Raw genomic sequence first — 113,323 nt, forward strand, 5'->3', positions numbered from 1 at the left:
CCCCCTGCCCCGCCCCGCTCCCCGGCGGACGTGACCCATGTCACCCCGGCCCTCCGTCCCGGAGCGCGGGGGCGCGTCCCTTCCGGGATGACCCCGACCCGCGCGCCCCCGTCTCCACCCAGGGGAGTACGCCGGGAGGAGCGGCGTCATCCTCCCGTAGGCCCGCAAGCCGGTACGCGGGCATGACGCCCGGGCCCCTTCCGCTCCCTAGTGTTGAGGTCATGCGGTGGGCGCGACTCTCGTCCCCCGAGGAAACGCGCCCACCGCACCGGAACCCGCACGGGAACTGGCGATACAGAGACCGACAGGAGAGGACCATGGCCTTCACGGCACACCGGTCGACCCCCCGCCCCGCGGGACGCCGTCACCCCCTGGTCGCCACCGCCATGGTCCTCCCTCTCGCGGCCCTGCTCGTGGTCGTCTTCGGCGGCTGGGAAGCGGTGGTCACACAGGCGTCGTCCGTGGGCGTGATGCTGGGGCGCTGAGCGGCGCCCCGGACCCGGGAGAGCGGCCCGGGTCGGGGACATCGGCCGACAGCCCCGTGGGGACGGGGGTGCGGCGGACGACAGCGCAGGGGCCGGTCGGCCGGGGAGCCGACCGGCCCCTCCGCGTACCCACCCCCGGTGCCGACCCCTCCTCGTGACGGCACTCCCTGTACGCACCCTCGCATCGGCCCGAGGCCCCTGCCGCCCCGTCCCGCGTGCCGCGTACGCTCACCGGATGGACCTCGCACAGACCGCGCCCCAGGCCCACGAGCCGCCGCCCGGCGACGTGCCGGCGGCGCTCGCCCGGCTCGCCCGCGAGGCCGTGCACGGTGGGGGAGCCTGCCGGTGCGACCCGGAGGCGGTCCGGGTCCTGGCGGACCGGGAGGACGGTACCGTCGTCCGGCACGGCGGGCTCGTCGCCAAGGCGCACGCCCCCGGGACCGACCACGGGGCGCACTCGGCCCGGCTCGCCCTCGCCGCCCACCCGGACCTCGGCGGGATCCTCCTTCCGCCGGTCCCGGGCCCCCGCCCGGAGCCGGTCGCCGGACGGCCGGTGACGGTCTGGCCGTACGGACCCCCGGTCGACCCGGCGGACCCCGACGCCGCCCCCTGGGAGGAGGCGGCCCGCCTCCTCGCCCTGCTGCACCGCACGCCGCCGCCGTCCGGGCCGGCCGGCCCGCCGCCCGTCATGCGCGCCCCCGAGAAGGCGGCCCTGGCCGTCGGCCGGATGCTCCGCGCCGCCCCGGACCATCCGGCCGCGGCCACCGTCCTCGCGGCCTGGCGGACCGTCACCGCGGGCGAGACCGGCGGCACGCGCGCGTACCTGTGCCACGGCGACTTCCATCTCGGCCAGCTCGTCCGGGACTTCCGCGGCGAGTGGCGCCTCATCGACGTCGACGACGCCGGACTCGGCGACCCCGCCTGGGATCTGGCCCGCCCCGCCGCCTGGTTCGCCGCCGGGCTGCTCCCGGCGGAGGTGTGGACGCGGTTCCTCGGCGCCTACGAGGCGGCGGGCGGCCCGGCCGTCGGCGCGGATCCGTGGGCGCGGCTGGACCGGCCGGCCAGGGCCCTGACCGTGCAGACCGCGGCCCTGGCGGTGGCCAAGTCCACGGCGGAGCGGCGGGAACTCGACGAGGTCGAGGGCGTGATGATCGACACCTGCGCCAGGATCTCGGACGCCCGAACCGCTTCCGCCTCCCCGGCGTCCCCATAAAGTGAGGTCATCATTCGAACGGCAACGGCAGGGAGTTGAGCCGAGCATGCAGTGTCCCAAGTGTCACGCGGCGATGCACACGTACAACCGCAACGGCGTCCAGATCGAGCAGTGCAGCGGCTGCCGCGGCATCTTCCTGGACTACGGCGAGCTGGAGGCCCTGACCCGCCTGGAGTCCCAGTGGCAGGCCCCGCCGGCGCCGCCCGCCCCGCCGGCCGCGTACCCGGCCCCGGCCCCGGCGGCACCCGCCTGGGGCGCCCAGCACGGCGGTCACCACGGCGGTCACTACCGCCAGCGCGGCTTCGGCCGCATGCTCTTCTCCTCCTGAGCCCCGCCCCGGCCCCGGAACCGCGACCCGCGGATCCGGGGCCGGCGTGCGTCCCTGCCGCACGAAGGCCCGCACGACGACGAGGCCCCCGGCTGCTCGTGGCAGCCGGGGGCCTCGTCGTTCTGTGCGCGATACTGGGATTGAACCAGTGACCTCTTCCGTGTCAGGGAAGCGCTCTCCCGCTGAGCTAATCGCGCGGGACGCACCCCGAGGGGTCGATACTGGGATTGAACCAGTGACCTCTTCCGTGTCAGGGAAGCGCTCTCCCGCTGAGCTAATCGCGCGGGGGATCCGGGGATCCAGGACCCGAGGGTCCAGTGGACGATACTGGGATTGAACCAGTGACCTCTTCCGTGTCAGGGAAGCGCTCTCCCGCTGAGCTAATCGTCCTTGGAGGTGGAGACGGGATTTGAACCCGTGTAGACGGCTTTGCAGGCCGTTGCCTCGCCTCTCGGCCACTCCACCAGGAGTGATAACGGGGGTTCGGGAAGATCCCCCACATCGAGCGGACGACGAGATTCGAACTCGCGACCCTCACCTTGGCAAGGTGATGCTCTACCAACTGAGCCACGTCCGCTTGTCGGTTCCGGTCCGCTTGCGCGTCCCGGCGACGTGTTGAACTCTAGCGGATTCCCGGGCCAGTACAAAAACGCGTTTCCGCAGCGTGCTGACCTGCGGGCCCTTCGCGGTGCCCGGCCGGGCCTCCCGGAGGGTTCGAACGGTGTTCACCCGCCGTGTCCCCGGGGTCGCGCGCAGCCCCCGCCGACCGCACGCCCCGTGCTCCCGTCCCGGCCGACCTAGACTCGATCCGTGTACGACCTTGCTCCCCTGGCCCGCTTCGGCGGCCTCGTCGCGACCGATCTCCGGGATGTCACCCATGACCCGGAGGCGCTGGACTCCGCCGGCTTCTGGGCCGTCTGCGCCGACTTCGAGGGCCGGCTCACCTGTGCCCGCTTCGGAGACGTCCGCAGGGCGCCGGTGCCCCCCGCCGTCCCCGGCGCCTGGTCCGGGCCCCGGCCCGGTGACTGGACGTCCTCGCTCGACCGCGCCGCGTACACCGCGGGCGTGCGGACGGTGCGCGAGCACATCGCGCGCGGCGAGGTCTACCAGGCGAACCTCTGCCGGGTGATGAGCGCGCCGCTGCCCGACCCGGCCGCCGCCGACGTGGACGCCCTCACCGCGCTGCTCGCGGCCGGCAACCCCGCCCCGTACGCCGGGACGATCCGGCTGCCCGCGCACGGCGTGGAGATCGCCACCGCCTCGCCCGAGCTGTACCTCCGGCGCGAGGGCGGCCGGGTCTCCTCCGGCCCCATCAAGGGCACCGGCCGCACCGCCGCCGACCTCCTGCCCAAGGACCACGCCGAGAACGTGATGATCGTGGACCTGGTCCGCAACGACCTCGGCCGCGTCTGCGAGACCGGCTCCGTCGCCGTTCCCGCCCTCTGCGACGTCGAGGAGCACCCCGGCCTCGTCCATCTCGTCTCCACCGTCAGCGGGGTGCTGCGCGAGGACGCGGGCTGGCCCGAGCTGCTGGCCGCCACCTTCCCGCCCGGCTCCGTCACCGGCGCCCCCAAGTCCAGCGCCCTGCGGATCATCGAGGCGCTGGAGACCGCGCCCCGCGGCCCCTACTGCGGCGGCGTCGGCTGGGTGGACGCGGACAGCGGCCACGGCGAGCTGGCCGTCGGCATCCGCACCTTCTGGATCGACCGCCCGGAGGGCGTCCTCCGCTTCGGCACCGGCGCCGGGATCACCTGGGGCTCCGACCCGGAGCGGGAGTGGGAGGAGACCGAGCTGAAGGCGGCCCGGCTGGTCGCGATAGCGTCGGGCGCCTATCAGTCGGGCGCCCCGGACACGGACGTTCCCGAGGCGAGCGGAAAGGCCATCTCTCGATGAAGATCTGGGTCAACGGCGGGCTGTACGACGAGGAGGCCGCCCGGGTCTCCGTCCTGGACCACGGGCTGACCGTCGGCGACGGCGTCTTCGAGACCGTCAAGGCCGAGCGCGGCGAAACGTTCGCCCTCACCCTCCACCTGGAGCGGCTGACCCGCTCCGCCCGCGGCCTCGGCCTGCCCGACCCGGACCTCGACGAGGTCCGCCGGGCCTGCGCCGCCGTCCTGGAGGCCAATCCGATGGAGCTCGGCCGGCTCCGCATCACCTACACCGGCGGCCTCTCCCCGCTCGGCTCGGAGCGCGGCGGCGCCGGGCCCGGCCTCGTCGTCGCCGTCGGCGAGACCTCCCGCCGCGCCGACACCACCGCCGTGATCACCGTCCCCTGGACCCGCAACGAGCGCGGCGCCCTCACGGGCCTGAAGACCACCTCGTACGCGGAGAACGTCGTCGCCCTCGCCCGGGCGAAGGAGGCCGGCGCCACCGAGGCCCTCTTCGGCAACACCGTCGGGCAGCTCTGCGAGGGCACCGGCTCCAACGTCTTCGTGGTCCTCGACGGCCGGATCCACACCCCGCCGGTCTCCTCCGGCTGCCTCGCCGGCATCACCCGCGCCCTCGCCGCCGAGTGGACCGGGGCCGTCGAGACCGACCTGCCGCTCGACGTGCTGCGGACCGCCGAGGAGGTCTTCCTCACCTCCACCCTGCGGGACGTCCAGGCCGTCCACCGCGTGGACGGGCGCGAGCTCACCGCCGCCCCCGGCCCGGTCACCGCCAAGGCCATGCGGATCTTCGAGGAGCGGGCCGCCGCGGACCGGGACCCGCGCCTCGGCTGAATCCGGATGACGGCGGGCCCGCCGGGTGGGTAGAACTCCGGTGATGACCACCACCCTGCGGCCGTCCGAGCCGCTCCAGCACTCCGCCGACGGCGGCCGCTCGCGCACCTACGACATCTGCGTGAACAGCCGCCGGGTCGGTTCGGTCCACGTTGCCACCGACCCCCACTTCGGGGCCGCGTCGGGGCTGATCGAACGGCTCCGGGTCGACGAGCCGGACCGGGGCCGGGGCAGGGGCGCGGTGGCGGCGCTCGCCGCCGAGGAGGTGCTGCGCGGCTGGGGCTGCAAGGACGTGCAGATATCGGTCCCCGCGGACGCGGGCGCCGCGCTGGCGCTGGCCCGCGCCCTCGGCTACACCGAGATCAGCCGGAACATGGTGAAGGAGCTGGCCGCCGAGCCTCCCGCGCCGCCGGCCGGGACCGAGTCCCGCCCGATGACGGACGAGGAGTTCACGGAGTGGGAGGCGGCCGCCAGGGACGCCTTCGCCCGCAGCTGGATCGACCGCGGCGTCCCGGAGGACCGGGCCCGCGCCAAGGCCGAGGCCAGCCACCGCGAGCTGCTGCCCCGGGGGCTCGCCACCCCCGGCACCGCGATCCAGGTGGTCCTCGCCGGCGGACGGCCGGTGGGACACGTGTGGACCGGGGTGCGGCAGCTGGAACCGGGGGTGAGCGCCGCGTACGTCTACGACGTCGCGGTCGCCGAGGAGCACCGCGGCCACGGGTACGGCCGGACGCTGATGCTCCTCGCCGAGCGCGCGGCGCGGGAGGCCGGGGAGACCCTGCTGGGACTGCACGTCTTCGCGGGCAACACCCCGGCGATCCGCCTGTACGAGTCGCTCGGCTACCGCACGACGTACCTCAACAGCGCCAAGCCGCTGCTCTGAGGCACCGCGCGGGACGGGCGGTCAGCCGGCCAGCAGCCGGTCGGCGATCTCCTCGATCCGGGCCCGCAGGCCCTCCTGGCTCTTGCCGCCGTCGAGGCGCTCCCCGCCGATGACGTAGGTCGGGGTGCCGGTGACCTTGAGGGCCTGGCCCTCGGCCTGGTCGGCGTCGACGGTGAGCAGGTGCCGGCCGTCGATCAGGGCGGTGTCGAACTCCTCGGCGTCCAGGCCGAGTCCGGCCGCCACCTCCAGGAGCACCGGCTCGCCCCGGTCGGCGAGGTCGGCGGTCCTGGCCAGCAGCGCCTCCGCGTACGGCCAGCCCTGCCCCTGGTCGGCCGCCTCCTCGGCGGCCTGGGCGGCGGCGTAGGCGTGCTTGTTCTTGGCGAGCGGGAAGTGGCGCAGCTGTACGTCGAGCCGGTCGCCGTACTTCTCGCGCAGGGCGTGGACGTCGTCGAGGGCCTGGAAGCAGTCCGGGCACTGGAGGTCGAACCACGCCTCCAGGACGACCGGGGAGGGGGATGCGGTGGTGGAGTCAGTCATGTGCCGCAGTCTTCCAGCCGGGCCGCCCGGACCCGCAATCGGCACCGGCGGATGCCGGACCGGGACCTGAGGAGGAGATCCCCGACGGGACGACCCGGAGATCTCCCTGAGACCGGGCCGCGGGCGTGGCCCCGGGCGGCCGGTGCGGTGCAGGATGGAAGGGACGTATCACCCGGGACCTGGAGGATCGCATGCTCGCCGAGACCATCTGCTCCGCGGTGTCCGCGGCGGGCCTGGGAATCGCCGCGATCACGGCCTACCGGAAGAGGTACCTGTCCGCGGCGCGGATCGCCGCCTGGTCGCTGGTGCCGCTCGGCCTGGTGATGACCGGTGCCGTCGAGTGGGCCTTCGACACCGTCTTCAGTCCGGTCGCCTGGGCCGGCTTCGGCGTGCTCGGGGTGGCCTGGCTGCTCCTGCTGACCGTCCGGGGCGTCGAGCGTCGCCGCGGTGGCCGGAAGGCGGCGGGCGGGGGAGCGGAGCCGGCGGCGGTCGCGCCCGGGGCCTCCGCGCGGGCCGGGGGCCGGGACGCGCTGGCCCGGCCCGCGTCGGGTCCGACGGCCGGCGCCACGGGTGCGGAGGACTTCAGCGACATCGAGGCGATTCTGAAGAAGCACGGAATCTGACCGGTTCTGGCCGTTGCCTGCCGGGCTGCGACCGGGCGGTGCGCCGGAGATCCACGGGAAGGGATGAACCGCCCCACCGTGGGGCGGTTTCCGGCCTTTCGGGGGCTCGCGGTGCGCGATCATCCCCCCGAGATGCTGGATACCTCGCGGGAACCCGCCCCCGCCTCCACCGAGTCCGTCCCCGCCGCCGACCCTCCGGCCGACGAACCGAGGGGCTGTCTCTTCGCGCTGTCGCAGCCGCCGCTGATGATCTTCCTGGCGGTGATCGGGGCACTGCTCCTGATGGCGGCCCTGCACGACCTGTACGTGCTGTGACGCGTCCCGCCGGCGTCCGCGCGCGGCGCGGGGTCAGCCGGCGGCCTCCTTGCGGCGGGCCCGGTAGGCGGCCACGTGGAGCCGGTTGCCGCAGGTGCGGCTGTCGCAGTAGCGGCGGGACCGGTTCCGGGAGAGGTCGACGAAGGCCCGGCCGCAGTCCGGCGCCTCGCACCGGCGCAGCCGCTCGCGCTCGCCCGAGACCACGATGAAGGCCAGCGCCATCCCGCAGTCGGCGGCCAGGTGGTCGGCGACCGAGGCGCCCGGCGCGAAGTAGTGCACGTGCCAGTCGTAGCCGTCGTGGTCGGTGAGCTGCGGCGTCGTGCCCGCGGCGGCCACCAGCTGGTTGATCAGCGGCGCCGCGATCCTGGCGTCCGGGGCGGAGAAGACGGCGGCGAAGCGGTCCCGCACGTCACGGACGGCCCGCAGGTCCTCCGGCGTCAGGTCGCCCACGTCGCTGATCCGGTGCTCGCGCACGAAGACGCCCAGCGCGGCGAGGTCCGTGAGCGTGTCCTCACGGTCGCCCTGCGCGGCGGTGTTCATGAGATCGACGACGGTGTCGAGGGCGATCCGGGTGTCGTGGGGGATGAGCACGCTACGCTCCCTGGCCGGCCGCGGGCGGGCGCCCGTGGTTTGGCGTCGACTCTAGCGCGCCCCGGAAAACCGCGGGAAAACCGCGACGGCGCCCCTCACCGCGCCGGCTGCGCGGTGAAGGACGCCGAGGTCGTGCGGGGAAGCCGCCCGCGCGGCGCCGTCTCCCCGAGTTAAGACGGCGCCGTACGGCACAGGGCCTGGCTCAGCTGTCGGCCAGGATGTGGGACAGCTCGGTATCGAGGTCGAAGTGCCGGTGCTCGGTGCCCGGTGGCACCGCGGCGTCCGTCCGCTTGAGGAACGATTCCAGGGCCCGCGCGGGGGCCTCGAGCAGGGCCTCGCCCTCGGGCGAGCTCAACGCGATGCAGACGACGCCCTGGCCGTGGCTACGGGACGGCCAGACCCGGACGTCGCCGGTGCCGGTGGGCCGGTGCAGCCCCTCGGCGAGAAGGTCGCGGGCGAAGACCCACTCGACCGTCTCCTCGGCTCCGGTGTGGAAGGTGGCGTGCACGGCGTACGGATCCGCCGTGTCATACCGCAGGCCCGCGGGTACAGGCAGTGAGGACTCGCTCGACACAACGAGGCGCAGGTGCAGCTCGCAGCTCACCACGGTGTTCATAAGCGCCAGGGCCTTTCGCTCAGTGTGCGCTCGGGGATTCGCACGTCGGCGAAATCGACATGCCACCTCCGGTGCCGTTGTAAACCCCTCTGTCGGTTTTGTGATCGTTCAGGTAGCTCGGACGGCGGTATGTAACTTTGGGTAATACCGCCATACCGGTGGGGCTCGTGTGTCGGGTAAATTGGCCCCATGAATGCGGAGAGTGACGAGCGCGCCCCCGGGTCCCCCCACGACGGCGAGGCCGAACTGGGATCCCGAGCACCGGAGTTCATCAAGGCCCGCCGGGGCCTGCATCTGAGCTGGCAGGTCGGCGTCTTCATCGTCGGACTCGCCGTGATCGGGGCGGGCATCCTCATGCTGGTCTTCCCCGGGCCGGGCTGGCTCGTCATCTTCGCCGGCATGGCGATCTGGGCGACCGAGTTCGTCTGGGCGCAGATCGTGCTCCGCTGGACCAAGCGCAAGGTCACCGAGGCCGCCCAGCGCGCCCTCGACCCCAAGGTCCGGCGCCGCAACATCACCCTCACCGTCATCGGCGTGGTGATCATCGCCGCGCTGCTCGGCTGGTACCTCTGGAAGTTCGGCATCGTCATGCCCTGGAAGATCGACGAATGACCCGGGGGTGGTTCGAAGGCCCCGCTGACATGCGGTAATGTTGGCGATGCGCCGGGGCGATTAGCTCAGCGGGAGAGCACTTCGTTCACACCGAAGGGGTCACTGGTTCGATCCCAGTATCGCCCACCACCCGGCACGAGGGCCCGGAGACGATCACCGTCTCCGGGCCCTCGGCACATCCGGGCCCGGCTACCGCATCCGGGCCAGCCGCTCCCGCAGCAGCCGCGCCTCCCGCAGCCGCCGCTCGTACGTGGCGCCCACCGCGAGCAGCAGCAGCCCCGCGGCCGCCGGCGGCAGCCAGCGCGGCAGCGCCCCGACCAGCTGCACCACGTACGGCGCCAGCTCGTGCACCCCCACCAGGGCGAGCACCGCCCCGCCGAGCAGCAGCGGCGCCCGCAGCCGGAACTGCGCTCCCAGCAGCGTCACCGCCAGCGCCCCCGTGCCCAGCAGCAGCGGGCGCACCCAGGACGGGTCCGACCAGACCGCGACCAGGCTCGGCAGCAGCGTCGCCGCGAGACCCGGGCCGTACGCGACCCAGGACGAGGCCGCCGGGTCCCGGCGCCGCCGCAGGAAGCCGACCACCAGAGCCGGCACCGTCACCGGCAGCGTGTACGCCTCCGGCACCGTCACCCCCCACACCGTCAGCCGCACCCAGGCCGCCGCCAGGAACAGCGCCCCCGCCGCCCACGAGGCCGCCCGCCGCCGCTCCGGCCGCAGCGCCGTCGCCGCCGCGATCAGCCCGCCCAGCGCCAGCGCCAGGGCCAGCACCGCCGGACGCGGCACCGTGAGCGCCAGCGCCACCGCGCCCACCACCACCCCGGTCACCTCCACCGCCGCCGACCGGAACCGCACCGCCACGGCCGCCGTGCCCGCCGGGACCAGCAGCAGCACCAGACCGGCCACGGCCGGGGCGAACCCCGCCGCCGCGGCCGCCGCGCCCACCAGCCCCGCCGCCACGAGCACCGCCGCCGACGCCGCCGCCTCACGGACCGCACCGGCCCCGAGCGCGGCCACCGCCCCGAACAGCCCGAGCAGCACCCCCAGCACCACGAAGGTCGCCGCCCGCGTGTCCAGCGCCAGAAGCAGCGCCGAGGCCGCCGAGGCGGCCCCGGCCGCCAGACCCGTCCAGGCGAGCACCGCCGCCGGCGCCACGGGAGCCGCCTGCGCCCCCGCCGTCCACGCGGCGCCCCAGGCACCGCCGTCCACGCGGCGCCCCAGGCACCCGCCGGGCGCTCCGGCGCCGGCACGGGCTCCGGCAGGCCGCGCGTGAGCGCCCCCGGCCGTACCGCCAGGGCCAGCGCCCCGCCCGTCGCCACCAGCCGGACCGCGAGCCCCGCCGCGTACGGCAGCCCCAGGACCACCGGCAGCGCCGTCAGCAGCGCCCAGCCGAGCACCACCGCGCCCCACCGGCCCCACAGCCGTCCGGCCGCCGCCGCCCCGCCCGCGGCGAGCAGCAGCACCAGGGCCGCCGTCGCCGGATACCCGCCGGGCACCGGCTCCGCGTGCACCCCGGACCAGACGCCCGCGCCCCGGGCGGCCGGGCCCAGCAGCCCGCCCAGCACCGGCGGCAGCGCCCACACCACCCCGAGCGCCGCCACCCCGCCCCCGGCGAGCCCGAACCCTGCCCGGACCGCCTCCGGGATCCGAACGGCCCGGACCGGCCGCCACAGCGCCGCCAGGGCCAGCCCGGCGACCACGTACACCGGCACCGCCCAGTCCGCCGGCAGCGCCGCCCGCACCGGACCGGCCACCGCCGCCACCAGGGCCAGACCGGCCACCGCCGCCAGCGCCCCGGCCGCCGGACGCGCCGCCCGGACCCCGTACAGGCACAGCGCCGCACAGCCGGCCAGCAGCGGAGCGCCGGTCCACGGGCTCGTCACCGAGAGCCAGCCGCCCGTCAGCAGCGCCCCCGCCGCCGGCACGCCCGCCGACGCCCCCGCCGTGATCCGCGCCGCGAGCCCCACCGGACGCGCGAGCAGCAGCAGATCCGCCGCCGCCGTCAGCACCCCGGCCCACGCCACGACCGCCGGACCGCCCCCGGCCGCCACCGCGCCCAGCAGCAGCGGAAGCTGCGCCGCCGCCACCGCCGCCGGGAACGGCAGCCGCAGCCCCCGCAGCAGACCGCCGTACCCCGCCCACAGACCCGCCAGGACCGCCGCGGCCACCGCCGCGTACCCCGTCCCGTCCGTCCCCGGCAGCGCCACCCGGTGCAGCGCGTACGCGTCCAGGACCGTCAGGACCAGACCCAGCGCGCCCACCGCCTCCGCCGTCGACGCCAGCCCCCGGCGCAGCAGCACCGCCGGCGCCGCCAGCGTCGCCGACGTCACCGCCAGCAGCACCGCCGAACGCCCCGCGATCCCCATCGAGCCCCAGCTCACCAGCGTGAACGCGAGCGCCGCCACCGCCAGCAGGACCCCGCCCAGCGTCAGCAGCGCGTTCTGCGCCCCGCGCGGCGAGGTCTCCGCCGGTGCCGCCCCGCCCCCGAACGGCGCGGCCGGCCGCCCGGCGGGGGAGTACAGCACGCCCAGCAGCCACGCCCGCCGCGCCAGCAACTCGGCCCGGCGCGCGTCGAGTCGGCCCAGCTCCTCGTCGACGAGCCGCAGCTCCTCGGCCGGAGGCAATTTCATGTTCATGACCGGAGTGTCGCGCCACGCCCGCGCCCCGGGAATGCGCGCTGCTACTCAGATCCGACCCGAGTACCCACACTGGACCCATGGACTGGTGCCGGTACCGCTTCCGCAGCGTCTGGCGGCTCGCCGCCCCTCCCGATCGCGTCTACGCCGTCCTCGCCCACGCCGAGGAGTACCCCCGCTGGTGGCCCCAGGTCCGCGCCGTCGTCCCCCGCGACGACACCACCGGCACCGCCCGCTTCCGCTCGCTGCTCCCGTACGACCTCCACGTCACCGCCCGCGCCCTGCGCCAGGACCCCGAGGCCCGCGTCCTGGAGGTCCGGCTCGACGGCGACCTGGAGGGCTGGGCCCGCTGGACCCTCACCCCCGACGGCGCCGGCACCCACGCCCTGTACGAGCAGGAGGTCGAGGTCCGCGCCCGGCTGCTCCGCCTCCTCGCCGTCCCCGGCCGCCCCTTCTTCCGCGCCAACCACGCCCTGATGATGCGCGGAGGCCGGCGCGGGCTCACCGCCCGCCTGCGCTCCGGATGAATTTGGAACCCGGCCCGGGATCCCTGTATGGTTCAACCCGTTCCCGGGCGATTAGCTCAGCGGGAGAGCACTTCGTTCACACCGAAGGGGTCACTGGTTCGATCCCAGTATCGCCCACCGGGAGAGGCCGGTCCGTCAGTACGACGGACCGGCCTCAGCCGTCTCCGGCCCCCTCACGCGGCCTTCCGCAGCTCCGGTCGCAGCGGCCACGCCGGATCCACCAGCTCCGGCGTCCCCTGCCGCGTGAACCACGCCTGCAGACCCCGCGCCTGCGCCGCGTGCCACACCGCCTGGAGGGTGTGCAGCTCCGCCGGCGACAACCGCTCCAGCCGGGACGCGAACCGCCGTCCGACCGCCCGCACCACCTCCAGCGCCGCCGTGGCGTCCGCCGCCGCGTCATGCGCCCCCGCCAGCTCCACCTCGTAGTGCGCGCACAGGTCCGTCAGCGTCCGGCGGCCCTTGCGGTACCGGTCCAGATGCTTGTCCAGCACCCGCGGATCCAGCACGCACAGCGAGGTGTGCTCCAGGTAGCGGCCCAGCGACGACGCCCGATGGCGCCTCAACTCCCGGTCCAGGATGGTGAGGTCGAACGGCGCGTTCATCACCACCAGCGGCCGGCCCGCCGCGTTCTGCTCCGCCAGGGCGCGCCCCAGCTCCTCCATCACCGGCGACGGCCACCGGCCGTTCCGCTGGAGGTGATCGTCCGTCAGCCCGTGCACCGCCGTGGCCCCTTCCGGCACCGGAACGCCCGGATTGACCAGCCAGCGGGTCACCCGGGGCCGCGCCCCGGCCGCGTCCTGGACGACGAGCGCGGCGGACACGATCCGGTCCTGCTCGACGTCCACTCCGGTGGTCTCCGTGTCGAAAGCGGCCAGGGGCCCTTCGTACCAGTTCGTCGTCATCCCCGAACTCCTCGCACCCGCGCGGCAGATGGCCAACCCCCTGCCCCGATCCGGTGATACCCGCCCTGTTTGCGGCGTACGCGGACCGGTCACAACAGGGGTGACGGGGAAGGACGTTCACATGGCGCTCGCCCAGCCCGAGTCGGGAGGGCTGCCGCCCCAGCGGGCGGACCCGGCACGCGGCTCACTCGCCACCACCGCCTGCATGGAGACCCTCCAGGTGGGATACCTGCACGCCGTCGCCGCCGCGGCGGGCTGCTCGCTCGCGCAGCCCTTCCCGGACAACGGCGTCGACTGGCACGTGAGCCACGGCTCGCCCGGACACACCGTCGACGACGAGGTCACCATCAAGGTGCAGCTCAAGTGCACCTACCAGCTTCCGGCCCGCCCCACGGGGAGCACCTTCCCCTTCACCCTCGACAACGACCACCTGGTGAAACTCGCCCGGACCCCCGTGGCCGTGCACAAGATCCTGGTCGTGATGATCGTCCCGAGAGACCCGGAGGACTGGCTGAGAGCGAGCCACGACCGGCTCGACCTGCGGCACTGCTGCTACTGGATGAACCTGGCCGGGCACCCGGTCACCGGACGCCACCGGACCACCGTGCGCGTCCCCACGGCGCGGATCTTCGACGACCGGGCGCTCTGCGAGATCATGACCCGGGTCGGCCGGGGAGGGAGACCCTGATGCACCGACCGATCGACGAACCCGGACGCGGGGACGGGGCCGCGCGCGGCCCCGTCCCCGTACCGCCGCCCCACCGGCCCCACCCGGTGCCCGCCGCCGAACCCGCCGGCCCCTGGACCGCCGCCGCCGGCGACGGCGTGCCCGACCCCGGCCGGGTGGACCCGCGCGTACTCGGCGCCCTCCTCGCCCGGCACGGCTGGCAGCGCCGCGGCGGCGCCGCCGGCCGCTACGGCCGCTGGACACCGCCCGGCGGCGGGCCGGGAAGCGGCGGCACCAGCCTCCTCGTCCCCGACAGCCTCGCCTTCCCCGACAGCGAGGACCTGATCGGCGAGGCCCTCACCGCCCTCGCCCGCAGCGCCACCCCCTCCGCCCGCGAGGTCCTCACCGGGCTCGCCGTCCCCAGCGACGAGATCCGCTGGTGGCGCGAGGTGCCCCAGGGCCCGGCCGGCACCGTGCCCTGGCCGGAGCAGGAACGGCTCCGCTCCGCCGCCCGCAAGATCCTCCTCGCCGGCGCCCTCGCCGTCCGCGGCCGGGCCGGCTACCACGGCTCCCGGCACCGCGCCGCGGCCCAGGCCGCCCTCGAACCCGTCGTCGTCGGCACCGACCCCGGCGGCCGCGCCCTCACCGCCTTCCTGCCGGTCCCGCCCGGCCGCCCCGTCGCCGTCCGGCTCCACCACGCCCTGCACGCCGCCCGGGAGGCCGTCGACTACCAGCGCGCCACCGGCGGCATGGAGGCGTTCGACTCCGCCGTCGAGGCCGGCGTCAGCCGCGAACTCACCGACGCGCTCGTCGCCCTCGTCCGCGGTACGGAAGGCGCCCGCATCGCCCTCGCCTGGGCACCGGCCGCCGGCGTCCCGGAGGGCTGCGCCGCCCGGCCCGAGCCCGTCGAGTTCTCGCCCGGCGACCTGCCCGCGCTGCGCGAGGCGGGCGCCCGCTACCTCACCGACGAGCCCTCCGTCCCGGTCCGGATCACCGGCGCCGTCGTCCGGCTCCGCCGCTCCGGGCCGCGCGGCGAGGGCACGGTCAGGCTCCGGGTCCTCGGCGGCGCCGACGTCGGCCACGTCCGCGTCACCCTCGACGAGGAGGCGTACCGCACCGCGGGCCACGCCCACCTCGTCGGCCTCCCGATCCGGGTCGTCGGCCGGCTGGAGAGCCGTGGCGGCTTCCGGCGCCTGGCGGACGCCACCGGGGTGGTCCCGGTGCAGGTGGACGAGGCCGAGCGGGACCGGCTGATGAAGTCCCTCCACGAGAACCTCGACTTCTTCGAGGAGGCGTGCGGGCCGGAGGAGGAGAGGTGAGAGCGGCGCGGCCGGGCCCGTAAGATCGAGGGGACGCGGCACCTCGTCTCTGCCGCGCGCCGCCGGCGCCGGCACCTCGTGTCTGCCAGCGCCCCGATGCATGGAGTACCCGTGTCCGAAGTCCGTGTGACCGTCCAGACCGCCTCAGGACCCGAGGAGAGGACGGTGAGCGCGGGCACCACGGCCGGCGCCCTGTTCGCCGACGACCGCACCGTCATCGCCGCCCGTGTCGCGGGCGACCTCAAGGACCTCTCGTACGAGCTCGCCGACGGCGACGCCGTCGAGGGCGTCGAGATCTCCTCCGAGGACGGCCTGAACATCCTGCGCCACTCCACCGCGCACGTCATGGCGCAGGCCGTGCAGGAGCTCTTCCCCGAGGCCAAGCTGGGCATCGGCCCGCCGGTCCGGGACGGCTTCTACTACGACTTCGACGTCGAGAAGCCGTTCACGCCCGAGGATCTCAAGGCCATCGAGAAGAAGATGCAGGAGATCCAGAAGCGCGGCCAGCGCTTCGCCCGCCGCGTCGTCACCGACGAGGCCGCCCGCGAGGAGCTCGCCGACGAGCCGTACAAGCTGGAGCTCATCGGCATCAAGGGCGCCGCGTCGACCGACGACGGCGCGAACGTCGAGGTGGGCGGCGGCGAGCTGACCATCTACGACAACCTGGACGCGAAGACGGGCGAGCTGTGCTGGAAGGACCTCTGCCGCGGTCCCCACCTGCCCACCACCCGGAACATCCCGGCGTTCAAGCTGATGCGCAACGCGGCCGCCTACTGGCGCGGCAGCGAGAAGAACCCCATGCTCCAGCGCATCTACGGCACCGCCTGGCCGTCGAAGGACGAGCTCAAGGCGCACCTCGACTTCCTCGCCGAGGCCGAGAAGCGCGACCACCGCAAGCTGGGCAACGAGCTCGACCTCTTCTCCATCCCGGACGAGATCGGCTCCGGCCTCGCCGTCTTCCACCCCAAGGGCGGCATCATCCGCCGGGTCATGGAGGACTACTCGCGCAAGCGCCACGAGGAGGAGGGCTACGAGTTCGTCTACTCGCCGCACGCCACCAAGGGCAAGCTGTTCGAGAAGTCGGGCCACCTCGACTGGTACGCCGAGGGCATGTACCCCCCCATGCAGCTCGACGAGGGCGTGGACTACTACCTCAAGCCCATGAACTGCCCGATGCACAACCTGATCTTCGACGCGCGCGGGCGCTCCTACCGTGAGCTGCCGCTGCGCCTGTTCGAGTTCGGCACCGTGTACCGGTACGAGAAGTCCGGCGTCGTGCACGGTCTGACCCGGGCCCGCGGCTTCACCCAGGACGACGCGCACATCTACTGCACCCGTGAGCAGATGGCGGAGGAGCTCGACAAGACCCTCACCTTCGTCCTGAACCTCCTCCGGGACTACGGTCTGACCGACTTCTACCTGGAGCTGTCCACCAAGGACCCGGAGAAGTTCGTCGGCTCCGACGAGGTGTGGGAGGAGGCCACCGCGGTCCTCCAGCAGGTCGCCGAGAAGCAGGGCCTGCCGCTCACCCCCGACCCGGGCGGCGCCGCCTTCTACGGCCCGAAGATCTCGGTGCAGGCGCGGGACGCCATCGGCCGTACCTGGCAGATGTCGACCGTCCAGCTCGACTTCAACCTGCCGGAGCGCTTCGACCTGGAGTACACCGCCCCGGACGGCACCAAGCAGCGCCCGGTCATGATCCACCGCGCGCTCTTCGGCTCCATCGAGCGCTTCTTCGCGGTGCTCCTGGAGCACTACGCGGGCGCCATGCCGCCGTGGCTCGCCCCCGTCCAGGCGACCGGCATCCCGATCGGCGACGCCCACGTCGACTACCTCCAGGAGTTCGCCGCCAAGGCGAAGAAGAAGGGCCTGCGTGTGGAGGTCGACTCCTCCTCCGACCGGATGCAGAAGAAGATCCGCAACGCGCAGAAGCAGAAGGTCCCCTTCATGATCATCGCCGGTGACGAGGACATGGCCGCCGGCGCCGTCTCCTTCCGCTACCGCGACGGTTCGCAGGAGAACGGCATCCCCGCCGACGAGGCCATCGCCAAGATCGCCAAGATCGTCGAGGAGCGCGTCCAGGTCTGACGGCCCGCGCGTCCTTCAGGAGGCCCCCGGGGAATCCCCCCGGGGGCCTTCCCCGTTCCCCGGCTTCTCGTCCTCCCGCGTGAACGCCTGGATCAGCCAGGACGAGAACGAACCCGTCACCGCGCCGAGCAGCCCCAGCCCGCAGGCCATCAGGCCCACCGCGACCACCCGCCCGATCGGGGTCACCGGGCTCACGTCGCCGTAGCCGACCGTCGACAGGGTGGAGCAGGCCCACCACACCGAGTCGCCGAAGGTGCGGATCGAGGCGCCGGGGGCGTCGGCCTCGTAGTGGTAGACGGTGAGCGCGGCGGCGAAGCCGAGCAGGGAGACCGAGAGGCCGGCGTAGACCATGACCCGGGCGTAGAGGCCGAGCCGCGGCTTGTCCCGGCGGCGCTGCACGCGGTCGTAGAGGGTCACCATCCGGACCGGGCGCAGCAGCGGCAGCAGCACGACGACCGTGTCCAGGAGGTGGGTGCGGACGAAGCGGAGGGGGTGGAGGCCGCTGAGCCGGAGCCGTACCCCGTAGTCGGCGGCGAAGAACGCCCAGGCCCCCAGGACGGCCGCGAGGCACAGGTCCGCGCCCAGGCGCGGCAGGTGGTCCTCGGCGAGGACCCGGACCGCGTACCCCGCGAGGTAGACGAGGGAGGCGACCGCGAGCGGCACCTCCATGCGGCGGTCCCACCGTTCCTGGCGGGGCGGTTTCGGGGGCCTGTCGCTCATCCGGTCAGCATCTCCCGGGGCGGCTTCCGTCGCCCCGCCGACACGTTCCGAACGGGCGACGCCATATGCTGCACAGCATGACGACTGAGCCGGAGCAGCAGATCGGAGTCGGGGCGCCGGACGCGTTCCAGCGCCTGTGGACGCCTCACCGGATGGCGTACATCCAGGGTGAGAACAAGCCGACCGGGCCGGGGGCCGACGACGGCTGTCCGTTCTGCTCGATCCCCTCGAAGTCGGACGAGGACGCGCTGGTGATCGCCCGCGGCTCCAGCGTGTACGCGGTCCTCAACCTGTACCCGTACAACGGCGGGCACCTGATGGTCGTCCCGTACCGGCACGTGGCCGACTACACCGACCTGGACGCGGCGGAGACGGCCGAGCTGGCCGACTTCACCAAGCGGGCGATGATCGCCCTGCGGGCGGCGTCGGGGGCGCACGGCTTCAACATCGGCATGAACCAGGGCGCCGTGGCCGGCGCCGGGATCGCGGCGCACCTGCACCAGCACGTGGTGCCGCGCTGGGGCGGGGACACCAACTTCATGCCGGTCGTCGGGCACACCAAGATCCTGCCGCAGCTGCTCGCCGACACCCGGAAGATGCTGGCCGACGCCTGGCCGGCCACCGTCTGACCCGTCGTGTCCGTACGGCCCCGGGGCGCTCGCCCCGGGGCCGTCGGCGTGCTCCGCCGGGGAGGTCAGGCATCGTAGACGTCGGCCTTCTTCGGGCCCGGGTCCTGCACGCTCCCGCCGAGGACGAGCGACCGACTGGTGAAGCGCTCGGTGTCCACGTTGTGCGCGTCGAGGAAGCGGATCGTCGCGGTGTGGACGGCGCGGAGCACGGGCGTGGCCATGCGGATGGCGTCGTCGGCCATGAAGCGGTTCTTCCAGAGCGGGCCGGCCCAGACGTGCCGGAGGCCGAAGGGCTCCGGGAGGGTCATCTTGCCGCCGAGGAACTCCAGGACCGGCGGGTACCAGGTGAGCGGGGCGCGGACGGCGAGCCGGACGATGTCGTCGGTGCCGAGGAGCGGCTGCGGGATCTCCTTGGTCTCCCAGAAGCGGACGGTCTTGGAGACCTCCTTGGTCTTCGCCTTGGGCTTGGTGGTGAAGAGGCCGTGGACGGGGCCGAGCGCGTGGCCGGTGACCTCGATGCGCAGGGTGTGGTGGAGGGAGGTGACGGTGACCATCATCGTCAGCACCACGTTCCCGTCCCAGAGGATGAACTGGACGCCCAGGTAGTGGCGGTTGCCGGCGCCGAACTGCTGCTCGTTGCAGATGCGCTGTATCTCGTGCGGCTTGACCTGGAAGTGGACGACGTTGTCGCCCTCGGGGCGGGTGACCTCGTCGGCGCCCTCGCCGACGGGGGAGACGATCCAGTGCTTCACGGTCGGCTTGGGGAAGCCGGACTTGAGGGAGCCGCGCTCGAGCAGGGTGAGCTGGTCGTGGATCTTGCGGACCAGGTCCCAGGCGCGGAAGTCGTGCATCTCCAGGCCGTCGACGGGGACCAGCTCCTCGGCGAGGGTCCAGCTGCCCCAGCGGGTGCCGAGGCCGAGGATGCCCTTGGTGCCGGCGTAGAAGACCACGTTGGACTGCTGTTCGGCGGAGAGCTTCTCCAGGTTGAGCCGCAGCTCCTCCGCGGACTTCTCGCCGGGGTCGGTCGGGACGGACTTCGGGACGTGGGCGCCGACGCCGCCGCCGCTGAGCAGTCCGGTCCAGCGCTCGCGGAGGTCCACGGCGGCGTTGAGGCAGACCCGGCTCGCGAGGTACCAGCCGACGACCGGGGCGACGAGCATCGCCCGCAGGTAGTTGGGGAGCAGGCCGTCGAAGGGGAGGCGGAGGAGGACCAGGGCGGCGACGAGGACGGCGGCCCAGAGCAGGACCGTGCCGATGAGGCTGGTCTTCCTGTTCTCCGAGCCGGCGGCGGTGCGGCGCAGGTGGATCACGCCGAGCCAGAGCAGCAGGCCGGGCAGGAAGAGGACGCCGCAGAAGAAGGTGATCAGGGTCAGCTTGACGTCCCGGCGGCGCCGGATGTGGGTGGCGGCCAGGCAGTGCTCGACGACCGGCTGGGGCTCGGCGCCGAAGGACTGGACGAGCGCCTTGCGGCCGCCGCCGAGCATGCGGACCTGCACGGCGCGGGAGAACGCCTCGCCCAGGTCGGGGCGGAAGAGCTTCTCCCACTTCCCCTTCTTGAGCGTGGTCTTGTAGTGCTCGTTGTCGGCTTCCTGGATGGTCTCCAGGGGGCTGTCCCGGTACGCCGCCGACGCCAGCGCGTTCGTCGCCCCGGTCAGGCCGCTGCCGCCCTGGAGCGGGATCTGTGCCCCCGGTCCGAAACCGTCGATCGCCACTTCCGCCCCCATCACCGCGAGTACCTGTGCGGGCTGTTCCCGACTGCCGTGCCCGGCACACCTTCCGAGCTGGGCACCACAGCGTAACCGGGCGGCGTGGTATGCGTCACCGCCTGTGGACAACCGCGACCGGAACCCGTCCGCCCGGTCGGGGCCGGGCGGACGGGAACCGCTGTCGTCGCGTCAACTAGGGGTGCTTTCCAGCTTGTTCGCGGAGGCGTTCGGCGACCTGAGGGGGCATCGGTTCGTGCCGGGCGTAACTGCGGTCGAAGCGGCCGGTGCCGTGCGAGACGGACCGCAGGTCGATGGCGTACCGGCCGATCTCGATCTCCGGGACCTCGGCCCGGACGACCGTGCGGCCCGGTCCGGCCTGGTCGGTGCCGACGACGCGGCCGCGCCGGCCGGACAGGTCGCTCATCACCGCGCCGACGTACTCGTCGGGGACGAGCACCCGTACCTCGGCGACCGGTTCCAGGAGGTGGACGGGGACCTCGGCGGCCGCCTCGCGCAGGGCGAGCGCCCCGGCGGTCTGGAAGGCGGCGTCCGAGGAGTCCACCGAGTGCGCCTTGCCGTCCTTGAGGGTGACCCGGACGTCGACCAGCGGGTGCCCGGCGGCGACCCCGCGCGCGGCCTGCGCGCGTACGCCCTTCTCGACGGAGCCGATGAACGGGCGGGGGACCGCGCCGCCGACCACCTTGTCGACGAACTCGATGCCGCTGCCCGGCGGGAGCGGTTCGACGTCGATCTCGCAGATGGCGAACTGGCCGTGCCCGCCGGACTGCTTGACGTGCCGTCCGCGGCCGGAGGCGGGGGCGCCGAAGGTCTCGCGGAGCGGCACCCGGTACGGCACGGCGTCGACGCGCACCCCGTAGCGGCCGCGCAGCCGCTCCAGGACGACGTCCTGGTGGGCCTCGCCCAGGCACCACAGCACGACCTGCCCGGTGTCCTGGTTCTGTTCCAGGCGGAGGGTCGGGTCCTCGGCGACCAGCTTGGCCAGGCCCTGCGAGAGCCGGTCCTCGTCGGCCTTGCTGTGCGCCTCGACGGCGAGCGGCAGCAGCGGTTCGGGCATCGGCCACGGCTCGATGAGGAGCGGGTCGTCCTTGGCGGAGAGGGTGTCGCCGGTCTCGGCGCGGCCGAGCCGGGCCACGCAGGCCAGGTCGCCGGCGACGCAGTGCGCCATCGGCCGCTGCTGCTTGCCGAAGGGGGAGGTGAGGGCGCCGACCCGTTCGTCGACGTCGTGGTCCTCGTGGCCGCGGTCGGCGAGGCCGTGCCCGGAGACGTGCACCGTCTCGTCGGGGCGGAGGGTGCCGGAGAAGACCCGGACGAGGGAGATGCGGCCCTGGTAGGGGTCGGCGGCGGTCTTCACCACCTCGGCGACCAGCGGCCCGTCGGGGTCGCAGGAGAGCGGCGGCCGGGGGGTGCCGTCGGGGGTGGTGACGGCCGGCGGCTCGTGCTCCAGCGGCGAGGGGAAGCCGCCCGTGATCAGCTCCAGGAGTTCGACGGTGCCGAGGCCCTGCCCGCCGCCGTCGGCGGCGGGGGCGGCGGCCAGCACCGGGTGGAAGCCGCCCCGGGCGACCGCCTTCTCCAGGTCGCCGACGAGTGTCCCGACGTCGATCTCCTCGCCGCCGAGGTAGCGGTCCATCAGGGTCTCGTCCTCGCTCTCGGCGATGATCCCCTCGATGAGCCGGGCCCGGGCCGCGGCGATCGGCTCCCGGTCGGCGTCCCCGGGCGGCAGCTCGCGCCGCCCGCCGGTGGCGTAGTCGAGGACCCGCTCCGAGAGCAGGTCGATCAGACCGGTGGCGGGGGCGTGCCCGTCCGGGCCCTCGGGGCCGTACACCGGCAGGTAGAGGGGGAGGACGGCGTCGGGGTCGTCCCGGCCGAAGAGCCCGGCGCAGACCCCGGTCAGCTCGTCGAAGCCGGTGCGGGCGGTGTCGAGGTGCGTGACGACGATCGCGCGGGGCATGCCGACGGCCGCGCACTCCTCCCAGACCATCCGGGTGGAGGCGGCGACCGCGTCGGCCTCCTGGGCCGCCGAGACGACGAAGAGGGCCGCGTCCGCCGCGCGCAGACCGGCCCTCAGCTCCCCGACGAAGTCGGCGTATCCGGGGGTGTCCAGCAGATTGATCTTGAAGCCCTGCCAGCCGACCGGCACGAGGGAGAGCTGGACGGAGCGGTGCTGCCGGTGCTCGATCTCGTCGTAGTCGGAGACGGTCGCCCCGTCCTCGACCCGGCCGGGCCGGGTCAGCGCCCCGGCGGTCTGGGCGAGCGCCTCGACCAGTGTGGTCTTGCCCGATCCGGTGTGGCCGACCAGCACCACGTTCCGTACCTCCGAGGGCCGGTCGGCCGTCGGTGCCCTGCCGGCGGCCCCGGCGGGGGTGTGCGCCTTGTCGCCCATGGTGGTCCTCCCGGCTGCGAGGCGGTGAGGGATCGAGCGGGCGCGGGGGAGTGGCGTCGCGGCGCTGCTCCGGCGCTGCCCGCGGGTGCTTCCCTTCGAGCTTTGCACCGACGCCGGGACGCGTCCATACGTCGTACACCGGTGGGCCCCCGCGGGGTACGCCGACGCGACGGGGCGGGTGCGCTCCCGTGCGGCGCCACGGGCGTGGCTACGATGGGCGAGCCGGTGGTCATGGGACCGCGCGGCCCGCCGAAACCTCGGGAAGGCCATGCTGAACAAGTACGCGCGTGCGTTTTTTACGCGTGTCCTCACACCGTTCGCCGCGTTTCTCCTCCGCCGGGGCGTCAGTCCCGACGCCGTGACGCTGATCGGCACGGCGGGAGTGGTCGCCGGAGCGCTGGTCTTCTTCCCCAGGGGCGAGTTCTTCTGGGGCACGATCGTGATCACGCTCTTCGTCTTCTCCGACCTGGTCGACGGCAACATGGCCCGCCAGGCCGGGATCTCCAGCCGCTGGGGCGCGTTCCTCGACTCGACCCTCGACCGGGTCGCCGACGGGGCCATCTTCGGCGGCTTCGCCCTGTGGTACGCGGGCCAGGGCGACGACAACGTGCTCTGCGCGGTGTCGATCTTCTGCCTGGCGAGCGGCCAGGTCGTCTCGTACACCAAGGCGCGTGGCGAATCGATTGGCCTGCCGGTCGCGGTGAACGGCCTGGTCGAGCGGGCCGAGCGGCTGGTGATCTCGCTGGTCGCCGCCGGCCTCGCCGGACTGCACGCCTTCGGCGTGCCGGGGGTCGACGTGCTGCTCCCGATCGCGCTGTGGATCGTCGCCGCCGGCTCGGCCGTGACCCTCGGACAGCGGGTGGTGACGGTACGCAGGGAGGCCGCGGAGGCCGACGCCGCCGCGGCGGCCGGGGGAGGCGGGGCGACCACGTGAGCGCGCTGAAGGACAAGGTGACCGACGGGCTGTACGGGCTCGGCTGGGCGACCGTCAAGAAGCTCCCGGAACCGGTGGCCAGGGCCCTCGGCCGGAAGATCGCCGACACCGTGTGGAAGCGGCGTGGCAAGGGCGTGCTGCGGCTGGAGGCCAACCTCGCGCGCGTGGTGCCGGACGCCACGCCCGAGCGGCTCGCCGAGCTGTCGCAGGCCGGCATGCGCTCGTACATGCGCTACTGGATGGAGTCCTTCCGGCTGCCGACCTGGAGCAGCGAGCGGGCCGCGAACGGCTTCGCGCCCAAGGACGTCCACCACCTGAAGGAGGCGCTCGCCTCCGGCCGGGGCGTCATCATCGCCCTGCCCCACATGGGCAACTGGGACCTGGCCGGCGTGTGGGTGACCCGCGCCCTCGGCGTGCCCTTCACCACCGTCGCCGAGCGGCTCAAGCCCGAGACGCTGTACGACCGCTTCGTCGCCTACCGCGAGTCCCTCGGCATGGAGGTGCTGCCGCACACCGGCGGCGCCGCCTTCGGCACCCTGGCCCGGCGGCTGCGCGCCGGCGGCCTGGTCTGCCTCGTGGCCGACCGGGACCTGTCCGCCTCCGGCGTCGAGGTCTCCTTCTTCGGCGAGCCCACCCGGATGCCTGCGGGGCCGGCCATGCTCGCGCTCCAGACCGGCGCGCTGCTGCTGCCGGTGACCCTCTGGTACGACGACTCCGACACCATGCGGGGTCAGGTGCACGCGCCGCTGGACGTGCCCGAGTCAGGCAGCCGGGCCGAGAAGGCGTCCCTGATGACACAGACCCTCGCGGACGTCTTCGCCGGGGCCATCGCGGACCACCCGGAGGACTGGCACATGCTCCAGCGCCTCTGGCTGGCCGACCTGGAGGAGCGCACACCGTGAAGATCGGGATCGTCTGCCCGTACTCCTGGGACGTACCGGGCGGCGTCCAGTTCCACATCCGCGACCTCGCCGAGCACCTGATCCGGCTCGGCCACGAGGTCTCCGTCCTCGCCCCCGCGGACGACGACACCCCGCTGCCGCCGTACGTCGTCTCCGCCGGCCGCGCGGTGCCGGTGTCGTACAACGGCTCGGTGGCCCGGCTCAGCTTCGGCTTCCTCTCCGCGGCCCGGGTCCGCCGCTGGCTGCACGACGGCACCTTCGACGTCGTCCACATCCACGAGCCGACCTCCCCCTCGCTGGGGCTGCTCACCTGCTGGGCGGCGCAGGGCCCGATCGTGGCCACCTTCCACACCTCGAACCCGCGCTCGCGGGCGATGATCGCCGCCTATCCGATCCTCCAGCCGGCGCTGGAGAAGATCAGCGCCCGGATCGCGGTCAGCGAGTACGCGCGCCGGACGCTGGTGGAGCACCTCGGCGGCGACGCCGTCGTCATCCCCAACGGCGTCGACGTCGACTTCTTCGCCGGCGCGGAGCCGAAGGCGGAGTGGCAGGGCGAGACGCTGGGCTTCATCGGGCGGATCGACGAGCCCCGCAAGGGCCTGCCGGTCCTGATGAGGGCGCTGCCCCGGATCCTCACCGAGCGGCCGGACGCCCGGCTGCTCGTCGCCGGGCGCGGCGACGAGGAGGAGGCGGTGGCCTCGCTGCCGGCCGAGATGCGCTCCCGGGTGGAGTTCCTCGGCATGGTCAGCGACGAGGACAAGGCGCGGCTGCTGCGCAGCGTCGACGTGTACGTGGCGCCCAACACGGGCGGCGAGTCCTTCGGCATCATCCTCGTCGAGGCGCTGTCGGCCGGCGCGCCGGTCCTCGCGGCCGACCTGGACGCGTTCGCGCAGGTCCTCGACCAGGGCGCGGCGGGCGAGCTCTTCGCCAACGAGGACGCGGACGCGCTGGCGGAGGCGGCGATCCGGCTGCTCGGCGACCCCCGCCGGCGCGCCGAGCTGAGCGCGCGCGGCTCGGCCCACGTACGGCGCTTCGACTGGTCCACGGTCGGCGCGGACATCCTGGCGGTCTACGAGACGGTCACGGACGGCGCGGCGGCGGTGGACACGGACGAGAAGGCAGGCGGCCTCCGCGCCCGCCTGGGCCTGTAACCCACGCCCGAGCGAGCCCCCGGTCCCTGCCGGGGCGCCCCGGCGTCCCTGTGGGCCTGCGCCCCCGTCCCTGCCGGGCCCGCAACCCGGCGTCCCTGTGGGCGCTCGTCCCGCTGGGGCGGGACGGGTGGGCGCAGGGGCGGCGCCCCTTGCCGGGCCCGGGCTTCCGCGCCTGGACCCGCACCCCGGGTGCGGTGCCGTGCCGGTGCGGGCCCAGGCGTGGGACGTTCCGCGTGGTCCGGGTTCCGCTGTGCCCGCCCTCCCCCGGGCTCTCGGCTTCGCGCGAGCAGGGGGACCCCGATCGCCCCTGGCGAAACGCGCGCCCACAGCGGGGGCGGCAAGCGCAGCCTGGTCCCCATGATTCACGTCACGCGGCTCGACCTAGGTCGCTTCACCCGCCCCGCCGAGGAGTACGGCGGCGCCCACGCGCGCGTGGAGCCCGCCCTCGCGTACCTCGTCCGGCATCCCTCCGGCACCCTCCTCTTCGACACCGGCATGGGCGAGGGCTCGCCCGAGACCGACGCCCGCTACCGGATCGTCCGCCGGCCCCTCACCGTCCGCCCCCACGAGGTGGACCTCCTGGTCAACTGCCACCTCCACTTCGACCACATCGGCGGCAACCAGCGCTTCCCCGGCACCCCCGCCCTCGTGCAGCGCCGTGAGCTCGCCACCGCGCGGGCGGGTGCGTACACCATCGACGGCCTGCTGCCCGGTGTCGCCTGGACGGAGATCGACGGCGAGCACGAGATCGCCCCGGGGATCCGGATCGTGCCGACGCCCGGTCACGTCGACGGGCACCAGTCGCTCGTCCTCGACCACGGCGACCGGCTGACGGTCCTCGCGGGACAGGCGTACGACAGGGCGGGCGAGTTCGGGACGCCGCACCGGCCCTGGCTCGGACGGCTCGCCGCACTCGCGGACGGGCGGCCGGTCCGTGTCCTGTTCGCCCACGACCACGACCTTTGGGAAGGTGTGCTGCCCCCGCCCGGGTAGCCTGTGCGCCCGTGACCGAAACCCTGATCTGGACCGTCGTCGCGCTGATCCTCATCGGCGTCTACCTCAGCTGGACCGCCGGCCGGCTCGACCGGCTGCACACCCGCATCGACGCGGCCCGCGCCGCGCTCGACGCCCAGCTGCTGCGGCGGGCCTCGGTCGCCCAGGAACTGGCCACCTCCGGCGTCCTCGACCCCGCCGCCTCGATCGTCCTGTACGAGGCGGCGCACGCGGCCCGGCAGGCGGAGGAGGACCAGCGGGAGGTCGCCGAGAGCGCGCTGAGCCAGGCGCTGCGGGCCGTCTTCGGTGAGCCCGAGCAGGTGGAGCTCGTCCAGGAGGCGCCCGGCGGCGAGGAGGCCGCCGGCGAGCTGGCCGCCGCGGTCCGCCGGGTCCCCATGGCCCGCCGCTTCCACAACGACGCCGTCCGGGCCGCCCGCGCCCTGCGCCGCCACCGCAAGGTCCGCTGGTTCCGGCTCGCGGGCCACGCCCCCTTCCCCATGGCCTTCGAAATGGACGACGAACCGCCGGTGGCCCTGGCCGATCGCCCCTCCTGAGCCGCCGCGGCCTCCGATTCCCGCGAAAAGGATCCACAGCCTGCACATTGGCCCTTGCTGTGGACCGCTCGTGGACTGTTTCCTCGCTCTAGTCGTCAACGTCCCGTTGAACCCGTTGTCACGAGTGAGGTTTCCGTGTCCAGCTCCACCACTCCCCAGACCCCCGAGACCGGCACCGCCCGCGTGAAGCGCGGCATGGCCGAGCAGCTCAAGGGCGGCGTGATCATGGACGTGGTCAACGCCGAGCAGGCGAAGATCGCCGAGGACGCCGGCGCCGTCGCCGTCATGGCCCTGGAGCGGGTCCCCGCGGACATCCGCAAGGACGGCGGCGTGGCCCGGATGTCCGACCCGAACATGATCGAGGAGATCATCGGCGCGGTCTCCATCCCGGTGATGGCCAAGTCCCGCATCGGCCACTTCGTCGAGGCCCAGGTCCTCCAGTCCCTCGGCGTCGACTACATCGACGAGTCCGAGGTCCTCACCCCGGCCGACGAGATCAACCACTCCGACAAGTGGGCCTTCACCACCCCCTTCGTCTGTGGCGCCACCAACCTGGGCGAGGCCCTCCGCCGCATCGCCGAGGGCGCGGCCATGATCCGCTCCAAGGGCGAGGCCGGCACCGGCAACGTCGTCGAGGCCGTCCGCCACCTGCGCCAGATCAAGAACGAGATCGCCAAGCTGCGCGGCTTCGACAACAACGAGCTGTACGCCGCCGCCAAGGAGCTGCGCGCCCCGTACGAGCTCGTCAAGGAGGTCGCCGAGCTCGGCAAGCTCCCCGTCGTGCTGTTCTCCGCCGGTGGCGTCGCCACCCCCGCCGACGCCGCGCTGATGCGCCAGCTCGGCGCCGAGGGCGTCTTCGTCGGCTCCGGCATCTTCAAGTCGGGCGACCCGGCCAAGCGCGCCGCCGCCATCGTGAAGGCCACCACCTTCTACGACGACCCGAAGATCATCGCGGACGCCTCCCGCAACCTCGGCGAGGCCATGGTCGGCATCAACTGCGACACCCTCCCCGAGTCCGAGCGCTACGCCAACCGGGGCTGGTAACCACCATGAGCACCACCCCCGTGATCGGAGTCCTGGCCCTCCAGGGCGACGTCCGGGAGCACCTGATCGCCCTGGCCGCGGCGGACGCCGTGGCCAGGCCGGTCCGGCGCCCCGAAGAGCTCGCCGAGGTCGACGGCCTGGTCCTCCCCGGCGGCGAGTCCACCACCATCTCCAAGCTGGCCGTCCTCTTCGGCCTGATGGAGCCGGTGCGCGAGCGGATCGCCGCGGGCATGCCGGTCTACGGCACCTGCGCCGGCCTGATCATGCTCGCCGACAAGATCCTCGACCCGCGCTCGGGCCAGGAGACCTTCGGCGGCATCGACATGATCGTCCGCCGCAACGCCTTCGGGCGGCAGAACGAGTCCTTCGAGGCGGGCGTCACCGTCGCCGGAGTGGACACGCCCGTCGAGGGCGTCTTCATCCGCGCCCCCTGGGTCGAGTCCGTCGGCGCCGAGGTCGAGGTGCTCGCCGAGCACGAGGGCCACATCGTGGCCGTCCGGCAGGGCAACGCGCTCGCCACCTCGTTCCACCCCGAGCTCACCGGTGACCACCGCGTCCACGGGCTCTTCGTCGACATGGTGCGCGCCGCGCGGTGAACGAGTCCCGGTAGGATCACTGGGGTTCGTTCAAGAAAATGGTTACGCGAAGGAGACAGGCAGATGTCCGGCCACTCTAAATGGGCTACGACGAAGCACAAGAAGGCCGTGATCGACGCCAAGCGCGGCAAGCTCTTCGCGAAGCTGATCAAGAACATCGAGGTCGCGGCCCGCACCGGCGGCGCCGACCCCGAGGGCAACCCCACCCTCTTCGACGCCATCCAGAAGGCGAAGAAGCAGTCGGTGCCCAACAAGAACATCGACTCCGCGGTCAAGCGCGGCGGCGGCCTGGAAGCCGGCGGCGTCGACTACGCGACGATCATGTACGAGGGCTACGGCCCGAACGGCGTCGCGGTGCTCATCGAGTGCCTCACCGACAACCGCAACCGCGCCGCCTCCGACGTGCGCGTCGCCATGACCCGCAACGGCGGCTCGATGGCCGACCCGGGCTCCGTCTCGTACCTGTTCAACCGCAAGGGCGTCGTCGTGCTCCCCAAGGGCGAGCGGACCGAGGACGACGTCCTGGAGGTCGTGCTCGACGCGGGCGCCGAGGAGGTCAACGACCTCGGCGAGTCCTTCGAGGTCATCAGCGAGGCCACCGACCTGGTCGCGGTCCGCACCGCCCTCCAGGAGGCCGGCATCGACTACGACTCGGCCGAGTCCAGCTTCGTCCCGACCATGCAGGTCGAGCTCGACGAGGAGGGCGCGCGCAAGATGTTCAAGCTGATCGACGCGCTGGAGGACAGCGACGACGTGCAGAACGTCTTCGCCAACTTCGACGTCAGCGACGAGGTCATGGAGAAGGTCGACGCCTGAGTCCGGCCTTCCGCGCAGCGGGCCGACGGGGACACACCCCCGTCGGCCCGCTGCGTTGTCAGTGGCACCCGATAGCCTGCACGAATAGCCGAGCGAAGGATCAGAGGGAGGGGCGGCGTGCGCGTACTGGGGGTGGACCCGGGACTCACCCGGTGCGGTGTCGGCGTCGTCGAAGGCGTCGCGGGGCGGCCGCTCACCATGCTCGGCGTCGGCGTGGTCCGCACCCCCTCCGACGCCGACATCGGCCCCCGCCTGGTCGGCATCGAGCGCGGCATAGAGGAGTGGCTCGACCGCTTCCAGCCCGAACTGGTCGCCGTCGAGCGGGTGTTCAGCCAGCACAACGTGCGCACGGTGATGGGCACCGCCCAGGCCAGCGCCGTCGCCATGCTCTGCGCCTCCCGGCGCGGCATCCCCGTCGCCCTGCACACCCCCAGCGAGGTCAAGGCGGCCGTCACCGGCTCCGGCCGCGCCGACAAGGCCCAGGTCGGCGCCATGGTCACCCGGCTGCTCCGGCTCGCCGCCCCGCCCAAGCCGGCCGACGCGGCCGACGCCCTCGCCCTCGCCATCTGCCACATCTGGCGCGCCCCCGCGCAGAACCGCCTCCAGCAGGCCGTCGCCCTGCACGCCTCGAAAGGCCGCACGTCATGATCGCCTTCGTCAGCGGCCCGGTCGCCGCCGTCGCCCCCACCACCGCCGTCGTCGAGGTCGGCGGCGTCGGCATGGCCGTCCAGTGCACCCCGAACACCCTTGCGGGCCTCCGCGTCGGCGAGCACGCCCGGCTCGCCACCTCCCTCGTCGTCCGGGAGGACTCCCTCACGCTGTACGGCTTCGCCGACGACGACGAGCGCCAGGTCTTCGAGCTGCTCCAGACCGCCAGCGGCGTCGGACCCCGGCTCGCCCAGGCCATGCTCGGCGTGCACAGCCCCGACGCGCTGCGCCTCGCCGTCTCCACCGGCGACGAGAAGGCCCTCACCGCCGTCCCCGGCATCGGCAAGAAGGGCGCCCAGAAGCTGCTCCTGGAGCTGAAGGACAAGCTCGGCCAGCCCCTCGGCAGCAGCGGACTCGTCGGCCAGCAGCGCGCCGTCGCCGCCGGCCCGGCCCCCTGGACCGAGCAGCTCGCCGCCGCCCTCGTCGGCCTCGGCTACGCCTCCCGCGAGGCGGAGGAGGCCGTCGCCGCGGTCACCCCGCAGGCCGAGGCCGCGCTCGCCGAGACCGGCTCCGCGCCCGTGCCCCAGCTGCTGCGCGCCGCCCTGCAGACGCTCAACCGCGCCCGCTGACCGCCGGCGACCCCGCCCGTACGAAGGAAGACACCACCGTGAACTGGGACGACGAGACGGCATCCGCCCACGAGGAGCGGATCGTCGGCGCCGCCGCCGAGGGCGACGACCAGGCCGTCGAGGCCGCCCTGCGCCCCAAGGACCTCGGCGAGTTCATCGGCCAGGAGAAGGTCCGCCAGCAGCTCGACCTCGTCCTCAAGGCCGCCCGCCAGCGCGGCGCCACCGCCGACCACGTGCTGCTCTCCGGCGCCCCGGGCCTCGGCAAGACCACCCTGTCGATGATCATCGCCGCGGAGATGAACGCGCCGATCAGGATCACCTCCGGCCCCGCCATCCAGCACGCCGGCGACCTCGCCGCGATCCTCTCCTCCCTCCAGGAGGGCGAGATCCTCTTCCTCGACGAGATCCACCGGATGTCCCGGCCCGCCGAGGAGATGCTCTACATGGCGATGGAGGACTTCCGCGTCGACGTCATCGTCGGCAAGGGCCCCGGCGCCACCGCCATCCCGCTCGACCTGCCGCCCTTCACCCTGGTCGGCGCCACCACCCGGGCCGGCCTGCTGCCGCCCCCGCTCCGTGACCGCTTCGGCTTCACCGCCCACATGGAGTTCTACGAGCCGCACGAGCTGGAGCGCGTCGTCACCCGCTCCGCCGGGCTCCTCGACGTGGAGATCGACCCCGCCGGCGCCGCCGAGATCGCCGGCCGCTCCCGCGGCACCCCCCGCATCGCCAACCGGCTGCTGCGCCGCGTCCGCGACTACGCCCAGGTGAGGGCCGACGGAGTGATCACCCGCGAGGTCGCCGGCGCCGCCCTCGGTGTGTACGAGGTGGACAGCCGCGGCCTCGACCGCCTCGACCGGGCGGTCCTGGAGGCCCTGCTGAAGCTCTTCGGCGGCGGCCCCGTCGGCCTGTCCACCCTCGCCGTCGCCGTGGGGGAGGAGCGCGAGACCGTCGAGGAGGTCGCCGAACCCTTCCTCGTACGCGAGGGACTGCTGGCCCGTACGCCCCGTGGCCGGGTCGCCACGCCGGCGGCATGGACCCACCTCGGACTGGTCCCGCCGCAGGCAGCGGGCCCGGCGGGCGCCGGACCGGGACAACAGGGGCTGTTCGGCTCCTGAGGCGGCTGTGACGGGTGGGTGACGGCGCGGAGTCTCGCCCGACCAGGAACCACGGTGCCATGCTGGGCGTTGTTCCATCGATGCGGACTCGCCTAGACTCCGCCGATGCCGCCCTTTCTGGTCGGCGTACCCACCCCCGAAGATCAGGCCGCGGGTTCTCCGTGACCGTGCGAAGGATTTCCGTCCCGTGAATAACATCGGCATGCTCCTCCCGTTCATCGTGCTCATCGGGGCGATGTTCCTGATGACCCGCTCTGCCAAGAAGAAGCAGCAGCAGGCGGCGGAGATGCGCAACCAGATGCAGCCCGGCACCGGCGTACGCACGATCGGGGGAATGTACGCCACCGTCAAGGAGATCCAGGACGAGACCGTCCTGCTCGAGGTCGCTCCCGGCGTGCACGCCGTCTACGCGAAGAACGCCATCGGCGCGGTCCTCGACGACGCCGAGTACAACCGGATCGTCCACGGTGACACCGACGAGGACGTCGCCGACGACGCGGGCGCCGTCGTCCCGGACGACGCCTCCTCGCTGACCGACGCCGACGAGGCCCCCAAGGCCGATCTGACCAAGAAGTCGGACGCGGCCGAGGCCGAGGTCGAGAAGGACGGCAAGGCCGACGGCGAGACCGAGGCGAAGTAACGCCCACCCGGCCCGGCGGCCCACGCCCACCGGCGTGGCCGCGGCCGGGAACGGTCCGACGTCTGCGGGGGAAGGTCCCCACACACACTTCGTGGCCTCCGTGCGCCCACCCGGCGCCCGGACGGTTTGGACAGGGAGAAACGACAGGTGGCAGCACCGAAGAAGGGCCGAAGGCCGGCGGGGGGACAGAGCCGGCCGGGCCGCGCCCTGGCACTCATTCTGATCGCCATGGTCGCGCTCACCGGCGGCATGTTCTGGTCGGGGCACACCACCCCGCGCCTCGGCATCGACCTCGCCGGCGGCACGTCGATCACGCTCAAGGCCAAGGCGGAGCCCGGCCAGGAGTCCGCGGTCAACGAGACCAACATGAACACGGCGGTCGGCATCATCGAGCGCCGTGTCAACGGTCTCGGCGTCTCCGAGGCCGAGGTCCAGACGCAGGGCCGCGAGAACATCATCGTCAACATCCCCAAGGGGACGAACGAGAAGCAGGCCCGCGAGCAGGTCGGCACCACCGCCCAGCTCTACTTCCGGCCCGTGCTCACCGTCGCGGCCGCCGCCCCCGAGGCCGCGCCCACCGCGACCCCCTCGGGCTCGGCCACGCCGAAGCCCTCCGCGTCCGCCTCCGTCGGCGAGAAGAAGTCGGCCACGCCGACCGCCACCGCCTCCACCCAGGGCCGCGCGCTCTCCGAGGCCCTCAAGGCCCCGAACGCGACCGGGACGCCCACCCCCACCGGCAGCGCCTCCGCCACGCCGAAGGCGAGCGCCACCCCGCAGCCGACGCCCAGCGCCGACGCCGCGACCGCCGCGCTCCAGCAGAAGTTCACCACCCTGAACTGCCTGGACCCCAAGCAGCGCACCGCCGCCGCCGCGGGCACCAAGCCCGGCGACTCCATCGTCGCCTGCGGCAAGAACGCGATCGGCCAGTGGGAGAAGTACCTCCTCGGCCCCGCCGAGGTCGAGGGCCGTGACGTCGACGACGCCAAGGCCGCCATCGACCAGCAGAGCGGCCAGTGGATCGTCGACATGACGTTCACGGACGCCGGCTCGAAGAAGTTCCAGTCGATCACGAGCAAGCTGTCGCAGCAGGCCGAGCCGCAGAACCAGTTCGCCATCGTCCTCGACGGCGAGGTCGTCTCGGCGCCCCGCGTCCAGACCACGCTCAGCGCCAACGCGCAGATCTCCGGCAGCTTCAACCAGCAGTCGGCCCAGGACCTCGGCAACATCCTCGCCTACGGCGCCCTGCCGCTCTCCTTCGACACCCAGAGCGTCGACACCGTCACCGCCGCCCTCGGCGGCGAGCAGCTGGAGGCCGGCCTCATCGCCGGCGCCATCGGCCTCGCGCTGGTCATCCTCTACCTGGTGGTCTACTACCGCGGCCTGTCGTTCATCGCGATCCTCAGCCTCGGCGTCTCCGCCCTGCTCACCTACGTGATCATGTCGCTGCTCGGCCCGGCCATCGGCTTCGCGCTGAACCTGCCGGCCGTCTGCGGTGCCATCGTCGCCATCGGCATCACCGCCGACTCGTTCATCGTCTACTTCGAGCGCATCCGTGACGAGCTCCGCGAGGGCCGCACCCTCCGCCCGGCCGTCGAGCGCGCCTGGCCGCGCGCCCGCCGCACCATCCTGGTCTCCGACTTCGTGTCGTTCCTGGCCGCGGCCGTGCTCTTCATCGTGACCGTCGGCAAGGTCCAGGGCTTCGCGTTCACGCTCGGCCTCACCACCCTGCTCGACATCGTCGTGGTGTTCCTCTTCACCAAGCCGCTGATGACGCTGCTCGCCCGCACCAAGTTCTTCGGCGACGGACACCCGTGGTCCGGCCTGGACCCGAAGCGCCTGGGCGCCAAGCCGCCGCTGCGCCGCACCCGCCGTAACGCCCCCGCCGCCGGCGCCGCCGGCACCGTCGAACCGAAGGAGGCGTGAGATGTCGAAGCTCGGAGATCTCGGCGCCCGGCTCCACCGCGGTGAGGTCGGCTACGACTTCATCGGGAACCGCAAGATCTGGTACGGCCTCTCCGTCCTGATCACCATCACGGCCATCGTCGCCCTGGCCGTCCGCGGCCTCAACATGGGCATCGAGTTCCAGGGCGGCGCCGTCTTCACCACCCCGAAGTCGGACGTCAGCGTCAGCCAGGCGCAGGAGTACGCGGAGGAGGCGTCCGGTCACGACGCCATCGTCCAGCAGCTCGGCAACGGCTCCCTGCGCATCCAGGTCGGCGGCCTCGACACCGAGCAGTCCGACCAGGTCCGCACCGAGCTGGCCAAGGACCTGAACGTCCCCGAGGACAAGATCGCCGCCGAGCTGGTCGGCCCCAGCTGGGGCGAGCAGATCGCCAACAAGGCATGGACCGGCCTCGGCGTCTTCATGATCCTCGTGGTGATCTACCTGGCCATCGCCTTCGAGTGGAGAATGGCCGTCGCGGCGCTCATCGCGCTGATCCACGACCTCACGATCACGGTCGGCATCTACTCGCTGGTCGGCTTCGAGGTCACGGTCGGCACGGTGATCGGTCTGCTGACCATCCTCGGCTACTCGCTGTACGACACCGTCGTCGTCTTCGACTCCCTCAAGGAGCAGACGAAGGACATCACGAAGCAGACCCGCTTCACCTTCAGCGAGATGGCCAACCGCTCCATCAACGGCACCCTGGTCCGCTCCATCAACACCACCGTCGTGGCGCTGCTGCCCGTCGCGGGCCTGCTCTTCATCGGCGGCGGCGTCCTCGGCGCCGGCATGCTGAACGACATCTCGCTGTCGCTCTTCGTGGGTCTGGCCGCCGGTGCCTACTCCTCGATCTTCATCGCCACCCCGCTCGTCGCCGACCTCAAGGAGCGCGAGCCGGCCATGAAGGCGCTGAGGAAGCGGGTGCTGGCCAAGCGCGCCTCCGCCGCCGCCCGCGGCGAGGACGGCCTGGACGAGGGCACCGGCGTCGCCGAGACCGCCGTCGTCGGGCCGCGTGCCGCCCGCCGCGGCCGAGCCCAGGAGCCGCGCCGGTGACGGCCGAGGCCCAGGACGCGACCGGCCTGCTGCTCAGCCGGATCCGTGACGTCCCCGACTACCCGAAGCCGGGCGTGCTGTTCAAGGACATCACCCCGCTGCTCGCGGACCCGGAGGCGTTCACGGTCCTCACCGACACCCTCGCCGCGCTGTGCACCGCGCACGGCGCGACGAAGATCGTCGGTCTGGAGGCCCGCGGCTTCATCCTCGCCGCGCCGGTCGCCGTCCGCGCGGGCCTGGGCTTCATCCCGGTCCGCAAGGCCGGCAAGCTGCCCGGGGCCACGCTCCGCCAAGCGTACGAGCTGGAGTACGGCACCGCCGAGATCGAGGTGCACGCCGAGGACCTGGCCGCGGGCGACCGCGTCATGGTCATCGACGACGTCCTCGCCACCGGCGGCACCGCCGAGGCGTCCCTCGAGCTCATCCGCCGCGCGGGCGCCGAGGTGGCGGGCGTCGCGGTCCTCATGGAGCTCGGCTTCCTCCCGGGCCGCGCCCGGCTGGAGCCCGCCCTCCGGGGCGCTCCGCTCACCGCGCTGATCACCGTCTGAGACGCGTCCGGAACGGATCCATCGGATTCCGGCCAGGGGCGCCCCGGGAATTCCCGGGGCGCCCCTCGCGTTTGTCCCGGTACGTCCCCGCGAGGGGCCGGAGAAGCGGCCCCGGGCCCCGGCCCGTCCCCCGGCCGCGTGAGCACGGGCCGTCATGGCTCGATACGATGGCCTTTCCGGGCCTGACCGGGGGACCCGGAACCTCCCCCAGACCCCGTCCGGGGGGACCCCAGAGGAGCGCTCTTTGCCAGACGAGGCCCAGTCACTCTCCGCCGCGCAGCCCGACCCCAAGGCCGACCAGGCCGCGCAGGGAACCGGCACGCCCCAGAACAAGCCCGCGGAGAACAGGCCGAAGCCTGCTGCGCCCGCTCCCGCGCCGGCCCCCGCGCCGACCCGCTCCGGCGGCTCCTCGAACCGGGTGCGCGCCCGCCTGGCCCGGCTCGGAGTGCAGCGCTCGTCGCCGTACAACCCGGTCCTCGAACCGCTCCTGCGGATCGTCCGCTCCAACGACCCCAAGATCGAAACGGCCACTCTGCGCCAGATCGAGCGGGCCTACCAGGTCGCGGAGCGCTGGCACCGCGGCCAGAAGCGCAAGAGCGGCGACCCGTACATCACCCACCCCCTCGCCGTCACCACCATCCTCGCCGAGCTCGGCATGGACCCGGCGACCCTGATGGCCGGCCTCCTCCACGACACCGTCGAGGACACCGAGTACGGCCTGGAGGACCTGCGCCGCGACTTCGGCGACCAGGTCACGCTCCTCGTCGACGGCGTCACCAAGCTCGACAAGGTCAGGTTCGGCGAGGCCGCGCAGGCCGAGACCGTCCGCAAGATGGTCGTCGCCATGGCCAAGGACCCCCGGGTCCTCGTCATCAAGCTCGCCGACCGCCTGCACAACATGCGCACCATGCGCTACCTCAAGCGGGAGAAGCAGGAGAAGAAGGCCCGCGAGACCCTCGAGATCTACGCGCCCCTGGCCCACCGCCTGGGCATGAACACCATCAAGTGGGAGCTGGAGGACCTCGCCTTCGCGATCCTCTACCCCAAGATGTACGACGAGATCGTCCGGCTCGTCGCCGAGCGCGCCCCCAAGCGGGACGAGTACCTCGCCATAGTGACCGACGAGGTCCAGGCCGACCTGCGCGCCGCCCGCATCAAGGCGACCGTCACCGGCCGCCCCAAGCACTACTACAGCGTCTACCAGAAGATGATCGTCCGCGGCCGTGACTTCGCGGAGATCTACGACCTGGTCGGCATCCGCGTCCTCGTGGACACCGTCCGCGACTGCTACGCGGCCCTCGGCACCGTCCACGCGCGATGGAACCCGGTCCCCGGCCGGTTCAAGGACTACATCGCGATGCCGAAGTTCAACATGTACCAGTCGCTGCACACGACGGTCATCGGACCCAACGGCAAGCCCGTCGAGCTGCAGATCCGCACCTTCGACATGCACCGCCGCGCCGAGTACGGCATCGCCGCGCACTGGAAGTACAAGCAGGAGGCCGTCGCCGGCGCCTCCAAGGTCCGCACCGACGTGCCCAAGGGCGGCGGCAAGGACGACCACCTCAACGACATGGCGTGGCTGCGCCAGCTGCTCGACTGGCAGAAGGAGACCGAGGACCCGGGCGAGTTCCTGGAGTCCCTCCGTTTCGACCTCTCGCGCAACGAGGTCTTCGTCTTCACGCCCAAGGGCGACGTCATCGCGCTGCCCGCCGGCGCCACCCCGGTCGACTTCTCCTACGCCGTCCACACCGAGGTCGGGCACCGCACCATAGGGGCGCGGGTGAACGGCCGGCTGGTGCCGCTCGAATCCACCCTCGACAACGGCGACCTCGTGGAGGTCTTCACCTCCAAGGCCGCCGGCGCCGGGCCCTCCCGCGACTGGCTCGGCTTCGTCAAGTCGCCGCGCGCCCGCAACAAGATCCGCGCCTGGTTCTCCAAGGAGCGCCGGGACGAGGCGATCGAACAGGGCAAGGACGCCATCGCGCGGGCCATGCGCAAGCAGAACCTGCCGATCCAGCGGATCCTCACCGGCGACTCCCTCGTCACCCTCGCCCACGAGATGCGGTACAACGACATCTCCTCGCTGTACGCGGCGATCGGCGAGGGCCATGTCACCGCCCAGTCCATCGTGCAGAAGCTGGTGCAGGCGCTCGGCGGCGAGGAGGCGGCCACCGAGGACATCGAGGAGGCCGCGCCGCCCACCCGGGGCCGCTCCAAGCGCCGCTCCAACGCCGACCCGGGCGTGGTCGTCAAGGGCGTCGAGGACGTCTGGGTCAAGCTGGCCCGCTGCTGCACCCCGGTGCCCGGCGACCCGATCATCGGCTTCGTCACCCGCGGCAGCGGCGTCTCCGTCCACCGCAGCGACTGCGTCAACGTCGACTCCCTCTCCCGGGAGCCGGAGCGGATCCTGGAGGTCGAGTGGGCCCCGACCCAGTCCTCGGTCTTCCTGGTCGCGATCCAGGTCGAGGCACTGGACCGCTCCCGGCTCCTCTCGGACGTCACCCGGGTCCTCTCGGACCAGCACGTCAACATCCTCTCGGCGGCCGTCCAGACCTCCCGCGACCGCGTCGCCACCTCCCGCTTCACCTTCGAGATGGGCGACCCCAAGCACCTGGGCCACGTTCTCAAGGCGGTCCGGGGCGTGGAGGGCGTGTACGACGTCTACCGGGTGACGAGCGCGCGCAGGCCGTAGCGGGAGACCGGGGGGGAAGGGATGACGGACGGGAACCTGACGGGGCAGACCCTCAGGGACCGCTACGAGCCGATCGAGCAGATCGGCGGCGGCATGGGCGAGGTGTAACCGAGACCGGGCACGAACGGGAGGCCGTCGAGATCCTGGAGCTCGCCTTCCAGCAGACCCACAAGCGCTTCGGCCCCGAGGCGGTCATGATCTGCCGGCGCCTCGCCGAGCTCCTGGAGGCCGCCGGGAACCACGCCCAGGCGTGCGAGGTCCTCCGCCACGCCCTCGACACCCTGGAGGGCGGGGAACGGCCCCCGGCCGTCTCCTAGCCGCCGCGCACGGAGCCACGAGGAAGGGCCCCCGGCACACGCCGGGGGCCCTTCTCGCAGCCGTACGTCGGACGGGTCAGCCGCCGAACTCCTGGAGACCCTTCAGGGCCTGGTCCAGCAGGGCCTGGCGGCCCTCCAGCTCCTTGGCGAGCTTGTCCGCCTTGGCGTCGTTGCCGGCCGCGCGGGCCGCGTCGATCTGCTTGCGCAGCTTCTCGACGGCGTCCTGGAGCTGGCCGGTCAGACCCGCGGCACGCGCGCGTGCCTCCGGGTTGGTGCGGCGCCACTCGGCCTCCTCGGCCTCCTGGATCGCCCGCTCCACCGCCTGCATCCGGCCCTCCACCTTCGGGCGGGCGTCGCGCGGCACGTGGCCGATGGCCTCCCAGCGCTCGTTGACGGCGCGGAAGGCGGCGCGGGCGGCCTTCAGGTCCGTCACCGGGAGCAGCTTCTCGGCCTCGCCGGCCAGCTCCTCCTTCAGCTTCAGGTTCTCGGTCTGCTCCGCGTCACGCTCGGCGAAGACCCCGGAACGGGCGGCGAAGAAGACGTCCTGGGCGCCGCGGAAGCGGTTCCACAGGTCGTCCTCGTGCTCGCGCTGGGCCCGGCCCGCCGCCTTCCAGTCGGCCATCAGCTCGCGGTAGCGGGCCGCGGTCGCACCCCAGTCGGTCGAGTTCTGCAGCGCCTCGGCCTCGGCGACCAGACGCTCCTTCGCCTTCCGGGCGTCCTCGCGCTGCGCGTCGAGCTGGGCGAAGTGCGCCTTCCGGCGCTTGGAGAAGGCCGAGCGGGCGTGCGAGAAGCGGTGCCACAGCTCGTCGTCGGACTTCCGGTCGAGCCGGGGGAGGCCCTTCCAGGTGTCCACCAGCGACCGCAGCCGCTCGCCGGCCGCCCGCCACTGCTCGCTCTGGGCCAGCTCCTCCGCCTCGGTGACCAGCGCCTCCTTGGCGGCACGCGCCTCGTCGGCCTGCTTGGCCTTCTGCGCCTTGCGCTCCTCGCGGCGCGACTCCACCGACTCCGCGAGCTTGTCCAGGCGGGCCGAGAGCGCGGCCAGGTCGCCGACGGCGTGGTGCTCGTCGACCTGGTGCCGGATGTGCTCGATCGCCGTCTGGGCGTCCTTCGCCGAGAGGTCGGTGGTCTTCACCCGCTTCTCGAGGAGGCCGATCTCGACAACCAGGCCCTCGTACTTGCGCTCGAAGTAGGCCAGCGCCTCCTCGGGAGTGCCCGCCTGCCAGGATCCGACGACCTTCTCACCCTCGGCCGTCCGCACGTACACGGTGCCCGTCTCGTCGACACGGCCCCACGGGTCGCTGCTCACAGCGCCTCCTCACCATGATGCCCTCCACGGGTGGTGACCCCCGGGCATCGTCCACAGTTCCTGGGCGGGCCTCGCCCGCCTTCGCGGCGCGCCCGACGGATCGGACCGCACCGCACAACGCCAATCTAGGCGAACGGCGGCCCGGCTGTCCGCACTCAGCGCGACCGAAATTCCACGGTCACGTGCGTGCGGACCTCCGGGCCGCCGTCCTGCGGAGCGCCCCGCCTCACTTCGCGGAGACGGTCGCCTTCTCGATGGTGACCGGCTTCTTCGGGGCGCCGTCGCCCTGACCGCCCTCGACGCCGGCCGCGCCGACCTTCTGCACCGCCGCCAGACCGGCCGCGTCGATCGTGCCGAAGGGGGTGTACTGCGGCGGCAGCTTCGAGTCCTTGTAGACGAGGAAGAACTGCGAGCCGCCGGTGCCCGGCTGCCCGGTGTTGGCCATGGCGACCGTGCCCGCCTTGTACGTGACCTTGCCGTCGGCGCCCGGCTTGCCCAGGGCGTCGAGGTTCTCGTCCGGGATGGTGTAGCCGGGGCCGCCCATGCCGGTGCCCTCCGGGTCGCCGCACTGGAGGACGAAGATCCCGGCGGTGGTGAGCCGGTGGCACTTCGTACCGTCGAAGTACTTCTTGTCGGCGAGGTGCTTGAAGGAGTTCACCGTCCGCGGGGTCTTCGCCGCGTCCATGCTGACGGTGATGGCGCCCTCGTTGGTCTTCAGGGCGAAGTCGTACGTGCCCTTCGCCTCGATGCCCATCTTCGGCTCGCCGCTCGCCGCCTCCGTCTCGGTGCTCTTGGCGTCGTCCCCGAGGAACTGCACCGAGGCGTACACCGCGCCGCCGGCCGCGAGCACCACCGCGAGGGAGGCCGCGATCACCGTGTTGCGCCGCTTGGTCTTGCGCTGCGCCTCCGCCCGTCGCTGCTGCTGGCGCGCGTACTTGTCCCTGGCGAGCTGCCGCCGCCGCTGATCGCTGGTGACCACCGGGTCCGCTCCCTCTCGTTCGTGTGTTCCTGTCCTGGCCGGATGTGCCCGTACCGTATACGGGTTGGCTGTGGAATACGCACCGCCGGTAGGCTCTGATCTGCTGCATTCCGCGAGACCGCAGCCAACTGCCGGACGACACAGAAGGACGATCGTGCTGATTGCCGGGTTCCCCGCCGGGGCCTGGGGCACCAACTGCTACGTGGTCGCCCCCGCCGCAGGCGAGGAGTGCGTCATCATCGACCCGGGCCACCAGGCCGCCCAGGGAGTCGAGGAGACGCTGAAGAAGCATCGGCTCAAGCCCGTCGCGGTGGTCCTCACCCATGGCCACATCGACCACGTCGCCTCCGTCGTCCCGGTCTGCGGCGCCCATGACGTACCCGCGTGGATCCACCCCGCCGACCGGTACATGATGAGCGACCCGGAGAAGGCCCTCGGCCGCTCCATCGGGATGCCGCTCATGGGCGAGCTGACCGTCGGCGAGCCGGACGACGTGCACGAGCTCACCGACGGGGCCGCGCTGAAGCTCGCGGGCATGGACTTCTCGGTCGCCCACGCGCCCGGCCATACCAAGGGGTCGGTGACCTTCCGGACGCCGGAGACCTCGGAGATCCCCTCCGTGTTCTTCTCCGGCGACCTGCTGTTCGCCGGCTCCATCGGACGCACCGACCTGCCCGGCGGTGACATGGACGAGATGCTCGCGTCGCTGACCCGTGTGGTCCTGCCGCTCGACAACTCGACCGTCGTCCTGTCCGGCCACGGTCCCCAGACGACCATCGGCCAGGAGCGCGCCACCAACCCGTATCTGCGGCAGGTGGCCTCCGGCTTCGGGAGCACGGACGCTCCCCGACGAGGAATGTGACGAGACTTCCGTGAGCACCTTCAAGGCCCCCAAGGGCACGTACGACCTGATCCCGCCGTTCTCCGCGACCTACCTGGCGGTCCGGGACGCGATCGCCGCCCCGGTGCGACGGGCCGGCTACGGCTATGTCGAGACCCCCGGCTTCGAGGACGTGAACCTCTTCGCCCGCGGTGTCGGCGAGTCCACCGACATCGTGACCAAGGAGATGTACGCCTTCGAGACCAAGGGCGGCAGCAAGCTGGCCCTCCGTCCCGAGGGCACCGCCTCCGTGCTGCGCGCGGCCCTGGAGGCCAGCCTGCACAAGCAGGGCAACCTGCCGGTCAAGCTCTGGTACTCGGGCTCCTACTACCGGTACGAGCGTCCGCAGAAGGGCCGCTACCGCCACTTCTCGCAGGTCGGCGCCGAGGCGATCGGCGCCGAGGACCCGGCCCTGGACGCCGAGCTGATCATCCTGGCCGACGAGGCGTACCGCTCGCTCGGCCTGCGGAACTTCCGCATCCTGCTGAACTCGCTCGGCGACAAGGAGTGCCGCCCCGTCTACCGCGAGGCCCTGCAGACCTTCCTGCGCGGCCTCGACCTCGACGAGGAGACCCTGCGCCGCGCCGAGATCAACCCGCTGCGGGTCCTCGACGACAAGCGGGCCGACGTGCAGAAGCAGCTCGTCGACGCGCCGCTGCTCCGCGACTACCTGTGCGACGCCTGCAAGGAGTACCACGAGCAGGTCCGCGAGCTGATCACCGCCGCCGGCGTCGTCTTCGAGGACGACCCGAAGCTGGTCCGCGGCCTCGACTACTACACCCGGACCACCTTCGAGTTCGTCCACGACGGCCTCGGCTCCCAGTCCGCCGTCGGCGGCGGCGGCCGGTACGACGGCCTCTCCGAGATGATCGGCGGCCCCTCGCTGCCGTCCGTCGGCTGGGCACTCGGCGTGGACCGCACGGTCCTGGCCCTGGAGGCGGAGGGCGTCGAGCTGGACCTGCCCGCCACCACCAGCGTCTTCGCGGTGGCCCTCGGCGAGGAGGCGCGCCGCGTCCTCTTCGGCAAGGTCACCGAGCTGCGCCGGGCGGGGATCGCCGCCGACTTCGCCTTCGGCGGCAAGGGCCTGAAGGCGGCGATGAAGGCGGCGAACCGCAGCGGCGCCCGCTTCGCCCTCGTCGCGGGCGAGCGGGACCTCGCCGAGGGCGTCGTCCAGCTCAAGGACATGGAGTCCGGCGAGCAGCGCGCGGTCGCCCTGGACGGTGTCCTGGACGCGGTCCGCGAGCAGCTCGGCTGAGCTTCGCACCCGCGGGAGGGGCCCGGTCCGCCGTGCGCGGCCGGGTCCCTCCCGTGTCCGGTCCTCCCGCCGGGCGACCCGCCGGGACCTCCGGCCGCCGACCGGGGCCGTCCGGCCCTTATCCCGTACGAACGCTCGCCCGTATACCCCTTGTTGCAGAATGTCCGTGGCCACAAGGCCGGCGAGCGAGTGAGAAGGCGACAGGCATGACGAAAGCCGACGCGGAGGCGACGGGCACGGCGGGCACGATCGGCGCGAGCAAGGGCCTCGCCTGGCTGCTGGTGATCACCGGGGCGGCCGGACTGCTCGCCGCCTGGGTCATCACCCTCGACAAGTTCAAGCTCCTGGAGGACCCGAACTTCGTCCCCGGGTGCAGCCTGAACCCCATCGTGTCCTGCGGGAACATCATGAAGAGCGAGCAGGCGTCGGTCTTCGGCTTCCCGAACCCCATGCTCGGCCTGGTCACCTACGGCATGGTGATCGCGATCGGCGTCGGCCTCCTCGCCGGCGCCCGCTACCGCCGCTGGTACTGGCTCGGCCTCAACGCCGGCACCCTCTTCGGCGTCGGGTTCTGCGCCTGGCTGACGCAGCAGTCCCTGTACGAGATCAACTCGCTCTGCCTGTGGTGCTGCCTCGCCTGGGCCGCCACCATCGTCATGTTCTGGTACGTGACCTCGCACAACGTCCGCGCCGGAGTCATCCCCGCCCCGGCCGGGGTGCGGACCTTCTTCGCCGAGTTCACCTGGATCCTGCCCGTCCTGCACCTCGGGATCATCGGCATGCTGATCCTCACCCGCTGGTGGGACTTCTGGACCGGGTGACCGCGCCCGCCCGGCTTGTCGGTGGCGTGACCTAGGCTTCATGGACGTGGAGCCCGACCTCTTTACCGCAGCCGCCGAAGAACGCCAGGAGAAGGACCCGTCCAGCAGCCCGCTGGCGGTCCGGATGCGCCCCCGCACCCTCGACGAGGTGGTGGGCCAGCGGCACCTGCTCAAGCCCGGCTCGCCGCTGCGGCGGCTCGTCGGGGAGGGCACCGGCCCCGCCGGCGCCTCCTCGGTGATCCTCTGGGGCCCGCCCGGCATCGGCAAGACCACCCTCGCGTACGTGGTCTCCAAGGCCACCGACAAGCGCTTCGTCGAGCTCTCCGCGATCACCGCCGGCGTCAAGGAGGTCCGGGCCGTCATCGACGGCGCCCGCCGCGCCTCCGGCGGCTACGGCAAGGAGACCGTCCTCTTCCTCGACGAGATCCACCGCTTCTCCAAGGCCCAGCAGGACTCGCTGCTGCCCGCCGTCGAGAACCGCTGGGTCACCCTGATCGCCGCCACCACCGAGAACCCGTACTTCTCGGTGATCTCCCCGCTCCTCTCCCGCTCCCTGCTCCTCACCCTGGAGCCGCTCACCGACGAGGACCTCAGCGGCCTCATGGACCGGGCCGTCACCGAGGAGCGCGGCCTCGGCGGCGCCGTCGAGCTCCTCGACGACGCCCGCGCCCATCTGCTGCGGATCGCCGGCGGCGACGCCCGGCGTGCCCTCACCGCCCTGGAGGCCGCCGCCGGCGGCGCCCTCGCCAAGGGCGAGCGCGAGATCACCCTCCAGACCGTCGAGGAGGCGGTCGACCGCGCCGCGGTGAAGTACGACCGGGACGGCGACCAGCACTACGACGTCGCCAGCGCCCTCATCAAGTCCATCCGCGGCTCCGACGTCGACGCGGCACTGCACTACCTGGCCCGGATGATCGAGGCGGGGGAGGACCCGCGCTTCATCGCCCGCCGTCTGATGATCTCCGCGAGCGAGGACATCGGACTCGCCGACCCGCAGGCCCTGCCGCTCGCCGTCGCCGCCGCCCAGGCCGTCGCCATGATCGGCTTCCCGGAGGCGGCGCTCACCCTCAGCCACGCCACCATCGCCCTCGCCCTGGCCCCGAAGTCCAACGCGGCGACCAACGCGATCTTCGCCGCCCGCGAGGACGTGCGGAACGGCCTCGCCGGACCCGTCCCGCCCCACCTGCGCGACGGCCACTACAAGGGCGCCGCCAAACTCGGCCACGCTCAGGGGTACGTCTACCCGCACGACGTGCCCGGCGCGATCGCCGCCCAGCAGTACGCCCCCGACGCCCTGCACGGCAAGCGGTACTACGAGCCCACCCGCTACGGCGCCGAGGCCCGCTACGCGGACGTGGTGGAGAAGGTCCGCGAGCGCCTGAAGGGCGACGGCTGACCGACCCCCCCTGGCCGACCCGGCCCCGGGGCGGCGGCGCTCCGGGGAGCCGGTACACTGGTCGGGATCGCTGCGTCCCGTGTCCGGCCCAGGCCGGCACCACCAGAGCGGGACAGTCAGCAGGAGACCCGGCCCCCGGGCAGGGTTTCCAGGAGCGTCGCGCACCTCGAAGGTGTCGCGTGCCACCCACCACCCCCCGGGTTCCCGGGACCGGCGGTGGGTCGTTCGCGTGCTGCACGTACGTGCCCAGACCGGGAAGCGGCTGCCCGACAGGTCCCTCACGGACCCGGAGGGTTTTCCCGGCTGCGGATTGCGACCTCCCTAACCACTGGTGAAGCCGTATTCGTTCAGATAGAGAGGTTGGTTCATGGCGAACCAGGCCCGCCCCAAGGTCAAGAAGTCGCGTGCCCTCGGCATCGCGCTGACGCCGAAGGCCGTCAAGTACTTCGAGGCCCGCCCCTACCCGCCGGGCGAGCACGGCCGCGGCCGCAAGCAGAACTCGGACTACAAGGTCCGTCTGCTCGAGAAGCAGCGTCTGCGTGCCCAGTACGACATCAGCGAGCGCCAGATGGCGCGCGCCTACGACCGCGCCAAGAAGGCCGAGGGCAAGACGGGCGAGGCGCTGGTCGTCGAGCTCGAGCGCCGTCTCGACGCCCTGGTCCTGCGTTCGGGCATCGCCCGCACCATCTACCAGGCCCGTCAGATGGTCGTCCACGGCCACATCCAGGTCAACGGTGGCAAGGTCGACAAGCCGTCCTTCCGCGTCCGTCCCGACGACGTCGTGATGGTCCGCGAGAAGTCCCGCGCGAAGACCCTGTTCCAGGTCGCCCGCGAGGGTGGCTTCGCCCCCGACGGCGAGACCCCGCGCTACCTCCAGGTCAACCTGAAGGCCCTGGCCTTCCGCCTGGACCGCGAGCCGAACCGCAAGGAGATCCCGGTCATCTGCGACGAGCAGCTGGTCGTCGAGTACTACGCCCGCTGATCGCAGCACGTAGGACTCACCCCCGCGGTGTTCAGCCCGCCGCTTCCCCGCCCTTTCCGGTGGGGGAGCCGGCGGGCTTCCGCGTTCCCGGCACCACCGGCGGACGCGCGGTACGGAACGGCCGCGGCGCCGCCACGCCGGACCGCCCGCCCGGGACCGCGCCCGGCCGCTCGGCCACCGCCCGCTCCACCGTCTCGTCCAGCGACAGCCCCTGCCCCAGCCGGAACGCCTCCTCGTACCGCTCGGCGCCCAGCTCCTCCACCGCCCGCCCCGCGCACAGCGCCCGCGGCCCGTCGAAGGAGCCCGACCCGAAGAGCTGGATCCCCACCGCGTCCCACACCGGCAGCGCCGCGCCCTGGAGCACCGCCGCCTCCACCGGATCCCCCTCGCTCACCGTCACCAGCGCCAGCAGCTCCACCGCCAGCACCACCCCCACCAGGTCGCGGAAGAGGTGGTTGATCGTCACGCACTCCACCAGCAGCTCCCGCGCCTCCGGCAGGGCGTCCCGCGTCCACGCCGAGTACGCCAGCACATAGAGCGCGTACGCCCGCGTCCAGCGCTCCCCGCGCTCCTCGCAGACCTCCCGCACCTCCCGGCAGATCGCCGTCGCCCCCTCCAGGTCGCCCCGGAAGGCCCGCGCCATCGCCAGCTCCACCTGGCCCATCAGCACGTTGCTGTTCAGCTCGCCCAGCTCGCCGTACGCGTCCAGCGCCCGGCCCAGCAGCTCCTCGGCGCGCGGGAAGTCGTCGGAGAGCAGCGCCAGACAGCCCAGCCGGTGCGTCGCGTACGCCTCCGCCAGCCGGTTCCGGGAGGCCCGGGCCCGCTCCCGGCAGGAGTGCAGCGCGGCCACCGCCGCCGTCGGGTCGCCCTGGAGGACCGCCACGTAGCCGAGCACCCACAGCGCCTTCAGCCGGGCCTCCTCGTGCCCGGAGTCGAGCGCCAGCGCCCGGTCCAGCCAGTGCCGCCCCTCCGACAGCCGCCCGCACCCCACCCACGCGAACCAGAGCGTCCCCGCCAGGTGCTGCGCCAGGTGCGCGTCGTCCGGCACCTCCAGGCACACGTCGAGCGCCGCCCGCAGGTTCGGCAGCGCCGCCGCCGTCCGGGCCGCCACCTCCGCCTGCCGGGGGCTGAACCACTCCAGCTCGCACCAGGTCGCCAGGCCCATGTACCAGTCGCGGTGCCGCCGCCGCATCCGCTCGGTGTCCCCGAGCGCCGCCAGCCACTCCGCCCCGTACGCCGCCACCGTGTCCAGCATCCGGTAGCCCGGGCCCGCCGCCGTGTCCTCCCGGGTCACCAGCGACTGCGCGAGCAGCCCGCCCAGCAGGTCGAGGATCCCGTCCTGCGGCAGACCGGTGCCCCCGCACACGTACTCCACGGCCTCCAGGTCGAACGGACCGGCGAAGACCGAGAGCCGCGCCCAGAGCAGCCGCTCCTCCGGCGTGCACAGCTCGTGGCTCCAGCCGATGGCGGTGCGCAGCGTCTGATGGCGGGGGAGGGTCCCGCGCCCGCCGTCGCCGAGCAGCCGGAAGCGGTCGTCGAGCCGGGCCAGCAGCTGCTCCACGGAGAGCAGCGGCAGCCGTCCCGCGGCCAGTTCGAGCGCGAGCGGGATCCCGTCGAGTCGCCGGCACAGCTCCCGTACCGCCGCGTCGTCCGCGAGAGCGGGCGCGCCGGCCCGGGCGGCCCGCTCGGCGAGCAGCGACAGGGCGTCCGGCTCGTCCATCGGCGCCAGCGTCAGCACCGTCTCGCCCGGGATCCTCAGCGGGCGGCGGCCGGTGGCCAGCACGGTCAGCCCCGGGGCCGCCGTGAGCAGCTCGTGGACGAGCGGGGCGCAGACGTCCACCAGGTGCTCGAAGCCGTCGAGGACGAGCAGCAGCCGGCGCTCGGCGAGATGGTCGAGCAGGACCTCGCGCGGTCCACGGCGGGTGTGGTCGGTCAGGCCGAGCGCCTCCACGACGGCGTGCTCGGCCAGCTCGGGGTCGCGCAGCGGGGCCAGCTCCGCCAGCCGTACCTCCTCGCCGGAGCGTTTCTGCACCGCCGCGGCGGCCCTCAGGGCCAGCCGGGTCTTCCCCACCCCGCCCACGCCGAGGACCGTGACGAGACGTGATTCGGCCAGGAGCGCTGCCAGTTCGGCCTGCTCGGCGGCCCGGCCCACGAACCGGTTGAGCTCCGCCGGGAGATTGCTGCGTCGCATGGGACACGGAGCGTACTCATCCGCACGCGCTCCGTACAATCTGATCGCGTAACTCCCGCCCCACGGGCGGTAATGCGGTACGGCGTGACAGCCCGGGCGCGATAGGGTCGGGGGACGACTTTTCGCATGACCCGAACGACCGATGACGACAGCAGAGAGCGGTGCGCAGTGACCGGTGGAGAGGTTGCCGGGATCCTGGTGGCCGTGTTCTGGGCGATCCTCGTCTCCTTCCTCGCCGTGGTGCTGGCGAGGCTGGCGCAGACGCTCCGGGCGACCACCAGACTCGTGGCGGACGTGACCGAACAGGCCGTTCCCCTGCTCGCCGACGCGTCGGCGACCGTCCGCTCGGCCCAGACCCAGCTCGACCGGGTCGACGCCATCGCCTCGGACGTCCAGGAGGTCACCGCCAACGCCTCCGCGCTCTCGACGACCGTCGCCTCCACCTTCGGCGGCCCGCTCGTCAAGGTCGCCGCGTTCGGGTACGGGGTCCGCAGGGCGCTCGGCCGCGGCCGGGACCGCGAGGAGGTGCCGCCCGCCACCGGGCGCCGTACTGTGATCGTCGGCCGTACCGTGCCCCGCGCACGGCGCCGGAAGCAGAAGGGCTGAGCCGCGATGTTCCGCCGCACGTTCTGGTTCACGGCCGGCGCAGCCGCCGGCGTCTGGGCCACCACCAAGGTCAACCGCAAGATCCAGCAGCTGACCCCCGAGTCCCTCGCGGCCCAGGCCGCGAACAAGGCGATCGAGGCGGGCCACCGGCTCAAGGACTTCGCCCTCGACGTGAGGGCGGGCATGGTCCAGCGCGAGGCGGAGCTGGGCGAGGCACTCGGCCTCGACGCAGCGCCTCCCGCGGACCGGGAGCTCCCGGAGCCCCGCCGCCGGGCCGCCCTCGGCCCCACCCCGCACAAGACCACGACCACGTTCTCGTCGCGTCCCTCGCGCACGATCTCGTACAACCGGAATGAGGACCACTGATGGAGTCGGCTGAAATCCGCCGCCGCTGGCTGAGCTTCTTCGAGGAGCGCGGGCACACCGTCGTCCCTTCGGCGTCGCTCATCGCGGACGACCCGACTCTGCTGCTCGTCCCCGCCGGCATGGTGCCCTTCAAGCCCTACTTCCTGGGTGAGGTCAAGCCGCCCTTCACGCGCGCCTCCAGCGTGCAGAAGTGCGTCCGCACCCCGGACATCGAAGAGGTCGGCAAGACCACCCGCCACGGCACGTTCTTCCAGATGTGCGGCAACTTCTCCTTCGGCGACTACTTCAAGGAAGGCGCCATCAAGCTCGCCTGGGAGCTGCTGACCACCCCGGTCGAGCACGGTGGCTACGGGCTCGAGCCGGAGAAGCTCTGGATCACCGTCTACCTGGAGGACGACGAGGCCGAGCGCATCTGGCGCGACGTCGTCGGCGTCCCGGCCGAGCGCATCCAGCGCCTCGGCAAGAAGGACAACTACTGGTCGATGGGCGTCCCCGGCCCGTGCGGCCCGTGCTCCGAGATCAACTACGACCGCGGCCCCGAGTTCGGCGTCGAGGGCGGCCCGGCCGTCAACGACGAGCGGTACGTGGAGATCTGGAACCTGGTCTTCATGCAGTACGAGCGCGGCGAGGGCTCCGGCAAGGAGGACTTCCCGATCCTCGGCGAGCTGCCGTCGAAGAACATCGACACGGGCCTCGGCCTGGAGCGCCTGGCGATGATCCTCCAGGGCGTCCAGAACATGTACGAGACGGACACCCTCAAGGTCGTCATCGACAAGGCCACCGAGCTCACCGGCGTCGCCTACGGCAAGGCCCACGACAGCGACGTCTCGCTGCGCGTGGTCGCCGACCACATGCGCACCTCCGTCATGCTCATCGGCGACGGCGTCACCCCGGGCAACGAGGGCCGCGGCTACGTGCTGCGCCGCATCATGCGCCGCGCCGTCCGCAACATGCGCCTGCTCGGCGCCACCGGCCCGGTCGTCGGCGCGCTCGTCGACACGGTCATCAGGACCATGGGCGAGCAGTACCCGGAGCTGGAGACCGACCGCAAGCGGATCGAGACGGTCGCCCTCGCCGAGGAGGCCGCGTTCCTGAAGGCCCTCAAGGGCGGCACCAACATCCTCGACACCGCCGTCACCGAGACCAAGGCCGCCGGCGGCACGGTCCTCGCCGGCGAGAAGGCGTTCCTGCTCCACGACACCTGGGGCTTCCCGATCGACCTCACCCTGGAGATGGCCGCCGAGCAGGGCCTCTCCGTGGACGAGGCCGGCTTCCGCCGCCTGATGCAGGAGCAGCGGGACCGCGCCAAGGCCGACGCCAAGGCCAAGAAGACCGGCCACGCCGACGTCTCCGCCTACCGCGAGATCGCCGACACCTCCGGGGCCACCCAGTTCACCGGCTACACCAACACCGAGGGCGAGTCCACGGTCGTCGGCCTGCTGGTGAACGGCGTCCCGTCGCCGGCCGCCTCCGAGGGCGACGAGATCGAGGTCGTCCTCGACCGCACCCCCTTCTACGCCGAGGGCGGCGGCCAGATCGCCGACCAGGGCCGGATCCGGCTGCACTCCGGTGCCGTCATCGAGGTCCGCGACGTGCAGCAGCCCGTCCCGGGTGTCTCGGTGCACAAGGGCTCGGTGCAGGTCGGCGAGGTGACCGTGGGCTCCACCGCCTACGCCACCATCGACGTCCGCCGCCGCCGGGCCATCGCCCGTGCCCACTCGGCCACCCACCTGACCCACCAGGCGCTGCGCGACGCCCTCGGCCCGACGGCCGCCCAGGCCGGTTCCGAGAACCAGCCCGGCCGCTTCCGCTTCGACTTCGGTTCGCCGAACGCCGTCCCCGGCACGGTCCTGACGGACGTCGAGCAGAAGATCAACGAGGTCCTCGCGCGCGAGCTGGAGGTGCACGCCGAGGTCATGCCGATCGACGAGGCCAAGCGCCAGGGCGCCATCGCCGAGTTCGGCGAGAAGTACGGCGAGCAGGTCCGCGTCGTCACCATCGGCGACTTCTCCAAGGAGCTGTGCGGCGGCACCCACGTCCACAACACCGCCCAGCTGGGTCTGGTGAAGCTGCTCGGCGAGTCCTCCATCGGCTCCGGCGTGCGCCGCATCGAGGCCCTGGTCGGCGTCGACGCGTACAACTTCCTCGCCAAGGAGCACACGGTCGTCGCCCAGCTCCAGGAGCTGGTCAAGGGCCGTCCGGAGGAGCTGCCGGAGAAGATCTCCTCCATGCTCGGCAAGCTGAAGGACGCCGAGAAGGAGATCGAGAAGTTCCGCGCGGAGAAGGTCCTCCAGGCCGCCGCCGGGCTGGTCGACTCCGCCAAGGACATCCGCGGTCTGGCCCTGGTCACCGGCCAGGTCCCGGACGGCACCGGCGCCGACGACCTGCGCAGGCTGGTCCTCGACGTGCGCGGCCGGATCCCCTCCGACCGCCCGGCCGTCGTCGCCCTGTTCACCACGGCCAACGGCAAGCCGCTGACGGTCATCGCCACCAACGAGGCCGCCCGCGAGCGCGGCCTCAAGGCCGGCGAGCTGGTCCGCACCGCCGCCAAGACCCTCGGCGGCGGTGGCGGCGGCAAGCCGGACGTCGCCCAGGGCGGCGGCCAGAACCCGGAGGCCGTCGGCGAGGCCATCGCCGCCGTCGAGCGCCTCGTGGTGGAGACGGCGTGACGATGCGCCGCGGCCGCCGTATCGCGGTCGACGTCGGGGACGCCCGGATCGGGGTCGCCTCGTGCGACCCCGACGGGGTCCTCGCCACGCCGGTGGAGACCGTGCCGGGACGTGACGTCCCGGCGGCCCACCGGCGGCTCCGCCAGATCGTCGAGGAGTACGAGCCGATCGAGGTCGTCGTGGGCCTGCCCCGCTCGCTCAGCGGGCGGGAGGGCCCGGCCGCGGCCAAGGTCCGCGCCTTCGCCCGGGAGATGGCGAAGGGCGTCGCCCCGGTGCCGGTCCGGCTGGTCGACGAGCGGATGACCACGGTGACCGCGACCCAGGGGCTGCGGGCCTCCGGGGTGAAGTCCAAGAAGGGGCGGTCCGTCATCGATCAGGCCGCCGCTGTGATCATCCTTCAGAACGCTCTTGAGTCCGAACGGGTATCAGGTAATCCGCCCGGTGAGGGCGTCGAAGTGGTCATCTGATCGCGATACGGTAACGTTCCGCGCGATGCGGCGGTGTTCGAACAGCTTGCCGCACTACGTAGAGGCGGATCGTCCGGAAGCCTCGCGGCTGTTTGGGGATCGATGACTGAGTATGGCCGGGGCCAGGGCTCCGAACCGTGGCACCCCACGGACCCGCTCTACGGGGACCAGGGGTGGGAAGGTCAGCAGCAGTACCAGCAGCCGCAGCAGGCCACGCCGTACGCGCAGGGTGGCCAGGGGTACCAGGACCCGTACGCCCAGCAGGGCTACGGGACCGACCCGTACCAGCAGCAGGCCGCCTACCAGCAGCAGTACCCGCAGCAGGGGTACGCCGACCCGCACGCACAGGTGTACGGGGACCAGGGTCAGGCGGCGGCGCAGTCGTACGGTCAGACCGGCTGGAACCAGGGGTACGACACGCCCGGGCAGCACGGACAGACGTACGACGGCAACTGGGAGACCGGCCAGGCCGCCATGGCCTACAACGCGCCGCCCGCCGACCCCTACGGCGGCCAGCAGCCCGACCTCTACGGCACGCCCGAGGCGTATCCGCCGCCCCAGCCGCCCGGCCGCCGGCAGCACCCGCCGCAGCCGGTCGTCGACTGGGAGCCCGAGCCGGAGCCCGAGCCCGCCCCCGTCCCGCACGAGCCGGAGGAGTCGCACCCCTTCTTCACCGGTGACGACGACGAGGACGGCTACGAGGACGACGCACCGTCCTCGCGCCGGGGCCGGGGCGGCCGCGGCGACGACCGCGACCGCGAGCGGCGCGGCAAGGAGAAGAAGCGCAAGGGCAAGAACGGCGTCGCCTGCCTCGTGGTGGCCGCGGTCCTCGTCGGCGGCGTCGGCGGCATCGGCTACTTCGGCTACCAGTTCTGGCAGGGCCAGTTCGGCGAGGCCCCCGACTACGCGGGCACCGGCACCGGCGAGGTCCAGGTCGAGATCCCCAAGGGCGCCTTCGGCAACGAGATCGGCAACATCCTCAAGCAGGCCGGCGTCGTGAAGAGCGTCGACGCCTTCGTGGCGGCGCAGCAGAAGAACGCCAAGGGCAACTCGATCCAGGCCGGCGCCTACACGCTCAAGAAGGAGATGTCGGCGGAGAGCGCCGTCGCGCTGATGCTGGACCCGGCGAGCCAGGCCAACCTGATCATCCCCGAGGGCAAGCGCAACGCCTGGGTCTACGAACAGCTCGACACCCGTCTGAACCTCAAGCCCGGCACGACGAAGGAGATCGCCTTCGAGAAGGCGGACTCCCTGGGCCTGCCGGACTGGGCGAAGAACCACGACAAGCTCAAGGACCCGCTGGAGGGCTTCCTCTTCCCGGCGAGCTACCCGGTCGCCAAGGGCGGCAAGCCCGAGGACGCCCTCAAGAAGATGGTCAGCCGGGCGAACGCCGAGTACACGAAGCTGGACCTGGAGGGGCAGGCGAAGAAGCACGGCGTCGAGAACGCCTGGCAGCTCCTCACCGTCGCGAGCCTCGTGCAGGCGGAGGGCAAGACGCACGACGACTTCCGCAAGATGGCGGAGGTCATCTACAACCGCCTCCAGCCGGACAACACGGAGACGAACCGGAAGCTCCAGTTCGACTCGGCCCTGAACTACCTGAAGGGCCAGTCCGAGATCAAGATCTCGGAGCAGGAGGCGAACACCAACCAGGACCCGTACAACACGTACACCCAGGTCGGCCTCCCGCCCGGTCCGATCAGCAACCCCGGCGTCGAAGCCCTGGCCGCCATGCTCGATCCGACGAAGGACGGCTGGATGTACTTCGTGGCGACCGACGGCATGAACAAGACCGAGTTCGCCAAGACCTACGCCGAGTTCAAGACGCTGAAGGACAAGTTCAATGCCAACACGGACTAGCGGGGCGGGCCGCCGCGCCGCCGTCCTCGGTTCGCCGATCGCCCACTCGCTCTCCCCGGTCCTGCACCGGGCCGCGTACGCGGAGCTCGGTCTGGACGACTGGTCCTACGAGCGCTTCGAGGTCGACGAGGCGGCGCTGCCGGGCTTCGTCGCGGAGATGGACGACGCGTGGGCCGGCCTCTCGCTGACCATGCCGCTCAAGCGGGCGATCATCCCGCTGCTCGACGAGATCAGCGGGACGGCGGCCGCCGTGGAGGCGGTGAACACGGTGGTCTTCCGCGAGGACGGCCGCCGGGTCGGCGACAACACCGACATCCCCGGCATGATCGCCGCCCTGCGCGAGCGGGGCGTCGAGAAGGTCGAGTCCGCGGCGATCCTCGGCGCGGGCGCCACCGCCTCCTCCGCGCTCGCCGCGCTGTCCCGCGTCTGCGCGGGCCCGGTCACGGCGTACGTCCGCAGCGAGGCCCGGGCGGAGGAGATGCTCGGCTGGGGCGACCGGCTCGGCGTGGACGTCCGCACCGCGGCCTGGGACGACGCGGCGGACGCCTTCGCGGCCCCGCTGGTGATCGCGACGACCCCGGCCGGCACCACCGACCCCCTCGCCGCGGCGGTCCCGGACCACCCCGGCACCCTCTTCGACGTCCTCTACGACCCCTGGCCCACCCGGCTCGCCGCCGCCTGGTCCGCACGCGCCGGTAAGATCGTCGGCGGCCTGGACCTCCTGGTCCACCAGGCGGTCCTCCAGGTCGAACAGATGACGGGCGTCCCGAAAGCCCCGCTGGCCGCCATGCGCGCCGCCGGCGAGGCCGCGCTCGCCGCGCGCTGACCCCGCGCGGCCGCCCCGGGACGCCATGACCCAGGGGGAACGGGGATGGACGGGGACATCACGCTCGCGTCGAAGGCGGATCTCGCCTTCGACGCGTTGCGCTTTCTGTACGTGGGATTCCTCAGCTCGCTGCCGGCGTGGGCGCGGTACACGGTGCTCGGGCTCTTCGGACTGACCGTGGTGTACGGCTTCGTCAGCTGGCTGCGGAAACGGTCCGCCGACCAGCCCGAGGCCCCCGCCGACGTCCACGAGGACGAGGCGCGCGTCCGATAGCTGGACCGGAGGCCGAGGCCAGGGCCCGGACGTGGGAGGATCGGGGGGTGGCGGGTCCGGGCCGCGCGTCCGGGCCTGTCGTCGCAGTGCCCAGGCGAGCATGAGGAGCATCGTTGAGCAGGTTGCGTTGGCTGACCGCTGGGGAATCCCACGGACCCGCGCTGGTCGCGACGCTGGAGGGTCTTCCCGCCGGCGTCCCGGTCACCACTGAGCTGGTGGCGGACCACCTCGCGCGGCGGCGCCTCGGCTATGGGCGCGGCGCCCGGATGAAGTTCGAGCAGGACGAGGTCACCTTCCTCGGCGGCGTCCGGCACGGACTCTCCCTCGGGTCGCCGATCGCGGTGATGGTCGGCAACACCGAGTGGCCCAAGTGGGAGAAGGTCATGTCGGCCGACCCGGTCGACCCCTCGGAGCTGAAGGAGACCGGCCGCAACGCGCCGCTCACCCGGCCCCGTCCCGGCCACGCCGACCTCGCCGGCATGCAGAAGTACGGCTTCGACGAGGCCCGGCCGATCCTGGAGCGCGCCAGCGCCCGCGAGACCGCCGCCCGCGTCGCCCTCGGCGCCGTCGCCCGGTCCTTCCTCAAGGAGGCCGCCGGCATCGAGATCGTCTCGCACGTGGTCGAGCTGGCCGCCGCGAAGGCCCCGTACGGCGTCTACCCGACCCCCGCCGACGTCGAGAAGCTCGACGCCGACCCGGTCCGCTGCCTCGACGCCGACGCGTCGAAGGCGATGGTCGCCGAGATCGACCAGGCCCACAAGGACGGCGACACCCTCGGTGGCGTCGTCGAGGTCCTCGCCTACGGCGTGCCCGTCGGCCTCGGCTCGCACGTGCACTGGGACCGCCGCCTCGACGCGCGGCTCGCCGCCGCCCTCATGGGCATCCAGGCCATCAAGGGCGTCGAGGTCGGCGACGGCTTCGACCTCGCCCGGGTGCCCGGCTCCCAGGCCCACGACGAGATCGTGAGGACCGAGGACGGCATCAAGCGCACCTCCGGCCGCTCCGGCGGCACCGAGGGCGGCCTCACCACCGGCGAACTGCTGCGCGTCCGCGCCGCCATGAAGCCGATCGCGACCGTGCCGCGCGCCCTCGCCACCGTCGACGTCGCCACCGGCGAGGCCGCCGCGGCCCACCACCAGCGCTCCGACGTCTGCGCCGTCCCGGCCGCCGGCATCGTCGCCGAGGCCATGGTCGCCCTCGTCCTCGCCGACGCCGTCGTCGAGAAGTTCGGCGGCGACTCCGTGCCCGAGACCCGGCGCAACGTGCGGTCGTACCTCGACAACCTGCACATCCGGTGACCGGCGGCCCCCTGGTCGTCCTCGTCGGCCCGATGGGCTCCGGCAAGTCGACGGTGGGCGCGCTCCTGGCCGAACGGCTCGGCGCGCCCTACCGGGACACCGACGCCGACATCGTCGCCGCCGAGGGCCGTGAGATCTCCGACATCTTCGTCGAGGACGGCGAGGAGCGCTTCCGCGCCCTGGAGAAGGCCGCCGTCGCCAGGGCCCTCGCCGAGCACGAGGGCGTCCTCGCGCTCGGCGGCGGCGCGATCCTCGACGCCGGCACCCGCGCCCTGCTGGCCGGGCGGCCCGTCGCGTACCTCTCGATGGACGTCGAGGAGGCCGTGCGCCGGGTCGGCCTCGGCGCGGCCCGCCCGCTGCTCGCCGTCAACCCGCGGCGCCAGTGGCGCGAGCTGATGGACGCCCGCCGCCCCCTGTACGAAGAAGTCGCCCGTGTCGTGGTCGCCACCGACACCCGCACCCCCGAAGAGGTCGCCGCGGCGGTCCTCGACGCACTGGAGTTGAAGGACGCATGACCACGGACCAGGAAGTCACCCGCATCCACGTCGGCGGCAGCGCCGGCACGGATCCGTACGAGGTGCTGGTCGGCCGGCAGCTGCTCGGCGAACTCCCCGCCCTCATCGGCGACAAGGCGAAGCGGGTCGCGGTCATCCACCCCGAGGCGCTCGCCGAGACCGGCGAGGCGCTCCGCGAGGACCTCGCCGAGCAGGGGTACGAGGCCGTCGCCATCCAGGTGCCGAACGCCGAGGAGGCGAAGACCGCCGAGGTCGCCGCGTACTGCTGGAAGGCGCTCGGCCAGACCGGCTTCACCCGCACCGACGTCATCGTCGGCGTCGGCGGCGGCGCCACCACGGACCTGGCCGGCTTCGTCGCCGCGACCTGGCTCCGGGGCGTCCGCTGGGTCGCCGTGCCGACCACCGTCCTCGGCATGGTCGACGCGGCCGTCGGCGGCAAGACCGGCATCAACACCGCCGAGGGCAAGAACCTCGTCGGCGCCTTCCACCCGCCGGCCGGCGTCCTCTGCGACCTCGCCGCCCTCGACTCGCTGCCCGTGCACGACTTCGTCAGCGGCCTCGCCGAGATCATCAAGGCCGGCTTCATCGCCGACCCGGTGATCCTCGACCTCATCGAGGAGGACCCGCAGGCGGCCCGTACGCCGGCCGGACCGCACACCGCCGAGCTGATCGTCCGCTCCATCCAGGTCAAGGCCGACGTCGTCTCCGGCGACCTCAAGGAGTCCGGCCGCCGCGAGATCCTCAACTACGGGCACACCCTCGCGCACGCCATCGAGAAGAACGAGCGGTACAAGTGGCGGCACGGCGCCGCCGTCTCCGTCGGCATGGTCTTCGCCGCCGAGCTGGGCCGGCTCGCCGGCCGCCTCGACGACGCCACCGCCGACCGGCACCGCTCCGTCCTGGAGTCCGTCGGCCTGCCGCTCACCTACCGCGGCGACCAGTGGCCCAAGCTCCTGGAGACGATGAAGGTGGACAAGAAGTCCCGCGGCGACCTGCTGCGCTTCATCGTCCTCGACGGGCTCGCCAAGCCGTCCGTCCTGGAGGGCCCCGACCCGGCCGTCCTCATCGCCGCCTACGGGGAGCTCTCCGCATGAGCGCACCGCGCCGCGTCCTGGTGCTGAACGGCCCGAACCTCGGCCGGCTGGGCTCGCGCGAGCCCGACATCTACGGCGCCACCTCCTACCAGGGGCTCGTCGAGTCCTGCCGGACCCTCGGCGCCGAACTCGGCTTCGCCGTCGAGGTCCGGGAGACCAACGACGAGGGCGAGATGATCCGCTGGCTGCACGAGGCCGCCGACGGACGGGTGCCGGTCGTGCTCAACCCGGGTGCCTTCACCCACTACTCGTACGGGATGCGGGACGCGGCCGCGCAGCGCACCGCCCCGCTGATCGAGGTGCACATCTCGAACCCGTACACCCGCGAGGAGTTCCGGCACACCTCGGTGGTGGCCGCCGTCGCCACCGGCACGATCGCCGGCTTCGGCATCGGCTCGTACCGGCTCGCGCTGCGCGCCCTCGCCGAGGAACTCGACCCGCAGGTCTGAGGGCCGGGCACTTTCGGCGGGGTCCCGCCCGTTCCCCTAGCGGGGGGACGGGGCGGTAACGTTTTGGCATCCCCGGCGACCGGAGGAACGGGCCGACGGAGGCTCCGCTCCGGCCGCCCTCACCGCACCAGGCCGACGAGACGGAGTGGCACCGGATGCAGCACGCAGTGGGGGGACCGCTGCCATCGCCCGAGCAGCCGGGCCGGGCGCCCGGCCCGGCCCCGGCCGGCGCACACGGACCCGTACCCCCGCCCCCGCAGGCCGCGCCCTACCCGGGGCCGCCGTCCGGCGCGCCCGGCGGCCGGCTCGGCGTGCACCCCGCCGTGCAGCCGGGCCCGCCCTCGCCGCCGCCCGCCCAGGGACCCGGCGGCGCGGGCTGGGGCGCCGCCCCCGGAGCCGTACCGCCGCCCGGAGCCGTACCGCCGCCCGCGCCCGGGGGGATGTCCGCGCACGTCACCGGGGCCGTGCCGCTGGCGCCTCCGATGCCGCTGTACGAGCAGGGGCCCGGCACCGGGACGGCGACCCTCGCCGTCCTGCTCATCGGGCCGGCCGGCGCGGGCAAGACGACGGTCGCCCGGCACTGGGCGACCCGCCGGCCCGTCCCCACCGCCCACATCAGCCTCGACGACGTCCGGGAATGGGTGTGCTCCGGCTTCGCCGACCCGCAGTCGGGCTGGAACGAGCACTCCGAGGCGCAGTACCGGCTGGCCCGCCGCACCTGCGGCTTCGCCGCCCGCAACTTCCTCGCCAACGGCATCTCCTGCATCCTCGACGACGCCGTCTTCCCCGACCGGCCCGTCGTCGGCCTCGGCGGCTGGAAGCGGCACGTCGGCCCCGGCCTGCTCCCGGTGGTCCTCCTCCCCGGCCTGGAGGTCGTCCTGGAGCGCAACGCCCAGCGCTCCGGCAACCGGCGCCTCTCCGACGAGGAGGTCGCCGCGATCCACGGCCGGATGGCCGGCTGGTACGGCTCCGGGCTGCCGATCATCGACAACTCCGCGCTCGACGTGGAGGCCACGGCCCGGCTCCTCGACGAGGCCCTGGCCCGGGCGATAGCCGCGCCGCCCGGCGGCTGACCCCCGGCGTTCCACGGTCGGACGCCGCCGACAGGCCGGGGCGGGGCCGCGCTCGTAGGCTCGGAGACATGTCACAGGTGTATGCGGACCGCCGGGTCCGGCTGCGCGACCGGGTCGCCGCAGCGGGCAGCGCGGCGGCCCTGGTGTCCCGTCCCGCCAACGTCCGCTATCTCGCCGGCGGCGCCCCGCCGGGAGCCGTCCTGCTGGTCGGCCCCGAGCCGGGCGCCGACGTGCTGATCCGGCCCACCGCCGTCGAGGGCGAGCCCCTCGACGGGCGGCTGGACGAACAGCTCCGGCAGCAGCAGCTCCCGCTCGGCGGCGGGGACCCGGCCGTCGCCGCCGCGGAACTCGCCCGCCGGTCCGGAGCCGACGGCCTCGCCGTCGAGGAGCACGACCTGACGATGGCCCGCCACCGCACCCTCGGCGCCGCCGCGCCCGGACTCCGCCTCGCCGACCTCTCCTGCGCCGTCGAACAGCTCCGGGTGGTCAAGGACGAGGACGAGATCGGCTGTCTGCGCATCGCCGCCGAGATCGCCGACCAGGCCCTCGGCGAGCTCCTGGAGTCCATCCTCGTCGGCCGCACCGAGCGCCACCTCGCCCTCGAACTGGAGCGGCGGCTGGTCGACCACGGCGCCGACGGCGCCGCCTTCCCCACCTCCGTCGCCACCGGACCCCACTCCGGCCGGCGCGGCCACCGCCCCACCGACCGCCGGGTCGAGGAGGGCGACTTCCTGTCGGTCTGCCTCGGCGCCGACTACCGCGGCTACCGCTGCGAGATCGGCCGGACCTTCGTCATCGGCACCGCCCCGGCCGACTGGCAGATCGAGCTGTACGAGCTGGTCTTCGCCGCCCAGCGGGCCGGCCGGGAGTCCCTCGTGCCCGGCGCCGAGTACCGTGACGTGGACCGCGCGGCACGCCAGATCCTCGACGCCGGGGGCCACGCCGCGACCGCCGTACCCCTCACCGGACACGGCGTGGGGCTCGAAATCGACGAGGACCCGCAGCTCTCCCCCTCGGCCATGGGTAAACTGGACGCTTGTGTGCCGGTCACCGTCGAACCGGGGGTCCACCTCCCGGGCCGGGGCGGGGTCCGGATCGATGACACGCTCGTCGTGCGCCAGGAGGCGGACGGCGGACCCGAGCTACTCACCATCACGACCAAGGAGCTGCTCGCGCTGTAGGGCGCGTACGCCTCCTCGGTCCCACGTCAGTCCAGGAGATTCCGCAACCGTGGCTTCCACGAACGACCTCAAGAACGGCATGGTGCTCAAGCTCGAAGGCGGCCAGCTCTGGTCCGTCGTCGAGTTCCAGCACGTCAAGCCCGGCAAGGGCCCGGCCTTCGTGCGCACCAAGCTCAAGAACGTGCTGTCCGGCAAGGTCGTCGACAAGACCTTCAACGCCGGCGTGAAGGTGGAGACCGCGAACGTCGACAAGCGCGACATGCAGTTCTCCTACATGGACGGCGACTACTTCGTCTTCATGGACATGGACACGTACGACCAGCTGCACATCGACCGCAAGGTCGTCGGTGACGCCGCCAACTTCCTCATCGAGGGCTTCACCGCCCTGGTCGCGCAGAACGAGGGCCAGGTCCTCTACGTCGAGCTGCCGGCCGCCGTCGAGCTCACCATCGCCGAGACCGAGCCGGGCGTCCAGGGCGACCGCTCCACCGGTGGCACCAAGCCCGCCACCCTGGAGACCGGCCACCAGATCCAGGTCCCGCTCTTCATCACCACCGGTGAGAAGATCAAGGTCGACACCCGTGACAGCAGCTACCTCGGCCGGGTGAACAGCTAACCGTGGCCGCCCGGAGCAAGGCCCGCAGGCGGGCCTTCCAGATCCTGTTCGAGGCCGACCAGCGCGGCGCTTCGGTGCAGGAGGTCCTCGCGGACCAGATCCGGCTCCACCGTGCCGACGCGCAGCAGCCGCCGGTCGGTGACTTCACGATGCAGCTGGTCGAGGGGTACGCCCGGTACGTGGCCCGGATCGACGAGCTCATCGCCACCTACGCGGTGGACTGGGACCTCGACCGGATGCCCGCCGCCGACCGGAACATCGTGCGCCTCGGCGCCTACGAGGTGATCTGGGAGGACGGCACCCCGGACGCGGTGGCGATCGACGAGGCCGTGCAGCTGGCCAAGGAGTTCTCCACGGACGACTCCCCGGCCTTCGTCAACGGCCTCCTGGGGCGCTTCAAGGAGCTGAAGCCCCGACTGCGCCGGGACGTGGACGCCTAGTCCCCGAACGGCTCGTCGAAGGGGCCCGCGGCACTTCCGTGCCGCGGGCCCCTTCGCGTTTCGCGGGCGTTCCGCCGAACGGGTGAAAGGGAACGCGAAAGCGCCGGGCCCGTGGCGTCGAATGACGTCCACGGGCCCGGCGGCACGTTTCTGCAATGCGGAACTCGGGAGGCGCTCAGTTCTCCTCGTGGGCGACCGCGCGGCGCGCGTCCGCGTCGAGCACGCCCCAGCTGATCAGCTGCTCGGTCAGGACCGAGGGGGACTGGTCGTAGATGACGGCCAGGGTGCGCAGGTCGTCCTGGCGGATCGACAGCACCTTGCCGTTGTAGTCGCCGCGCTGCGACTGGATCGTCGCCGCGTAGCGCTGGAGCGGGCCGGCCTTCTCCTGCGGGACGTGGGCCAGGCGCTCCAGGTCCAGGACCAGCTTCGGCGGCGGCTCGGCGGCACCGCCGGGGGTCGTACCGGGCAGCAGCTCCTGCACCGGCACGCCGTAGAAGTCCGCCAGCTCGGCCAGGCGCTGCACGGTCACGGCGCGGTCGCCGCGCTCGTACGAGCCGACCACGACGGCCTTCCAGCGGCCCTGGGACTTCTCCTCCACCCCGTGGAGGGACAGGCCCTGCTGGGTGCGGATCGCGCGGAGTTTGGCCCCGAGCTGCTTTGCGTATTCGCTGGACATAACGCTCCCGGACGCTGTGACGACATGCGGCTGCGCCGCGCGGCTGGTAACTCACTGTGAGGTTACGCAGCGTTACTCTTTCCCGTCAAGCCGAAAGGGGCCCGCCACCCCCTCCCGGGGGACGGTCCGCCGCAGGTCGGAACGGGGGAGGGGGGAGCCCCGGAAAGCCCGTACGCGCGCCCCTGCTAAAGTGGACGCCGTACATCCGACGTCCTTTAAAGACCGTCCCGTGAGGCGGAGAAGGAGGTCCTTTCTTCATGGACACGCAAGCGCACACCGATGAGGCGCGGCCCGTTCTCGAGGCCCCCGACATCGCCCGGGTCCTGACCCGGATCGCCCACGAGATCGTCGAACGCGCCAAGGGCGCCGGCGACGTGGTCCTGCTCGGCATCCCCACCCGCGGCGTCTACCTCGCCCGCCGGCTGGCCGAGAAGCTCGAATCGATCACCGGCACCGAGGTCCCGGTCGGTTCCCTCGACATCACCATGTACCGCGACGACCTGCGGATGAAGCCGGCGCGCGCCATCGGCCGCACCGACATCCCCGCGGACGGCGTCGACGGCCGCCTCGTCGTCCTCGTCGACGACGTCCTCTTCTCCGGCCGCACCATCCGCGCCGCCCTCGACGCCCTCGGCGACATCGGCCGCCCCCGCGCGGTCCAGCTCGCCGTCCTCGTCGACCGCGGCCACCGCGAGCTGCCGATCCGCGCCGACTACGTCGGCAAGAACCTCCCCACGTCGCTGCGGGAGACCGTCAAGGTCCAGCTCGCCGAGGAGGACGGTCGCGACACCGTGCTGCTCGGCGGCAAGTCCGCCTCCTAGCCGGACCGGCCGTCCCGCGGGGCCACGGCACCTCCGTGTGCCCCCGCATGCCCTCACGCCTCCCCACCCCGGAGAGAAACCCCGATGATGCGTCACCTCATCTCGGCCGCCGACCTCACCCGCGACGACGCCGTCCTCATCCTCGACACCGCCGAGGAGATGGCCCGGGTGGCCGACCGGCCCATCAGGAAGCTGCCGACCCTCCGCGGCCGGACCATCTGCAACCTCTTCTTCGAGGACTCCACCCGGACCCGGATCTCCTTCGAGGCCGCCGAGAAGCGCCTCTCCGCCGACGTCATCAACTTCGCGGCCAAGGGCTCCAGCGTCTCCAAGGGCGAGTCCCTGAAGGACACCGCCCAGACCCTGGAGGCGATGGGCGTCGACGCCGTCGTCATCCGGCACAGCGCCTCCGGCGCCCCCTTCCGCCTCGCCACCTCCGGCTGGATCGACGCCCCCGTCATCAACGCGGGCGACGGCACCCACCAGCACCCCACCCAGGCCCTCCTGGACGCCTTCACCATGCGCCGCCGCCTCGTCGGCCGCGACGCCGGACTCGGCAGGGACCTGGCCGGCAAGCGGATCACCCTGGTCGGCGACGTCCTGCACAGCCGGGTCGCCCGCTCCAACGTCGACCTGCTGCACACCCTCGGCGCCGAGGTCACCCTGGTGGCCCCGCCCACCCTCGTCCCCGTCGGCGTCGAGAGCTGGCCCTGCGACGTCTCGTACGACCTCGACAGCGTGCTGCCGAAGTCCGACGCGGTGATGATGCTGCGTGTGCAGCGCGAGCGGATGAACGCCGCCTTCTTCCCGACCGAGCGCGAGTACTCGCGCCGCTACGGGCTCGACGGCGACCGGATGGCGAAGATGCCCGAGCACGCCATCGTCATGCACCCCGGCCCGATGGTCCGCGGCATGGAGATCACCGCCGAGGTCGCCGACTCCGACCGCTGCACGGTCGTCGAGCAGGTCGCCAACGGCGTCTCCGTCCGGATGGCCGTCCTCTACCTGCTGCTCGGCGGCTCCGAGCCCGCCGTCGCCCCCGCCACCACCCGCACCGAGGAGAGCAAGTAACGATGAGCAAGATCCTGATCCGCGGTGCGAAGGTGCTGGGCGGCGAGCCGCAGGACGTCCTGATCGACGGCGAGACCATCGCCGAGGTCGGCACCGGGCTGTCCGCCGAGGGCGCGACCGTGATCGAGGCCGACGGGCAGATCCTCCTCCCGGGCCTCGTCGACCTCCACACCCATCTGCGCGAGCCCGGCCGCGAGGACTCCGAGACCGTCCTCACCGGCACCCGCGCCGCCGCCTCCGGCGGCTACACGGCCGTCTTCGCCATGGCCAACACCCACCCGGTGGCCGACACCGCCGGCGTCGTCGAGCAGGTCTACCGGCTCGGCAAGGAGGCCGGCTACTGCGACGTGCAGCCCATCGGCGCCGTCACCGTCGGCCTGGAGGGCAAGAAGCTCGCCGAACTCGGCGCCATGCACGACTCCGCGGCCGGCGTCACCGTCTTCTCCGACGACGGCAAGTGCGTCGACGACGCCGTGATCATGCGCCGCGCCCTGGAGTACGTGAAGGCGTTCGACGGCGTCGTCGCCCAGCACGCCCAGGAGCCCCGCCTCACCGAGGGCGCCCAGATGAACGAGGGCGTCGTCTCCGCCGAGCTCGGCCTGGGCGGCTGGCCGGCCGTCGCCGAGGAGTCGATCATCGCCCGCGACGTCCTCCTCGCCGAGCACGTCGGCTCCCGCGTCCACATCTGCCACCTCTCCACCGCCGGCTCCGTCGAGATCGTCCGCTGGGCCAAGTCCCGCGGCATCGACGTCACCGCCGAGGTCACCCCGCACCACCTCCTCCTCACGGACGAGCTGGTCCGCACGTACAACCCGGTCTACAAGGTCAACCCGCCGCTGCGCACCGAGAAGGACGTCCTCGCGCTGCGCGAGGCGCTGGCCGACGGCACGATCGACATCGTCGCCACCGACCACGCACCGCACCCGCACGAGGACAAGGACTGCGAGTGGGCCGCCGCCGCCATGGGCATGGTCGGCCTGGAGACCGCGCTCTCCGTCGTCCAGCAGACGATGGTGGAGACCGGCCTCCTCGACTGGGCCGGCGTCGCCGACCGGATGTCCTCCGCCCCGGCCCGCATCGGCCGCGCCACCGGCCACGGACGGCCCGTCTCGGCTGGTGAGCCCGCGAACCTGGTCCTGGTCGATCCGGCTTACCGTGGGACGGTGGACCCCGCGGACTTCGCCTCCCGCAGCCGCAACACCCCCTACGAGGGCCGTGAGCTGCCGGGTCGCGTCACCCACACCTTCCTGCGGGGCCGGGCAACGGTCATGGACGGGAAGTTGGCGTGACACACCACATCGCAAGCGCGGCCCTCGCCGCGGAGCAGAAGTCGGCAGAGGTGACCGACTGGGCCGGCCGGATCGGCTGGGTCGTCGGACTCCTGCTCTTCGTCGCCTTCGTCTACTGGCTCATGCGCCAGGGCTGGAAGTGGCGCGGCAGCCTCCAGTCGGACCTGCCCGCGCTCCCCGAGGTGCCGGAGGCGCCCGGCGAGGCCAAGCTGACCCTGGACGGGCGCTACCACGGCTCCACCACCGCCGGGCAGTGGCTCGACCGGATCGTCGCGCACGGCCTCGGCACCCGCAGCCGCGCCGAGCTCACGCTCACCGACGCCGGGATCTCGGTCGTCCGCCCCGGGGCGAACGACTTCCTGATCCCCGCCGCCGCCCTGCGCGAGGCCCGTCTCGACAAGGGCATCGCCGGCAAGGTCCTCGCCGAGGGCGGGCTCCTGATCGTCACCTGGGAGCACGGCTCCACCCTCCTCGACTCCGGCTTCCGCTCCGACCGGGCCGCCGAGCACACCGCCTGGGTCGAGACCATCAACTCCATGATCGACACGACGGAAGGCATCGCACGATGACGACCTCCACAAGGGGAGCCCACGCTCCCGCCGTACTCGTCCTGGAGGACGGCCGCATCTTCCGCGGCCGCGCCTACGGGGCCGTGGGGGAGACCTTCGGCGAGGCCGTGTTCTCCACCGGCATGACCGGCTACCAGGAGACCCTCACCGACCCGTCGTACGACCGCCAGATCGTCGTCGCCACCGCCCCCCAGATCGGCAACACCGGCTGGAACGACGAGGACGACGAGTCGAGCCGCATCTGGGTCTCCGGCTACGTGGTCCGCGACCCCGCCCGCATCCCGTCGAACTGGCGCGCCAAGCGCAGCCTCGACGACGAGCTGGTCGCCCAGGGCGTCGTCGGCATCTCCGGCATCGACACCCGCGCCCTCACCCGCCACCTGCGCGAGCGCGGCTCCATGCGCGCCGGCGTCTTCTCCGGCGAGGCCCTGGCCCCCGAGGCCGAGCTGCTCGCCCGGGTGCAGGCCCAGCCGCACATGAAGGGCGCCAGCCTCTACGAGGAGGTCGCCACCAAGGAGCCGTACGTCGTCCCCGCGATCGGTGAGAAGAAGTTCACCGTCGCCGCCATCGACCTGGGCATCAAGGGCATGACCCCGCACCGGATGGCCGAGCGCGGCATCGAGGTCCACGTGCTGCCCGCCACCGCGAGCGTCGAGGACGTCTACGCGGTCGACCCGGACGGCGTCTTCTTCTCCAACGGCCCGGGCGACCCGGCCACCGCCGACGGCCCGGTCGCGCTCATGACCGCCGTCCTGGAGCGGAAGACCCCGCTCTTCGGCATCTGCTTCGGCAACCAGATCCTCGGCCGCGCGCTCGGCTTCGGCACATACAAGCTGAAGTACGGCCACCGCGGCATCAACCAGCCCGTCCAGGACCGGACGACCGGCAAGGTCGAGGTCACCGCGCACAACCACGGCTTCGCCGTCGACGCGCCCCTCGACAAGGTCTCCGAGACCCCCTTCGGCCGCGCCGAGGTCTCCCACGTCTGCCTGAACGACAACGTCGTGGAGGGCCTCCAGCTGCTCGACCAGCCGGCCTTCTCCGTCCAGTACCACCCCGAGGCGGCCGCGGGCCCGCACGACGCCGCGTACCTCTTCGACCGCTTCGTTTCTCTCCTGGAGGCCGAGCGTGCCTAAGCGCACCGATATCCAGTCCGTCCTGGTCATCGGCTCCGGCCCGATCGTCATCGGCCAGGCCGCCGAGTTCGACTACTCCGGCACCCAGGCGTGCCGCGTCCTCAAGGCCGAGGGCCTGCGGGTCATCCTGGTCAACTCCAACCCGGCCACGATCATGACCGACCCGGAGATCGCCGACGCCACCTACGTCGAGCCGATCACCCCCGAGTTCGTCGAGAAGATCATCGCCAAGGAGCGCCCCGACGCCCTCCTGCCCACCCTCGGCGGCCAGACCGCGCTCAACACCGCGATCTCCATGCACGAGCAGGGCGTCCTGGAGAAGTACGGCGTCGAGCTGATCGGCGCCAACGTCGAGGCCATCCACAAGGGCGAGGACCGCGACCTCTTCAAGGGCGTCGTCGAGGCCGTCAACGCCAAGATCGGCCACGGCGAGTCCGCCCGCTCGGTCATCTGCCACTCGATGGAGGACGTCCTCCAGGGCGTCGAGACGCTCGGCGGCTACCCCGTCGTCGTCCGCCCCTCCTTCACCATGGGCGGCGCCGGCTCCGGCTTCGCCCACGACGAGGAGGAGCTGCGCCGCATCGCCGGCCAGGGCCTCACGCTCTCCCCGACCACCGAGGTGCTCCTGGAGGAGTCCATCCTCGGCTGGAAGGAGTACGAGCTGGAGCTCATGCGCGACAAGCACGACAACGTCGTGGTCGTCTGCTCCATCGAGAACTTCGACCCGATGGGCGTCCACACCGGCGACTCCATCACCGTCGCCCCGGCGATGACGCTCACCGACCGCGAGTACCAGATCCTCCGCGACGTCGGCATCGCGATCATCCGCGAGGTCGGCGTCGACACCGGCGGCTGCAACATCCAGTTCGCGGTCAACCCCGACGACGGCCGCGTGATCGTCATCGAGATGAACCCGCGCGTCTCCCGCTCCTCGGCCCTCGCCTCCAAGGCCACCGGCTTCCCGATCGCCAAGATCGCGGCCCGGCTCGCCGTCGGCTACACCCTGGACGAGATCCCGAACGACATCACGGAGCAGACCCCGGCCTCCTTCGAGCCCACGCTCGACTACGTCGTGGTCAAGGCTCCGCGCTTCGCCTTCGAGAAGTTCCCCTCGGCCGACTCCACGCTGACCACCACCATGAAGTCGGTCGGCGAGGCCATGGCCATCGGCCGGAACTTCCCCGAGGCCCTCCAGAAGGCCCTGCGCTCCCTGGAGAAGAAGGGCTCGCAGTTCGCCTTCACCGGCGAGCCCGGCGACAAGGCCGAACTCCTCCGCGAGGCGGTCCGCCCGACCGACGGCCGCATCAACACCGTCATGCAGGCGATCCGCGCCGGCGCCACCCCGGAGGAGGTCTTCGAGTACACGAAGATCGACCCGTGGTTCGTCGACCAGCTCTTCCTGATCAAGGAGCTCGCCGACGAGCTCGCCGGCGCCGAGAAGCTCGGCCCCGAGCTGCTCGCCGAGGCCAAGCGCCACGGCTTCTCCGACGCCCAGATCGCGGAGATCCGCGGCCTGCGCGAGGACGTCGTCCGCGAGGTCCGGCACGCGCTCGGCGTCCGCCCCGTCTACAAGACGGTCGACACCTGCGCCGCCGAGTTCGCCGCGAAGACGCCGTACTTCTACTCCTCCTACGACGAGGAGTCCGAGGTCGCGCCGCGCGAGAAGCCCGCCGTGATCATCCTCGGCTCCGGCCCGAACCGCATCGGCCAGGGCATCGAGTTCGACTACTCCTGCGTCCACGCCTCCTTCGCCCTGAGCGACGCCGGCTACGAGACCGTGATGGTCAACTGCAACCCGGAGACCGTCTCCACCGACTACGACACCTCCGACCGGCTCTACTTCGAGCCGCTCACCCTGGAGGACGTCCTGGAGATCGTCCACGCCGAGTCCCTCGCGGGCCCGATCGCCGGCGTGGTCGTCCAGCTCGGCGGCCAGACCCCGCTCGGCCTCTCCCAGGCCCTCAAGGACAACGGCGTGCCGGTCGTCGGCACCTCCCCGGAGGCCATCCACGCCGCCGAGGACCGCGGCGCCTTCGGCCGCGTCCTGGAGGAGGCCGGTCTGCCGGCCCCCAAGCACGGCACCGCCACCACCTTCGCCGGCGCCAAGAAGATCGCCGACGAGATCGGCTACCCGGTCCTGGTCCGCCCCTCGTACGTGCTCGGCGGCCGCGGCATGGAGATCGTCTACGACGAGGCCCGCCTGGAGGCGTACATCGCCGAGTCCACCGAGATCAGCCCCACCCGGCCGGTCCTGGTCGACCGCTTCCTCGACGACGCCATCGAGATCGACGTCGACGCCCTCTACGACGGCGAGGAGCTCTACCTCGGCGGCGTCATGGAGCACATCGAGGAGGCCGGCATCCACTCCGGCGACTCGGCCTGCGCCCTGCCCCCGATCACCCTCGGCGGCTTCGACATCAAGCGGCTGCGCGCCTCCACCGAGGCCATCGCCAAGGGCGTCGGCGTCCGCGGACTGATCAACATCCAGTTCGCCATGGCCGGTGACATCCTCTACGTCCTGGAGGCCAACCCGCGCGCCTCCCGGACCGTGCCCTTCACCTCCAAGGCCACCGCCGTGCCGCTCGCCAAGGCCGCCGCCCGCATCTCGCTGGGCGCGACCATCGCCGAGCTGCGCGCCGAGGGCCTGCTGCCGAAGACCGGCGACGGCGGCACCCTGCCGCTCGACGCGCCGATCTCCGTCAAGGAGGCCGTGATGCCGTGGTCGCGCTTCCGCGACGTGCACGGCCGCGGCGTGGACACCGTCCTCGGCCCGGAGATGCGCTCCACCGGCGAGGTCATGGGCATCGACGCCGTCTTCGGCACCGCCTACGCCAAGTCGCAGGCCGGCGCCTACGGCCCGCTGCCCACCAAGGGCCGCGCCTTCATCTCCGTCGCCAACCGCGACAAGCGCTCGATGATCTTCCCGGCGCGCGAGCTGGTCGCCCACGGCTTCGAGCTGCTCGCCACCTCCGGCACCGCCGAGGTCCTCAAGCGCAACGGCATCAACGCCACCGTCGTGCGCAAGCTCAGCGAGGGCGAGGGCCCGAACGGCGAGAAGACCATCGTCCAGCTCATCCACGACGGCCAGGTCGACCTGATCGTCAACACCCCGTACGGCACCGGCGGCCGCCTCGACGGCTACGAGATCCGTACGGCGGCGGTGGCCCGCGGCGTCCCGTGCCTCACCACGGTCCAGGCGCTCGCCGCGGCCGTGCAGGGCATCGACGCCCTCAACCACGGCGACGTCGGCGTCCGTTCCCTCCAGGAACACGCCGAACACCTGACCGCGGCCCGCGACTAGCAGCCACCGAGGGGGACACCGGAAACGGTGTCCCCCTCTTCATGAGGACACCACCATGTACAAGCTCTTCTTCCAGCTCGTCTTCCAGCGCATGGACCCCGAGAAGGCCCACTACCTGGCCTTCCGCTGGATCCGGCTCGCGGCCCGCACCCCCGTCCTGCGCACCTTCGTCGCGGCCGTCCTCGCGCCCCGGTACAAGGAGCTGCGCACCGAGGCCCTGGGCCTCCGCATGCACGGCCCCTTCGGCCTCGCCGCCGGCTTCGACAAGAACGCCGTCGCCATCGACGGCATGGCGATGCTCGGCTTCGACCACGTCGAGATCGGCACCGTCACCGGCGAGGCCCAGCCCGGCAACCCGAAGAAGCGGCTCTTCCGCCTCGTCCCCGACCGGGCCCTGATCAACCGCATGGGCTTCAACAACGAGGGCTCCGCCGCCGTCGCCGCCCGCCTCCACGCGCGCGTGCCGGTCTTCAGGACCGTCGTCGGCGTCAACATCGGCAAGACCAAGGTCGTCGAGGAGGCCGACGCCGCCGCCGACTACGTGAAGTCCACCGAGCGGCTCGCCGCCCACGCCGACTACCTCGTCGTCAACGTCTCCTCGCCGAACACCCCCGGCCTGCGCAACCTCCAGGCCACCGAGTCGCTGCGCCCGCTGCTCACCGCCGTCCGCGAGGCCGCCGACCGCACGGTCACCGACCGTCGCGTCCCGCTCCTGGTGAAGATCGCCCCCGACCTCGCCGACGAGGACGTGGACGCCGTCGCCGACCTCGCCGTCGAGCTCGGCCTGGACGGCATCATCGCCACCAACACCACCATCGCCCGCGAGGGCCTCGGCCTGCGCTCCGCCCCGGCCCTCGTCCAGGAGACCGGCGGCCTCTCCGGCGCCCCGCTCAAGGAGCGCTCCCTGGAGGTCCTGCGCCGCCTGTACGCGCGCGTGGGCGACCGGATCGTCCTGGTGGGCGTCGGCGGCATCGAGAACGCCGAGGACGCCTGGCAGCGCATCCTCGCCGGCGCCACCCTGATCCAGGGCTACAGCGCCTTCATCTACGAGGGCCCCGGCTACGCCCGCGCCATCCACAAGGGCCTCGCCGCGCGCCTCGCGGCCTCCCCGTACGCCACGATCGCCGAAGCCGTCGGCGCCGACCACCGAAAGGCCGTGAAGTGACCCTCTCCTTCGGCACCCGCCTGCGCTCCGCCATGGACGAGCGCGGCCCGCTCTGCGTCGGCGTCGACCCGCACGCCTCCCTGCTCGGCTCCTGGGGCCTCGGCGACGACGTCGCGGGCCTGGAGCGCTTCACGTACACCGTGGTCGAGGCGCTGGCGGACACCGTCGCGGTCTTCAAGCCGCAGGCCGCCTTCTTCGAGCGCTTCGGCTCGCGTGGCATCGCCGTCCTGGAGCGCGCCACCGCCGACCTGCGCGCGGCCGGCGGGCTGGTCGTCATGGACGCCAAGCGCGGCGACATCGGCTCCACCATGGCCGCCTACGCGGAGACCTTCCTCCGGAAGGACTCCCCGCTCTTCTCCGACGCCCTCACGGTCTCCCCGTACCTCGGCTACGGCTCCCTGAAGCCGGCCGTCGACCTGGCCCGCGAGTCCGGCGCCGGCCTCTTCGTCCTCGCGCTGACCTCCAACCCGGAGGGCGCCGAGGTCCAGCGGGCGGTCCGGGAGGACGGCCGCACCATCGGCGCGACCATGCTCGCCCACCTCGCCGAGGAGAACGCGGGGGAGACCCCCATGGGGTCCTTCGGCGCGGTCGTCGGCGCCACCCTCGGCGACCTCTCCTCCTTCGACCTGGACATCAACGGCCCGCTGCTCGCCCCGGGCATCGGCGCCCAGGGCGCCACCCCGGCCGACCTCCCGGTCGTCTTCGGGGCCGCGGTCCGCAACGTCGTCCCGAACGTGAGCCGGGGCGTGCTGCGCGCCGGACCGGACGCGTCCGCCCTGCGGGACGCGGCGGCGCGCTACGCGGACGAGATCCGGGCGGCCGTCGCCGGCTGACCGGTCCCCGCCGCCGTCCGGGCATCCCCGCAGGTGGGAGCGGACGGCGGCCCCGGACGGTCGCCCGCGGCTCTACTTGACGAAAACTTGGCAGAAATCCGGGTCGATATGCCGGAAAAGTCCTGGTCGAGCGAGGCTGACCAGGACTTTTCCGCTGTTCTCGCTGACTGGAGCGGCCATGCCCGCTAGTCTCCGGGGCAGGGCAGACGTCCAACGGTCACGTCGTTGGACGTTGCTCCACTGGTGTGGGTCGACCAGGTCCCTCACCGGTCCGTATCCGACAGATCGACATCCGAGGTGACGTAGGCGTGGCTCTTCCGCCCCTTACCCCTGAACAGCGCGCAGCCGCGCTCGAAAAGGCCGCCGCGGCTCGCCGGGAGCGGGCCGAGGTCAAGAATCGACTCAAGCACTCCGGCGCCTCCCTCCACGAGGTCATCAAGCAGGGCCAGGAGAACGACGTCATCGGCAAGATGAAGGTCTCCGCCCTCCTTGAGTCCCTTCCCGGCGTCGGCAAGGTCCGCGCCAAGCAGATCATGGAGCGGCTCGGCATCTCCGAGAGCCGCCGTGTCCGGGGTCTCGGCTCCAACCAGATCGCCTCCCTGGAGCGCGAGTTCGGCGGCGCCGGCGCCTGATCCGGCGCCGGGGCCGGGGGCCGTACCGGGACATGCGTCCCGGGCACCCCGTCGATACTGGAATAATCGCTGCATGGCAGCAGAAGTACGTCCGCGGCTGACCGTGCTCTCCGGCCCCTCAGGGGTCGGCAAGAGCACGGTCGTCGCTCATATGCGCAAGGTCCACCCCGAGGTCTGGCTCTCGGTGTCGGCCACGACACGAAAGCCCCGCCCCGGCGAGAAGCACGGCGTCCAGTACTTCTTCGTCACGGACGACGAGTTCGACAAGCTGATCGCCAACGGTGAGCTCCTCGAGTGGGCCGAATTCGCGGGCAACCGCTACGGCACGCCCCGCAGCGCGGTCGTCGAGCGCCTGGAGAAGGGCGAGCCCGTCCTCCTGGAGATCGAACTCCAGGGCGCACGCCAGGTGAAGGAGTCCATGGCCGACTCCCGGCTGGTCTTCCTGGCCCCGCCCAGCTGGGAGGAGCTGGTCCGCCGGCTCACCGGCCGCGGCACCGAGTCGCCCGAGGTCATCGAGCGGCGGCTGGCGGCCGCCAAGGTCGAGCTCGCCGCCGAGTCGGAGTTCGACACCACGCTCGTCAACACCTCCGTCGAGGACGTCGCGCGTGAGCTGCTAACGTTGATGCACGTAGTCTGATCTTTTATCCATCTTCGGAAGGTAGAGCGTGTCCTCTTCCATCACCGCGCCCGAGGGCATCATCAACCCGCCGATCGACGAGCTGCTCGAGGCCACGGACTCGAAGTACAGCCTCGTGATCTACGCGGCCAAGCGCGCGCGTCAGATCAACGCGTACTACTCGCAGCTCGGTGAGGGCCTGCTGGAGTACGTCGGTCCCCTCGTCGACACCCACGTCCACGAGAAGCCGCTCTCGATCGCCCTGCGCGAGATCAACGCGGGTCTGCTGACCTCCGAGGCCGTCGAGGGCCCCGTTCAGTAAGCGTTGCGTTCGTCACCACAGGCCCGGCGGTCCTTCCGCCGGGCCTGTGGTGTCTCATGGAGCCGTCCGCCAGCCGAGAACACGCCGCCGTGTGGGGAGAGACAACCGTGACCAAGCCGAAGGTCGTCCTGGGGGTGAGCGGCGGCATCGCCGCCTACAAGGCGTGCGAGCTGCTGCGCCGGCTCACCGAGTCGGGCCACGACGTCCGCGTCGTCCCCACCGACTCCGCGCTCCACTTCGTCGGCGCCGCCACCTGGTCCGCGCTCTCGGGCAACCCGGTCTCCACCGAGGTCTGGGACTCCGTCCACGAGGTCCCGCACGTCCGCATCGGCCAGGCGGCCGACCTCGTCGTGGTCGCCCCCGCCACCGCCGACATGCTCGCCAAGGCCGCCCACGGCCTCGCCGACGACCTCCTCACCAACACGCTGCTCACCGCGCGCTGTCCGGTCGTCTTCGCCCCCGCCATGCACACCGAGATGTGGGAGCACCCGGCCACCCAGGAGAACGTGGCCACCCTCCGCCGCCGCGGCGCCGTCGTCATCGAGCCCGCCGTCGGCCGCCTCACCGGCGTCGACACCGGCAAGGGCCGGCTCCCCGACCCCGGCGAGATCTTCGACGTCTGCCGCAGCGTCCTCGCCCGCGGCGTCACCGTCCCGGACCTCGCCGGGCGCCACGTCGTGGTCTCCGCCGGCGGCACCCGCGAGCCCCTCGACCCGGTCCGCTACCTGGGCAACCGCTCCTCCGGCAAGCAGGGGTACGCCCTCGCCAAGGCCGCCGCCGCGCGCGGCGCCCGGGTCACCCTCGTCGAGGCCAACACCGCTCTGCCCGACCCGGCCGGCGTCGACGTCGTCCACGTCGGTACCGCCGTCCAGCTCCGCGAGGCCGTCCTCAAGGCCGCCGCCGACGCCGACGCGGTCGTCATGGCCGCCGCCGTCGCCGACTTCCGCCCGGCCACGTACGCCACCGGCAAGATCAAGAAGACGGACGACGGGGGAGCGCCGACCATCGAGCTGGTCCGCAACCCCGACATCCTCGCCGAGCTCTCCGCCGACCGCGCCCTGCCCGGCCAGGTCGTCGTCGGCTTCGCCGCCGAGACCGACGACGTGCTCGCCAACGGCCGCGCCAAGCTCGCCCGCAAGGGCTGCGACCTCCTCGTCGTCAACGAGGTCGGCGAGCACAGGACCTTCGGCTCGGAGGAGAACGAGGCCGTGGTCCTCGCCGCCGACGGCACCGAGACCCCGGTCCCGTACGGCCCGAAGGAAGCCCTCGCCGAGACCGTCTGGGACCTCGTCCTGCCGCGCCTGCGGGAGCGGACGACCTGACAGAGGATCCGGACGGGATCCGGACCCGATCCGGGCCGGGGGGCGCGCGAAACGCCGGGGCGCGAGTGATATGCGCCCCACCCCGCGGCCCCCTCCGGCCCCGTGCGTGGCCGGTTCGGCCCGCCACCGGCCATTCGCCAGTCGAGACACCTGGTCCAAGGTCCGACCTGGCCCGATAGACTGTCCGTGGAACGTCGCGGGGCGCAGCCCCCTGCCGGTCCGCGAAGAGAGTAGCCAGCAGCCGCTGCAACCCCAGGGAGCGTTGTGTCCCGTCGTCTGTTCACCTCGGAGTCCGTCACCGAGGGACACCCCGACAAGATCGCTGACCAGATCAGCGACACCATCCTCGACGCGCTGCTCCGGGAGGACCCCACCTCCCGCGTCGCCGTCGAGACGCTGATCACCACCGGCCTCGTGCACGTCGCCGGCGAGGTGACCACCAAGGCGTGGGCGGACATCCCCACCCTCGTCCGCAACAAGATCCTCGAGATCGGGTACGACTCCTCGAAGAAGGGCTTCGACGGCGCCTCCTGCGGCGTGTCGGTGTCCATCGGGTCGCAGTCCGCGGACATCGCGCAGGGTGTCGACACGGCCTACGAGCAGCGGGTCGAGGGCGACGAGGACGAGCTCGACAAGCAGGGCGCCGGCGACCAGGGCCTGATGTTCGGCTACGCCTCGGACGAGACCCCCGAGCTGATGCCGCTGCCGATCCACCTCGCGCACCGGCTCTCCCGCCGCCTCACCGAGGTCCGCAAGAACGGGACCATCCCGTACCTGCGCCCCGACGGCAAGACCCAGGTCACCATCGAGTACGACGGCGACAAGGCCGTCCGCCTCGACACGGTCGTCGTCTCCTCGCAGCACGCCTCGGACATCGACCTCGACTCGCTGCTCGCGCCCGACATCCGCGAGTTCGTCGTCGAGCACGTCCTGAAGCAGCTCGTCGAGGACGGCATCAAGCTCGACACCGACGGCTACCGCCTGCTGGTCAACCCGACCGGCCGCTTCGAGATCGGCGGCCCGATGGGCGACGCCGGCCTCACCGGCCGCAAGATCATCATCGACACGTACGGCGGCATGGCCCGCCACGGCGGCGGTGCCTTCTCCGGCAAGGACCCGTCCAAGGTGGACCGCTCGGCCGCCTACGCCATGCGCTGGGTCGCCAAGAACGTGGTCGCCGCGGGCCTCGCCTCCCGCTGCGAGGTCCAGGTCGCGTACGCGATCGGCAAGGCCGAGCCCGTCGGCCTCTTCGTCGAGACCTTCGGCACCAACACGGTGGAGACCGAGAAGATCGAGAACGCCATCGGCGAGGTCTTCGACCTCCGCCCGGCCGCGATCATCCGCGACCTCGACCTGCTCCGCCCGATCTACTCCCAGACCGCCGCCTACGGCCACTTCGGCCGCGAGCTGCCGGACTTCACCTGGGAGCGCACCGACCGCGTCGACGCCCTGAAGAAGGCCGCCGGTCTGTAAGGCGCACCGGAACACCGCCGAGGCCCGGCACCCCGTCACGGGGTGCCGGGCCTCGGCCTTCCCCCGTTGTCCGAGCGGTCTGGTAGGTATGGGGCTGTGAGCAGCGAGAAGGAGAATCCCGAGGGGCCCGAGCAGCTCGCGCTCATCCGGGAGACCGTGCGGAGGGCGAAGGTGCCGCGGGCCAAGCCGCGGACCTGGCGGGATGCCGCGCTCGCCAAGGAGCTGCCGGTCGCGCGGGTGGTGGTGAACAAGGGGGCGCTCCATCTCGACCAGTTCTTCGACTATGCGGTGCCCGAGGAGCTCGACGAGGTCGCCCGGCCCGGGGTGCGGGTGCGGGTGCGGTTCGGGGCCGGGGCCGGGCAGGTGCGGGGCGGGCGGCGGGAGGGCGGGCGGCTGATCGACGGGTTCCTCGTCGAGCGGCGGGCCGTCTCCGACTACTCCGGACCGCTGGCCGCGCTCGCCGACGTGGTGTCGCCCGAGCCCGTGCTCGGGCCCGAGCTGCTCGGTCTCGCGCGGGCCGTCGCCGACCGGTACGCGGGGAGCCTCGCCGACGTGCTCCAGCTCGCCGTGCCGCCGCGCAGCGCCGCCGCCGAGCGCCGCTCCTCGCCCGCGCCGCTGCCGCCGCCCCCGCCGCCCGCCGCGGGCAGCTGGGGGCGGTACGAGCAGGGGGCGGCGTTCCTGGAGTCGCTGGCCCGCGGCGGGACGCCGCGGGCGGTCTGGACGGCGCTGCCGGGGCCGTACTGGGCCGAGGAGATCGCCCGCGCGGTGGCCGCCACCCTCGCCTCCGGACGCGGCGCGCTCGTCGTCGTGCCCGACGGGCGGGCCGTCGGCCGGGTCGACGCGGCGCTCACCGCCGTCCTGGGGGAGGGGCGGCACGCGGTGCTCACCGCCGAGGCCGGGCCGGAGAAGCGGTACGGGCAGTGGCTCGCCGTGCGGCGCGGCTCCGTGCGGGCCGTCGTCGGCACCCGGGCCGCGATGTTCGCGCCGGTCGAGGACCTGGGCCTCGTCGTCATCTGGGACGACGGCGACGGCAGCCACAGCGACCCGCATGCCCCCCAGCCGCACGCCCGCGAGGTGCTGCTGCTGCGCGCCGCCCACGACCGGTGCGCCTTCCTCCTCGGCTCCACCGGCTGCACCGTGGAGGCCGCGCAGCTCGTCGAGTCCGGCTGGGCCCGGCCGCTCGCCGCAAGCCGCGACCAGGTCCGCAGGGCCGCGCCCCTCGTCCGTACCGTCGGCGACGACCTCCTCGCCCGGGACGGGGCCGCCCGGGCCGCCCGGCTGCCGTCGCTCGCCTGGGAGACCCTCCGGGACGGGCTGCGCACCGGCCCGGTGCTGATCCAGGTGCCCCGCCGGGGGTACGTGCCCCGGCTCGCCTGCCAGCAGTGCCGGACGCCCGCCCGCTGCCGCCACTGCGCCGGACCGCTGGAGGCGCCCGACCAGCGCGAGCTGCACTGCGGCTGGTGCGGGCGCGAGGCCCCCGCCTGGCACTGCGAGGCGTGCGGCTCGACCCGGCTGCGCGCGCAGGTGGTCGGCGCCCGGCGGACCGCGGAGGAGCTCGGCCGGGCCTTCCCCGCCGTGCCCGTACGGACCTCCGGACGCGACCACGTCCTGGACCGGGTCCCGGACCGCCCCGCCCTGGTCGTCTCCACCCCCGGCGCCGAACCGGTCGCCGACGGCGGCTACGCGGCGGCCCTGCTGCTCGACGGCTGGGCGCTGCTCGGCCGCCCCGACCTGCGGGCCGGCGAGGAGGCGCTGCGCCGCTGGATGGACGCGGCCTCGCTGGTCCGGGGGCAGGAGGAGGGCGGCACCGTGGTGGTGGTCGCCGAGCCCACGCTGCGGCCCGTGCAGGCCCTCGTCCGCTGGGACCCGGTCGGGCACGCCCAGCGGGAGCTGGCCGAGCGCGCCGAGCTGGGCTTCCCGCCGGTCTCCCGGATGGCCGCGGTGAGCGGCCCGCCCGAGTCGGTGGAGACCTTCCTGGCGGCCGCCGCGCTGCCGATGGACGCGGAGATCCTGGGGCCGGTGCCGCTGCCGGTCGTCCGCCCCGGGTCCGCCCGCCGGCCCGGCGACCCGCCGCCCGGCGAGCAGTGGGACCGCGCCCTGGTCCGGGTGCCGCCGGGCAGCGGCGCGGCCCTCGCGCAGGCCCTCAAGCACGCCCGGGCGAGCCGCCAGGCCCGCGGCACCGGCGACACCGTCCGGATCAGGGTCGACCCGCCGGACATCGGCTGACGTCCCGGAGGAGCGCCGGACACCCGGCACCCGGCAGCGGACACGACGACGGCCGCCGCCCCCTTCGGCCAGGGGGAGGCGGCCGGTCGTCGGCTCCGCGAGGTCAGCCGTTGCGCGGGCTGGGGAAGGCGGGCGAGCGGGGCTCGTCGCGGAGGGTGGCGCTCCCCGAGGTGGGCTGCGGCGGCATCGAGCGGGCGGCCGGCACCGAGGGAAGCGTGCGGGTCACGCCCGGCTCGGCGCCGCGCTCCGGCTCCACCACCGGCTGCTGGGGCGCCCGGCGGGCACCGTAACGGCGGTGGACGGCCTGCTTGGTGACGCCGAGCGCGGAGCCCACGGCGTCCCAGGAGAAGCCGAGGGAGCGGTCGAACTCGACGGCGGCGGTCACCAGGGTCTCGACGCTGTCGCGGAGCTCCTGGGCGAGCCGTACGGTGGGGGCGGGCGCGCGGCCGTAGACGACGAAGCCCGTGGACGGGCCGGAGCGGCGAGGGCGGTAGACATTGCCCAGCTGGGCCGTGAGCGTGCGCAGTGCGTCCACCTGCCGCCGGACCCGCTCGATGTCCCGCACCAACAGATGCAGGCTCGCCCGGGCTTGGGCGTCGTGGGTTGCGTGGTCGGCCATGTGAAAGCCTCTCGAACCGGCGATGGAGGGCCCGCCGCGGGGAGACGGCGGCCCTGTACGGTCAATCTCTCTTGACCAACGCGCCACCGGGAGTTGGGTCACGCTGCGGGGGCGTACACGCATATGCGCGGGGCGCTCGCCGCCGCGTACGCCCCCTCCCGGCCGGACGCCTAGACTGGTGCGTCGCCCGCAACGCCCCCGGACAGACAGGCAGTCGCCACCCATGAAGCTGGTCTTCGCAGGCACCCCCGAGGTCGCCGTCCCCGCCCTGGACGCCCTGCTCGCCTCCGGCCGCCACGAGGTCGCCGCCGTGGTCACCCGGCCGGACGCGCCCGCGGGCCGCGGCCGCCGTCTCGTCGCCAGCCCGGTCGCGCAGCGGGCCGAGGAGGAGGGCATCGAGATCCTGCGGCCCGCCCACCCGCGCGACGAGGACTTCCTCGCCCGGCTGCGCGAGATCGCCCCGGACTGCTGCCCGGTCGTCGCCTACGGCGCGCTGCTGCCGCAGAAGGCCCTCGAGATCCCGGCGCACGGCTGGGTCAACCTGCACTTCTCGCTGCTCCCGGCCTGGCGCGGCGCGGCGCCCGTGCAGCACGCGCTGATGGCGGGCGACGAGGTGACCGGGGCGAGCACCTTCCAGATCGAGAAGGGCCTCGACTCCGGCCCCGTCTACGGCGTGATCACCGAGGAGATCCGGGCCACCGACACCAGCGGCGACCTCCTCACCCGGCTCGCCTTCGCGGGCGCGGGGCTGCTCTCGGCCACCATGGACGGCATCGAGGACGGCACGCTCAAGGCCGTCCCGCAGCCCGCCGACGGCATCACCCTCGCCCCGAAGATCGAGGTCGAGGACGCCCACGTCGACTTCGCCGCCCCCGCGCTCCGCGTCGACCGGGTGATCCGCGGCTGCACCCCGGCCCCCGGCGCCTGGACCCTCTTCCGCGGCGAGCGCCTGAAGCTGATCCAGGCCGCCCCCGTCCCCGGCCGCGACGACCTCGCCCCCGGCGAGCTGGCGGCCGGCAAGAACAACGTGTTCGCGGGCACCGGCTCGTACGCCGTCGAGCTGCTCTGGGTCCAGCCGCAGGGCAAGAAGCCCATGAAGGCCGCCGACTGGGCCCGCGGCGTCCGCATCACCCCGGGCGAGCGCCTGGGCGCGTGACCTCGTCGCCGGCCGGGCGCGTGCCCCCGCCGCTGCTCCCCGACGGCCCTTGGGACGCCTGGGAGATCCGCCGGTACGACGGCAGCCGGCTCACCCTGGCCGCCGGGGCCGACCTCACGTACCACCACGAGCTGGAGGTGGAGCTGACGGACGTGCTCTATGTCCGGTGCCCGACGGCCTTCATGGACCCCGTCTTCCGCGAGCCCACGGCGGAGGAGTGGGCCGAGGCCGTCCGGACGGTCGGCGAGGAGCCGCCCGTGCTCCTGGCCTTCGACGCGGACGGCGGCGGCACCGCGCCCGTCGCCTGCCTGATCGCCGCCGAGGCGTGGGCGGTGCGGCGGGGGCGTTTTCCCCGGTAGGGGCGGGCGGACGTAGGCTGGACGGGTTCGACCCCTCATTTCGTCACGCGGAGCACCTTTGAGCGAGCAGGCACGTCGCCGTCCCCCCAAGCCCCACCGCCGGCCCAAGAAGGACCCCGTGCGGATGCTCGCCTTCGAGGTGCTGCGGGCGGTCGACGAGCGGGACGCCTACGCCAACCTCGTGCTGCCCCCGCTGCTGCGCAAGGCGCGTGAGAAGGAGGGCTTCGAGGCCCGGGACGCGGCGCTCGCGACCGAGCTGGTCTACGGGACGCTGCGGCGCCAGGGCACGTACGACGCGATCATCGCGGCCTGCGTCGACCGGCCGCTGCGCGAGGTCGACCCGCCGGTGCTCGACGTGCTGTCGCTCGGCGCGCACCAGCTGCTCGGCACCCGGATCCCGCCGCACGCCGCCGTCTCCGCCACCGTAGAGCTGGCCCGCGTGGTCCTCGGCGACGGGCGGGCCAAGTTCGTCAACGCCGTGCTGCGGAAGATCGCGCGGCAGGACCTCGACGGCTGGCTGGCCGAGGTCGCCCCGCCGTACGAGAAGGACGCCGAGGACCACCTCGCCGTCATGCACTCCCACCCCCGCTGGGTGGTCTCCGCGCTCTGGGACGCGCTCGGCGGCGGCCGCGCCGGCATCGAGGCGCTCCTGGAGGCCGACAACGAGCGGCCCGAGGTCACCCTCGTCGCCCGGCCCGGCCGGTCCACCGTCGAGGAGCTGGCCGGGGCCGCCGAGACCGAGCCGGGGCGCTGGTCGCCGTACGCCCTGCGGCTCACCGACGGCGGCGAGCCCGGCGCCATCGAGGCGGTCCGGGACGGCCGGGCCGGCGTCCAGGACGAGGGCAGCCAGCTCGTCGCCATCGCGCTGGCGAACGCGCCGCTCGACGGCCCCGACACCCGCTGGCTCGACGGCTGCGCGGGCCCCGGCGGCAAGGCCGCCCTGCTCGGCGCGCTGGCCGCCGAGCGCGGCGCCGCCCTGCTCGCCTCCGAGAAGCAGCCGCACCGCGCCCGGCTCGTGGAGCGCGCGCTGGCCGGCAACCCCGGCCCGTACCAGGTCATCGCCGCCGACGGCACCCGCCCGCCGTGGCGCGAGGGCTCCTTCGACCGCGTCCTGGTCGACGTGCCCTGCTCCGGACTCGGCGCCCTGCGCCGCCGCCCCGAGGCCCGCTGGCGCCGCCGCCCCGAGGACCTGGACGGCTTCGGCCCGCTCCAGCGCGGGCTGCTCACCGAGGCGCTGAAGGCGGTCCGGGTCGGCGGGGTCGTCGGGTACGCGACCTGCTCGCCGCACCTCGCCGAGACCCGGGTCGTCGTCGACGACGTCCTCAAGAGGCTCGGCGGCGGCGAGCTGATCGACGCCCGCCCGTACTTCCCCGGCGTGGACGACCTCGGAGACGGTCCCGACGTCCAGCTGTGGCCGCATCTGCACGGTACGGACGCCATGTACCTGGCGCTGATCCGCCGGACCGCCTGACGGTTTCCACTGGTCCGTACCAGTACGTCCGGTGCCGGAACGACCGCGTACCGGTCCGCGGCGTAGAAGTCCCCGAGAACGTGGCAGGCTTGGCACATGGCGCAGATCAATCCCAGCATCCTCTCCGCAGACTTCGCCCGCCTCGCGGACGAGGCCAAGGCCGTCGACGGCGCCGACTGGCTGCACGTCGACGTCATGGACAACCACTTCGTGCCCAACCTGACGCTGGGCGTGCCGATCGTCGAGTCGCTGAGCCGGGCGACCGACATCCCCCTCGACTGCCATCTGATGATCGAGGACCCGGACCGCTGGGCGCCGCAGTACGTGGAGGCCGGTGCGGGCTCGGTCACCTTCCACGTGGAGGCCGCCGCCGCGCCGGTCCGGCTCGCCCGGGAGATCCGCGCCAAGGGCGCCCGGGCGTCCATGGCGCTCAAGCCGGCCACCCCCGTCGAGCCCTTCGAGGACCTGCTCCCCGAGCTCGACATGCTGCTCATCATGACCGTGGAGCCCGGCTTCGGCGGCCAGGCGTTCCTCGACATCATGCTGCCCAAGATCCGCCGCACCCGTGAGCTGATCGCCAAGCACGGCCTGGAGCTGTGGCTCCAGGTCGACGGCGGCGTCTCCGAGGCGACCATCGAGCGCTGCGCCGAGGCGGGCGCCGACGTCTTCGTGGCCGGCTCGGCGGTCTACGGGGCGGCCGACCCGGCCGCCGCGGTGGCCGCGCTGCGGGCCAAGGCGGACGCGGCGACGGCCGGTGCCGCCTGGGCGTGTGGCCACTGAGCCTCCGGCCGGTGAACGCGGTCCGACGGGCCGCCGACAGGACTGATCAAGGCCCGCGGTTTCTGACAGGATGAACAGCGGGTCCAGAGTGTGAACGAACACGGATCGTGGACAGCGGTGCGTGAACAGCAGTGAGGAGATCGCGGTGGCGGGAATGTCGGCGGGACGGTCAGCCCTGCGGATGGGCCCCGCGGAGCTGGTGCAGGCGGCGGCCATGGCCCGTCGCTTCTACCTGGAGGGGAAGTCCAAGATCCAGATCGCCGAGGAGTTCGGCGTGAGCCGCTTCAAGGTGGCCCGGGTCCTGGAGACCGCTCTGGAGCGGGATCTCGTGCGCATCGAGATCCGGGTACCGGCCGAGCTGGACGCCGAACGCTCCGACGCGCTGCGCGCCCGTTACGGGCTCCGCCACGCCGTCGTGGTGGAGTCCCCGGCGGAGGACGACGAGTCGCCCGACCCCGAGAACCTGGGCGAGGTCGCCGCCGACCTGCTCGGCGAGCTGGTCACCGAGGGCGACGTCCTCGGCCTGGCCTGGGGCCGCTCGACCATCCACATGGCGGCCGCCCTCGACCGGCTGCCCCCGTGCACGGTGGTCCAGCTCACCGGCGTGTACGACGCCGGGACCGCCGAGCGCGGCTCGGTCGAGGCGGTCCGGCGCGCCGCCCAGGTCTCCGGCGGCGAGGCCCACCCCATCTACGCGCCCATGCTGCTGCCGGACCCGGCGACCGCCGCCGCGCTGCGCAGCCAGACCGGCATCGCCCGGGCCTTCGAGTACTTCGACAAGGTCACCGTCGCCTGCGTCTCCATCGGCTCCTGGGAGCCCGGCATCTCCACCGTCCACGACATGCTCTCCGAGGAGGAGCGCGCCCACTACGCCTCCCTGGGCGTGGCCGCCGAGATGTCCGCGCACCTCTTCGACGCCGAGGGCCGCCGGGTCGGCCGCGACCTGGGCGAGCGGTGCATCACCGTCGAGGCGGACCGGCTGCGCCGGATCCCCGAGGTCGTCGCCATCGCGGGCGGCCAGCGCAAGGCGGCGGCGATCGGCGCGGTGCTCCGCTCCGGCCTCGTCACCAGCCTGGTCACCGACCGCTCGGCGGCCGACTACCTGCTCACCGCGTCCAGCCCGGGCCCGCGCCCGGCCCTGGAGCGCGCCGACCCGGACACCACTGCCGGCGGCCGCTGACCGCACGACCGCCCGGAGGGCACCGGCCGCACCCGCGGCCGGTGCCCTCCGGCCGTCCGGGCGCGTCCCCGGGCGGCGCCGCGCGGCCGGTGACAGCATCGGGGCATGATCGCTCGCTGCGTCCGGCCGGCGCTCGCCCTCCTGGCCGGGCTGTCGCTGCTGCTCACCGGCTGTTCCGCCGGGACGGGCACGTCCACCGCCACCGCCGCCGCCCCCTCCGTCACCGCCACCGCCTCGCGCGCCTCGGGGCTGCCCACCGTCCGCGAGGCGGAGCTGCCGCCGGAGGCCCGGCACACGCTCGCCCTGATCCGCGCCGGCGGCCCCTACCCGTACGCCCGGGACGGCGCCGTCTTCTCCAACTTCGAGCGGATCCTGCCGCGGCGGAAGCGCGGCTACTACCACGAGTACACCGTCCGCACCCCCGGCGAACGCGACCGCGGCGCCCGCCGCATCGTCACCGGTCAGGAGGGGGAGACGTACTACACGGACGACCACTACGCGAGCTTCCGGGAGGTGGTCGCGGATGGGACTCGATGACGCCGTCGTCCTCGACCTGCACGGGGTCACCGACAAGACGGCCTTCATGAACCGCTGTGTACGCACCCTCCCGCTGCCGGTCTGGTTCGGCCGCAACTGGGACGCCCTCGCCGACCGCCTCGCCGATATGCGCGAACCCATGGCGATCGTGGTGACCGGCTGGCAGGCTTATGCCGAGGCCGAACCGGACGACTGGGCCATCGCGCAGGAGGTCTTCTCCGCGGCGGCCCGCACCAGCCGTCAGGGCCTCGCGGTCCTCCTCGCACTCGGGGGTTGGGAGGATCGCACAAGTACCCCCACGCAAGGCTCGGACGATCCGCCCGCGGCATCCCACGCCCCTGACGTGGGAGAATGAACTACGTGCTTTTTCCCCTGGCTGAAATGCCTAGGGGCCGATCCGAACGACTGGGATGTCAGCACGTGCGTTTCCTCAATGACGTCAAGCCGCCGTACGACCTCACGTACGACGATGTGTTCATGGTGCCGAGCCGGTCGGCCGTCGGCTCCCGTCAGGCCGTCGACCTCTCCGCCCCCGACGGCACCGGTACGACGATCCCGCTGGTCGTCGCCAACATGACCGCGATCGCCGGCCGCCGCATGGCCGAGACCGTCGCCCGCCGGGGCGGCCTCGTCGTCATCCCCCAGGACATCCCGATCGAGGTCGTCACCGAGGTCATCTCCTGGGTCAAGGGCCGCCACCTGGTCCTCGACACCCCGATCGTGCTGGAGCCGCACCAGACCGTCGCGGACGCCCTCGCCCTGCTCCCCAAGCGGGCGCACGAGGCCGGCGTCGTCGTCGACGAGGACCGCCGCCCCGTCGGCGTCGTCACCGACGCCGACCTCACCGGCGTCGACCGCTTCACCCAGCTCTCCGAGGTCATGTCCAAGGACCTCCTCCTGCTGGACGCGGACATCGACCCCCGCGAGGCGTTCACCACCCTCGACGCCGCCAACCGCCGCTACGCCCCCGCCGTGGACGCGGACGGCCGGCTGGCCGGCATCCTCACCCGCAAGGGCGCCCTGCGCGCCACCCTGTACACCCCGGCCGTGGACGCCGACGGCAAGCTGCGCATCGCCGCCGCCGTCGGCATCAACGGCGACGTGGCCGGCAAGGCCAAGCAGCTCCTCGACGCGGGCGTCGACACCCTCGTCATCGACACCGCCCACGGGCACCAGGAGTCGATGATCTCCGCGATCAGGACCGTCCGGGCGCTCGACCCGCAGGTCCCGATCGTCGCCGGCAACATCGTCGCCGCCGAGGGCGTCAGGGACCTCATCGAGGCCGGCGCCGACATCATCAAGGTCGGTGTGGGCCCCGGCGCCATGTGCACCACCCGCATGATGACCGGTGTCGGCCGCCCGCAGTTCTCGGCCGTCCTGGAGTGCGCCGCCGAGGCGAAGAAGTACGGCAAGCACGTCTGGGCCGACGGCGGCGTCCGGCACCCGCGCGACGTCGCCATGGCGCTCGCCGCCGGCGCGTCCAACGTGATGATCGGCTCCTGGTTCGCCGGGACGTACGAGTCCCCCGGCGACCTCCAGCACGACGCGCAGGGCCGCGCCTACAAGGAGTCCTTCGGCATGGCGTCCGCCCGCGCGGTGCGCAACCGGACCTCCGAAGAGTCGTCCTACGACCGGGCCCGCAAGGCGCTGTTCGAGGAGGGCATCTCCACCTCGCGGATGTTCCTCGACCCGCAGCGTCCGGGCGTCGAGGACCTGATCGACTCGATCATCGCCGGTGTGCGGTCCTCCTGCACCTACGCCGGTGCCGGGTCGCTCGCCGAGTTCGAGGAGAAGGCGGTCGTCGGCATCCAGTCCGCCGCCGGTTACGCCGAGGGCAAGCCGCTCCACGCCAGCTGGAGCTGACGCCTCCCCGTGACGGCCGGGGCCCCGGGACTCCTCCCGGGGCCCCGGCCGTTTGACGTACACCGCCGGCGGCGGTCTGATCGAGACATGGGCCGTGCCAGGGACGGGGGTCGCCGGGGCCGGGACGTCACGCCCAAGGCCGCCGCGTGCTGCGCCTGGCTCGCGGGCGTCGGGTTCGGAGCGCCGTGCGTGTACGCGCTCGTCCACTTCGGCCGCCACGGCGAGGTGTGGACCTTCCTCGGCTTCCCCACGTACGGCGGCGGCCCCTTCGAACGGATCGGCCTGAGGACGAGCCTGCCGCTGCTCGGCGGGTTCCTGGCGGTCTGCGCGGCGGAGACCTGCACGGGATGGCTGCTGTGGCGCCGCCGCCCCGTCGCCCGGCCCCTCGCCCTCGCGATCCTGCCCGCGGAGGTGGCCTTCTGGGCGGGCTTCGCGCTCCCGCTCGGCTTCGTCCTGGGCGCCGCGCGCACCGCGCTCGTGCTCATGGGCCGCCCCGGCCGGACCGGGTGACGGCCCCGCGCGGCACGAAGCCCTTCTCGCGCAGCGCACGGGCCACCGCCGCGCCCAGCACGGCGTGGCCCTCGTCGTCGGGGTGCAGCCCGTCCGCGAGGTGGGCGGGGGTCAGCAGGTCGCGACCCGGGAGGACGGCGAGCCGGCGGTCGCCCGCCGCGGCCAGGTCCCGTACGGCCGTCTCCATGGCCGCCCGCAGCTCGGCGAGCGTGGCCCCCAGGGCGTTGCCGGTGTGCTCCGCCGCCGGGCGCAGCACGGGGGAGAGCAGCAGCAGCGGGGTGTCCGGGTGGCCGCGCCGCACCAGGGCGAGGAACGCCCGGGTGGTCTCGTAGAGCAGGGGCGCCGAACAGGGCACGGCCGCCCAGCAGTTGGTGCCGAACGCCAGGGTGATCAGGTCGCCGGGGAGGCGGGCGAGCTGCTCGGCGAGGGGGAGTTCGCCGCGCGCCCCGCCCGCGTACCCCAGGTTCACCGGATCGAGGCCGAGCAGCCGGCCCGCCACCGCGGGCCAGGAGTGGGCGGGGCGGGTCGCCCACCAGCCCTCGGTGATCGAGTCGCCGTGGACGAGCCAGCGCGGGCGGCGCGGGGCGGGGGAGAGGGCGCCGCCGACGCCCCTCAGACCGCGTACCACGGGCGCCTGGCCCTCCGGCAGATGGAGCGTGAAGGTTCCGCCGCCGGGCGGGAGCGGGACGCGTACCGTGCCCTCCTCCGCGGGCTCCGCGAACACCTCCGTCAAACACCGGGTGCCCTGCCAGAGCGCGAAGCCGTGCCGCAGCGCGCGCAGGGGGTCGCCGGGGGCCGGGAGCGCCGCCCGGTAGCGCAGCCGCACCGCCCGGGTGCCGGGCGCGGCGGTGAACTCCAGGCGCACCCCGACCGGCAGCTCGGCCCGCCGGGCGATGTCCCAGGGCAGCCGTTCCAGGTCGGCCGGGTCGGCCCGGACCGGGCGGTCGCCGTCCCGCCAGGCCGTTCCGCGCAGAAAGGGTTCGGGCTCCAGCCAGCTCACCGACGACCTCCGATCGGAGGGTGCAGCGTGCAATCTGCGGCCCGAGGAGTCAAGGCGCGCGCGTCGCCCGTACGCCCCTGATGTGTCGATTTTTGCGGCGGAGCGCAATGTTTCCCCGTCTGCGCCCCAAGCGCGCAATGATCATCCGACACTGCGCAACAACCCTGCATTACGAGTGCGAAGCTTCAGCCCTTAGGCTCATGCCTCGTACCAGGAGTGGCGGCGACCGCCTGCTCGGCGGTCTCCCCTTCCCCTGTGGGCTTCTCCGGCCTGCCCGGGTACCGCCGCGGTCCCCGCCCCACCGACAGGCAGCGATAAGGAGCCTCCGCAGTGCTGGATCACGGCGCAGCCCCGCCGGTCGTCGACACGACCGCGCCCAAGACCTCCGGGCTCTCCGCCCTCACCCGCCGCAAGCCGGTGGAAGTGCTGGTCGCGGAGGGTGGACAGGGTGAGGGCGGCACTCTCCGCCGCTCGCTCACGATGTGGCAGCTGACGATGATCAGCATCGGTGCGACGCTCGGCACCGGCATCTTCGTCGTCCTCGGCGAGGCCACCCCGCTCGCCGGCCCCGCGGTGGCGATCTCCTTCGTCATCGCCGGCCTCACCGCTCTCTTCTCGGCGCTCTCCTACGCCGAGCTGGCCGGCTCCATACCGGTCTCGGGCTCCTCGTACTCGTATGCGTACGCAACGATGGGTGAACTCATCGCCTGGGTCTGTGGCTGGTGCCTGGTCCTGGAGTACGGCGTCTCGGTCTCCGCCGTGGCGGTCGGCTGGGGCGAGTACCTCAACGAGCTGCTCGACGGCACCCTCGGGGTGACCATCCCCGAGGTCGTCTCCGCGCCGCTCGGCGAGGGCGGGTTCGTCAACCTCCCGGCTCTCGTCGTGGTGCTGCTGGCGATGGTCTTCCTCATGGGCGGCGCCAAGGAGAGCGCCCGCGTCAACACGATCATGGTCGCGGTGAAGATCATCACGCTGCTGCTCTTCATCGGCATCGGCTTCCTGGGCATCAAGGCGGGCAACTACGCCCCGCTCGCCCCGCTCGGCGTCACCGGCATCAGCGCCGCCGCGGCCACGCTGTTCTTCTCGTACATCGGCTTCGACGCCGCCTCCACCGCCGGCGAGGAGGCCGAGAACCCCAAGCGGGACCTGCCGCGCGCGATCATGCTCTCGCTGGTGATCGTCACCGTGCTGTACTGCCTCGTCGCCCTGGTCGCCGTCGGCGCCATGCCGTGGCAGGACTTCGAGGGCACCGAGGCGGCCCTCGCCCAGATCATGAAGGACGTCACCAGCCAGAGCTTCTGGGGCGTCGTGCTCGCGGCGGGCGCGGTCGTCGCCATCGCCAGCGTCGTCTTCGCGGTCCTCTACGGCCAGACCCGCATCCTCTTCGCGATGTCGCGCGACGGCCTCGTCCCCAAGGTCTTCGCGAAGGTCGACCCGAAGACCGGGGCGCCGCGCGCCAACGTCGTGATCGTCTCGCTCTTCTGCGGTGTCCTCGCCGCGTTCATCCCGCTGGGCGAACTGGCCAACGCGACCAGCATCGGCACGCTCTTCGCCTTCGCCCTGGTCAACGTCGCCGTGATCATCCTGCGCTACACGCGGCCCGAGATGAAGCGCACCTTCAAGGTGATGCTCTTCCCGGTCACGCCGATCCTCGGCTTCCTCTTCTGCGCCTACAACATGTACAGCCTTCCGGCCGTCACCTGGCTGTGGTTCGGCGGCTGGATGATCGCCGGGCTCGTGTTCTACTTCCTGTACGGCATGCGCCGCTCCCGACTGGCCACGGCACCGGCCCTGGCCGAGGCAACCGCAGAGAAGTGATCCACCCGTAGTGCGACTCAACGACCTCGACGAACGCATCGTCCACGCCCTCGCGGAGGACGCCCGCCGCAGCTACGCCGACATCGGCTCGCTCGTCGGACTCTCCGCCCCCGCCGTGAAACGGCGCGTGGACCGGCTCCGGGCCGAGGGCGCCATCACCGGCTTCACCGTACGGGTGGACCCGGCGGCGCTCGGCTGGGAGACGGAGGGCTTCGTCGAGATCTACTGCCGCCACAACACCTCGCCGGACGACATCCGGCGGGGGCTGGAGCGGTACCCCGAGGTGGTGTCCGCGTCGACCGTCACCGGCGACGCGGACGCCGTCGTCCAGGTCTTCGCCTCCGACATGCGCCACTTCGAGCGCGTCCTGGAGCGGATCGCGGGCGAGCCCTTCGTGGAGCGCACCAAGTCCGTGCTGGTGCTCTCGCCGCTGCTGCGGCGCTTCTCCTCGGGCTCGCCCGCCTGACGCGCCACCCGGCCACGCCGTCGTGGATCCACGGCGGCACCCGGAAGTCCCCGCCGCCCCGCACGACCTTCTCGTGCGGGGCGGCGGCCTTGTGCGGCGGCACCTCGTCGGCGGGTCCGTCTTCGGGTCGCCCGGCGCGTACGACCCGGGTCCGACCCCGGCGCAACGAATCGCTGCCATGGGCGCACATCGCGCAACGGTTCGACGGTCGGTCCGCAACGGTCCCGTCTTGTCCGGGCCGAGCCCGGAACCGTACCGTTTTGAACGTCTCCCGCAGACATCCCTCCCTCCCCTCCGCCCCCACGAGGACCGCCATGCCCGCGTTGCGCACCGCCCTGCTCCAGAGCTCCGGCCGGCTCGGTGACGTGACCGCCAATCTGCGGATCCTCGACGAGGCCGCCGCCCGGGCCGCGTCCGCCGGAGCGGACGTGCTGCTGGCCCCCGAGCTCTTCCTCACCGGCTACGCCATCGGCGCCGACATCGCCCGCCTGGCCGAGCCGTCCGACGGCCCCTCCGCCCGCGCGGTCGCGGAGATCGCCGCCCGACACGGGCTCGCCGTGGGCTACGGCTACCCGGAGCGGGACACCGAGCGGCACGGCGTGGTCTACAACGCCGCCGCGCTCTTCGGCGCCGACGGAGCCCCCCTCGCGCACTACCGGAAGACCCACCTCTTCGGCGACTTCGAGCTGAAGTGGTTCACCCCGGGCGACCGCCCGCTGGTCCAGGCCCGCGTCGGTGACGTCACCGTCGGCCTGATGATCTGCTACGACGTCGAGTTCCCCGAGAACGTCCGGGCGCAGGCCCTGGCCGGCACGGACCTCCTCCTCGTGCCGACCGCGCTGATGCACCCCGCCGAGATCGTCCCCGAGTCGGTGGTCCCGGTGCGCGCCTTCGAGAACCAGCTCTACATCGCGTACGCCAACCGCGCCGGGGCCGAGGGCGACTTCGAGTTCGTCGGCCTCTCGGTGCTCGCCGGCCCCGACGGCACCGCCCGGGCCCGCGCCGGGCGGGGCGAGGACCTGGTGATCGGCGACGTCGACACCGACTTCCTGGCGGCCTCCCGCGCGGAGAACCCGTACCTCCGCGACCGCAGGCCGGGCCTGTACGGCTCCCTCGTCTGAGCCGCCCCCTCCTCTTCTCCCACCCGCTTTCCGTGCAAGGAGTCCGTACCCCATGACGTCCACCGTGCCCAACGCCGTCGAGCACGCCGACGAGCAGCAGCCGCCGATCACCATGTTCGGCCCGGACTTCCCGTACGCCTACGACGACTTCCTGGCCCACCCGGCCGGCCTCGGCCAGATACCCGCGACCGAGCACGGCGCCGAGGTCGCGGTCATCGGCGGCGGCCTGTCCGGCGTCATCGCGGCGTACGAGCTGATGAAGATGGGCCTCAAGCCCGTCGTCTACGAGGCCGACCAGATCGGCGGCCGGCTCCGCACGGTCGGCTTCGAGGGCCCGGAGACCGAGGGCCTGACGGCGGAGATGGGCGCCATGCGCTTCCCGCCCTCCTCCACCGCGCTCCAGCACTACATCGACCTGGTCGGCCTGGAGACCACGCCGTTCCCGAACCCGCTGGCCGAGGCCACCCCCTCGACCGTCGTCGACCTCAAGGGCGAGTCGCACTACGCCGAGACCGTGGACGACCTGCCGCAGGTCTACCGTGACGTCGCCGCCGCCTGGAACAAGTGCCTCGACGAGGGCGCCGACTTCTCCGACATGAACCGCGCCATGCGCGAGCGCGACGTGCCGCGCATCCGCGAGATCTGGGCGAAGCTGGTCGAGAAGCTCGACAACCAGACCTTCTACGGCTTCCTCTGCGAGTCCGAGGCGTTCAAGTCCTTCCGGCACCGCGAGATCTTCGGCCAGGTCGGCTTCGGCACCGGCGGCTGGGACACCGACTTCCCCAACTCCATCCTGGAGATCCTCCGGGTCGTCTACACCGAGGCCGACGACCACCACCGCGGCATCGTCGGCGGCTCGCAGCAGCTGCCGCTGCGCCTGTGGGAGCGCGAGCCGGAGAAGATCGTCCACTGGGCGCAGGGCACCTCGCTGGCCACGCTGCACGAGGGCGGCCGGCCGAAGCCGGCCGTCACCCGGCTGAACCGCACGGCGGGCAACCGGATCACCGTCACCGACGCCTCCGGCGACATCCGCACCTACCAGGCGGCGATCTTCACCGCCCAGTCCTGGATGCTGCTCTCCAAGATCGCCTGCGACGACTCGCTCTTCCCGATCGACCACTGGACGGCGATCGAGCGGACCCACTACATGGAGTCCTCCAAGCTCTTCGTGCCCGTCGACCGGCCGTTCTGGCTGGACAAGGACGAGGAGACCGGGCGGGACGTCATGTCGATGACGCTCACCGACCGGATGACCCGCGGCACCTACCTCCTGGACGACGGCCCGGACAAGCCGGCCGTCATCTGCCTCTCGTACACGTGGTGCGACGACAGCCTGAAGTGGCTGCCGCTCTCCGCCAACGAGCGGATGGAGGTCATGCTGAAGTCGCTCGGCGAGATCTACCCGAAGGTCGACATCCGGAAGCACATCATCGGCAACCCGGTGACGGTCTCCTGGGAGAACGAGCCCTACTTCATGGGCGCCTTCAAGGCCAACCTGCCCGGCCACTACCGCTACCAGCGGCGCCTCTTCACCCACTTCATGCAGGACCGCCTCCCCGAGGACAAGCGCGGCATCTTCCTCGCCGGCGACGACATCTCGTGGACGGCCGGCTGGGCCGAGGGTGCGGTGCAGACGGCGCTCAACGCGGTGTGGGGCGTGATGCACCACTTCGGCGGCGCGACCGACGCCACCAACCCGGGTCCGGGCGACGTCTACGACGAGATCGCCCCGGTCGAGCTGCCGGAGGACTGACTCCCTCCGCGTGTGAGCCGCCCCCCGGCGGGGGATCCGACCCCGACGGGGCGCTGCGCGGGCTGATCGGCACCCCGGGATCACGGTCCGGGACGTCCTCACGCGGTGGTCCTAGGGGCGGGCGAGCGGGGTGAGCAGCATCCGGCCCACCAGCCCCACCGAGCGGTCGAGCCGCTCCGTGAACTCGCCCGCGAGCCCCGGCAGCGCCCGCAGCTGCCAGAGCGAGCGGGCGGCCAGCCAGGCCCCGTCGCGGGCCCGGTCCAGGCTCCAGCAGCCGAGCAGATGCGTCAGCGGGTCCGCGATCTCCAGGAGGTCCGGGCCCGGCATCAGCTCCTCGCGGATCCGCTCCTCCAGGAGGACGAGGACGTCGCCGACCCGGTCGAACTCGTCCTCCAGGTCCTTGGGACCGCACTCCAGGGTGGCGCACGCGTCGACCACGGCGAGTGCCAGGTCGTGCCCGATGTGCGCGTTGATCCCGGCCAGCGCGAACTGCAGCGGGGTGACGCCGGGGTGGCGGCGGTAGTGGAAGAGGGGCCGCCAGCAGGCCGGGCCGGGGCCGCCGGAGGCGTAGGCGTCGACGGCGGCGAGATAGCGCTCGGCGAAGCGCACGTCCAGGGTGGCGGCGGCCCGCCGGTCCCCGAAGGCGCCTGCCTCGATGGCGTGGCCGATCTCCTCGGTGACCGTCAGGTACACCCGGTTGAAGACGGCGACCCCGTCGGCCGGGTGCCAGGCCGCCCGCAGCGACCGCATCCGGTCCACCACGGGGTCGACCGCCACGAACTGCCCGATCCGATCGTCCGTCCACTGGGTCTGCGCCATGGGGGCAGACTTCCAGCCGCCGGGCCCGGGAGGGAGTCCCTGCGGCCCGGCTTCGCCGGAACGGGCGAATACGTCAGTTCTTCGCCGTGTCGCCGGAGCCCTTCTCGTACGAGCTGGTGCCGGCGTCGAGCAGCGGCTCCTGCTCCGTGGGGGCGGCCTTCAGGTGGGCCGGGGCGAAGGCGCGCAGCACGTGGTAGCCGGTGATGACGACGATCGTGCCGAGCGCGATGCCGCCCACCTCGAAGGTGTCGGTGAAGGTGAGCTTCACGCCGCCGACGCCGATGATGATGCCGGCGGCGGCCGGGACCAGGTTGAGCGGGTTGCGCAGGTCGACCTTGGCGTTGATCCAGATCTGGGCGCCGAGCAGGCCGATCATGCCGTAGAGGATCACCGTGATGCCGCCGAGGACGCCGCCGGGGATGGCGGCGACGACCGCGCCGAACTTGGGGCAGAGGCCGAAGAGCAGCGCGAAGCCGGCGGCGGCCCAGTAGGCGGCCGTGGAGTAGACGCGGGTGGCGGCCATGACGCCGATGTTCTCGGAGTACGTGGTGTTCGGCGGGCCGCCCACGGCGGTGGAGAGCATCGACGCGGCGCCGTCGGCGGCGATCGCGGTGCCCAGCCTGTCGTCGAGGTTGTCGCCGGTCATCTCGCCGACGGCCTTCACATGGCCGGCGTTCTCGGCGATGAGGGCGATGACGACGGGGAGCGCGACCAGGATCGCGGACCACTCGAAGCTGGGGCCGTGGAAGGAGGGAAGACCGATCCAGTCGGCCTCGGCGACGCCGGAGAGGTCGAGCCGCCAGTGGTCGGTGACCTCGCCGCCCGGGGACATCGAGTGGATCTTCCCGAAGACCAGGTCGAAGACCCAGGAGATCGCGTAGCCGAAGACCAGGCCGAGGAAGATCGCGATCCGCGACCAGAAGCCGCGCAGGCAGACCACGGCGAGACCGGTGAAGAGCATCACCAGGAGCGCCGTCCACTGGTCCTGCGGCCAGTACGTGGAGGCGGTCACCGGCGCCAGGTTGAAGCCGATCAGCATGACGACGGCACCCGTCACCACCGGCGGCATCGCCGCGTGGATGATCCGCGCGCCGAACCGCCGCACCGCGAGGCCGGCCAGGAAGAGCACCGCGCCCACGACGAGGACGGCGCCGGTGACGGTGGCGCTGCTGCCGCCGGAGGCCCGGATCGCGGCGGCCACGCCGACGAAGGAGAGCGAGCAGCCGAGGTACGAGGGGATGGTGCCGCGGGTCGCGAGCAGGAAGACGACCGTGGCGACGCCGGACATCATGATCGCGAGGTTCGGGTCGAGGCCCATCAGCACCGGGGCGACGAAGCTGGCCCCGAACATGGCGACCACGTGCTGTGCGCCGAGCCCGGCGGTACGGGGCCAGGAGAGGCGCTCGTCGGGGCGGACGACGGCCCCGGGGGCGGGCGTTCTCCCGTCCCCGTGCAGGGTCCAGCGCACGCCGAGGTTCATGAGGTCGCTCCCGTTCTCCGGTTCCGGCGGCCGCGGGGGGCCGTCGTGGGGGCCGTCGTGGCACGGCCGTAAAAGATCAGCCATATGGTATGCGCCGGAACCGGCCGGGGGAGGGGGTGCCGCGGCGCCCCCGGTACGGGCTCAGCCGACCGGGCCCGCGCTCTTCGCCGCGTCCGTGCCGGCGGGCGCCGCCGACGCCGCGCGCGGGGCGGTCCGCAGCACGCCCGCGCCCAGCACCAGGCCGAAGGAGAGCGCGGTGACCAGGCCGAAGGAGAAGACCAGCGAGGTGGCGTCCGCGATGCCGCCGATCGCGGAGGGGGCGATCAGACCGGAGGTGTACGTGATGGTGGCGACGCCCGCGATGGCCTGGCTCGGGTTCGGGCCGCTGCGGGCGGCGGCGGCGAAGGCCAGCGGGACGACGACCGCCACCCCGAGGCCGATCAGTCCGAAGCCGGCGGTGGCGGCGACGGCGTTCGGGGCGATGACGACCAGGATCCCGCCGAGGGTGGCGGCCACGCCGCCGACCCGCACGGTACGGACCGCGCCGAAGCGGTCCACGACCCGGTCGCCGGCCAGCCGGGCCAGGGCCATGGTGAGCGCGAAGGCGGTGGTGGAGGCGGCGGCGAGGCCGGCCGAGCCGCCCAGCTCGTCGCGGAGGTAGACGGCCGACCAGTCGAGGCTGGCGCCCTCGGCGAAGACCGCGCAGAAGCCGATGGCGCCGATGACCAGCGCGGACCTCGGCGGCAGCGCGAAGCGCGGCGGGGCCTCTTCCTCCTCGGCGGGCGCCGGGTCCAGGACGCCCTGGCAGAGGGCGAGGCCGAGGGCGGTGAGGACGAGCGCGGCGATCAGGTGGTGGAGGCGGGCGTCGCCGCCGAGGTGGGCGGCGACGGTGCCGGCCGCCGAGCCGAGCAGCGCGCCCACGCTCCACATGCCGTGCAGGCTGGACATGATCGAGCGGCCGAGCCGGTTCTCGGTCTCGACGCCGAGCGCGTTCATCGCCACGTCGGACATGCCCGCCGTGGCGCCGTAGACGAAGAGCGCCGCGCACAGGCCCCAGATGTTCGGGGCGAGTGAGGGCAGGGTGAGCGAGAGGGTCCACAGCGCGAGCAGGCCGCGCAGGGCGGTGCGGGCGCCGAAGCGGTGGCTGATCCGGCCGGCCAGCGGCATCGCGAGCGAGGCGCCGAGGGCGGGGAAGGCGAGCGCCAGGCCGAGCTGGCCGGCGCTGACCCCCGCGTGCTCCTGGATCCAGGGGATCCGGGTGGCGAAGCTGCCGGTGACGGCGCCGTGGACGCAGAAGACGGCGGCGACGGCGAAGCGGGCCCGCCGAAGCCGTTCGGAGCTGAGGACGGTCTCCGCCGCCATGGGTCCCTCCCGGAGTCGCGTGGTGTGTCCCGTAAACTATCAGGAACCCTGCCTGATAAATAGTGGTCCGGAGAGAAGACGGCGGGGAAGCGTCTGAGAGGATCACCGCATGGCCGCATCCCCGAGCACCGCCCGGGCCATCAACGACCGGCTCGCCCTGCGCCTGCTCCAGGACGAGGGCCCGTTGACGGCAGCCCAGCTCAAGACCCTCACCGGGCTCTCCCGGCCCACCGTCGCCGACCTCGTCGAGCGGCTCAGCGGCTCGGGCCTGGTGCACGTCGTCGGCGAGGCCGGCGCCGAGCGCCGCGGCCCCAACGCCAAGCTGTACGGACTCGTCGCCGACCGCGCCCACCTCGCCGCGCTCGACGTCCGCACCCGCTCGGTCTCCGTCACCGTCACCGACCTGCTCGGCACCCCGCTCGCCGAGGCGGCCGCCCCGGTCGGCGAGGACGCCGGCACCGGCCCCGCCGTCGAGAAGGCGGTCGCCCTCCTGGAGCGCACCGCGCGGGAGGCGGGCGTCCAGCGGCTGCACACCGTGGCCGTCGGCGCGCCCGGCCTGATCGACCCGGCCACCGGGGAGCTCCGCGACTCCACCGGGCTGCCCGCCTGGCACCGCCGGCTCGTCGGCGTGCTCCAGGAACGGCTCCCCGCCCATGTGCTCGTCGAGAACGAGACCAACCTCGCCGCCGTCGCCGAGCTGCGCGAGGGCGCGGCCCGGGACCGGGAGGACTTCGTCCTGCTCTGGCTCGGCCAGGGGGTGGGCGCCGCCGTCGTCCTCGGCGGCCGGGTGCGCCGCGGCGCCTCCGGCGGCGCCGGCGAGATCGGCTTCCTGCCGGTGCCCGGCACCTCCGGGCTGCCCTCGTCGACCGGCTGCGACGGCGGCTTCCACGAGCTGGTGAGCACCGTCGCCGTCGAGGCCCTCGCCGCCGAGCACGGCCTCGACCCGGCAGGCGCCCTCGCCTCCGGGCACACCGCCTTCCTCGACGCCTACGCCCGCCGGCTCGCCGTGGGCGCGGCGGCCGTCGCCTCCGTCCTGGACCCGGGCTGTGTGGTCCTCGCCGGCGAGACCGGCCACCAGGGCGGTCCGGAGCTCGCCGCCCGCGTCGAGGCCGAGCTGGCCGCGCTCTCCCCGCTCCGTACCGAGGTCCGCGCCACCGTCCTCGGCGACGCGGCCGTCCTGCGCGGCGCGCTGCTGCGCGCCCGGGACACGGCGCAGGACGCGCTCTTCCCGTAGGAGCGCCCCGGAGAACGCGACCGCGCCGCGCCCCGGACAGGGGGGCGCGGCGCGGAGCGGGCGGCCCGGCGGCGGCCAAGGGCCGTGAGACCGCCGCCGGGGGTTCTTCAGGAGGGGATCAGCGGGCCGGAGGGATCAGCAGGCGCCCAGGTCCTGCCAGACGCCCCACTCGCCGGTCGTGCCCGGCTCCTCGTTCTGGGTCCACCACTTCGCCTTCCACTTGCGGCTCTTGTGGGAGACCTCGTTGCCCGCGTTGTAGACCTGGCCGGCCACGTACGCCGGGGCGGTGCAGCCCGCGGGCGGCGTCGTCGGCGGGGTGGTCGGGGGAGTGGTCGGCGGGGTCGTCGGCGGCGTGGTGGGCGGCGTGGTCGGCGGGGTGGTGCCCGTGCCGGGCTCCACGGTCGTCGTGCCGCGCGCCAGGTCGCCGGCGAGGGCGTACGTGGTGCCGTTGATGTTCACCGTCCAGTTGGAGGGGGTGGACACCGGCAGGTAGTAGTTGAAGGCGAGCTCGACCGTCGCGCCCGGGGCGAGGCTCTGCCAGGCCGGGAGCTTCAGGGAGACCCGGTGGAAGTCGCCCTTCAGGCCGCCCACGTTGGAGCCCGTGTGGTCGCTGCTGATGACCTTGGTGCCGAAGCCGGACTGGTCGGAGGCGTTGGCCGGGGCCGAGGTGCCGTAGTCGAACTGGAACTCCGTGCCGCCGGGCAGCGTGGTGTTCGTCCGGTTGGTGATCTTCACCTTGGGCGTGATCGGGTAGTTCGAGTCGCCCAGCTTGAACTCGGTGAAGGCGGTCTCGATGTTCACGGCCTGGGTGGGCAGCGCCTTGTTCGACTTCTTGGCGCCGTACGGGGTGGCGGCCTTGAACTTGTCGTACATCAGCGAGGTGAGCGTGGAGCCCATCTCGTACTGGCCCTTGGCGGCGTTCCAGGAGTAGTCGCCGGCCATCTCCCAGACCATGGTGCCGCCGATGCCGCGGTCGACCACGTAGTCGGCCTTGGCGGCCACGGACTGCTCGTCCTCGGTGGAGAGGAAGACCTTCTTCTCGGCGTTCCACAGCCACGGCGCGACCAGGGTCGAGTCGTACTTGCGGGCGTAGGTGCCGGTCAGGGTGGTGTTCGCCGGGAAGCCGTACCGCGTGACGTAGTCGCCGACGATCCCCTTCTCCAGGTTCTTGGCGTGCCACATCGGGTTGGAGCCGGCGGGCGACTCCTTGCCCGCGGTGTCCTTGTCGTGCCACAGGTTGTCGATGCCGACGGCACCGTCGCCGCACTTGGTCAGACCGGCGCCGGCCGGGCAGGTGGCCGCGGTGGCCTTGCCCCAGAGGCCGTCGGTGCCGCCCTGCACGTTCTTGTGGCCGCGGGTGTAGTAGGGCAGGCCGATGTTGATCCGGCCGGCCGGCATGGAGCCGCGGAAGTAGTGGTACGCCCAGTCGGTGTTGAGGTAGCCGATGCCGCCGTACTGGGAGGAGCCGTAGACGTTGGCGGCGGCGAGCTCGCCGTCCTTGCCGTCGTCGAAGAGCGAGGCGTTCGGGCCGACGTACTCGTTCCAGGCGCCGTGCAGGTCGTACGACATGATGTTGACGTAGTCCAGGTACTTCTGGACCTGGAAGGTCTCCATGCCGCGCAGCAGGTAGCCGGAGGACGGGGCGGCGACGGTCAGCAGGTAGTGCCTGCCGTCGGCGGCGCCGGCCGTGTCCAGCTTCTCGCGCAGGGTCTTCATGAGGGCCGCGTAGCCCTGGACCAGGCCGGCGCGGCGCGCGTTGGCGAAGGTCCAGTCGAGCGGGTTGCCCGCGTCCTTCATGGTGGTCGGGTACTCGTAGTCGATGTCGACGCCGTTGAACCCGTACTTCCGGATGAAGTCGACCGCCGAGGTGGCGAAGGTGTCGATGCCGGCCTGGTTGACCGAGCCGTCGGCGTTGGTGGCCATCGAGTAGAAGCCGCCGGAGTTCACCCGGTCGCCGTTGTCGGCGAAGTAGCCGCCGGTCTCGGCCCAGCCGCCGACGGAGATCAGCGTCTTGACGTCGGGGTGCTGCTTCTTGAACTTGTTCAGCAGGTTGAAGTGGCCCTTGTAGGGGAGGGCCGGGTCCATCTCGGCGCCCGCCACGCCGGGCCAGGTCATGCCCGTGGCGGCGTTGTCCGGGCCGTCCGTGCCGACCGAGAGCCTGTTGTCGCCGCCGATGTGGCCGAAGGCGTAGTTGATGTGGGTGATCTTGTCCCACGGGATGTTGTTGGCGAGGTACGCGGGCTCGCCGTTCTTGCCGGTGCGCCAGCCCGTGAAGTAGCCGATGACGCGGCGCTGGTGGTCGGCGCCCATCTTCTCGCGGCCCTCGGTGTCGTAGACCGAGCAGTACGGGACGTCGACGCCGGGCGTCTTGTACAGGCCGTCGGGGCGACAGCTCTCGTTGTCGGCGGCGTACGAGACGCCGCCGGCGAGCGAGCTGAGCAGCAGACCGGCGACGGCGGCACCGGACGCGAGCAGCGACGCTCTCTTGGTCGTGGGGGACAGCACGATCGGGTCCTCCTCGGGGAGGGTGAAGAAACACGCAACGAACAAGGGGGTGGTACGTGTTGGGCCCGGGGCGTGCGCACACCGGCGGGCCGTTCCGCGGAGGTGACACGGACATTAAGAGGACTAGACCAGTGCGTCAATAGGTCTGGACCAACCGGGATTTCCGTGGGATCGTGTGAGTCATCGCACAGGGTTCGTGTGCATGCCCGTTGACAGGGCGTGGCACACTGGCCGTGTATCAGCAGCAGCGCACTCCGGGGTCGGTGTAATTCCGAACCGGCGGTATAGTCCGCGACCCGTCCGCAGCCAGCGGCCGGTTGACCAGGTGAGATTCCTGGACCGACGGTGAAAGTCCGGATGGGAGGCAGTGCGCGGCGGGCGACCCCTGACAGGGGTGTGCCGGCCGTACGTCCGCTGGTCGCCGCGGTCTCCGCCGGCGCACCCGTGGACCTCCGGCCGTTCCGGCACACCCTCTGCGCAGCCGTCGTACCCGCTCCCTGTCGACATCGACAGGCCCCGGAGTCCGTGCCCGAAGAGGCAGGAGGACCCGGTGGCCACGCCAGCCGACATCACCGCCATGCGACGCGCGATCGCGCTCGCCGCCCGCGGTCTCGGCTCCACCAGCCCCAACCCCGTCGTCGGCTGCGTCATCACCGACGCCTCCGGCCACCAGGTCGGCGAGGGCTGGCACCAGCGCGCCGGCGGCCCGCACGCCGAGGTCCACGCCCTGCGCGCGGCCGGCGTCCTCGCCCGCGGCGGCACCGCCTACGTCACCCTCGAACCCTGCAACCACACCGGCCGCACCGGCCCGTGCGCCCAGGCCCTGATCGAGGCCGGCGTCGCCCGCGTCGTCTACGCCGTCGGCGACCCGAACCCGCAGGCCACCGGCGGCGCCGACACCCTCCGCGCGGCCGGCGTCGAGGTCGGGGCCGGCCTCCTGGCGGACGAGGCCGAGGCCGGCAACCTCGCCTGGCTCACCTCCGTCCGCACCGGCCGCCCCTTCGTCCGCTGGAAGTACGCCGCCACCCTCGACGGCCGGACCGCCGCCGCCGACGGCACCTCCCGGTGGATCAGCTCCGCCGAGTCCCGCGCCGACGTCCACCGGCTGCGCGCCGAGGCCGACGCCGTCCTGGTCGGCGGCGGGACGCTCCGCACCGACGACCCGCACCTCGCCGTCCGGGGCGTCGAGGGCGCCACCCAGCCGCTGCGGGTCGCCCTCGACACCCACGCCGGACTGCTGCCCACCGCCCGGATCCTCGACGACGCCGCACCCACCCTGCTGGTCGTCGGCGAGGACGCCGACACCCGGCACCTGCCCGGCGTCGACATCCTCCGGCTGCCGCTGCACGACGGCCGCGTCGGCGTGCATGAGCTGCTCACCCAGCTGTACGCGCGCGGCATCCGCTCCGTCCTCCTCGAAGGCGGCCCCACCCTCGCGGGCGCCTTCCTCGCCGGCGGGGCCGTCGACCAGGTCGTCGGCTACCTCGCCCCGGTCCTCCTCGGCGCGGGCCCGAACGCCCTCGCCGACGCCGGAATCACCACCATCACCCAGGCGTTGCGGCTCGACATCACCGAGACCACGCCCATCGGACCCGACCTCCGCATCACCGCCACCCCCAAGGGAGCCTGACCGTGTTCACCGGAATCGTCGAAGAACTGGGCGAGGTCGTCGCCGTCGAGCAGCTGGAGGACGCCTCCCGCTTCCGGCTGCGCGGCCCCCTGGTCACGGAAGGCGCCCAGCACGGCGACTCCATCGCCGTCAACGGTGTCTGTCTCACGGTCGTCGAGTTCGGCGACGGCGAGTTCACCGCCGACGTCATGGCCGAGACCCTGAAGCGGTCCAGCCTCGGCGCCCTCGAGGTCGGCTCCCGGGTCAACCTGGAGCGCCCCATGGCCGTCGGCGGCCGCCTCGGCGGCCACATCGTCCAGGGCCACGTGGACGGCACCGGCACCATCCTGGAGCGGACCCCCTCCGAGCACTGGGAGCTCGTCAGGGTCGGCCTCCCCGCGCAACTCGCCCGCTACGTCGTCGAGAAGGGCTCCATCACCGTCGACGGCGTCAGCCTCACCGTGGTCGAGGTCGGCGACGACTGGTTCACCATCAGCCTCATCCCCACCACGCTCGCCCTGACCACCCTGGGCCACAAGCAGCCCGGCGCCCCGGTCAACCTCGAGGTGGACGTCATCGCCAAGTACGTCGAGCGGCTGCTCGGCCCGAACGCGCAGGAGAACGTCAAGTGAACTGGCTCAACTCCGAGGCGTTCACCCTCTTCGGCCAGCACATCATCTGGTCGGACATGGTCGGGAACATCTTCGGCCTCATAGCCCTCACCCTCGGCTGGCGCCGCTCCGTGTGGACCTGGCCCGTCCAGTTCCTCGCCGGCCTCATCCTCTTCGGCGCCTTCTTCGGACACCTCACCGGCAGCGCCGGCAAGCAGGTCGTCGTCATGCTGGTGGCCCTCTACGGCTGGTGGCAGTGGCAGCGCGGCAAGGACGGCGGCGCCGACGGGCACATCGCCGTCCGCTTCGCCACCTGGCGCGAGCGCGCCGCCATGGTCGGCGCGGCCGCCGCGGGCACCGTCGCGGTCGCCCTGCTCTTCGAGGCGTTCCCCACCCTCTCCTGGGACCCCTGGCCCGACGCGTACATCTTCGTCGGCACCGTGGTCGCCATGTACGCCCAGGCCCGCGGCATGGTCGAGTTCTGGTTCGCCTGGCTGCTCGTCGACCTCGTCGGCGTCCCGCTGAACTTCGCCAACGGCTACGCCTTCTCCGGCTTCGTCTACGTCCTCTACGGCGCGCTGGTCCTGTGGGGCCTGCGCGACTGGTGGCTCCGCACGCGCACCGCCCCCGCTCTGGAAGGAGCCCCCGCATGAACGCCTGGGACCTCGAAGAGAGCCTCGCCCTCGACCCCGTCGAGCAGGCGATCCGCGACATCGCCGCAGGCCGCCCCGTCGTCGTCGTCGACGACGAGGACCGCGAGAACGAGGGCGACCTCGTCATCGCCGCGGAGAAGGCCACCCCCGAGGTCGTCGCCTTCATGATGAGCGAGTGCCGCGGCCTGATCTGCGCCCCCATGGAGCACGACGAACTGGAGCGGCTCCACCTCCCGCAGATGGTCGACCACAACACCGAGTCGATGCGGACGGCCTTCACCGTCTCCGTCGACGCGGGCCCCGAGCACGGCGTCACCACCGGCATCTCCGCCGCCGACCGCGCCACCACCCTCCGCATGCTGGCGAGCGGCCGGCACGAGCCCACCGACTTCGTCCGCCCCGGCCACATCTTCCCGCTGCGCGCCCGCGAGGGCGGCGTCCTCGCCCGCCCCGGCCACACCGAGGCCGCCGTCGACCTGGCCCGCCTCGCCGGCCTCCGCCCGGCCGGCGCGATCGTCGAGATCGCCGGCGAGGACGGCGTGATGCTCCGCCTGCCCGAACTCGTCCCCTTCGCCCGCAAGCACGGCCTGACGATCATCTCCATCGAGGACCTGATCGCCTACCGCCGCTCCGCCGAGCCCACCGTCCGCCGCGAGGCCGAGGTCCACCTCCCCACCGCCCACGGCGACTTCACCGCCTACGGCTACCGCTCCACCGTCGACGGCGTCGAACACGTCGCCCTCGTCCACGGCGAGATCGGCGACGGCACCGACGTCCTCGTCCGGGTCCACTCCGAATGCCTCACCGGCGACGTCTTCCACTCGCTGCGCTGCGACTGCGGCCCCCAGCTCCAGGCGTCCATGGACCGCATCCAGGAGGCCGGCCGCGGCGTCGTCGTCTACCTCCGCGGCCACGAGGGACGCGGCATCGGCCTGCTCTCCAAGCTGCGCGCGTACGAACTCCAGGAGCGCGGCCGCGACACCCTCGACGCCAACCTCGAACTCGGCCTGCCCGCCGACGCCCGCGACTACGCGGCCGGCGCGCAGATCCTCGCCGACCTCGGCGTCCGCAGCCTCCGCCTGATGACCAACAACCCCGACAAGATCGACGCCCTCACCCGCCACGGCCTCGCCGTCGAGGGCCGCGAGCCGATGCCCGTCACGGCCGGCGAGCACAACCTCCGGTACCTGCGCACCAAGCGGGACCGGATGGGCCACGACCTGCCCTGGCTGGACGGCTCCCCGGCCCCCACCTGCGGCAACCAGTAACCCCGATCGTCTACGCACCGAGCAAGGAGAACCATGAGCGGCAAGGGCGCACCCGTCCTCAGCGTGAAGAACTGCGGCGACCTGCGGGTCGCGGTCGTCGCGGCCCAGTGGCACGAGAAGATCATGGACGGCCTGGTGGACGGCGCCCTGCGCGCCCTGTCCGAACTCGGCATCGACGAGCCCACCCTGCTCCGCGTCCCCGGCAGCTTCGAGCTCCCGGTCGTGGCGAAGGTCCTCGCGGAGCGCGGCTACGACGCGATCGTCGCCCTCGGCGTGGTCATCCGCGGCGGCACCCCCCACTTCGACTACGTGTGCCAGGGCGTCACCCAGGGCCTCGTCCAGGTCTCGATCGACACCGGCGTCCCCGTCGGCTTCGGCGTGCTGACCTGCGACAACGAGGAGCAGGCGCTGGACCGCGCCGGCCTGGAGGGGTCGAACGAGGACAAGGGACACGAAGCGGTCACCGCCGCCGTCGCCACCGCCACCATCCTCCGGACGGTCAGCGAGCCCTGGCGCAAGTCCACGGAGTGAACCCTGGCGACGGGGCCGCCGGGTGAAGCCGTACCCTAAGGACATCATGGCGAACAAAACCTTCGAAGAGCTCTTCACCGAGCTTCAGCTCAAGGCCGCCAACGGCGACCCCAGCACCTCCCGCACCGCCGAGCTGGTCGGCAAGGGCGTCCATGCCATCGGCAAGAAGGTCGTCGAGGAGGCCGCCGAGGTCTGGATGGCCGCCGAGTACGAGGGCAAGGAAGCCGCCGCCGAGGAGATCTCGCAGCTGCTGTACCACGTCCAGGTGATGATGGTCGCCCGCGGGATCTCCCTCGACGACGTCTACGCCCACCTCTGAGCACACACACCCCCCAGCTCCCACCACTCCCAGGCAAAGGAAGCCCACCCCATGCTGCGCATCGCCGTCCCCAACAAGGGTTCCCTCTCCGGACCTGCGTCGGCCATGCTCCATGAGGCGGGCTACCGCCAGCGCAAGGAGTCCAAGGAGCTGGTGGTCATCGACCCCGACAACGAGGTCGAGTTCTTCTACCTGCGGCCGAAGGACATCGCCCTCTACGTGGCGTCCGGGAAGCTCGACATCGGCATCACCGGCCGTGACCTGCTCCTCGACTCCGGCGCGAGCGCCGAGGAGATCCTGGCGCTGAACTTCGGCCGCTCCACCTTCCGCTACGCCACCCGCCCGGGCACCGCGAACGGCCCGGAGGACTTCGGCGGCATGACGATCGCCACCTCCTACGAGGGCATCGTCGCCAAGCACCTCGCCGACCAGGGCATCGACGCCTCCGTCGTCCACCTCGACGGCGCGGTCGAGACCGCCATCCAGCTCGGCGTCGCCCAGGTCATCGCCGACGTGGTCGAGACCGGCACCAGCCTGCGCAACGCCGGCCTGGAGGTCATCGGCGAGCCGATCCTGAAGTCCGAGGCGATCGTCGTCCGCCGCCACGGCGCCGAGACCGACCAGCCGCAGGTCCAGCAGTTCCTGCGCCGCCTCCAGGGCGTCCTGGTCGCCCGCAGCTACGTGATGATGGACTACGACTGCCGCGCCGAGCACCTGGAGCAGGCCGTCGCCCTCACCCCGGGCCTGGAGTCGCCGACCATCTCCCCGCTGCACAACGAGGGCTGGGTCGCCGTCCGCGCGATGGTCCCCGCCAAGGAGGCGCAGCGGATCATGGACGACCTGTACGAGATCGGCGCCCGCGCGATCCTCACCACCGCGATCCACGCCTGCCGTCTCTGACCCCGCCGCACCACTTCTGGCACCGAGGTACCCCGATGTCCGAGCCGCTCACGCCCGCCCTCCCGGTCACCTTCCGGCCGGGCCGCACCCGCGCCGTCCTGCTGACCGTGGGGGTCGCCATGTTCGCGGCGATCACCGCCGTGGCGCTGATGCTGGAACGGCTCGGACCGGGGGAGCGGGTCAGCTTCGTCTTCACCGCCGCGCTCTTCCTCGGCGTCCTGGTGCTGCTGAGCCGCCCCAAGGTCGTCGCCGACGACGAGGGCGTCACGGTCGTCAACATCACCCGCACCCGGCGCCTCGCCTGGGCGGAGATCCTCCGGGTCAACCTCCGCCCCGGCGACCCGTGGGTCTTCCTGGACCTCAGCGACGGCACCAGCCTGCCCGCCCTCGGCATCCAGCCCGGCATCGCCAAGGAGTCCGCCATCAGGGACGCCCGCGCCCTGCGGGCCCTCGCGGACAGCCACGGCACGGGCGCCGAGACGGCCTGAACCCCGGTCCGGACGTCAGGGTTCAGCCCGGTCCGTCCCCCATCCGGGGCGTCCCCCTGCCACGCGGGGCGTCGGCGTGGCTAATCTGGAGGCGGTGGTGCCCGGCGCACCACCGCCTCGCGTGCACAGGGCCGCCGCCGGCGGCCTGCGAGGCCACCCTTCGACCCGAGGAGTGACTCCCTCCGGCAATGGACGGATCGTCCGGTAGTACCTGCGCCGCCCCCTCGTCCGAGGCGGCGGCATGATCGTCTCCCTGCTGCTCCTGCTGGCAGCCTTCCTCCTCATCCTCGCCAACGGCTTCTTCGTCGCCGCCGAGTTCGGTCTCGTGACCGTCGAGCGCGCGGAGGCCGAGCGGGCCGCGGCCGCCGGCGACCGGCGCGCCCGCACCGTCGTCTCGGCGCTGCGCGAGCTGTCCTTCCAGCTCTCCGGCACCCAGCTCGGGATCACCCTCACCTCGCTCGTCGTCGGCATGCTCGCCGAGCCCGCGCTCGCCGGACTGCTCAGCGCCCCGCTGGCCGCCACCGGGCTCCCCGCGGGCGCCGCCTCCGGCGTCGCCGTGGTGATCGGCATGCTGCTCGCCTCGGCGGTGCAGATGGTCGTCGGCGAACTCGTCCCCAAGAACTGGGCGGTCTCCCGGCCGCTCCAGGTCGCCCGCTTCGTCGCCGCCCCGCAGCGCCGCTTCTCCGCCCTCTTCCGGCCGGTGATCGCCCTGCTCAACCGGGTGGCGAACGGACTGGTCCGCGCCCTCGGCGTGGAGCCCACCGACGAGCTGGACTCGGTCCGCACCCCCGGCGAGCTGGAATCGCTCGCCCGGCACTCGGCCCGCGCCGGCGCCCTCGAACAGGACACCGCCGACCTCTTCGTACGGACCCTGTCCCTCGCCGGCCTCACCGCCGAACAGGTCATGACCCCGCGCGTGAAGGTCAGCGCCCTCCAGTGGGACGCCACCGCGGCCGACGTCCTCAACCTCACCCGCGCCACCGGCCTCTCGCGCTTCCCCGTCTACCGGGACCGCATCGACGAGGTCGTCGGCATGGTCCACCTCAAGGACGCGCTCGCCGTCGCCCCCGACGCCCGCCCGCGGACCCCGGTCGGCCGGATCACCGTCCCGCCGCTCCTCGTCCCCGAGTCACTGCCCGTCCAGGCCCTGCTGGAGCGGCTGCGCCGCGAACAGCCGATCGCCGTCGTCGTCGACGAGTACGGCGGCACGGCCGGCGTGGTCACCCTGGAGGACATCGTCGAGGAACTCGTCGGCGAGGTCCGCGACGAGCACGACACCGCCGCCGACGCCCGCCCCGAGCTGGCCGCCGCGCCCGCCGAGGACGGCCGCCCCGCCTGGGAGGCCGACGGCTCCTGCCGCGTCCACACCCTGCGCCGGATAGGACTCGACGTGCCGGACGGCCCGTACGAGACCGTCGCCGGGCTCGTCGCCGACCTCCTCGGCCGCATCCCCGCCCCCGGCGACCGCGCCGAACTGCCCGGCTGGCGGCTCTCGGTCCGCCGCGTCGACCGCTTCCGGGCCGAACGGGTCCGGATCGTGCGCACCGCCCCGGTGCCGATGGCGGAGGCGGCCCGATGAGCACCCTGCAACTCCTCCTCGCCGTCCTCCTCGTCCTGGCCAACGGCTTCTTCGTCGGCGCCGAGTTCGCGCTCGTCTCCGTCCGCCGCAGCCAGATCGAGCCGCTCGGCGGCGCCCGCGCCGCCCAGGTGCTGTACGGCCTGGAGAACCTGCCGCGGATGATGGCCGCCGCCCAGTTCGGCATCACCGTCTGCTCGCTGACGCTGGGCGCGGTCGCCGAACCGACCGTTGCCCACCTCCTGGAGCCGGCCTTCCACGCCGTCGGCGTCCCCGCCGGGCTGATCCACCCGCTCGGCTATGTGATCGCCCTCGCCGTGGTCGTCTTCCTCCACCTCGTCATCGGCGAGATGGTCCCGAAGAACCTGGCGATGGCCGCGCCGGAGCGGACCGCGCTCTGGCTCGCCCCCGCCCTGGTCGGCTTCGCCCGGCTCTGCCGGCCCGTGACGGCCGCCCTGGGCGCCTGCTCGCGGCTGGTGCTGCGGGCCTTCCGGGTCGAGCCCAAGGACGAGATCGAGGCCGTCTTCACCAGCGTCCAGCTCGGCCGCCTCGTCGAGGACGCCGGGCAGGCCGGACTCCTCGACCCGGCCGAGCAGGAGCGCCTGGAGGACGCCCTGGAGCTGGGCAGCCGCCCGGTCACCGACGTCCTCATCCCGGCCGCCGCGCTGGTCACCGTCCCGCCGTCGGTCACCCCCCGCCAGATCGAGGAGCTGACCGTACGGACCGGCTACTCGCGCTTCCCGGTCCGCGCCGAGGGCCGGCACCCGGGCGTCTTCATGGGCTTCGTGCACGTGAAGGACGTCCTGGACCTGGAGGAGCGGGAGCGGGCGGTGCCGCAGCAGCTGTGGCGCCCGATGGCGACGCTCCGCGCCGAGCTGCCGCTCGACGACGCCCTCACCGTGATGCGCCGGGCGGCCACCCACCTCGCGCAGGTGGCCGACGCCTCCGGGCGGGTCCTCGGCCTGGTCGCCCTGGAGGACGTCCTGGAGATGCTGGTCGGTGAGGTCCGCGACCCCGCCCACCGGCTGTCGCCCGTGCCGGCCTAGGTCAGAACGGGGGGTCCTGCTGGGGGCCGCGGTCCGTCGGACCGCGGCCCGACAGGACCTCCCCGTACGCCTGCATGAGGTCACCGAGCCGGAGCGTGGCCAGGTCGTCGCGGGTGAGGGTACCCGGGTAGCCGGAGAGCCGCAGGTCCCGGTAGGCGCAGGACTTCTCGTACAGGGTGCGCAGGAAGCGTCCGTTGCCCAGCTCGTCGATCCAGCCCTGCTCGACCACGTGGGCGCTGATCGAGCGCAGCTCCTCCAGCGCCTCCTCGTCCCAGCCGTCGCCGTTGGCCGCGGCCAGCACCTCGCCGATCGAGGTCAGTTCGGCCGGCCGGTAGGAGGGGAAGTCGACGCGGGTGGTGAAGCGGGAGGAGAGCCCGGGGTTGGCGGCGAGCAGCCGGTCCATCCCCTCCGGGTAGCCGGCGAGGATGACGACGAGGTGGTCCCGGTTGTCCTCGGCCCGCTTCAGCAGCACCTGGAGGGCCTCGTCGCCGTAGGCGTCGCCCTTGCTGTAGCCGGAGTTGGAGAGCGCGTACGCCTCGTCCACGAAGAGCACCCCGCCGACCGCCGAGTCGATCAGCTCGTTCGCCTTCACCGCCGTCTGGCCGAGGAACTCGCCGACGAGGTCGGCCCGTTGGGCCTCGACCAGATGGTCGCCGCCGAGCAGGCCGAGCGCGTAGAAGACCCGCCCCAGGATCCGGGCCACCGTCGTCTTCCCGGTGCCGGAAGGGCCGGAGAAGACGAAGTGCCGCTTCGGCGGCTGCACCGGCAGTCCCTGCCCGGCCCGCAGCCGGGCCATCTCCAGCTGTGCCGAGAGCGCCTTGACCTGCCGCTTCACCGGCTCCATCCCGACCATGCCCTCCAGTTCGGCGAGGGCCTCGGCGAGCAGCACCGGGTCGGTCGGTCCGGCCGGGAAGCGCGGCGGCCCGGCCGGCGCGGGCACCGGCGAGCTGTGCCGTACGACCTCCGGCGGCGCGGCCGGCACCGGGTCGGGGGAGCGGCGCAGCCCGTCGCCGGGGGCGCCGGGCTCCGTCTCGGGCCCGGCCGCGGTGTCCGTGCCGTCCTGGCCGGGGCCGCCGCCCACCGTGCCGAGGGCGACGGCGGCGAGCCCGGCCTGCTCGTCCATGCCGTCGAGCCCGTCGAAGCCGTCGTACTCGGCGATGGCGGCGAGCCGGGCGGCGGTGTCCATGAAGGCGGGGTCGACGCGGTGCACCGCGCGGTAGAGGGGGAGGGCGGCGGCGCTGCGGCCGGTGCCCTCGTGGGCGCGGGCCAGCCAGTAGCGCAGCTCCTTGCGCTGCGGCTGCTCGCTGCGGCAGCGCATCAGGGCCGCCGAGAGGAGCGGCTCGGCCTGCCCGTACATCTCCAGCCGGACCCGGGCCATGCCGCCGAAGAGACCGGCCTCGATGCCGAGCAGCGGGTCGTCGACGAGCGGCTCGGTGTGCCGGACCAGCTGCTCCCAGTCCTTGACCAGGTAGGCGCGGCAGGCGTGCAGGAAGCGGACCTGCGGGTCGGTGTCGACCGGCGGCAGCTCCGCGAGGGCGCGGTCCAGCTCCGGCACGTGCCGCCCGTCGAGCCAGTGGGAGGCGTGCGCGAGCAGCAGGTCGCGCGGGCTCTCCAGCACCGGCTGAACCCACCAGCCCAGCCAGTACCAGGAGTTGAGGGTGCGGCGGTGCCGGGCGCGCTGTTCCCCGAAGCGCTCGCGGTTGCGGTACATGCGCAGCAGCGCGGCCGTCGTGTCCACCCGGAGCGCGTGCAGCCCCAGCCAGGCGTCCGCCATGCCCGGATCGATCCGGACCGCCGCCCGGAACTCCTCCTCGGCCTGCGGATAGGCGCCCATCGTGTAGGCGTCCACTCCGCGCAGCCAGGCGAGCTCGGCGGGGGCCTGCGCGCCCTGCGTGCCGATGTCCATCGGGTCCCCCACAACCGTCGGCGTATGGACGGGATTTGACCGCACCTGCGGGCATCGTACCTGCGCAGGGGTGGTGCGCTTAAGAAGAAGCGCAAGATCCGGAATCGGTGACCCTGGGTGAGCGCGAGGGCCGGAAGGGGGTCCGGAGGGGTGGGGGAAGGGCAGAACGAAGCCCCCGATCACGGGGGAACAACCGGGGGCTTCGTGTCCGCGGCGGCTGTCGAAAAGCCGCACATTGAGAACGTAAGACCTGTACGCCCCCGGGGTCAAGCGCCGTCGAGGCACTTGCG

Annotated in this window: 107 protein-coding genes, 7 tRNA genes, 1 pseudogene and 1 riboswitch; of the genes and pseudogenes, 91 read left to right on the forward strand and 24 right to left on the reverse strand. The window is 72.9% G+C overall.

Features of this window, described 5'->3' with window-relative positions; translation table 11 throughout:
• Positions 1-317: 317 nt before the first annotated feature.
• From IF73_RS41405 to IF73_RS0109250, 3 genes are all read left to right on the forward strand, one after another.
• A complete protein-coding gene (locus IF73_RS41405; protein ID WP_031005464.1) occupies positions 318-485 on the forward strand; it encodes a hypothetical protein in 168 nt (55 codons plus the stop codon).
• Positions 486-720: 235 nt separating this feature from the next.
• A complete protein-coding gene (locus IF73_RS0109245) occupies positions 721-1,698 on the forward strand; it encodes a phosphotransferase family protein (RefSeq protein WP_051716637.1) in 978 nt (325 codons plus the stop codon).
• Positions 1,699-1,744: 46 nt separating this feature from the next.
• Positions 1,745-2,026, forward strand: coding sequence for a zf-TFIIB domain-containing protein (locus tag IF73_RS0109250; protein WP_063833413.1), 282 nt, complete (start codon positions 1,745-1,747; stop codon positions 2,024-2,026).
• Positions 2,027-2,151: 125 nt separating this feature from the next.
• Here the strand turns inward: IF73_RS0109250 and IF73_RS0109255 are convergent.
• From IF73_RS0109255 to IF73_RS0109275, 5 genes are all read right to left on the reverse strand, one after another.
• Positions 2,152-2,223, reverse strand: a tRNA-Val gene (locus IF73_RS0109255).
• Positions 2,224-2,241: 18 nt separating this feature from the next.
• Positions 2,242-2,307, reverse strand: a tRNA-Val gene (locus IF73_RS0109260).
• A gap of 37 nt (positions 2,308-2,344) precedes the next feature.
• Positions 2,345-2,416, reverse strand: a tRNA-Val gene (locus tag IF73_RS0109265).
• 1 nt (position 2,417) lies between these two features.
• Positions 2,418-2,491: transfer RNA gene (locus tag IF73_RS0109270), tRNA-Cys, on the reverse strand.
• A 39-nt stretch (positions 2,492-2,530) separates the two neighbouring features.
• Positions 2,531-2,603: transfer RNA gene (locus IF73_RS0109275), tRNA-Gly, on the reverse strand.
• Between the two features lie 233 nt (positions 2,604-2,836).
• Between IF73_RS0109275 and IF73_RS0109280 the strand changes: the two genes are divergently transcribed.
• The 3 genes from IF73_RS0109280 to IF73_RS0109290 are packed head-to-tail and all read left to right on the forward strand — an operon-like array spanning position 2,837 to position 5,629.
• The gene (locus tag IF73_RS0109280) at positions 2,837-3,919 is read left to right on the forward strand and encodes a chorismate-binding protein (protein ID WP_031005470.1); all 1,083 of its coding nucleotides are present in this window, start codon (positions 2,837-2,839) and stop codon (positions 3,917-3,919) included.
• Entirely contained in the window at positions 3,916-4,746 is an 831-nt protein-coding gene (locus tag IF73_RS0109285; protein WP_031005472.1) for an aminotransferase class IV, read from the forward strand. Before IF73_RS0109280 ends, IF73_RS0109285 begins: the two co-directional genes overlap by 4 nt.
• A 43-nt stretch (positions 4,747-4,789) precedes the next feature.
• The gene (locus IF73_RS0109290; RefSeq protein ID WP_031005474.1) at positions 4,790-5,629 is read left to right on the forward strand and encodes a GNAT family N-acetyltransferase; all 840 of its coding nucleotides are present in this window, start codon (positions 4,790-4,792) and stop codon (positions 5,627-5,629) included.
• Positions 5,630-5,650: 21 nt separating this feature from the next.
• On the opposite strand, the gene IF73_RS0109295 is transcribed toward IF73_RS0109290, so the two are convergent.
• Positions 5,651-6,166, reverse strand: coding sequence for a DsbA family protein (locus IF73_RS0109295; RefSeq protein WP_031005476.1), 516 nt, complete (start codon positions 6,164-6,166; stop codon positions 5,651-5,653).
• A 191-nt stretch (positions 6,167-6,357) separates the two neighbouring features.
• Between IF73_RS0109295 and IF73_RS0109300 the strand changes: the two genes are divergently transcribed.
• Both IF73_RS0109300 and IF73_RS0109305 read left to right on the forward strand, forming a co-directional pair.
• A complete protein-coding gene (locus IF73_RS0109300) occupies positions 6,358-6,789 on the forward strand; it encodes a hypothetical protein (protein WP_031005478.1) in 432 nt (143 codons plus the stop codon).
• Between the two features lie 132 nt (positions 6,790-6,921).
• The gene (locus IF73_RS0109305; RefSeq protein WP_031005480.1) at positions 6,922-7,104 is read left to right on the forward strand and encodes a hypothetical protein; all 183 of its coding nucleotides are present in this window, start codon (positions 6,922-6,924) and stop codon (positions 7,102-7,104) included.
• A gap of 33 nt (positions 7,105-7,137) precedes the next feature.
• On the opposite strand, the gene IF73_RS0109310 is transcribed toward IF73_RS0109305, so the two are convergent.
• Together IF73_RS0109310 and IF73_RS0109315 are read right to left on the reverse strand one after the other, a co-directional pair.
• Positions 7,138-7,695 carry a CGNR zinc finger domain-containing protein gene (locus IF73_RS0109310; protein ID WP_031005482.1) on the reverse strand — a complete coding sequence of 186 codons (558 nt, stop codon included), beginning with the start codon at positions 7,693-7,695 and terminating at the stop codon, positions 7,138-7,140.
• A gap of 202 nt (positions 7,696-7,897) precedes the next feature.
• Positions 7,898-8,311 (reverse strand): SsgA family sporulation/cell division regulator, encoded by a 414-nt coding sequence (locus tag IF73_RS0109315; protein ID WP_030493555.1) that lies wholly within the window; start codon positions 8,309-8,311, stop codon positions 7,898-7,900.
• A gap of 189 nt (positions 8,312-8,500) precedes the next feature.
• Here IF73_RS0109315 and IF73_RS0109320 point away from each other — a divergent pair, with 189 nt between their 5' ends.
• Positions 8,501-8,923 (forward strand): TIGR02611 family protein, encoded by a 423-nt coding sequence (locus tag IF73_RS0109320; RefSeq protein ID WP_031005484.1) that lies wholly within the window; start codon positions 8,501-8,503, stop codon positions 8,921-8,923.
• A 54-nt stretch (positions 8,924-8,977) separates the two neighbouring features.
• Positions 8,978-9,052, forward strand: a tRNA-Val gene (locus tag IF73_RS0109325).
• A 60-nt stretch (positions 9,053-9,112) separates the two neighbouring features.
• Here the strand turns inward: IF73_RS0109325 and IF73_RS38595 are convergent.
• Positions 9,113-11,556: pseudogene (locus IF73_RS38595) on the reverse strand (SCO7613 C-terminal domain-containing membrane protein).
• A gap of 80 nt (positions 11,557-11,636) precedes the next feature.
• On the opposite strand from IF73_RS38595, the gene IF73_RS0109340 reads away from it, so the two are divergent.
• Both IF73_RS0109340 and IF73_RS0109345 read left to right on the forward strand, forming a co-directional pair.
• Positions 11,637-12,083, forward strand: coding sequence for an SRPBCC family protein (locus IF73_RS0109340; RefSeq protein WP_031005489.1), 447 nt, complete (start codon positions 11,637-11,639; stop codon positions 12,081-12,083).
• A gap of 45 nt (positions 12,084-12,128) precedes the next feature.
• Positions 12,129-12,200 (forward strand) — tRNA-Val (locus IF73_RS0109345).
• A gap of 56 nt (positions 12,201-12,256) precedes the next feature.
• On the opposite strand, the gene IF73_RS0109350 is transcribed toward IF73_RS0109345, so the two are convergent.
• Positions 12,257-12,985, reverse strand: a complete 729-nt coding sequence (locus IF73_RS0109350; RefSeq protein ID WP_031005491.1) for a 3'-5' exonuclease — start codon at positions 12,983-12,985, stop codon at positions 12,257-12,259.
• 121 nt (positions 12,986-13,106) lie between these two features.
• On the opposite strand from IF73_RS0109350, the gene IF73_RS0109355 reads away from it, so the two are divergent.
• The 3 genes from IF73_RS0109355 (at position 13,107) to thrS (ending at position 17,059) form a co-directional block, all read left to right on the forward strand.
• Positions 13,107-13,673, forward strand: a complete 567-nt coding sequence (locus tag IF73_RS0109355; RefSeq protein WP_031005493.1) for a DUF4365 domain-containing protein — start codon at positions 13,107-13,109, stop codon at positions 13,671-13,673.
• Positions 13,673-14,971 carry a hypothetical protein gene (locus tag IF73_RS0109360; protein WP_031005494.1) on the forward strand — a complete coding sequence of 433 codons (1,299 nt, stop codon included), beginning with the start codon at positions 13,673-13,675 and terminating at the stop codon, positions 14,969-14,971. The genes IF73_RS0109355 and IF73_RS0109360 overlap by 1 nt, the downstream gene beginning before the upstream one ends.
• A gap of 111 nt (positions 14,972-15,082) precedes the next feature.
• The gene (gene thrS / locus IF73_RS0109365) at positions 15,083-17,059 is read left to right on the forward strand and encodes a threonine--tRNA ligase (protein ID WP_031005496.1); all 1,977 of its coding nucleotides are present in this window, start codon (positions 15,083-15,085) and stop codon (positions 17,057-17,059) included.
• A gap of 15 nt (positions 17,060-17,074) precedes the next feature.
• Here the strand turns inward: thrS and IF73_RS0109370 are convergent, their stop codons facing one another.
• Positions 17,075-17,779, reverse strand: coding sequence for a potassium channel family protein (locus IF73_RS0109370; RefSeq protein ID WP_031005498.1), 705 nt, complete (start codon positions 17,777-17,779; stop codon positions 17,075-17,077).
• A 65-nt stretch (positions 17,780-17,844) separates the two neighbouring features.
• On the opposite strand from IF73_RS0109370, the gene IF73_RS0109375 reads away from it, so the two are divergent.
• On the forward strand, positions 17,845-18,408 hold the full coding sequence (locus IF73_RS0109375; protein WP_031005500.1) for an HIT family protein: 564 nt from the start codon (positions 17,845-17,847) through the stop codon (positions 18,406-18,408).
• Between the two features lie 65 nt (positions 18,409-18,473).
• Here the strand turns inward: IF73_RS0109375 and IF73_RS0109380 are convergent, their stop codons facing one another.
• Positions 18,474-20,132, reverse strand: a complete 1,659-nt coding sequence (locus IF73_RS0109380) for a hypothetical protein (protein WP_031005502.1) — start codon at positions 20,130-20,132, stop codon at positions 18,474-18,476.
• A gap of 175 nt (positions 20,133-20,307) precedes the next feature.
• Complete coding sequence (locus tag IF73_RS0109385; RefSeq protein ID WP_031005505.1) at positions 20,308-22,515, reverse strand: elongation factor G-like protein EF-G2; 2,208 nt, start codon at positions 22,513-22,515, stop codon at positions 20,308-20,310.
• Between the two features lie 268 nt (positions 22,516-22,783).
• On the opposite strand from IF73_RS0109385, the gene pgsA reads away from it, so the two are divergent.
• The 17 genes from pgsA (at position 22,784) to IF73_RS42560 (ending at position 39,098) form a co-directional block, all read left to right on the forward strand.
• The gene (gene pgsA / locus IF73_RS0109390; RefSeq protein ID WP_031005507.1) at positions 22,784-23,449 is read left to right on the forward strand and encodes a phosphatidylinositol phosphate synthase; all 666 of its coding nucleotides are present in this window, start codon (positions 22,784-22,786) and stop codon (positions 23,447-23,449) included.
• Positions 23,446-24,351 carry a phosphatidylinositol mannoside acyltransferase gene (locus IF73_RS0109395; RefSeq protein WP_031005510.1) on the forward strand — a complete coding sequence of 302 codons (906 nt, stop codon included), beginning with the start codon at positions 23,446-23,448 and terminating at the stop codon, positions 24,349-24,351. The genes pgsA and IF73_RS0109395 overlap by 4 nt, the downstream gene beginning before the upstream one ends.
• On the forward strand, positions 24,348-25,502 hold the full coding sequence (locus IF73_RS0109400) for a glycosyltransferase family 4 protein (protein ID WP_031005512.1): 1,155 nt from the start codon (positions 24,348-24,350) through the stop codon (positions 25,500-25,502). Before IF73_RS0109395 ends, IF73_RS0109400 begins: the two co-directional genes overlap by 4 nt.
• Before the next feature lie 357 nt (positions 25,503-25,859).
• Positions 25,860-26,495: an MBL fold metallo-hydrolase gene (locus tag IF73_RS0109405; RefSeq protein WP_031005514.1), complete on the forward strand. Its 636-nt coding sequence runs from the start codon at positions 25,860-25,862 to the stop codon at positions 26,493-26,495.
• A gap of 11 nt (positions 26,496-26,506) precedes the next feature.
• Positions 26,507-27,049, forward strand: coding sequence for a hypothetical protein (locus IF73_RS0109410; RefSeq protein WP_031005516.1), 543 nt, complete (start codon positions 26,507-26,509; stop codon positions 27,047-27,049).
• A gap of 135 nt (positions 27,050-27,184) precedes the next feature.
• A complete protein-coding gene (gene pdxS, locus IF73_RS0109415) occupies positions 27,185-28,093 on the forward strand; it encodes a pyridoxal 5'-phosphate synthase lyase subunit PdxS (RefSeq protein WP_031005518.1) in 909 nt (302 codons plus the stop codon).
• A 5-nt stretch (positions 28,094-28,098) separates the two neighbouring features.
• Complete coding sequence (pdxT, locus tag IF73_RS0109420) at positions 28,099-28,689, forward strand: pyridoxal 5'-phosphate synthase glutaminase subunit PdxT (protein ID WP_031005520.1); 591 nt, start codon at positions 28,099-28,101, stop codon at positions 28,687-28,689.
• Between the two features lie 63 nt (positions 28,690-28,752).
• Complete coding sequence (locus IF73_RS0109425) at positions 28,753-29,505, forward strand: YebC/PmpR family DNA-binding transcriptional regulator (protein WP_031005521.1); 753 nt, start codon at positions 28,753-28,755, stop codon at positions 29,503-29,505.
• A gap of 117 nt (positions 29,506-29,622) precedes the next feature.
• Positions 29,623-30,153, forward strand: coding sequence for a crossover junction endodeoxyribonuclease RuvC (gene ruvC / locus IF73_RS0109430; RefSeq protein ID WP_031005522.1), 531 nt, complete (start codon positions 29,623-29,625; stop codon positions 30,151-30,153).
• Positions 30,150-30,782, forward strand: coding sequence for a Holliday junction branch migration protein RuvA (gene ruvA, locus IF73_RS0109435; protein ID WP_031005523.1), 633 nt, complete (start codon positions 30,150-30,152; stop codon positions 30,780-30,782). Before ruvC ends, ruvA begins: the two co-directional genes overlap by 4 nt.
• 38 nt (positions 30,783-30,820) lie before the next feature.
• A complete protein-coding gene (ruvB, locus tag IF73_RS0109440) occupies positions 30,821-31,900 on the forward strand; it encodes a Holliday junction branch migration DNA helicase RuvB (RefSeq protein WP_031005524.1) in 1,080 nt (359 codons plus the stop codon).
• A gap of 202 nt (positions 31,901-32,102) precedes the next feature.
• Positions 32,103-32,540, forward strand: coding sequence for a preprotein translocase subunit YajC (gene yajC / locus IF73_RS0109445; protein ID WP_031005525.1), 438 nt, complete (start codon positions 32,103-32,105; stop codon positions 32,538-32,540).
• A 147-nt stretch (positions 32,541-32,687) separates the two neighbouring features.
• Positions 32,688-34,463 carry a protein translocase subunit SecD gene (gene secD, locus IF73_RS0109450; protein ID WP_031005527.1) on the forward strand — a complete coding sequence of 592 codons (1,776 nt, stop codon included), beginning with the start codon at positions 32,688-32,690 and terminating at the stop codon, positions 34,461-34,463.
• 1 nt (position 34,464) lies between these two features.
• On the forward strand, positions 34,465-35,538 hold the full coding sequence (secF, locus tag IF73_RS0109455; RefSeq protein WP_031005529.1) for a protein translocase subunit SecF: 1,074 nt from the start codon (positions 34,465-34,467) through the stop codon (positions 35,536-35,538).
• Positions 35,535-36,086, forward strand: coding sequence for an adenine phosphoribosyltransferase (locus IF73_RS0109460; protein ID WP_031005530.1), 552 nt, complete (start codon positions 35,535-35,537; stop codon positions 36,084-36,086). The genes secF and IF73_RS0109460 overlap by 4 nt, the downstream gene beginning before the upstream one ends.
• Before the next feature lie 244 nt (positions 36,087-36,330).
• Positions 36,331-38,781, forward strand: coding sequence for a RelA/SpoT family protein (locus IF73_RS0109465; RefSeq protein WP_031005532.1), 2,451 nt, complete (start codon positions 36,331-36,333; stop codon positions 38,779-38,781).
• Between the two features lie 194 nt (positions 38,782-38,975).
• Positions 38,976-39,098: a hypothetical protein gene (locus IF73_RS42560; RefSeq protein WP_267883567.1), complete on the forward strand. Its 123-nt coding sequence runs from the start codon at positions 38,976-38,978 to the stop codon at positions 39,096-39,098.
• A 76-nt stretch (positions 39,099-39,174) separates the two neighbouring features.
• Here IF73_RS42560 and IF73_RS0109480 read toward each other — a convergent pair whose 3' ends face one another.
• Both IF73_RS0109480 and IF73_RS0109485 read right to left on the reverse strand, forming a co-directional pair.
• Positions 39,175-40,404 (reverse strand): DUF349 domain-containing protein, encoded by a 1,230-nt coding sequence (locus tag IF73_RS0109480; RefSeq protein ID WP_031005534.1) that lies wholly within the window; start codon positions 40,402-40,404, stop codon positions 39,175-39,177.
• Between the two features lie 226 nt (positions 40,405-40,630).
• Positions 40,631-41,383, reverse strand: coding sequence for a peptidylprolyl isomerase (locus tag IF73_RS0109485; RefSeq protein ID WP_031005535.1), 753 nt, complete (start codon positions 41,381-41,383; stop codon positions 40,631-40,633).
• A 154-nt stretch (positions 41,384-41,537) separates the two neighbouring features.
• On the opposite strand from IF73_RS0109485, the gene IF73_RS0109490 reads away from it, so the two are divergent.
• The 5 genes from IF73_RS0109490 to rpsD all read left to right on the forward strand — a co-directional run bounded on the left by IF73_RS0109490 (position 41,538) and on the right by rpsD (position 46,717).
• A complete protein-coding gene (locus tag IF73_RS0109490; RefSeq protein ID WP_031005536.1) occupies positions 41,538-42,245 on the forward strand; it encodes an MBL fold metallo-hydrolase in 708 nt (235 codons plus the stop codon).
• A gap of 10 nt (positions 42,246-42,255) precedes the next feature.
• Positions 42,256-43,518 carry a histidine--tRNA ligase gene (hisS, locus tag IF73_RS0109495; RefSeq protein WP_031005537.1) on the forward strand — a complete coding sequence of 421 codons (1,263 nt, stop codon included), beginning with the start codon at positions 42,256-42,258 and terminating at the stop codon, positions 43,516-43,518.
• A 206-nt stretch (positions 43,519-43,724) separates the two neighbouring features.
• Positions 43,725-44,339: a vitamin K epoxide reductase family protein gene (locus IF73_RS0109500; protein WP_031005538.1), complete on the forward strand. Its 615-nt coding sequence runs from the start codon at positions 43,725-43,727 to the stop codon at positions 44,337-44,339.
• 46 nt (positions 44,340-44,385) lie between these two features.
• On the forward strand, positions 44,386-45,735 hold the full coding sequence (locus tag IF73_RS0109505) for a replication-associated recombination protein A (RefSeq protein WP_031005539.1): 1,350 nt from the start codon (positions 44,386-44,388) through the stop codon (positions 45,733-45,735).
• Positions 45,736-46,102: 367 nt separating this feature from the next.
• On the forward strand, positions 46,103-46,717 hold the full coding sequence (gene rpsD / locus IF73_RS0109510) for a 30S ribosomal protein S4 (RefSeq protein ID WP_030745475.1): 615 nt from the start codon (positions 46,103-46,105) through the stop codon (positions 46,715-46,717).
• A 31-nt stretch (positions 46,718-46,748) separates the two neighbouring features.
• Here rpsD and IF73_RS0109515 read toward each other — a convergent pair whose 3' ends face one another.
• The gene (locus IF73_RS0109515) at positions 46,749-48,908 is read right to left on the reverse strand and encodes an ATP-binding protein (RefSeq protein WP_031005540.1); all 2,160 of its coding nucleotides are present in this window, start codon (positions 48,906-48,908) and stop codon (positions 46,749-46,751) included.
• Between the two features lie 168 nt (positions 48,909-49,076).
• On the opposite strand from IF73_RS0109515, the gene IF73_RS0109520 reads away from it, so the two are divergent.
• The 15 genes from IF73_RS0109520 to nusB all read left to right on the forward strand — a co-directional run bounded on the left by IF73_RS0109520 (position 49,077) and on the right by nusB (position 62,641).
• The gene (locus tag IF73_RS0109520; RefSeq protein ID WP_031005542.1) at positions 49,077-49,514 is read left to right on the forward strand and encodes a DUF948 domain-containing protein; all 438 of its coding nucleotides are present in this window, start codon (positions 49,077-49,079) and stop codon (positions 49,512-49,514) included.
• Between the two features lie 6 nt (positions 49,515-49,520).
• Complete coding sequence (locus tag IF73_RS0109525) at positions 49,521-49,880, forward strand: DUF6167 family protein (RefSeq protein ID WP_031005544.1); 360 nt, start codon at positions 49,521-49,523, stop codon at positions 49,878-49,880.
• Entirely contained in the window at positions 49,880-52,549 is a 2,670-nt protein-coding gene (alaS, locus tag IF73_RS0109530) for an alanine--tRNA ligase (RefSeq protein WP_031005546.1), read from the forward strand. Before IF73_RS0109525 ends, alaS begins: the two co-directional genes overlap by 1 nt.
• 2 nt (positions 52,550-52,551) lie before the next feature.
• On the forward strand, positions 52,552-53,016 hold the full coding sequence (gene ruvX, locus IF73_RS0109535; RefSeq protein ID WP_031005548.1) for a Holliday junction resolvase RuvX: 465 nt from the start codon (positions 52,552-52,554) through the stop codon (positions 53,014-53,016).
• Positions 53,017-53,118: 102 nt separating this feature from the next.
• On the forward strand, positions 53,119-54,876 hold the full coding sequence (gene mltG, locus IF73_RS0109540; protein ID WP_031005550.1) for an endolytic transglycosylase MltG: 1,758 nt from the start codon (positions 53,119-53,121) through the stop codon (positions 54,874-54,876).
• Positions 54,860-55,702 carry a shikimate dehydrogenase gene (locus IF73_RS0109545; RefSeq protein ID WP_031005552.1) on the forward strand — a complete coding sequence of 281 codons (843 nt, stop codon included), beginning with the start codon at positions 54,860-54,862 and terminating at the stop codon, positions 55,700-55,702. The genes mltG and IF73_RS0109545 overlap by 17 nt, the downstream gene beginning before the upstream one ends.
• A gap of 45 nt (positions 55,703-55,747) precedes the next feature.
• Positions 55,748-55,975, forward strand: coding sequence for a hypothetical protein (locus IF73_RS0109550; protein ID WP_031005554.1), 228 nt, complete (start codon positions 55,748-55,750; stop codon positions 55,973-55,975).
• Between the two features lie 113 nt (positions 55,976-56,088).
• On the forward strand, positions 56,089-57,273 hold the full coding sequence (aroC, locus tag IF73_RS0109555; protein ID WP_037878719.1) for a chorismate synthase: 1,185 nt from the start codon (positions 56,089-56,091) through the stop codon (positions 57,271-57,273).
• Positions 57,270-57,788: a shikimate kinase gene (locus tag IF73_RS0109560; protein ID WP_031005559.1), complete on the forward strand. Its 519-nt coding sequence runs from the start codon at positions 57,270-57,272 to the stop codon at positions 57,786-57,788. Before aroC ends, IF73_RS0109560 begins: the two co-directional genes overlap by 4 nt.
• On the forward strand, positions 57,785-58,882 hold the full coding sequence (gene aroB, locus IF73_RS0109565) for a 3-dehydroquinate synthase (protein WP_031005561.1): 1,098 nt from the start codon (positions 57,785-57,787) through the stop codon (positions 58,880-58,882). Before IF73_RS0109560 ends, aroB begins: the two co-directional genes overlap by 4 nt.
• Positions 58,879-59,331 (forward strand): type II 3-dehydroquinate dehydratase, encoded by a 453-nt coding sequence (gene aroQ / locus IF73_RS0109570; RefSeq protein ID WP_031005563.1) that lies wholly within the window; start codon positions 58,879-58,881, stop codon positions 59,329-59,331. The genes aroB and aroQ overlap by 4 nt, the downstream gene beginning before the upstream one ends.
• 155 nt (positions 59,332-59,486) lie before the next feature.
• On the forward strand, positions 59,487-60,404 hold the full coding sequence (locus IF73_RS0109575) for an AAA family ATPase (protein ID WP_031005565.1): 918 nt from the start codon (positions 59,487-59,489) through the stop codon (positions 60,402-60,404).
• Between the two features lie 68 nt (positions 60,405-60,472).
• Complete coding sequence (locus IF73_RS0109580) at positions 60,473-61,585, forward strand: M24 family metallopeptidase (protein WP_031005567.1); 1,113 nt, start codon at positions 60,473-60,475, stop codon at positions 61,583-61,585.
• A gap of 49 nt (positions 61,586-61,634) precedes the next feature.
• Complete coding sequence (gene efp / locus IF73_RS0109585; RefSeq protein WP_031005569.1) at positions 61,635-62,201, forward strand: elongation factor P; 567 nt, start codon at positions 61,635-61,637, stop codon at positions 62,199-62,201.
• 2 nt (positions 62,202-62,203) lie between these two features.
• The gene (nusB, locus tag IF73_RS0109590) at positions 62,204-62,641 is read left to right on the forward strand and encodes a transcription antitermination factor NusB (RefSeq protein ID WP_031005571.1); all 438 of its coding nucleotides are present in this window, start codon (positions 62,204-62,206) and stop codon (positions 62,639-62,641) included.
• Between the two features lie 175 nt (positions 62,642-62,816).
• Here the strand turns inward: nusB and bldD are convergent, their stop codons facing one another.
• Positions 62,817-63,317, reverse strand: coding sequence for a transcriptional regulator BldD (gene bldD / locus IF73_RS0109595; RefSeq protein WP_015032294.1), 501 nt, complete (start codon positions 63,315-63,317; stop codon positions 62,817-62,819).
• Positions 63,318-63,574: 257 nt separating this feature from the next.
• Here bldD and pyrR point away from each other — a divergent pair, with 257 nt between their 5' ends.
• The 14 genes from pyrR to IF73_RS0109665 all read left to right on the forward strand — a co-directional run bounded on the left by pyrR (position 63,575) and on the right by IF73_RS0109665 (position 80,093).
• Positions 63,575-64,138, forward strand: coding sequence for a bifunctional pyr operon transcriptional regulator/uracil phosphoribosyltransferase PyrR (gene pyrR / locus IF73_RS0109600; protein ID WP_031005574.1), 564 nt, complete (start codon positions 63,575-63,577; stop codon positions 64,136-64,138).
• 84 nt (positions 64,139-64,222) lie between these two features.
• Positions 64,223-65,209 carry an aspartate carbamoyltransferase catalytic subunit gene (locus IF73_RS0109605; RefSeq protein WP_031005575.1) on the forward strand — a complete coding sequence of 329 codons (987 nt, stop codon included), beginning with the start codon at positions 64,223-64,225 and terminating at the stop codon, positions 65,207-65,209.
• Between the two features lie 2 nt (positions 65,210-65,211).
• The gene (locus tag IF73_RS0109610; RefSeq protein ID WP_031005577.1) at positions 65,212-66,498 is read left to right on the forward strand and encodes a dihydroorotase; all 1,287 of its coding nucleotides are present in this window, start codon (positions 65,212-65,214) and stop codon (positions 66,496-66,498) included.
• Positions 66,495-67,067: a hypothetical protein gene (locus tag IF73_RS0109615; protein ID WP_031005579.1), complete on the forward strand. Its 573-nt coding sequence runs from the start codon at positions 66,495-66,497 to the stop codon at positions 67,065-67,067. The genes IF73_RS0109610 and IF73_RS0109615 overlap by 4 nt, the downstream gene beginning before the upstream one ends.
• Entirely contained in the window at positions 67,064-68,203 is a 1,140-nt protein-coding gene (carA, locus tag IF73_RS0109620; RefSeq protein WP_031005581.1) for a glutamine-hydrolyzing carbamoyl-phosphate synthase small subunit, read from the forward strand. Before IF73_RS0109615 ends, carA begins: the two co-directional genes overlap by 4 nt.
• Entirely contained in the window at positions 68,196-71,504 is a 3,309-nt protein-coding gene (carB, locus tag IF73_RS0109625) for a carbamoyl-phosphate synthase large subunit (protein ID WP_031005583.1), read from the forward strand. Before carA ends, carB begins: the two co-directional genes overlap by 8 nt.
• A gap of 55 nt (positions 71,505-71,559) precedes the next feature.
• Positions 71,560-72,669, forward strand: coding sequence for a quinone-dependent dihydroorotate dehydrogenase (locus IF73_RS0109630; RefSeq protein ID WP_031005585.1), 1,110 nt, complete (start codon positions 71,560-71,562; stop codon positions 72,667-72,669).
• Positions 72,666-73,502, forward strand: a complete 837-nt coding sequence (gene pyrF, locus IF73_RS0109635; protein ID WP_031005587.1) for an orotidine-5'-phosphate decarboxylase — start codon at positions 72,666-72,668, stop codon at positions 73,500-73,502. The genes IF73_RS0109630 and pyrF overlap by 4 nt, the downstream gene beginning before the upstream one ends.
• A 308-nt stretch (positions 73,503-73,810) precedes the next feature.
• Positions 73,811-74,134, forward strand: coding sequence for an integration host factor (locus tag IF73_RS0109640; RefSeq protein ID WP_030493613.1), 324 nt, complete (start codon positions 73,811-73,813; stop codon positions 74,132-74,134).
• Positions 74,135-74,207: 73 nt separating this feature from the next.
• The gene (gmk, locus tag IF73_RS0109645; RefSeq protein ID WP_031005589.1) at positions 74,208-74,771 is read left to right on the forward strand and encodes a guanylate kinase; all 564 of its coding nucleotides are present in this window, start codon (positions 74,208-74,210) and stop codon (positions 74,769-74,771) included.
• Between the two features lie 28 nt (positions 74,772-74,799).
• Positions 74,800-75,072 (forward strand): DNA-directed RNA polymerase subunit omega, encoded by a 273-nt coding sequence (gene rpoZ / locus IF73_RS0109650; RefSeq protein WP_030493615.1) that lies wholly within the window; start codon positions 74,800-74,802, stop codon positions 75,070-75,072.
• A 56-nt stretch (positions 75,073-75,128) separates the two neighbouring features.
• Positions 75,129-76,394, forward strand: a complete 1,266-nt coding sequence (gene coaBC, locus IF73_RS0109655; RefSeq protein WP_051716638.1) for a bifunctional phosphopantothenoylcysteine decarboxylase/phosphopantothenate--cysteine ligase CoaBC — start codon at positions 75,129-75,131, stop codon at positions 76,392-76,394.
• Between the two features lie 264 nt (positions 76,395-76,658).
• Entirely contained in the window at positions 76,659-77,867 is a 1,209-nt protein-coding gene (gene metK, locus IF73_RS0109660; protein ID WP_031005593.1) for a methionine adenosyltransferase, read from the forward strand.
• A gap of 96 nt (positions 77,868-77,963) precedes the next feature.
• A complete protein-coding gene (locus IF73_RS0109665) occupies positions 77,964-80,093 on the forward strand; it encodes a primosomal protein N' (RefSeq protein WP_031005595.1) in 2,130 nt (709 codons plus the stop codon).
• Between the two features lie 103 nt (positions 80,094-80,196).
• On the opposite strand, the gene IF73_RS0109670 is transcribed toward IF73_RS0109665, so the two are convergent.
• Positions 80,197-80,712 (reverse strand): hypothetical protein, encoded by a 516-nt coding sequence (locus IF73_RS0109670; protein WP_031005597.1) that lies wholly within the window; start codon positions 80,710-80,712, stop codon positions 80,197-80,199.
• 223 nt (positions 80,713-80,935) lie between these two features.
• Between IF73_RS0109670 and fmt the strand changes: the two genes are divergently transcribed.
• The 9 genes from fmt (at position 80,936) to IF73_RS0109715 (ending at position 88,568) form a co-directional block, all read left to right on the forward strand.
• A complete protein-coding gene (fmt, locus tag IF73_RS0109675; protein ID WP_031005599.1) occupies positions 80,936-81,868 on the forward strand; it encodes a methionyl-tRNA formyltransferase in 933 nt (310 codons plus the stop codon).
• The gene (locus tag IF73_RS0109680; RefSeq protein WP_063833414.1) at positions 81,865-82,227 is read left to right on the forward strand and encodes a hypothetical protein; all 363 of its coding nucleotides are present in this window, start codon (positions 81,865-81,867) and stop codon (positions 82,225-82,227) included. The genes fmt and IF73_RS0109680 overlap by 4 nt, the downstream gene beginning before the upstream one ends.
• Before the next feature lie 58 nt (positions 82,228-82,285).
• Positions 82,286-83,698 carry an RsmB/NOP family class I SAM-dependent RNA methyltransferase gene (locus IF73_RS0109685; protein ID WP_031005602.1) on the forward strand — a complete coding sequence of 471 codons (1,413 nt, stop codon included), beginning with the start codon at positions 82,286-82,288 and terminating at the stop codon, positions 83,696-83,698.
• Positions 83,699-83,794: 96 nt separating this feature from the next.
• Positions 83,795-84,478 (forward strand): ribulose-phosphate 3-epimerase, encoded by a 684-nt coding sequence (gene rpe, locus IF73_RS0109690; RefSeq protein ID WP_031005604.1) that lies wholly within the window; start codon positions 83,795-83,797, stop codon positions 84,476-84,478.
• Between the two features lie 121 nt (positions 84,479-84,599).
• Positions 84,600-85,658: a sugar-binding transcriptional regulator gene (locus IF73_RS0109695; protein WP_078867995.1), complete on the forward strand. Its 1,059-nt coding sequence runs from the start codon at positions 84,600-84,602 to the stop codon at positions 85,656-85,658.
• A 105-nt stretch (positions 85,659-85,763) separates the two neighbouring features.
• Positions 85,764-86,195: a ribonuclease domain-containing protein gene (locus tag IF73_RS0109700; protein ID WP_031005608.1), complete on the forward strand. Its 432-nt coding sequence runs from the start codon at positions 85,764-85,766 to the stop codon at positions 86,193-86,195.
• A complete protein-coding gene (locus IF73_RS0109705; RefSeq protein WP_051716639.1) occupies positions 86,182-86,550 on the forward strand; it encodes a barstar family protein in 369 nt (122 codons plus the stop codon). Before IF73_RS0109700 ends, IF73_RS0109705 begins: the two co-directional genes overlap by 14 nt.
• A gap of 65 nt (positions 86,551-86,615) precedes the next feature.
• Positions 86,616-88,058 (forward strand): GuaB1 family IMP dehydrogenase-related protein, encoded by a 1,443-nt coding sequence (locus tag IF73_RS0109710; protein ID WP_199806629.1) that lies wholly within the window; start codon positions 86,616-86,618, stop codon positions 88,056-88,058.
• 87 nt (positions 88,059-88,145) lie between these two features.
• Positions 88,146-88,568 carry a hypothetical protein gene (locus IF73_RS0109715; RefSeq protein ID WP_051716640.1) on the forward strand — a complete coding sequence of 141 codons (423 nt, stop codon included), beginning with the start codon at positions 88,146-88,148 and terminating at the stop codon, positions 88,566-88,568.
• Here IF73_RS0109715 and IF73_RS0109720 read toward each other — a convergent pair.
• Positions 88,540-89,568 (reverse strand): GDSL-type esterase/lipase family protein, encoded by a 1,029-nt coding sequence (locus IF73_RS0109720; protein WP_051716641.1) that lies wholly within the window; start codon positions 89,566-89,568, stop codon positions 88,540-88,542. The two genes, IF73_RS0109715 and IF73_RS0109720, sit on opposite strands and share 29 nt — an antisense overlap.
• A gap of 330 nt (positions 89,569-89,898) precedes the next feature.
• On the opposite strand from IF73_RS0109720, the gene IF73_RS0109725 reads away from it, so the two are divergent.
• The 4 genes from IF73_RS0109725 (at position 89,899) to IF73_RS0109740 (ending at position 94,726) form a co-directional block, all read left to right on the forward strand.
• Positions 89,899-91,386 (forward strand): amino acid permease, encoded by a 1,488-nt coding sequence (locus IF73_RS0109725; protein WP_031005618.1) that lies wholly within the window; start codon positions 89,899-89,901, stop codon positions 91,384-91,386.
• Positions 91,387-91,396: 10 nt separating this feature from the next.
• On the forward strand, positions 91,397-91,852 hold the full coding sequence (locus IF73_RS0109730) for an Lrp/AsnC family transcriptional regulator (RefSeq protein ID WP_015032260.1): 456 nt from the start codon (positions 91,397-91,399) through the stop codon (positions 91,850-91,852).
• Between the two features lie 314 nt (positions 91,853-92,166).
• Positions 92,167-92,973: a carbon-nitrogen hydrolase family protein gene (locus tag IF73_RS0109735; RefSeq protein WP_031005621.1), complete on the forward strand. Its 807-nt coding sequence runs from the start codon at positions 92,167-92,169 to the stop codon at positions 92,971-92,973.
• 52 nt (positions 92,974-93,025) lie between these two features.
• Positions 93,026-94,726: a flavin monoamine oxidase family protein gene (locus IF73_RS0109740; RefSeq protein WP_031005623.1), complete on the forward strand. Its 1,701-nt coding sequence runs from the start codon at positions 93,026-93,028 to the stop codon at positions 94,724-94,726.
• A gap of 111 nt (positions 94,727-94,837) precedes the next feature.
• Here IF73_RS0109740 and IF73_RS0109745 read toward each other — a convergent pair whose 3' ends face one another.
• The 3 genes from IF73_RS0109745 to IF73_RS0109755 all read right to left on the reverse strand — a co-directional run bounded on the left by IF73_RS0109745 (position 94,838) and on the right by IF73_RS0109755 (position 98,387).
• The gene (locus tag IF73_RS0109745) at positions 94,838-95,545 is read right to left on the reverse strand and encodes a DUF5995 family protein (protein ID WP_031005624.1); all 708 of its coding nucleotides are present in this window, start codon (positions 95,543-95,545) and stop codon (positions 94,838-94,840) included.
• A gap of 73 nt (positions 95,546-95,618) precedes the next feature.
• Positions 95,619-97,025, reverse strand: coding sequence for a uracil-xanthine permease family protein (locus IF73_RS0109750; protein ID WP_031005626.1), 1,407 nt, complete (start codon positions 97,023-97,025; stop codon positions 95,619-95,621).
• A 141-nt stretch (positions 97,026-97,166) separates the two neighbouring features.
• Positions 97,167-98,387, reverse strand: coding sequence for an MFS transporter (locus IF73_RS0109755; RefSeq protein ID WP_031005628.1), 1,221 nt, complete (start codon positions 98,385-98,387; stop codon positions 97,167-97,169).
• 109 nt (positions 98,388-98,496) lie between these two features.
• On the opposite strand from IF73_RS0109755, the gene IF73_RS0109760 reads away from it, so the two are divergent.
• Positions 98,497-99,621 carry an ROK family transcriptional regulator gene (locus IF73_RS0109760; RefSeq protein ID WP_031005630.1) on the forward strand — a complete coding sequence of 375 codons (1,125 nt, stop codon included), beginning with the start codon at positions 98,497-98,499 and terminating at the stop codon, positions 99,619-99,621.
• A gap of 135 nt (positions 99,622-99,756) precedes the next feature.
• Here the strand turns inward: IF73_RS0109760 and IF73_RS0109765 are convergent, their stop codons facing one another.
• Positions 99,757-102,126 (reverse strand): chitinase C-terminal domain-containing protein, encoded by a 2,370-nt coding sequence (locus IF73_RS0109765; RefSeq protein ID WP_031005632.1) that lies wholly within the window; start codon positions 102,124-102,126, stop codon positions 99,757-99,759.
• A gap of 245 nt (positions 102,127-102,371) precedes the next feature.
• Positions 102,372-102,501: riboswitch (FMN riboswitch) on the forward strand.
• Between the two features lie 175 nt (positions 102,502-102,676).
• Between IF73_RS0109765 and ribD the strand changes: the two genes are divergently transcribed.
• From ribD to IF73_RS0109815, 10 genes are all read left to right on the forward strand, one after another.
• Positions 102,677-103,756, forward strand: coding sequence for a bifunctional diaminohydroxyphosphoribosylaminopyrimidine deaminase/5-amino-6-(5-phosphoribosylamino)uracil reductase RibD (gene ribD / locus IF73_RS0109770; RefSeq protein ID WP_031005634.1), 1,080 nt, complete (start codon positions 102,677-102,679; stop codon positions 103,754-103,756).
• A 2-nt stretch (positions 103,757-103,758) separates the two neighbouring features.
• Positions 103,759-104,367 carry a riboflavin synthase gene (locus IF73_RS0109775; RefSeq protein WP_031005635.1) on the forward strand — a complete coding sequence of 203 codons (609 nt, stop codon included), beginning with the start codon at positions 103,759-103,761 and terminating at the stop codon, positions 104,365-104,367.
• On the forward strand, positions 104,364-104,999 hold the full coding sequence (locus tag IF73_RS0109780) for a nicotinamide mononucleotide transporter family protein (protein ID WP_031005637.1): 636 nt from the start codon (positions 104,364-104,366) through the stop codon (positions 104,997-104,999). The genes IF73_RS0109775 and IF73_RS0109780 overlap by 4 nt, the downstream gene beginning before the upstream one ends.
• On the forward strand, positions 104,996-106,267 hold the full coding sequence (locus tag IF73_RS0109785) for a bifunctional 3,4-dihydroxy-2-butanone-4-phosphate synthase/GTP cyclohydrolase II (protein WP_031005639.1): 1,272 nt from the start codon (positions 104,996-104,998) through the stop codon (positions 106,265-106,267). Before IF73_RS0109780 ends, IF73_RS0109785 begins: the two co-directional genes overlap by 4 nt.
• A gap of 33 nt (positions 106,268-106,300) precedes the next feature.
• Positions 106,301-106,798: a 6,7-dimethyl-8-ribityllumazine synthase gene (ribH, locus tag IF73_RS0109790; protein WP_031005641.1), complete on the forward strand. Its 498-nt coding sequence runs from the start codon at positions 106,301-106,303 to the stop codon at positions 106,796-106,798.
• A gap of 46 nt (positions 106,799-106,844) precedes the next feature.
• Positions 106,845-107,117, forward strand: a complete 273-nt coding sequence (locus tag IF73_RS0109795) for a phosphoribosyl-ATP diphosphatase (RefSeq protein ID WP_031005643.1) — start codon at positions 106,845-106,847, stop codon at positions 107,115-107,117.
• A 51-nt stretch (positions 107,118-107,168) separates the two neighbouring features.
• Positions 107,169-108,017 carry an ATP phosphoribosyltransferase gene (gene hisG, locus IF73_RS0109800; RefSeq protein ID WP_031005645.1) on the forward strand — a complete coding sequence of 283 codons (849 nt, stop codon included), beginning with the start codon at positions 107,169-107,171 and terminating at the stop codon, positions 108,015-108,017.
• Positions 108,018-108,052: 35 nt separating this feature from the next.
• Positions 108,053-108,505, forward strand: a complete 453-nt coding sequence (locus tag IF73_RS0109805) for a PH domain-containing protein (protein ID WP_031005646.1) — start codon at positions 108,053-108,055, stop codon at positions 108,503-108,505.
• Between the two features lie 241 nt (positions 108,506-108,746).
• Positions 108,747-110,084, forward strand: coding sequence for a hemolysin family protein (locus tag IF73_RS0109810; RefSeq protein ID WP_031005648.1), 1,338 nt, complete (start codon positions 108,747-108,749; stop codon positions 110,082-110,084).
• Entirely contained in the window at positions 110,081-111,127 is a 1,047-nt protein-coding gene (locus IF73_RS0109815) for a hemolysin family protein (protein WP_031005650.1), read from the forward strand. Before IF73_RS0109810 ends, IF73_RS0109815 begins: the two co-directional genes overlap by 4 nt.
• A gap of 1 nt (position 111,128) precedes the next feature.
• Here the strand turns inward: IF73_RS0109815 and IF73_RS0109820 are convergent, their stop codons facing one another.
• Positions 111,129-113,033 carry an AAA family ATPase gene (locus IF73_RS0109820; protein WP_031005652.1) on the reverse strand — a complete coding sequence of 635 codons (1,905 nt, stop codon included), beginning with the start codon at positions 113,031-113,033 and terminating at the stop codon, positions 111,129-111,131.
• Positions 113,034-113,323: the final 290 nt, after the last annotated feature.

The sequence above is a fragment of the Streptomyces sp. NRRL F-5727 genome, from assembly GCF_000719555.1.
Taxonomy (GTDB): domain Bacteria; phylum Actinomycetota; class Actinomycetes; order Streptomycetales; family Streptomycetaceae; genus Streptomyces.

Coding starts and splice junctions, on each gene's coding strand:
- yajC (WP_031005525.1), top strand. CDS start 32,103: ATGCTCCTCCCGTTCATCGTGCTCATCGGGGCGATGTTCCTGATGACC.
- aroQ (WP_031005563.1), top strand. CDS start 58,879: ATGAGCGCACCGCGCCGCGTCCTGGTGCTGAACGGCCCGAACCTCGGC.
- aroB (WP_031005561.1), top strand. CDS start 57,785: ATGACCACGGACCAGGAAGTCACCCGCATCCACGTCGGCGGCAGCGCC.
- IF73_RS0109785 (WP_031005639.1), top strand. CDS start 104,996: ATGAACGCCTGGGACCTCGAAGAGAGCCTCGCCCTCGACCCCGTCGAG.
- IF73_RS0109385 (WP_031005505.1), bottom strand. CDS start 22,515: ATGGGCGACAAGGCGCACACCCCCGCCGGGGCCGCCGGCAGGGCACCG.
- IF73_RS0109380 (WP_031005502.1), bottom strand. CDS start 20,132: ATGGGGGCGGAAGTGGCGATCGACGGTTTCGGACCGGGGGCACAGATC.
- IF73_RS0109320 (WP_031005484.1), top strand. CDS start 8,501: ATGAATGCGGAGAGTGACGAGCGCGCCCCCGGGTCCCCCCACGACGGC.
- carA (WP_031005581.1), top strand. CDS start 67,064: ATGACGACCTCCACAAGGGGAGCCCACGCTCCCGCCGTACTCGTCCTG.
- IF73_RS0109550 (WP_031005554.1), top strand. CDS start 55,748: ATGGACGGGGACATCACGCTCGCGTCGAAGGCGGATCTCGCCTTCGAC.
- coaBC (WP_051716638.1), top strand. CDS start 75,129: ATGGAGCCGTCCGCCAGCCGAGAACACGCCGCCGTGTGGGGAGAGACA.
- IF73_RS0109305 (WP_031005480.1), top strand. CDS start 6,922: ATGCTGGATACCTCGCGGGAACCCGCCCCCGCCTCCACCGAGTCCGTC.
- ruvA (WP_031005523.1), top strand. CDS start 30,150: ATGATCGCCTTCGTCAGCGGCCCGGTCGCCGCCGTCGCCCCCACCACC.
- IF73_RS0109815 (WP_031005650.1), top strand. CDS start 110,081: ATGAGCACCCTGCAACTCCTCCTCGCCGTCCTCCTCGTCCTGGCCAAC.
- IF73_RS0109820 (WP_031005652.1), bottom strand. CDS start 113,033: ATGGACATCGGCACGCAGGGCGCGCAGGCCCCCGCCGAGCTCGCCTGG.
- IF73_RS41405 (WP_031005464.1), top strand. CDS start 318: ATGGCCTTCACGGCACACCGGTCGACCCCCCGCCCCGCGGGACGCCGT.
- IF73_RS0109630 (WP_031005585.1), top strand. CDS start 71,560: ATGTACAAGCTCTTCTTCCAGCTCGTCTTCCAGCGCATGGACCCCGAG.
- IF73_RS0109405 (WP_031005514.1), top strand. CDS start 25,860: ATGATTCACGTCACGCGGCTCGACCTAGGTCGCTTCACCCGCCCCGCC.
- gmk (WP_031005589.1), top strand. CDS start 74,208: ATGGCAGCAGAAGTACGTCCGCGGCTGACCGTGCTCTCCGGCCCCTCA.
- IF73_RS0109605 (WP_031005575.1), top strand. CDS start 64,223: ATGATGCGTCACCTCATCTCGGCCGCCGACCTCACCCGCGACGACGCC.
- IF73_RS0109700 (WP_031005608.1), top strand. CDS start 85,764: ATGATCGCTCGCTGCGTCCGGCCGGCGCTCGCCCTCCTGGCCGGGCTG.
- bldD (WP_015032294.1), bottom strand. CDS start 63,317: ATGTCCAGCGAATACGCAAAGCAGCTCGGGGCCAAACTCCGCGCGATC.
- IF73_RS0109350 (WP_031005491.1), bottom strand. CDS start 12,985: ATGACGACGAACTGGTACGAAGGGCCCCTGGCCGCTTTCGACACGGAG.
- pyrR (WP_031005574.1), top strand. CDS start 63,575: ATGGACACGCAAGCGCACACCGATGAGGCGCGGCCCGTTCTCGAGGCC.
- IF73_RS0109545 (WP_031005552.1), top strand. CDS start 54,860: ATGCCAACACGGACTAGCGGGGCGGGCCGCCGCGCCGCCGTCCTCGGT.
- IF73_RS0109285 (WP_031005472.1), top strand. CDS start 3,916: ATGAAGATCTGGGTCAACGGCGGGCTGTACGACGAGGAGGCCGCCCGG.
- IF73_RS0109810 (WP_031005648.1), top strand. CDS start 108,747: ATGATCGTCTCCCTGCTGCTCCTGCTGGCAGCCTTCCTCCTCATCCTC.
- IF73_RS0109375 (WP_031005500.1), top strand. CDS start 17,845: ATGCTGCACAGCATGACGACTGAGCCGGAGCAGCAGATCGGAGTCGGG.
- pdxT (WP_031005520.1), top strand. CDS start 28,099: ATGAGCACCACCCCCGTGATCGGAGTCCTGGCCCTCCAGGGCGACGTC.
- fmt (WP_031005599.1), top strand. CDS start 80,936: ATGAAGCTGGTCTTCGCAGGCACCCCCGAGGTCGCCGTCCCCGCCCTG.
- rpe (WP_031005604.1), top strand. CDS start 83,795: ATGGCGCAGATCAATCCCAGCATCCTCTCCGCAGACTTCGCCCGCCTC.
- IF73_RS0109425 (WP_031005521.1), top strand. CDS start 28,753: ATGTCCGGCCACTCTAAATGGGCTACGACGAAGCACAAGAAGGCCGTG.
- IF73_RS0109500 (WP_031005538.1), top strand. CDS start 43,725: ATGACGAAAGCCGACGCGGAGGCGACGGGCACGGCGGGCACGATCGGC.
- pgsA (WP_031005507.1), top strand. CDS start 22,784: ATGCTGAACAAGTACGCGCGTGCGTTTTTTACGCGTGTCCTCACACCG.
- IF73_RS0109360 (WP_031005494.1), top strand. CDS start 13,673: ATGCACCGACCGATCGACGAACCCGGACGCGGGGACGGGGCCGCGCGC.
- IF73_RS0109300 (WP_031005478.1), top strand. CDS start 6,358: ATGCTCGCCGAGACCATCTGCTCCGCGGTGTCCGCGGCGGGCCTGGGA.
- IF73_RS0109670 (WP_031005597.1), bottom strand. CDS start 80,712: ATGGCCGACCACGCAACCCACGACGCCCAAGCCCGGGCGAGCCTGCAT.
- IF73_RS0109575 (WP_031005565.1), top strand. CDS start 59,487: ATGCAGCACGCAGTGGGGGGACCGCTGCCATCGCCCGAGCAGCCGGGC.
- IF73_RS0109760 (WP_031005630.1), top strand. CDS start 98,497: ATGGCCGCATCCCCGAGCACCGCCCGGGCCATCAACGACCGGCTCGCC.
- IF73_RS0109795 (WP_031005643.1), top strand. CDS start 106,845: ATGGCGAACAAAACCTTCGAAGAGCTCTTCACCGAGCTTCAGCTCAAG.
- mltG (WP_031005550.1), top strand. CDS start 53,119: ATGACTGAGTATGGCCGGGGCCAGGGCTCCGAACCGTGGCACCCCACG.
- secF (WP_031005529.1), top strand. CDS start 34,465: ATGTCGAAGCTCGGAGATCTCGGCGCCCGGCTCCACCGCGGTGAGGTC.
- alaS (WP_031005546.1), top strand. CDS start 49,880: ATGGAGTCGGCTGAAATCCGCCGCCGCTGGCTGAGCTTCTTCGAGGAG.
- IF73_RS0109705 (WP_051716639.1), top strand. CDS start 86,182: ATGGGACTCGATGACGCCGTCGTCCTCGACCTGCACGGGGTCACCGAC.
- IF73_RS0109755 (WP_031005628.1), bottom strand. CDS start 98,387: ATGGCGGCGGAGACCGTCCTCAGCTCCGAACGGCTTCGGCGGGCCCGC.
- IF73_RS0109525 (WP_031005544.1), top strand. CDS start 49,521: ATGTTCCGCCGCACGTTCTGGTTCACGGCCGGCGCAGCCGCCGGCGTC.
- IF73_RS0109715 (WP_051716640.1), top strand. CDS start 88,146: ATGGGCCGTGCCAGGGACGGGGGTCGCCGGGGCCGGGACGTCACGCCC.
- IF73_RS0109735 (WP_031005621.1), top strand. CDS start 92,167: ATGCCCGCGTTGCGCACCGCCCTGCTCCAGAGCTCCGGCCGGCTCGGT.
- IF73_RS0109290 (WP_031005474.1), top strand. CDS start 4,790: ATGACCACCACCCTGCGGCCGTCCGAGCCGCTCCAGCACTCCGCCGAC.
- hisG (WP_031005645.1), top strand. CDS start 107,169: ATGCTGCGCATCGCCGTCCCCAACAAGGGTTCCCTCTCCGGACCTGCG.
- IF73_RS0109580 (WP_031005567.1), top strand. CDS start 60,473: ATGTCACAGGTGTATGCGGACCGCCGGGTCCGGCTGCGCGACCGGGTC.
- IF73_RS0109355 (WP_031005493.1), top strand. CDS start 13,107: ATGGCGCTCGCCCAGCCCGAGTCGGGAGGGCTGCCGCCCCAGCGGGCG.
- IF73_RS0109245 (WP_051716637.1), top strand. CDS start 721: ATGGACCTCGCACAGACCGCGCCCCAGGCCCACGAGCCGCCGCCCGGC.
- IF73_RS42560 (WP_267883567.1), top strand. CDS start 38,976: ATGATCTGCCGGCGCCTCGCCGAGCTCCTGGAGGCCGCCGGGAACCAC.
- IF73_RS0109805 (WP_031005646.1), top strand. CDS start 108,053: ATGTCCGAGCCGCTCACGCCCGCCCTCCCGGTCACCTTCCGGCCGGGC.
- ruvX (WP_031005548.1), top strand. CDS start 52,552: ATGCGCCGCGGCCGCCGTATCGCGGTCGACGTCGGGGACGCCCGGATC.
- IF73_RS0109610 (WP_031005577.1), top strand. CDS start 65,212: ATGAGCAAGATCCTGATCCGCGGTGCGAAGGTGCTGGGCGGCGAGCCG.
- IF73_RS0109295 (WP_031005476.1), bottom strand. CDS start 6,166: ATGACTGACTCCACCACCGCATCCCCCTCCCCGGTCGTCCTGGAGGCG.
- IF73_RS0109750 (WP_031005626.1), bottom strand. CDS start 97,025: ATGAACCTCGGCGTGCGCTGGACCCTGCACGGGGACGGGAGAACGCCC.
- rpsD (WP_030745475.1), top strand. CDS start 46,103: ATGGCGAACCAGGCCCGCCCCAAGGTCAAGAAGTCGCGTGCCCTCGGC.
- ribH (WP_031005641.1), top strand. CDS start 106,301: ATGAGCGGCAAGGGCGCACCCGTCCTCAGCGTGAAGAACTGCGGCGAC.
- IF73_RS0109515 (WP_031005540.1), bottom strand. CDS start 48,908: ATGCGACGCAGCAATCTCCCGGCGGAGCTCAACCGGTTCGTGGGCCGG.
- IF73_RS0109745 (WP_031005624.1), bottom strand. CDS start 95,545: ATGGCGCAGACCCAGTGGACGGACGATCGGATCGGGCAGTTCGTGGCG.
- IF73_RS0109250 (WP_063833413.1), top strand. CDS start 1,745: ATGCAGTGTCCCAAGTGTCACGCGGCGATGCACACGTACAACCGCAAC.
- IF73_RS0109370 (WP_031005498.1), bottom strand. CDS start 17,779: ATGAGCGACAGGCCCCCGAAACCGCCCCGCCAGGAACGGTGGGACCGC.
- IF73_RS0109340 (WP_031005489.1), top strand. CDS start 11,637: ATGGACTGGTGCCGGTACCGCTTCCGCAGCGTCTGGCGGCTCGCCGCC.
- IF73_RS0109740 (WP_031005623.1), top strand. CDS start 93,026: ATGACGTCCACCGTGCCCAACGCCGTCGAGCACGCCGACGAGCAGCAG.
- IF73_RS0109315 (WP_030493555.1), bottom strand. CDS start 8,311: ATGAACACCGTGGTGAGCTGCGAGCTGCACCTGCGCCTCGTTGTGTCG.